The organism is Enterovibrio qingdaonensis, assembly GCF_028683135.1.
GTDB lineage: Bacteria > Pseudomonadota > Gammaproteobacteria > Enterobacterales > Vibrionaceae > Enterovibrio > Enterovibrio qingdaonensis.
Window position 1 is genome coordinate 1 of record NZ_JAJUBB010000012.1, and the last position, 115,343, is coordinate 115,343.

Annotated in this window: 102 protein-coding genes and 2 tRNA genes (1 of these 104 running past the window's edge); 55 read left to right on the top strand and 49 right to left on the bottom strand. The window is 46.7% G+C overall.

Translation table 11 applies throughout. The annotated features are described in order from the left end of the window. Positions 1–35 precede the first annotated feature (35 nt). The 4 genes from dbpA to norR form a co-directional block, all read right to left on the bottom strand. Positions 36–1,421 carry an ATP-dependent RNA helicase DbpA gene (gene dbpA, locus LRP49_RS15895; RefSeq protein ID WP_274143294.1) on the bottom strand — a complete coding sequence of 462 codons (1,386 nt, stop codon included), beginning with the start codon at positions 1,419–1,421 and terminating at the stop codon, positions 36–38. Between the two features lie 207 nt (positions 1,422–1,628). After that, positions 1,629–2,204 carry a UPF0149 family protein gene (locus tag LRP49_RS15900; RefSeq protein ID WP_274143295.1) on the bottom strand — a complete coding sequence of 192 codons (576 nt, stop codon included), beginning with the start codon at positions 2,202–2,204 and terminating at the stop codon, positions 1,629–1,631. Positions 2,205–2,456: 252 nt separating this feature from the next. Next, positions 2,457–4,115 (bottom strand): hydroxylamine reductase, encoded by a 1,659-nt coding sequence (gene hcp, locus LRP49_RS15905; RefSeq protein WP_274143296.1) that lies wholly within the window; start codon positions 4,113–4,115, stop codon positions 2,457–2,459. 194 nt (positions 4,116–4,309) lie between these two features. Then, complete coding sequence (norR, locus tag LRP49_RS15910) at positions 4,310–5,833, bottom strand: nitric oxide reductase transcriptional regulator NorR (RefSeq protein ID WP_274143297.1); 1,524 nt, start codon at positions 5,831–5,833, stop codon at positions 4,310–4,312. Between the two features lie 246 nt (positions 5,834–6,079). Here norR and LRP49_RS15915 point away from each other — a divergent pair. From LRP49_RS15915 to LRP49_RS15925, 3 genes are all read left to right on the top strand, one after another. Further along, positions 6,080–6,167: transfer RNA gene (locus LRP49_RS15915), tRNA-Ser, on the top strand. Between the two features lie 100 nt (positions 6,168–6,267). Continuing rightward, positions 6,268–6,759: a YehS family protein gene (locus LRP49_RS15920; protein WP_274143298.1), complete on the top strand. Its 492-nt coding sequence runs from the start codon at positions 6,268–6,270 to the stop codon at positions 6,757–6,759. A gap of 158 nt (positions 6,760–6,917) precedes the next feature. Continuing rightward, complete coding sequence (locus LRP49_RS15925; RefSeq protein ID WP_274143299.1) at positions 6,918–8,171, top strand: DEAD/DEAH box helicase; 1,254 nt, start codon at positions 6,918–6,920, stop codon at positions 8,169–8,171. A 96-nt stretch (positions 8,172–8,267) separates the two neighbouring features. On the opposite strand, the gene LRP49_RS15930 is transcribed toward LRP49_RS15925, so the two are convergent. Genes LRP49_RS15930 through yhfZ form a run of 5 tightly spaced genes read right to left on the bottom strand, consistent with a single transcriptional unit; the run spans position 8,268 to position 12,118 of the window. Continuing rightward, a complete protein-coding gene (locus tag LRP49_RS15930) occupies positions 8,268–9,569 on the bottom strand; it encodes a YhfT family protein (protein WP_274143300.1) in 1,302 nt (433 codons plus the stop codon). A 7-nt stretch (positions 9,570–9,576) separates the two neighbouring features. Continuing rightward, the gene (locus LRP49_RS15935; RefSeq protein ID WP_274143419.1) at positions 9,577–9,936 is read right to left on the bottom strand and encodes a DUF2620 domain-containing protein; all 360 of its coding nucleotides are present in this window, start codon (positions 9,934–9,936) and stop codon (positions 9,577–9,579) included. 13 nt (positions 9,937–9,949) lie between these two features. Then, the gene (locus LRP49_RS15940) at positions 9,950–10,828 is read right to left on the bottom strand and encodes a phosphotriesterase family protein (RefSeq protein WP_274143301.1); all 879 of its coding nucleotides are present in this window, start codon (positions 10,826–10,828) and stop codon (positions 9,950–9,952) included. 2 nt (positions 10,829–10,830) lie between these two features. Then, positions 10,831–11,193 carry a PRD domain-containing protein gene (locus LRP49_RS15945; RefSeq protein WP_274143302.1) on the bottom strand — a complete coding sequence of 121 codons (363 nt, stop codon included), beginning with the start codon at positions 11,191–11,193 and terminating at the stop codon, positions 10,831–10,833. 28 nt (positions 11,194–11,221) lie between these two features. After that, positions 11,222–12,118, bottom strand: a complete 897-nt coding sequence (yhfZ, locus tag LRP49_RS15950; protein ID WP_274143303.1) for a GntR family transcriptional regulator YhfZ — start codon at positions 12,116–12,118, stop codon at positions 11,222–11,224. Between the two features lie 239 nt (positions 12,119–12,357). On the opposite strand from yhfZ, the gene LRP49_RS15955 reads away from it, so the two are divergent. After that, positions 12,358–12,445, top strand: a tRNA-Ser gene (locus LRP49_RS15955). Positions 12,446–12,545: 100 nt separating this feature from the next. Here LRP49_RS15955 and LRP49_RS15960 read toward each other — a convergent pair. The 4 genes from LRP49_RS15960 to LRP49_RS15975 are packed head-to-tail and all read right to left on the bottom strand — an operon-like array spanning position 12,546 to position 18,127. Further along, complete coding sequence (locus LRP49_RS15960) at positions 12,546–15,242, bottom strand: arsenate reductase (azurin) large subunit (protein ID WP_274143304.1); 2,697 nt, start codon at positions 15,240–15,242, stop codon at positions 12,546–12,548. Between the two features lie 2 nt (positions 15,243–15,244). Continuing rightward, positions 15,245–15,844: an arsenate reductase (azurin) small subunit gene (locus LRP49_RS15965; RefSeq protein WP_274143305.1), complete on the bottom strand. Its 600-nt coding sequence runs from the start codon at positions 15,842–15,844 to the stop codon at positions 15,245–15,247. Beyond that, positions 15,841–17,025: a cytochrome-c peroxidase gene (locus tag LRP49_RS15970; RefSeq protein ID WP_274143306.1), complete on the bottom strand. Its 1,185-nt coding sequence runs from the start codon at positions 17,023–17,025 to the stop codon at positions 15,841–15,843. The genes LRP49_RS15965 and LRP49_RS15970 overlap by 4 nt, the downstream gene beginning before the upstream one ends. Positions 17,026–17,035: 10 nt before the next feature. Further along, the gene (locus LRP49_RS15975; protein ID WP_274143307.1) at positions 17,036–18,127 is read right to left on the bottom strand and encodes a cytochrome-c peroxidase; all 1,092 of its coding nucleotides are present in this window, start codon (positions 18,125–18,127) and stop codon (positions 17,036–17,038) included. 353 nt (positions 18,128–18,480) lie between these two features. On the opposite strand from LRP49_RS15975, the gene LRP49_RS15980 reads away from it, so the two are divergent. The 3 genes from LRP49_RS15980 to LRP49_RS15990 all read left to right on the top strand — a co-directional run bounded on the left by LRP49_RS15980 (position 18,481) and on the right by LRP49_RS15990 (position 24,734). Further along, positions 18,481–20,763 (top strand): HEAT repeat domain-containing protein, encoded by a 2,283-nt coding sequence (locus tag LRP49_RS15980; RefSeq protein WP_274143308.1) that lies wholly within the window; start codon positions 18,481–18,483, stop codon positions 20,761–20,763. Between the two features lie 113 nt (positions 20,764–20,876). Beyond that, on the top strand, positions 20,877–23,375 hold the full coding sequence (locus tag LRP49_RS15985; RefSeq protein WP_274143309.1) for a PAS domain S-box protein: 2,499 nt from the start codon (positions 20,877–20,879) through the stop codon (positions 23,373–23,375). A 24-nt stretch (positions 23,376–23,399) separates the two neighbouring features. Continuing rightward, the gene (locus tag LRP49_RS15990) at positions 23,400–24,734 is read left to right on the top strand and encodes a sigma-54-dependent transcriptional regulator (protein WP_274143310.1); all 1,335 of its coding nucleotides are present in this window, start codon (positions 23,400–23,402) and stop codon (positions 24,732–24,734) included. A 459-nt stretch (positions 24,735–25,193) separates the two neighbouring features. On the opposite strand, the gene LRP49_RS15995 is transcribed toward LRP49_RS15990, so the two are convergent. The 5 genes from LRP49_RS15995 to cls all read right to left on the bottom strand — a co-directional run bounded on the left by LRP49_RS15995 (position 25,194) and on the right by cls (position 29,783). Then, a complete protein-coding gene (locus tag LRP49_RS15995; protein ID WP_274143311.1) occupies positions 25,194–26,114 on the bottom strand; it encodes a manganese-dependent inorganic pyrophosphatase in 921 nt (306 codons plus the stop codon). A gap of 143 nt (positions 26,115–26,257) precedes the next feature. Next, positions 26,258–26,749 (bottom strand): hypothetical protein, encoded by a 492-nt coding sequence (locus LRP49_RS16000; RefSeq protein ID WP_274143312.1) that lies wholly within the window; start codon positions 26,747–26,749, stop codon positions 26,258–26,260. Between the two features lie 201 nt (positions 26,750–26,950). Then, positions 26,951–27,253: a hypothetical protein gene (locus LRP49_RS16005; RefSeq protein ID WP_274143313.1), complete on the bottom strand. Its 303-nt coding sequence runs from the start codon at positions 27,251–27,253 to the stop codon at positions 26,951–26,953. Between the two features lie 279 nt (positions 27,254–27,532). Then, positions 27,533–27,961 (bottom strand): MarR family winged helix-turn-helix transcriptional regulator, encoded by a 429-nt coding sequence (locus tag LRP49_RS16010; protein WP_274143314.1) that lies wholly within the window; start codon positions 27,959–27,961, stop codon positions 27,533–27,535. Positions 27,962–28,322: 361 nt separating this feature from the next. Next, the gene (cls, locus tag LRP49_RS16015; RefSeq protein WP_274143315.1) at positions 28,323–29,783 is read right to left on the bottom strand and encodes a cardiolipin synthase; all 1,461 of its coding nucleotides are present in this window, start codon (positions 29,781–29,783) and stop codon (positions 28,323–28,325) included. A 392-nt stretch (positions 29,784–30,175) separates the two neighbouring features. Here cls and LRP49_RS16020 point away from each other — a divergent pair, with 392 nt between their 5' ends. The 5 genes from LRP49_RS16020 (at position 30,176) to LRP49_RS16040 (ending at position 33,792) form a co-directional block, all read left to right on the top strand. After that, entirely contained in the window at positions 30,176–31,522 is a 1,347-nt protein-coding gene (locus LRP49_RS16020) for a sodium-dependent transporter (RefSeq protein WP_274143316.1), read from the top strand. A 120-nt stretch (positions 31,523–31,642) separates the two neighbouring features. Continuing rightward, a complete protein-coding gene (locus tag LRP49_RS16025) occupies positions 31,643–32,314 on the top strand; it encodes a TIGR01621 family pseudouridine synthase (RefSeq protein ID WP_274143317.1) in 672 nt (223 codons plus the stop codon). A 63-nt stretch (positions 32,315–32,377) separates the two neighbouring features. Next, on the top strand, positions 32,378–32,578 hold the full coding sequence (locus LRP49_RS16030; RefSeq protein ID WP_274143318.1) for a hypothetical protein: 201 nt from the start codon (positions 32,378–32,380) through the stop codon (positions 32,576–32,578). Then, the gene (locus tag LRP49_RS16035) at positions 32,575–33,525 is read left to right on the top strand and encodes a class I SAM-dependent methyltransferase (protein WP_274143319.1); all 951 of its coding nucleotides are present in this window, start codon (positions 32,575–32,577) and stop codon (positions 33,523–33,525) included. The genes LRP49_RS16030 and LRP49_RS16035 overlap by 4 nt, the downstream gene beginning before the upstream one ends. Positions 33,526–33,537: 12 nt before the next feature. Beyond that, positions 33,538–33,792: a hypothetical protein gene (locus LRP49_RS16040; protein WP_274143320.1), complete on the top strand. Its 255-nt coding sequence runs from the start codon at positions 33,538–33,540 to the stop codon at positions 33,790–33,792. A gap of 38 nt (positions 33,793–33,830) precedes the next feature. Here the strand turns inward: LRP49_RS16040 and gspS2 are convergent, their stop codons facing one another. The 11 genes from gspS2 to aroF all read right to left on the bottom strand — a co-directional run bounded on the left by gspS2 (position 33,831) and on the right by aroF (position 43,517). Beyond that, positions 33,831–34,226, bottom strand: coding sequence for a type II secretion system pilot lipoprotein GspS-beta (gene gspS2 / locus LRP49_RS16045; RefSeq protein WP_274143321.1), 396 nt, complete (start codon positions 34,224–34,226; stop codon positions 33,831–33,833). A 30-nt stretch (positions 34,227–34,256) separates the two neighbouring features. Continuing rightward, positions 34,257–34,559 (bottom strand): YciI family protein, encoded by a 303-nt coding sequence (locus tag LRP49_RS16050; protein WP_274143322.1) that lies wholly within the window; start codon positions 34,557–34,559, stop codon positions 34,257–34,259. 86 nt (positions 34,560–34,645) lie between these two features. Beyond that, positions 34,646–35,035: an acyl-CoA thioester hydrolase YciA gene (yciA, locus tag LRP49_RS16055; protein ID WP_274143323.1), complete on the bottom strand. Its 390-nt coding sequence runs from the start codon at positions 35,033–35,035 to the stop codon at positions 34,646–34,648. Between the two features lie 160 nt (positions 35,036–35,195). Beyond that, a complete protein-coding gene (locus tag LRP49_RS16060) occupies positions 35,196–35,735 on the bottom strand; it encodes a septation protein A (protein ID WP_274143324.1) in 540 nt (179 codons plus the stop codon). A gap of 175 nt (positions 35,736–35,910) precedes the next feature. Next, positions 35,911–36,732 (bottom strand): tryptophan synthase subunit alpha, encoded by an 822-nt coding sequence (gene trpA, locus LRP49_RS16065; RefSeq protein ID WP_274143325.1) that lies wholly within the window; start codon positions 36,730–36,732, stop codon positions 35,911–35,913. Next, positions 36,732–37,922: a tryptophan synthase subunit beta gene (trpB, locus tag LRP49_RS16070; RefSeq protein ID WP_274143326.1), complete on the bottom strand. Its 1,191-nt coding sequence runs from the start codon at positions 37,920–37,922 to the stop codon at positions 36,732–36,734. The genes trpA and trpB overlap by 1 nt, the downstream gene beginning before the upstream one ends. Positions 37,923–37,930: 8 nt before the next feature. Beyond that, positions 37,931–39,298 carry a bifunctional indole-3-glycerol-phosphate synthase TrpC/phosphoribosylanthranilate isomerase TrpF gene (gene trpCF / locus LRP49_RS16075; protein ID WP_274143327.1) on the bottom strand — a complete coding sequence of 456 codons (1,368 nt, stop codon included), beginning with the start codon at positions 39,296–39,298 and terminating at the stop codon, positions 37,931–37,933. Then, a complete protein-coding gene (gene trpD / locus LRP49_RS16080; RefSeq protein ID WP_274143328.1) occupies positions 39,298–40,299 on the bottom strand; it encodes an anthranilate phosphoribosyltransferase in 1,002 nt (333 codons plus the stop codon). The genes trpCF and trpD overlap by 1 nt, the downstream gene beginning before the upstream one ends. 28 nt (positions 40,300–40,327) lie before the next feature. Then, positions 40,328–40,927, bottom strand: a complete 600-nt coding sequence (locus tag LRP49_RS16085) for an aminodeoxychorismate/anthranilate synthase component II (protein WP_274143329.1) — start codon at positions 40,925–40,927, stop codon at positions 40,328–40,330. Further along, a complete protein-coding gene (locus LRP49_RS16090) occupies positions 40,924–42,507 on the bottom strand; it encodes an anthranilate synthase component 1 (RefSeq protein WP_274143330.1) in 1,584 nt (527 codons plus the stop codon). Before LRP49_RS16090 ends, LRP49_RS16085 begins: the two co-directional genes overlap by 4 nt. Then, a complete protein-coding gene (gene aroF / locus LRP49_RS16095) occupies positions 42,504–43,517 on the bottom strand; it encodes a 3-deoxy-7-phosphoheptulonate synthase (protein ID WP_274143331.1) in 1,014 nt (337 codons plus the stop codon). Before aroF ends, LRP49_RS16090 begins: the two co-directional genes overlap by 4 nt. A 283-nt stretch (positions 43,518–43,800) precedes the next feature. On the opposite strand from aroF, the gene rnm reads away from it, so the two are divergent. The 3 genes from rnm (at position 43,801) to rluB (ending at position 46,538) form a co-directional block, all read left to right on the top strand. Further along, the gene (rnm, locus tag LRP49_RS16100; RefSeq protein WP_274143332.1) at positions 43,801–44,676 is read left to right on the top strand and encodes an RNase RNM; all 876 of its coding nucleotides are present in this window, start codon (positions 43,801–43,803) and stop codon (positions 44,674–44,676) included. After that, positions 44,673–45,293, top strand: a complete 621-nt coding sequence (locus tag LRP49_RS16105) for an L-threonylcarbamoyladenylate synthase (protein WP_274143333.1) — start codon at positions 44,673–44,675, stop codon at positions 45,291–45,293. The genes rnm and LRP49_RS16105 overlap by 4 nt, the downstream gene beginning before the upstream one ends. Before the next feature lie 228 nt (positions 45,294–45,521). Beyond that, complete coding sequence (gene rluB / locus LRP49_RS16110) at positions 45,522–46,538, top strand: 23S rRNA pseudouridine(2605) synthase RluB (RefSeq protein ID WP_274143334.1); 1,017 nt, start codon at positions 45,522–45,524, stop codon at positions 46,536–46,538. Positions 46,539–46,605: 67 nt separating this feature from the next. On the opposite strand, the gene LRP49_RS16115 is transcribed toward rluB, so the two are convergent. Then, complete coding sequence (locus tag LRP49_RS16115; RefSeq protein ID WP_274143335.1) at positions 46,606–47,346, bottom strand: YciK family oxidoreductase; 741 nt, start codon at positions 47,344–47,346, stop codon at positions 46,606–46,608. Positions 47,347–47,590: 244 nt separating this feature from the next. Here LRP49_RS16115 and sohB point away from each other — a divergent pair, with 244 nt between their 5' ends. Together sohB and LRP49_RS16125 are read left to right on the top strand one after the other, a co-directional pair. Then, complete coding sequence (gene sohB / locus LRP49_RS16120) at positions 47,591–48,649, top strand: protease SohB (protein WP_274143336.1); 1,059 nt, start codon at positions 47,591–47,593, stop codon at positions 48,647–48,649. 8 nt (positions 48,650–48,657) lie between these two features. Beyond that, on the top strand, positions 48,658–49,068 hold the full coding sequence (locus tag LRP49_RS16125; RefSeq protein WP_274143337.1) for a DUF805 domain-containing protein: 411 nt from the start codon (positions 48,658–48,660) through the stop codon (positions 49,066–49,068). 56 nt (positions 49,069–49,124) lie between these two features. Here the strand turns inward: LRP49_RS16125 and LRP49_RS16130 are convergent, their stop codons facing one another. After that, positions 49,125–49,370 (bottom strand): YciN family protein, encoded by a 246-nt coding sequence (locus tag LRP49_RS16130; protein ID WP_274143338.1) that lies wholly within the window; start codon positions 49,368–49,370, stop codon positions 49,125–49,127. 403 nt (positions 49,371–49,773) lie between these two features. Between LRP49_RS16130 and topA the strand changes: the two genes are divergently transcribed. Both topA and LRP49_RS16140 read left to right on the top strand, forming a co-directional pair. Beyond that, a complete protein-coding gene (gene topA, locus LRP49_RS16135) occupies positions 49,774–52,395 on the top strand; it encodes a type I DNA topoisomerase (RefSeq protein WP_274143339.1) in 2,622 nt (873 codons plus the stop codon). Between the two features lie 262 nt (positions 52,396–52,657). After that, the gene (locus tag LRP49_RS16140) at positions 52,658–54,568 is read left to right on the top strand and encodes a methyl-accepting chemotaxis protein (protein WP_274143340.1); all 1,911 of its coding nucleotides are present in this window, start codon (positions 52,658–52,660) and stop codon (positions 54,566–54,568) included. 117 nt (positions 54,569–54,685) lie between these two features. Here the strand turns inward: LRP49_RS16140 and LRP49_RS16145 are convergent, their stop codons facing one another. Next, positions 54,686–57,415, bottom strand: coding sequence for a nitrate reductase (locus LRP49_RS16145; RefSeq protein WP_274143341.1), 2,730 nt, complete (start codon positions 57,413–57,415; stop codon positions 54,686–54,688). Positions 57,416–57,810: 395 nt separating this feature from the next. Here LRP49_RS16145 and cobA point away from each other — a divergent pair, with 395 nt between their 5' ends. The 5 genes from cobA to LRP49_RS16170 all read left to right on the top strand — a co-directional run bounded on the left by cobA (position 57,811) and on the right by LRP49_RS16170 (position 65,000). Then, positions 57,811–58,674 carry a uroporphyrinogen-III C-methyltransferase gene (gene cobA, locus LRP49_RS16150; RefSeq protein WP_274143342.1) on the top strand — a complete coding sequence of 288 codons (864 nt, stop codon included), beginning with the start codon at positions 57,811–57,813 and terminating at the stop codon, positions 58,672–58,674. A gap of 12 nt (positions 58,675–58,686) precedes the next feature. Further along, positions 58,687–61,242, top strand: coding sequence for a nitrite reductase large subunit NirB (nirB, locus tag LRP49_RS16155; protein WP_274143343.1), 2,556 nt, complete (start codon positions 58,687–58,689; stop codon positions 61,240–61,242). A gap of 12 nt (positions 61,243–61,254) precedes the next feature. Beyond that, positions 61,255–61,584 carry a nitrite reductase small subunit NirD gene (gene nirD, locus LRP49_RS16160; protein WP_274143344.1) on the top strand — a complete coding sequence of 110 codons (330 nt, stop codon included), beginning with the start codon at positions 61,255–61,257 and terminating at the stop codon, positions 61,582–61,584. A gap of 95 nt (positions 61,585–61,679) precedes the next feature. Then, positions 61,680–63,155, top strand: a complete 1,476-nt coding sequence (locus LRP49_RS16165; RefSeq protein WP_274143345.1) for a NarK family nitrate/nitrite MFS transporter — start codon at positions 61,680–61,682, stop codon at positions 63,153–63,155. Between the two features lie 3 nt (positions 63,156–63,158). Further along, positions 63,159–65,000, top strand: a complete 1,842-nt coding sequence (locus LRP49_RS16170; protein WP_274143346.1) for a bifunctional protein-serine/threonine kinase/phosphatase — start codon at positions 63,159–63,161, stop codon at positions 64,998–65,000. 17 nt (positions 65,001–65,017) lie between these two features. Here LRP49_RS16170 and LRP49_RS16175 read toward each other — a convergent pair whose 3' ends face one another. Next, positions 65,018–65,644 carry a LysE family translocator gene (locus tag LRP49_RS16175; protein WP_274143347.1) on the bottom strand — a complete coding sequence of 209 codons (627 nt, stop codon included), beginning with the start codon at positions 65,642–65,644 and terminating at the stop codon, positions 65,018–65,020. 160 nt (positions 65,645–65,804) lie between these two features. On the opposite strand from LRP49_RS16175, the gene LRP49_RS16180 reads away from it, so the two are divergent. Then, positions 65,805–66,239 carry a VOC family protein gene (locus LRP49_RS16180; protein WP_274143348.1) on the top strand — a complete coding sequence of 145 codons (435 nt, stop codon included), beginning with the start codon at positions 65,805–65,807 and terminating at the stop codon, positions 66,237–66,239. A 4-nt stretch (positions 66,240–66,243) separates the two neighbouring features. Here the strand turns inward: LRP49_RS16180 and LRP49_RS16185 are convergent, their stop codons facing one another. Next, a complete protein-coding gene (locus LRP49_RS16185) occupies positions 66,244–66,588 on the bottom strand; it encodes a thioredoxin family protein (protein ID WP_274143349.1) in 345 nt (114 codons plus the stop codon). 34 nt (positions 66,589–66,622) lie between these two features. Further along, positions 66,623–66,994: a hypothetical protein gene (locus LRP49_RS16190; RefSeq protein WP_274143350.1), complete on the bottom strand. Its 372-nt coding sequence runs from the start codon at positions 66,992–66,994 to the stop codon at positions 66,623–66,625. Between the two features lie 269 nt (positions 66,995–67,263). On the opposite strand from LRP49_RS16190, the gene LRP49_RS16195 reads away from it, so the two are divergent. The 5 genes from LRP49_RS16195 to LRP49_RS16215 all read left to right on the top strand — a co-directional run bounded on the left by LRP49_RS16195 (position 67,264) and on the right by LRP49_RS16215 (position 78,129). Then, the gene (locus LRP49_RS16195; protein WP_274143351.1) at positions 67,264–67,767 is read left to right on the top strand and encodes a M48 metallopeptidase family protein; all 504 of its coding nucleotides are present in this window, start codon (positions 67,264–67,266) and stop codon (positions 67,765–67,767) included. 203 nt (positions 67,768–67,970) lie between these two features. Then, a complete protein-coding gene (locus LRP49_RS16200; protein WP_274143352.1) occupies positions 67,971–69,338 on the top strand; it encodes an MATE family efflux transporter in 1,368 nt (455 codons plus the stop codon). 655 nt (positions 69,339–69,993) lie between these two features. Beyond that, positions 69,994–71,796 (top strand): calcium-binding protein, encoded by a 1,803-nt coding sequence (locus tag LRP49_RS16205; protein WP_274143353.1) that lies wholly within the window; start codon positions 69,994–69,996, stop codon positions 71,794–71,796. Positions 71,797–72,266: 470 nt separating this feature from the next. Then, on the top strand, positions 72,267–75,038 hold the full coding sequence (locus LRP49_RS16210; RefSeq protein WP_274143354.1) for a DUF4114 domain-containing protein: 2,772 nt from the start codon (positions 72,267–72,269) through the stop codon (positions 75,036–75,038). A 316-nt stretch (positions 75,039–75,354) separates the two neighbouring features. Further along, the gene (locus LRP49_RS16215; RefSeq protein WP_274143355.1) at positions 75,355–78,129 is read left to right on the top strand and encodes a calcium-binding protein; all 2,775 of its coding nucleotides are present in this window, start codon (positions 75,355–75,357) and stop codon (positions 78,127–78,129) included. 55 nt (positions 78,130–78,184) lie between these two features. On the opposite strand, the gene LRP49_RS16220 is transcribed toward LRP49_RS16215, so the two are convergent. Further along, positions 78,185–78,778: a GNAT family N-acetyltransferase gene (locus LRP49_RS16220; protein WP_274143356.1), complete on the bottom strand. Its 594-nt coding sequence runs from the start codon at positions 78,776–78,778 to the stop codon at positions 78,185–78,187. Between the two features lie 165 nt (positions 78,779–78,943). On the opposite strand from LRP49_RS16220, the gene LRP49_RS16225 reads away from it, so the two are divergent. Further along, a complete protein-coding gene (locus LRP49_RS16225) occupies positions 78,944–79,510 on the top strand; it encodes a DNA-3-methyladenine glycosylase I (protein ID WP_274143357.1) in 567 nt (188 codons plus the stop codon). 36 nt (positions 79,511–79,546) lie between these two features. Here LRP49_RS16225 and LRP49_RS16230 read toward each other — a convergent pair whose 3' ends face one another. Both LRP49_RS16230 and LRP49_RS16235 read right to left on the bottom strand, forming a co-directional pair. Then, on the bottom strand, positions 79,547–80,470 hold the full coding sequence (locus tag LRP49_RS16230; RefSeq protein WP_274143358.1) for a DMT family transporter: 924 nt from the start codon (positions 80,468–80,470) through the stop codon (positions 79,547–79,549). Positions 80,471–80,731: 261 nt separating this feature from the next. Continuing rightward, positions 80,732–81,631 (bottom strand): patatin-like phospholipase family protein, encoded by a 900-nt coding sequence (locus LRP49_RS16235; protein WP_274143359.1) that lies wholly within the window; start codon positions 81,629–81,631, stop codon positions 80,732–80,734. 216 nt (positions 81,632–81,847) lie between these two features. On the opposite strand from LRP49_RS16235, the gene LRP49_RS16240 reads away from it, so the two are divergent. After that, a complete protein-coding gene (locus tag LRP49_RS16240) occupies positions 81,848–82,312 on the top strand; it encodes a YbaK/EbsC family protein (protein WP_274143360.1) in 465 nt (154 codons plus the stop codon). A 31-nt stretch (positions 82,313–82,343) separates the two neighbouring features. On the opposite strand, the gene LRP49_RS16245 is transcribed toward LRP49_RS16240, so the two are convergent. The 3 genes from LRP49_RS16245 to LRP49_RS16255 form a co-directional block, all read right to left on the bottom strand. Beyond that, the gene (locus tag LRP49_RS16245) at positions 82,344–82,820 is read right to left on the bottom strand and encodes a DM13 domain-containing protein (RefSeq protein ID WP_274143420.1); all 477 of its coding nucleotides are present in this window, start codon (positions 82,818–82,820) and stop codon (positions 82,344–82,346) included. Between the two features lie 159 nt (positions 82,821–82,979). Further along, a complete protein-coding gene (locus LRP49_RS16250; protein ID WP_274143361.1) occupies positions 82,980–84,020 on the bottom strand; it encodes an NADP-dependent oxidoreductase in 1,041 nt (346 codons plus the stop codon). 113 nt (positions 84,021–84,133) lie between these two features. Beyond that, positions 84,134–84,730: a TetR/AcrR family transcriptional regulator gene (locus tag LRP49_RS16255; RefSeq protein WP_274143362.1), complete on the bottom strand. Its 597-nt coding sequence runs from the start codon at positions 84,728–84,730 to the stop codon at positions 84,134–84,136. A gap of 159 nt (positions 84,731–84,889) precedes the next feature. Here LRP49_RS16255 and LRP49_RS16260 point away from each other — a divergent pair, with 159 nt between their 5' ends. Both LRP49_RS16260 and def read left to right on the top strand, forming a co-directional pair. After that, on the top strand, positions 84,890–85,525 hold the full coding sequence (locus tag LRP49_RS16260; RefSeq protein WP_274143363.1) for a LysE family translocator: 636 nt from the start codon (positions 84,890–84,892) through the stop codon (positions 85,523–85,525). Positions 85,526–85,591: 66 nt separating this feature from the next. Continuing rightward, positions 85,592–86,101, top strand: a complete 510-nt coding sequence (gene def, locus LRP49_RS16265; protein ID WP_274143364.1) for a peptide deformylase — start codon at positions 85,592–85,594, stop codon at positions 86,099–86,101. Between the two features lie 61 nt (positions 86,102–86,162). On the opposite strand, the gene LRP49_RS16270 is transcribed toward def, so the two are convergent. After that, a complete protein-coding gene (locus LRP49_RS16270) occupies positions 86,163–87,251 on the bottom strand; it encodes a choloylglycine hydrolase family protein (protein WP_274143365.1) in 1,089 nt (362 codons plus the stop codon). Between the two features lie 295 nt (positions 87,252–87,546). Between LRP49_RS16270 and LRP49_RS16275 the strand changes: the two genes are divergently transcribed. Next, positions 87,547–88,008: a methyltransferase family protein gene (locus tag LRP49_RS16275; RefSeq protein WP_274143366.1), complete on the top strand. Its 462-nt coding sequence runs from the start codon at positions 87,547–87,549 to the stop codon at positions 88,006–88,008. Positions 88,009–88,098: 90 nt separating this feature from the next. Here LRP49_RS16275 and LRP49_RS16280 read toward each other — a convergent pair whose 3' ends face one another. Beyond that, on the bottom strand, positions 88,099–88,839 hold the full coding sequence (locus tag LRP49_RS16280) for a sporulation protein (protein ID WP_274143367.1): 741 nt from the start codon (positions 88,837–88,839) through the stop codon (positions 88,099–88,101). Positions 88,840–88,948: 109 nt separating this feature from the next. Then, on the bottom strand, positions 88,949–89,728 hold the full coding sequence (miaE, locus tag LRP49_RS16285; RefSeq protein ID WP_274143368.1) for a tRNA isopentenyl-2-thiomethyl-A-37 hydroxylase MiaE: 780 nt from the start codon (positions 89,726–89,728) through the stop codon (positions 88,949–88,951). A 135-nt stretch (positions 89,729–89,863) separates the two neighbouring features. On the opposite strand from miaE, the gene LRP49_RS16290 reads away from it, so the two are divergent. Together LRP49_RS16290 and LRP49_RS16295 are read left to right on the top strand one after the other, a co-directional pair. After that, positions 89,864–90,190, top strand: coding sequence for a hypothetical protein (locus tag LRP49_RS16290; protein ID WP_274143369.1), 327 nt, complete (start codon positions 89,864–89,866; stop codon positions 90,188–90,190). 12 nt (positions 90,191–90,202) lie between these two features. Next, positions 90,203–90,910 carry a helix-turn-helix transcriptional regulator gene (locus tag LRP49_RS16295; RefSeq protein WP_274143370.1) on the top strand — a complete coding sequence of 236 codons (708 nt, stop codon included), beginning with the start codon at positions 90,203–90,205 and terminating at the stop codon, positions 90,908–90,910. Between the two features lie 90 nt (positions 90,911–91,000). On the opposite strand, the gene LRP49_RS16300 is transcribed toward LRP49_RS16295, so the two are convergent. Further along, positions 91,001–92,557 carry a SulP family inorganic anion transporter gene (locus tag LRP49_RS16300; protein ID WP_274143371.1) on the bottom strand — a complete coding sequence of 519 codons (1,557 nt, stop codon included), beginning with the start codon at positions 92,555–92,557 and terminating at the stop codon, positions 91,001–91,003. Between the two features lie 470 nt (positions 92,558–93,027). Further along, the gene (gene rne / locus LRP49_RS16305) at positions 93,028–96,069 is read right to left on the bottom strand and encodes a ribonuclease E (RefSeq protein ID WP_274143421.1); all 3,042 of its coding nucleotides are present in this window, start codon (positions 96,067–96,069) and stop codon (positions 93,028–93,030) included. A gap of 519 nt (positions 96,070–96,588) precedes the next feature. On the opposite strand from rne, the gene rluC reads away from it, so the two are divergent. Next, positions 96,589–97,545, top strand: coding sequence for a 23S rRNA pseudouridine(955/2504/2580) synthase RluC (rluC, locus tag LRP49_RS16310; protein WP_274143372.1), 957 nt, complete (start codon positions 96,589–96,591; stop codon positions 97,543–97,545). Next, a complete protein-coding gene (locus LRP49_RS16315; RefSeq protein ID WP_274143373.1) occupies positions 97,535–98,182 on the top strand; it encodes an HAD family hydrolase in 648 nt (215 codons plus the stop codon). Before rluC ends, LRP49_RS16315 begins: the two co-directional genes overlap by 11 nt. 79 nt (positions 98,183–98,261) lie before the next feature. On the opposite strand, the gene LRP49_RS16320 is transcribed toward LRP49_RS16315, so the two are convergent. Then, the gene (locus LRP49_RS16320; protein ID WP_274143374.1) at positions 98,262–98,846 is read right to left on the bottom strand and encodes a Maf family protein; all 585 of its coding nucleotides are present in this window, start codon (positions 98,844–98,846) and stop codon (positions 98,262–98,264) included. Positions 98,847–99,092: 246 nt separating this feature from the next. Between LRP49_RS16320 and yceD the strand changes: the two genes are divergently transcribed. The 14 genes from yceD (at position 99,093) to ptsG (ending at position 111,686) form a co-directional block, all read left to right on the top strand. Beyond that, a complete protein-coding gene (gene yceD, locus LRP49_RS16325) occupies positions 99,093–99,623 on the top strand; it encodes a 23S rRNA accumulation protein YceD (protein ID WP_274143375.1) in 531 nt (176 codons plus the stop codon). A 5-nt stretch (positions 99,624–99,628) separates the two neighbouring features. Further along, on the top strand, positions 99,629–99,799 hold the full coding sequence (gene rpmF, locus LRP49_RS16330) for a 50S ribosomal protein L32 (protein WP_002541721.1): 171 nt from the start codon (positions 99,629–99,631) through the stop codon (positions 99,797–99,799). A 9-nt stretch (positions 99,800–99,808) separates the two neighbouring features. After that, positions 99,809–100,834: a phosphate acyltransferase PlsX gene (gene plsX, locus LRP49_RS16335; protein WP_274143376.1), complete on the top strand. Its 1,026-nt coding sequence runs from the start codon at positions 99,809–99,811 to the stop codon at positions 100,832–100,834. 5 nt (positions 100,835–100,839) lie between these two features. Then, the gene (locus tag LRP49_RS16340) at positions 100,840–101,805 is read left to right on the top strand and encodes a beta-ketoacyl-ACP synthase III (RefSeq protein WP_274143377.1); all 966 of its coding nucleotides are present in this window, start codon (positions 100,840–100,842) and stop codon (positions 101,803–101,805) included. 99 nt (positions 101,806–101,904) lie between these two features. Next, a complete protein-coding gene (gene fabD, locus LRP49_RS16345) occupies positions 101,905–102,828 on the top strand; it encodes an ACP S-malonyltransferase (RefSeq protein ID WP_274143378.1) in 924 nt (307 codons plus the stop codon). A gap of 56 nt (positions 102,829–102,884) precedes the next feature. Beyond that, positions 102,885–103,619 (top strand): 3-oxoacyl-ACP reductase FabG, encoded by a 735-nt coding sequence (gene fabG / locus LRP49_RS16350; RefSeq protein ID WP_274143379.1) that lies wholly within the window; start codon positions 102,885–102,887, stop codon positions 103,617–103,619. 157 nt (positions 103,620–103,776) lie between these two features. Then, entirely contained in the window at positions 103,777–104,013 is a 237-nt protein-coding gene (gene acpP / locus LRP49_RS16355; protein WP_007467184.1) for an acyl carrier protein, read from the top strand. A 98-nt stretch (positions 104,014–104,111) separates the two neighbouring features. Beyond that, the gene (gene fabF / locus LRP49_RS16360) at positions 104,112–105,350 is read left to right on the top strand and encodes a beta-ketoacyl-ACP synthase II (RefSeq protein WP_274143380.1); all 1,239 of its coding nucleotides are present in this window, start codon (positions 104,112–104,114) and stop codon (positions 105,348–105,350) included. A gap of 118 nt (positions 105,351–105,468) precedes the next feature. Further along, positions 105,469–106,278 (top strand): aminodeoxychorismate lyase, encoded by an 810-nt coding sequence (gene pabC, locus LRP49_RS16365; RefSeq protein ID WP_274143381.1) that lies wholly within the window; start codon positions 105,469–105,471, stop codon positions 106,276–106,278. After that, the gene (mltG, locus tag LRP49_RS16370; protein WP_274143382.1) at positions 106,275–107,288 is read left to right on the top strand and encodes an endolytic transglycosylase MltG; all 1,014 of its coding nucleotides are present in this window, start codon (positions 106,275–106,277) and stop codon (positions 107,286–107,288) included. The genes pabC and mltG overlap by 4 nt, the downstream gene beginning before the upstream one ends. Beyond that, complete coding sequence (tmk, locus tag LRP49_RS16375; RefSeq protein ID WP_274143383.1) at positions 107,285–107,920, top strand: dTMP kinase; 636 nt, start codon at positions 107,285–107,287, stop codon at positions 107,918–107,920. The genes mltG and tmk overlap by 4 nt, the downstream gene beginning before the upstream one ends. Then, complete coding sequence (gene holB / locus LRP49_RS16380; protein WP_274143384.1) at positions 107,910–108,869, top strand: DNA polymerase III subunit delta'; 960 nt, start codon at positions 107,910–107,912, stop codon at positions 108,867–108,869. The genes tmk and holB overlap by 11 nt, the downstream gene beginning before the upstream one ends. Positions 108,870–108,991: 122 nt before the next feature. Then, the gene (locus LRP49_RS16385; RefSeq protein ID WP_274143385.1) at positions 108,992–109,768 is read left to right on the top strand and encodes a TatD family hydrolase; all 777 of its coding nucleotides are present in this window, start codon (positions 108,992–108,994) and stop codon (positions 109,766–109,768) included. A 487-nt stretch (positions 109,769–110,255) separates the two neighbouring features. After that, positions 110,256–111,686, top strand: a complete 1,431-nt coding sequence (ptsG, locus tag LRP49_RS16390; RefSeq protein ID WP_274143386.1) for a PTS glucose transporter subunit IIBC — start codon at positions 110,256–110,258, stop codon at positions 111,684–111,686. 84 nt (positions 111,687–111,770) lie between these two features. On the opposite strand, the gene LRP49_RS16395 is transcribed toward ptsG, so the two are convergent. Together LRP49_RS16395 and LRP49_RS16400 are read right to left on the bottom strand one after the other, a co-directional pair. After that, positions 111,771–112,670 carry a LysO family transporter gene (locus LRP49_RS16395; RefSeq protein ID WP_274143387.1) on the bottom strand — a complete coding sequence of 300 codons (900 nt, stop codon included), beginning with the start codon at positions 112,668–112,670 and terminating at the stop codon, positions 111,771–111,773. A gap of 91 nt (positions 112,671–112,761) precedes the next feature. Beyond that, positions 112,762–113,682, bottom strand: coding sequence for an HDOD domain-containing protein (locus LRP49_RS16400; protein WP_337992954.1), 921 nt, complete (start codon positions 113,680–113,682; stop codon positions 112,762–112,764). A gap of 448 nt (positions 113,683–114,130) precedes the next feature. Here LRP49_RS16400 and LRP49_RS16405 point away from each other — a divergent pair, with 448 nt between their 5' ends. Both LRP49_RS16405 and dsdC read left to right on the top strand, forming a co-directional pair. Next, the gene (locus LRP49_RS16405; protein WP_274143389.1) at positions 114,131–114,715 is read left to right on the top strand and encodes a TfoX/Sxy family DNA transformation protein; all 585 of its coding nucleotides are present in this window, start codon (positions 114,131–114,133) and stop codon (positions 114,713–114,715) included. 149 nt (positions 114,716–114,864) lie between these two features. Further along, on the top strand, positions 114,865–115,343 hold the 5' portion of the coding sequence (gene dsdC, locus LRP49_RS16410) for a DNA-binding transcriptional regulator DsdC (RefSeq protein ID WP_274143390.1). 427 nt of this gene lie beyond the right edge of the window; 479 of the gene's 906 nt are visible here — the first part of the coding sequence; the start codon lies at positions 114,865–114,867; the stop codon falls past the right edge of the window.

The window sequence follows — 115,343 nt, forward strand, 5'->3', positions numbered from 1 at the left end:
GTCATAACGACGGCTTTTTGTTTTCCCCAATATGCTTAGCGCAGTTGCCAAACGCGATGGGTTTTACCTTTGATCTTACCGTTAGATAGCTTCTTCAGTGCTTTTTTCGCAACGCTACGGTTTACTGCAACGTATGAGCGGTAATCGGTCACTTTGATCTTGCCAACGTCTTTACCTTCAATACCGTCTTCGCCTGTCAGCGCACCCAAAATGTCGCCTGGGCGAACTTTGGCTTTTTTACCCGCTTCAATGTGCAGGGTGATCATTGCAGGCTGCGGTGGTGTGTTGTTTAGCACTGACGCATCTGGAAGTGCAGAGCCTTTGACATCGTGCCCAAGGTAATCTTCAAGAAGCGCGACTTTGTATCCATCTTCATGCCCGAAGAAGGTATACGCGGCACCTTTGCTGCCTGCTCGACCTGTACGGCCAATACGGTGAATGTGAACTTCAGTGTCGTAAGCCATGTGGTAGTTGATGACCGCGTCTAACGCGTCAATGTCTAGACCACGAGCTGCAACGTCGGTAGCAACCATCACAGTCACGCTCTTATTCGCAAACTTCAGTAGCATCTGGTCGCGGTCACGTTGCTCAAGGTCGCCGTGCAGTGCAACGACAGAAAAACCGTCATTATCCAGTACCGCGGCGACATCTTTCACATCACGTTTGGTATTACAAAATACAACAGCACTTTCCGGTTGGTGCTTAAGAAGCAACAAGCGAAGTGCATGCATGCGGTCTTTGTTACCGTCACACTCATAGAAGAACTGAGTGATGCTGCTGCTATCGTGGTTTGATTCAACCTTCACCATCTCAGGTTTCACCATGATTTGCTTTGCAATGCTTTGGATCTGAGTTGGATACGTCGCACTGAATAGCAGGGTCTGACGGTTTGCTGGAACTTCTGCAAAAATCGCATCAAGTGCAGGTTGGAAACCCATTTCTAGCATACGGTCTGCTTCATCTAGGACGAGAGTATTCACTTCTTCCAGAGAGAGACGGCCTTTTTCCATGTGGTCAAGAATACGACCAGGCGTTCCTACGATGATGTGCGCACCGTGCTCCAGTGAGCCAATTTGAGGACCTACTGGTACACCACCACAAAGGGTGAGTACTTTGATGTTGTGAATGCCGCGCGCCAGCTTACGAATTTCAATCGCAACTTGATCGGCCAATTCGCGCGTTGGGCAAAGCACCAGAGATTGAACGCGGAAGCGTTTAACGTTTAGGCGGTTAAGCAGGCCCAAACCAAACGCAGCGGTTTTACCTGAACCCGTTTTACCCTGAGCAATCACGTCTTTTCCTTCAAGAATCGAAGGTAAGCTTTGTGCTTGAATCGGTGTCATTTCTGAATAGCCGATATCGTTCAGCGTAGAGATTAGCTCTGGCTTTAACGGAAGGGTAGAAAATGCTTGTTTGGTCACAGTGATAGTCCTGCGCTGCACGTCGTCAGTCGACAACGTTGATGTTAAAGATCGTCATTTTCTGGCTTTTGAATACACAAAGTATGCCAGAGCGTGAAATAGGGGCGGGACTATAGCAGGATTGTATGAAAAGTTCGCGTTTTGATTTGTGGTCTATAGATAAAGATGTTCAGGCAGGAGAATACCTGCCTGAACCGTGCGATGTTATTACTCGGCTTCAACACGCTGAAGCGCGCGCATCGTCAGGCCGCAAAGCATAACAGGCATTGCATTGAAGATTTCTTCAAACTGCGCCAGATCAGCCGCACCTTGTTCTTCCATAGCGGCAAACGCGGCTTCTGGGTCGAACATCAAGCTGATTGAAAGCAGGACACCACCAAGAAGCGCATTGTCTTCTGAGTCTTCAGGCATGATGGTTTCCCAATCGTCACGTGCCAGCGTCCATCCTTGAAGCATGCCTTCACAATATTCACGCGTTGCTTCATTCACTATTTCAACGTCGCTCAATTGACACGCGTCAGGCCACTTCCATTCATTAGAAAGCAGAGCCTCACGTTGGGCATTCCATAGGTTAACGATAATGTTAGCGTAGGCTTCGAGTTGCTCATGTGTTGAAAATGGTGATTCTTCTTCGCCGCCCCACATGAACGCAAGCCATTCGCTTGGGTCGATCAGGTTAGGCGCAGCCGCCATTGCAGTAACAAAGCCTTCCGTTTGCATTGCTGAAAGCAAATGTGGTTCTAATCCGTTTTCGGTAATAAATTGTGATAGCGAGATTGACATGAAAAACTCTCTTTTCCGACTTAGGTTGTCATTCTAACAGCCCGTGGCGTGATGAGAGAATGAAATGTGGGTTCGGCTAACGAAATGGTGACTTGTTACGTCTAGCGGGCTTCGTCGGCGACATAAATTCAAAGCCTATGATCGGCAGACGCTTTTTTAGCGATGGTAGTTTGGCGACAGTAGGTTAGCGATAAAAAAAGAGCCAACGTTGGATGGAGGCTCTTCATATCAATTCAGTCTAGCTGTTGGAAATTATGCGCTGAGCATGGCATTCATGTCTTCTTCAACGGAAGAAATCAGGCGTAGATCGAATTTGTCTTGAATAATACCGATGAGGTTCTCGGTTAAGAATCCTGGTGCGGTTGGCCCAATGTAAATGCCTTTCACTCCCAATGCGAAAAGCGTCAGCAGAATGACTATCGCTTTTTGCTCAAACCATGACAGCACAAGCGTAAGTGGAAGCTCATTGATGCTGCAATCAAATTCCTTGGACAACGCTAATGCTAACTGAATTGCCGAATAGGCATCGTTACATTGACCGATGTCCAGCAGACGCGGAATGCCGTTGATATCGCCAAAGTTGTTCTTGTTAAAACGGTATTTGCCGCATGCGAGCGTCAAAAGCACCGTGTCTTCAGGGGCTGCTGCCGCAAAGTCGGTGTAGTAGTGACGTTCTTTCTTCTCGCCATCACAGCCACCAACCAAAAAGAAGTGTCGAATATTGCCGGCTTTTACTTGTTCTATAACGGCAGGCGCAGCACTCATCAGCGCGTTTCGGCCAAAACCAATAGTGATCATATGTTCGATTTCGTCATGTTTGAAGCCTGGCAAATCCAATGCACACTCGATAACACGAGAGAAATCATCGCCGTCGATATGTTCAACGCCAGGCCATCCCACAATACTGCGTGTGAAAATACGGTCGGCGTAATTTCCTACGTTTGGATTAATCAGGCAGTTTGATGTCATCACAATCGCACCGGGGAAATTGGCAAACTCGGTTTGCTGATCTTGCCACGCGCCACCGTAATTACCGACAAGGTGTGGGTATTTGCTCAACTCTGGGTAGCTGTGGGCTGGCAGCATTTCACCATTGGTATAAACATTGATGCCTTTGCCTTCGGTTTGCTGAAGGATTTTTTCCAAGTCATGAAGGTCGTGACCCGAGACAAGAATACATTTTCCTTTTACAGGTTTTACGTTGACCTGCGTTGGAGTAGGGTGACCGAACGTAAGTGTTTCACCCGCATCCAGCATTTCCATCACTTTGTAATTCATCATACCAATCTGCATTGAGCAGTTTAGCAGTGCATGGAGGTCGTCAGGGTCGGTGCCTAACCATGACATGATGTCGTGATATTCTGCGTAAATTTCATCACAAGTCTGATGCAGAACACGGGCGTGTTCCATATACGCGGCTGCGCCTTTTAACCCGTATAGACAAAGCAGACGCAATCCGATTACATCTTCATTGACGGTGTCTTTGCCGCGGTTGACCGCAACTTGCAGTGCAATATTACGAATTTCTTCAGCATGTTCCGGCAGTTCAAAATACGCCAGAGGGGGAAGGTTGAGGCTTTTGCCTGTTACCGTTGCGGCCGTTACGACCTTATCTTGAAGTCGATTCTTGAATTCTGTCGCTTGTTTAGTGAGTGCAACGATACGCGCTGGGTCGAAATTGACGTTCGTGAGTGTAGCGAAAAAGGCTTTTGGAGCCCAACGGTTGATTTCATCATCAACAATATCGAATTTTTTAGCCTGAGTGGCCCAAAGTGATACGCATTGAAGGGCGTAAACAAGCACATCTTGAAGGTCAGAGATTTCGGCTGTCTTTCCACACATACCTTTAGAAACAGAACAGCCTTTGATAGAAGGTGTTTGAATGGCTTGTTCACATTGAATACAGAACATGTAAGTCTCCTGATGGTTTTTATTTTGCTATCTACAGCAATATCCGAACCTAACAGCAGATAACGTGCCAATAGTTATCTTTTTGATTTATATATTTATATTTACAAAACGAACTTGTTGTGATGTGAATGTGACTACGTATTTTGTGTCATATTCACATCAACTCATAAGAGAAAGCTAGATTGCTCTGGCTGTTAAAAACCGAGCTTTTTACCAAGTCGGTAAAGGTTACCTCGATCTGTTTGTAAGAATTGTGCAGCTTTTGCCCAAACACCCTTGTTTTTACTTAGGGCATGCTCGATTAGATCGCGTTGGTACTCATCAATCAATGTTCTGAGTGATTGGCTTTGTTCTGGGAAATATTTCGATGTGTTTTTTACATCATCCAGTGTTTGTAGCGCATCAAAGTGCGATGTGAGGATTGAGACAGAGCGGGATTGAATGGCTCTTAACGCGGCGCGCGTGAGCGAGTGTTCAAGCTCTCGCACATTTCCCGGCCAAGCCTGACGTTCAAGCAAAGCGAGAGCTTGCGGGTGGATATGGAGGTTCGGCACATTAAATTGATGCCTGACTTTTTCCAATAAATAGCCTGCTAATACAGGAATATCGCCTTCGCGTTGACGAAGAGAAGGTACGCTAATAGGAAATACATTCAGGCGATGATACAAATCCGCCCGAAAGCGATTCTCGGCGACTTCTTGGATTAAATCTCGATTTGTTGCCGCAATAATACGCACGTCGACCACCAGATGCTGGTCGCTACCAACGCGCTGCAGTTCTCCTTGCTGAATTACTCTTAAAAGTTTTGCTTGGACGACTAACGGTAACTCGCCCACTTCGTCGAGAAACAGGGTACCACCATCGGCAAGTTCGAATTTCCCTGCCCGATGGTTGTTCGCACCTGTGAATGCGCCTTTTACATGGCCAAACAGCTCGCTCTCGGCGAGGCCTTCAGGCAAAGCGGCACAATTGACATACACCATCGGTTTATCTGAACGCTGCGATGCGGCATGAAGCTGGTGGGCGACGAGTTCTTTACCTGTCCCGGTTTCTCCTGAGATCAGCACAGCATAATTTGATTCTGCAACAGTATCGATTGTATGCCTCAGGTGATGCATTTGGGGACTTAAGCCTACCATTTCACCGTGTTTTGAACGCGCCTGCTGGATCAGCATCTGATTGACGGAATGCTGCTTTCTGTTTTGGGCTTTTAACGCCGCTACTTGGCTGATGTTCCTCAATGTTGCTGCAGTGAGGGCTGCGTAAGTTTCGAGGGTGATGGAGGAAACACTGTCGAAAACGCCCGCGTTGCGAGAATCCATAGTAATGACACCCACCAGTTTGTCATCGACATGAAGACTACACCCCATGCAATCATGGACATCGATATGTTTGTCATCGCCCAGCAGATAGCCGTCAAATGGGTCGGGGAGAGGGCTGTTAGCATCAAACCTTACAGGCGTTCTTGAATCCACAATCGCTTTTAATCGAGGGTGAACATCTGGGAAAAAACGACGGCCAAGAACAGCCGTAGAAAGGCCGTTTACTGCAACAGGTTTGAGGAAGCCATCTTCATCAAACACAAATATGGCATTGGCATCGCATGGGAAGACATGTTCAATTCCGTCGAGCAGCTGTTGGTATTTTCGTTCATCGGAAAGGTTTGAACTTAAATTGAGCGCGATTTGAAGAAGAATGTGTTCTGATGATTTGTGCATACGTAGAAAGGGCTGATGAAGGAGAGTGCATACTAACAGTGTGTTGTGAAAATTACATCACGCCCTTTGGGTTGACCTGCTTTTGAGTGAGCGTGACCAAGCTTTTTAACCCATGCGGCATCTTGCATATAGGCACTGGCGAACTATTGCGCAAACAGAACATGGATATGTTTAATCACGTTGACCCTAGGCCATTAACTCTCTATAGTAGCGCTCCGTTGAGGCGTTACGCTCAACAAACAATTTGGTGAGTTGTCCGAGTGGCTGAAGGAGCACGCCTGGAAAGTGTGTATACGGCAACGTATCGAGAGTTCGAATCTCTCACTCACCGCCATATTCAGAAACAAAGCCCCGCTCGAGAGAGTGGGGCTTTGTTTTTATGCGTTTATTCCAGCAGTCGCTGGTATTGATGACACTCAACGTTAGGAATTATTTTGACAAACAACGACATTCTTCGCCGTATTCGCTATACCTTCGACTTTAAAGATCCTCAAATGGTAGAGATTTTTGCTGCAGCCGACCATGCTGTGACTCAGGATCAAGTCGTGAACTGGTTACGTAAAGACGACGATGCGGCTTTTGTTAAAGCGACAGATACTGAGCTGGCCATTTTCCTTAACGGCTTAATCAATACTAAGCGTGGCCGACGTGAAGGTGAGCAACCGGTTCCAGAGAAACGTTTGAATAACAACATGATCTTCATGAAGCTGCGTATCGCACTAGATATGAAAGCTGACGATGTGTTGGACGTTCTTGAGCTTGCAAATTTCCGCTTGAGCAAGCATGAACTAAGTGCGTTCTTCCGCAAGCCTGAAAACAAACACTATCGTGATTGTAAAGATCAAATCCTGCGCAATTTCCTTATGGGTGTGCAGCTTCACTTGCGTCCAGAATCTGCGGAAACGGTTGCAGACCTGCAAGACTAAGAACCAGTAAAATGACTGCGTTTTTGAGATAGATATAAGCCTGAGCCGCAATGCTTGGGCTTTTTTATGCCTGTGCGTACTTGCACCATTGCTATCAGAGGTGGCAGAGTTTCGTGCTACACTTCCGCCTTATTTGATTTACGCCTTTGAGCACGTTCATGTCGGTTGAAGCTTCTCTAACATTTTCTTCTTTGGGCCTCGCCCCCAATCTGGTTGACGCCTTGCCGTCACAATGTAAAACACCTACGTCTATTCAGTCTCTAGCAATACCTGCAGTTTCTTCTAAAAAGGATGTATTGGCACTGGCACAAACTGGCAGTGGGAAGACATTCGCATTCGGATTGCCACTGCTTTCCATGTTTGCACAAAGCAATCAGAAAGATAATGCCATCATTTTGGTGCCAACGAGAGAATTGGCCTCTCAGGTGACCGCGGCGTTGTCCGAAATCGCAACCTCGGTGGGTATTGGTACGATTATGCTGTGTGGCGGTGTTGATAAGTCGGCACAAGTTGAGGCGTTATCATCAAATCCTGACATTATCGTCGCGACACCGGGAAGGTTGTTAGACCTAATAAACGAGGGGGCCATTAACCTGACTAAGGTACGTCACCTTGTTTTAGATGAAGCCGATAGACTGCTCGATATGGGGTTCTGGCCGGACATACAAAAAATCATGTTGGCGTTGCCGAGTGAGCGTCAGACCTTGATGTTTTCTGCAACACTCCCTGAAGAGCTAAGCTCTCTGGTTTCAGAAACGCTACGAGAGCCTGTGACAATCAAGGCCAATGTCGTCAATAGCGTGGCAGAGAGCATTGAAGAGCGACTTTACTTGGTAAACAAGGGTAGCAAAGCCAATGTGTTGATTGACCAGATCAATGAACATAAATGGTCACAAGTCTTGGTTTTTATCGGTGCGAGAGATAATGCGGATGCCCTTTGTAAAAAGCTGAACAAGGCAGGCATTACAACCAGTGCATTACACGGTGATAAGTCACAAGCCGAACGTGAGCAAGCACTAGACGCATTCAAAAATAAGCAAACCCAGGTGCTTGTTGCTACGGATTTGCTAGCGCGTGGCATTCATATCGATCACCTGCCTGTGGTCATCAATGTCGAATTACCGTCTAACCCAGCAGTCTATGTGCATCGTGTCGGGCGAACGGCGAGAGCAAATCAGGATGGTTTAGCTATTTCATTGGTGAGTCATGGTGAGAGCGAGTACTTGCAAGCAATTCGTGCGCTGACTAACCGAGCGTTGCCACTGGCTGAGCTTGAGAAATTTCCCGTCACTGATAAGCCTTCATCGGGCGAGAGTAAGCGCGCGCCTCGAGACAAAAAAGCGAATCGTCGCACTGCACAGAAAAAAAGCGTTAAGCAGTTTCAAGGAAAGGGCAAACCAAAGCGCACCTAGCGTGTTTCGATGCCAAAGGAAATTAAATAAACCCAAGTTATCCTTGGGTTTATTTTTGTCTGTTGTGGTATCAGCGAGTTTGGATTTCGACAAGCTTCAGACTGCGAACAGGCCTAATAGAGAGAAAAGATTTAGCGACAAACCCGTCAATATCGTGGCTGCTGCTGGTGCAGCGATTTTTAACACTGGCCGGCCCAACGTTTCATTCAAAAAGTAATACACCGCAAAGAGTGTCAGGCCAGTCGTTGAACCCATTTTCATCACAGCCAATACACCGCCAATCAATAGAGCAAATTCCATCAATACATTCATCGCATCTCGGATATTGTCTGAGGCATTACGCAATGACGGGAACGCTTCCAACATGCGGCTGATTTTCTTTAGTAACCCAACTTCGATAATGATTGTCACCGCGCCAAGTGCTGCTGCAATCGCGAGGTTAGGGGACAAGTAACCGACGACGAAAACGAACGTTAGCCCGACCATGCCGTAGATGCCGGTGGTGAGTGCCGCCATGACAATCAGTGGCGCAAATCCAAGTCCGCGAAATACTTCCGCGACGGCTACCTGTGTAATCGCAGTGTATTGGGCGGTTGCGTCTTCGAGTTTGTAAGCGTCAGCCAAGGAATAGATGGAGACCTCTGACCCCGCTAGATAGCCAGCATTTGTAACAACCGCAATAAGCGCACCTGTGATTGCCAGCAGAGGGAGGTTTGCTTTCAGTTGCTTAAACCGATCATCATAGAGCGGATGAATGCTACTCATGTCAGCAGGTACTATGCCATTTTTTCTATCACGACGATCCTGGCGTATTGCACAGATGATAAGGACCAGTACACCCACGAGCATTTGAATGGCTTCAGGAGGGAGCGACGTAAATTGCACAACAAATAGGCGCGATATTAGGATTGCGGCACCACAAATGGCCCCCGAGTGCCAGCCAAATTGTTTAAACACAGCGAGTAATGGAAACAAAGCGAGAACCGTCATTACAGGCTTGGCCATCTCTGCCATAGGTTCGATCATGTCTACGGGCATTGCAGTGAAAAGGGCATCCATACCAACAAGGGCTGTAACGACAAAAGCTCCCCAGCATCCTCCTGCCAATGCGGCAAGCCACCTGCTACTAATCAACACCCCAAGAACGTCGGTCGGTAAAAACAACAGCCATGGGTTAAGCAATCCGGTAGAGAGTGTAAATGACAACCCAACAGAGACGGTGAACCCAATGGACAGCCCAAATGCAATCGAACCTGCTTCTTTGCGCTGCATATTTCCTTGCGCGACTTGAGGAAGGATGGGTCTCAGTCCGTCATGAAAAATAGACGCACTCATGTTGGCAATGAGTGCCGTCATTGAACATAACGCCGTTACTGTCGCTAATTGCAGTAAATCCATAAAACCTCTACAGTGCGGCGAGTTGTTTGGTGAGCATAGGGATAGCGTGCTCAACGTGCTCTACCGACAGGCCAAATGCCACTTTACCTTCCGCGAGAAAGGTTGTGATTTCGTCTTCTTTGGCTCTTATTGAGGGTTTGGCAATTGTGCAGCTTTGCGAATAACCGATGATGGCAATAGCCATAGAAAGTGCCGCGCCAGCCCCGGTGTTACAGCACCCAATAAAGTAATCCAGCTCACCGGTTTTTACCTTCATCGCCGCGTCCATATCATTCAGAATGTGGCATTCAAATGTGTCTGGTATTGTTGCCTCGATGTGATGTTTGATTTGGTCTCGTTGCAATCCTGCGATACCTATTTTTTTCATCATACTGCCTTGTTTAATTAAATAGGGTGTAAGGGTTGTGTCGCAGCATGGTGTCAATCTGCTGCTGAGAGAAGCCTCTTTCTAAAAGCTTGGGAAGGAATTCGTCGATCAGATATAAGAAGCCTGGACCGCCATTCTTTTTTAAATGTGAGCGGCGGGTAATATCCATGGAAAGCATCACTTGGCTCAAGAGATCTCTGTTCGCCAAGGCTTCAAGCATGTCGATGCGCTTTTCATCCGGGAAATAGCTATTTTTGCCGATGGTATCGAACTGAACGTAACAGCCTTGGTCGATAATCCAAAGCATTTGGTCCAAGTCATTTCTTAAATCACAATGCCCAATGGTGACGCGGGACAGGTCTGCACCGCATTGTTTTAGGTATGCGATTTGTTCCTTACCCATAGTGCTGAAAGATAGGTGAGTTGAAATGGGCGTACCGGTTTCGTATTGCGCCATTGCCGCCGCTTTAAATACTTTCTTTTCTGTGTCGGAAAACACATTCTCGCTACTGCCAATCTCCCCAATTAACGAGGCTTTTATAGCACTACCATCGATGCCGATTTCAATTTCTTTGATCATTTCATCTCGAATGTCTTCCGCACTTTTTTCATACAAATCTGAAGGAAAAAAGCCTTCAATGTAGTACCCCGTAGAAAGCAGGATATTAATCCCTGAATCGCGCATCAAACATTCAATAAAATGAGGATTTCGACCCATATAACGATTGGTAACTTCTACGATATTAAACACGCCGCGAGAAACGAGGTTGTTCATCTCTTCGCAAATCAATGTGTATTGATCGAGTTTGCAATCAATATCGCGCTTTTGCTCTGAGAGATCGATATACAAATGCTCGTGGCAATAGGTGTAACCGTCGTTATAAATGGGCATAGTTACTCCTCAATCACTGCATAGTGCAGCGACAATAAGTTACTGAGCATGAACGTGTTTTCTGACTCGGGAACGGCAATGCCGAGTATCTCCGTGATTTCATTATTAAGGCTTGAGATTGTGCCGTAGAGAGGATCGCTGGTGATGTCGTCAAACAACTCAGGATCCATGCCTTTGTCAATTGGAGAATCGGCTTTGATACGGTCATAGGCACGCGCCAGATGGGTGATTGCCATCTGGAATTGTTCATTGTCTGACGTCAGGCCCAACCGCTTCGAAAGCAACTGACTAACGGTATTGCAGCAAAGAGCAGCTTCCTCACTGATGACCTGAGCTTGGGAGAGTAGATTTAGCCTTTCTTGCATTACGATACTTCCTTGTAATTAGAGTAGGTTAGTAGCTAGGAATGATTGCCCCTTTGATCACAGAGTCTTGATGTTCAAGCAGTGAATGCACGTTTAGAAGCTTTCTCACCAAGCTGCGCATATACGGTGATTCGTTGCTGACGAGGATCACCGCTTCTGATGCTTGTTGGCATTCGGGGATATGAGATAGCGAGATTTCAGTCAAGCCAGCTTCTTCGGTGTTTACGACTTCAGGAAGCCAGACAACCGCGTCGATTTTTCCGGTTTTAAGAAGATTGAGGCTGTCGGTGTAGTTGATTTCAATAATCTCTACATCGTGATCAGGAAAGGCTTTCTCAGTGAGGATTTTCTGGTCAGGAGACGAAGGGTCTACACCCACTTTCTTGATCTTGTTTTCCTCGCCTTTTCGACAAATGAGTTTGTGTTCCATCGAATAGGTTTGTGCGCCTAAATCAAACGCAATTTTGACTCCTGCACCCACTGAGTTTGCAGCCAATTTCGACATAATGGCGACATCATAGGTCCCTTTCTTTAGGCATTCTGAGCGCGCATCTGCACCACGCATGTGTGCAAAATAAAGGGGGAGGTGGCCCATTTGCGCTTTTAGACCGCTCGCGAGACCTTCATAGTGCTTGGTGTAGGGCAGTGGCATGGCGCATACGAGGTGGCTAAAGCCGGCTTTTTTCACCAGAGAGTCGTAATCGAGCATATCAATGAAGGTGCCGTTACGGCCTTGCTTACGCAGCTTGATGGCACCATCTGACTCAAGCGTGGTCAACGCTTTTTGTATAAAGCCGACAGAAACTTCAAATTCCTCGGAGAGTGAGTCGATCGTGCGGAGCCTTTCTTCAACTTCCGTAGTGATTAAATATCTGGCGATGTTAATAATCGCAGACCCTTCTTTGCTGATGTACAGGTTCGACATAGTTACAATCTTCAATATATTGAATCTTTAATTTATAGGTCATTGTACGTTGAGAAAACGAAGATTTCTGCGATATGTGATACTGATCAGTACATTCGTTGTCCTAAGACAGATGAATAGATAACCATTTGATTAAATGGCACTCATTCGGATGTGTGTTTCGTTTCAAACCATTGACGATGCAGGGGTAAGTCTTTATAGTAGCGACCCTGTTGAGGCGATACGTCCAACAACAATTAGGTGAGTTGTCCGAGTGGCTGAAGGAGCACGCCTGGAAAGTGTGTATACGGCAACGTATCGAGAGTTCGAATCTCTCACTCACCGCCACATTCAAAACCCGAGCAGAAATGCTCGGGTTTTCTCGTTTCTGGCATATGGAAAACGCCAAGTGTTACCTTGGCGTTTTTGTTTGCGTGGAAGCGTTAGCTTAAACGATGTTGCGGGGAGCAAAGGAGAATGCTCGGAACTCGCTCTTGTACTTGGTTTCTCCAATTTTTTTGATATTGGCCACGCCCATTTTGTAGTTGTAGTTGCCAGAGATCTGATCCACTACGCGGGGAGCCAGCGCATTTGAAGGTTGCCGCATATCGATCATGTTGGCATACAGGGTACCTTTCTTGATTGCAGGGGTCACAATCGCGATCGCGGTGACGGCTGCTTTATCTAGCTGAATGTGGCCATTCTCCATAAGCTTGCTGAATTGAAAGTCATCACCGTGTACGCCCAGAATCGTGTCTTTAAAGCTAGCAACACGATCTGAGTACATCATGACTTGGTCGCCGGATTCGATACCGCGTGCCTTGGCATCATCGGGATGTATTTCTACCCAGTTTTCCGGCCAGCGCTGCATTACATAAGCGCGACGTTCGACATCATCAAAGCCAGACTGCCAAATCTCATTGATTCGGCCATTGGAGAACCACAACTCATCACCTTGTGGTGTCAGCCATTCGTAAAAATCACTGAACAGACCCCACGGGTGTTTTTGTAAGTTCACTTTGCCGGTCTGACTGTTAAACGCAGTGAGCTGTTTTTTCAGAACGTTCGCGCCTTGTGGCCCATCAGTCAGCCCTTTCTCTGCCAGGGTTTCTGCGGTCATTTCTGTGTCATGCAGGCGCTTAGTTCCGACTAACTGTTTGGTGTCATAGTTGTAGAATACAGGGCCTTGTATGCCATCAGTTCCCATGTCACGGAGTTTTTCGTGGAGGGTTTTGCCTTCACTGTGTGCGGCGACTTTGATCATGTGGAAGTCTTTGCGACTGCCGCGACTAAAGCGTGATGCCTCTTCTGCGACTTCATTGGCGTTGTTCCAATCGAATCCATCATATCCCATGCGCGTTGCTAATTGAGCCACAATCCACCAGTCTGGTTTTGCCTCACCGGGGGCATCTGCAAATCTCTGATACAGGCGTAAACGGCGCTCGCCGTTTGCTCGGATAAAGTCTTCTTCTCCCCATGTCGCGGCGGGGAAAACAATGTCCGCAAATTTTGCCCCGATAGGATCACGTAAATAGATATCCTGATTGATAACGACTGTACCACCGGAGTCGGCTCGCTTTTTCAGCGTTTCGATGATTTCATCTTTATCGTAGGTGTACACTTGATGCGGATTGGCGGTGGTTAACTCCCAGAATTTCTTCTGCAAACCTTGGCTACCGCACATGGCTTGGATCCACGTTGTACCGATAACATGCGCTAAGCGTGTGTGCCCTGAATAGAAATAACGGTCGGTGTCGATAGAGCGACGACGACGTCCCGGCACTTTTTCCGGTGATTTGTTGCGTGGTAATTTTCCGCCTGACTGTCCTCCACGCTGGTGGCCACCAAATCGGCCGACAACGCGTCCTTCTCTGCCGCCTGCACCGATGACAGTGGCTAACGATGAAATGGCATTGGTGTTACCCGTGTTGTTTGACCAATAAAAGCCTTTTTCAATGGCGATAGACGACTTGGGTCTCTCGCCATTCACTGGTTTAGCAAGCATTTCAGCAGCAAGGTAGATTTTATTTACGTCAATGCCTGCTACTTTTGCTGCATACTCCGGGGCATATTCCTTTTGTGCTAGGTTCCATTTTTTATAATCTTCAAATCCATTGGTCTGGAATTTCCCCCAAGTGGTACGCCATTGCCATGGTGTGTTACGTGTTCCTTGGCCAAAGCCAGAGCTTGATTCCCATTTGTTGTTTACCCAGTTTTGGATCCACTCGCTGTCTTCCCATCCATTTTCAAGAATGACGCGAATAATTGCGCCAACCACCAAATTGTCAGAACCTGGGTTTAAGTCGATGTGTAATCCGCCTTGCTTTTTGAGCCACGCAATGCCTGCGGTTTCACGGGGATTCAATGTGATGGTCTTCATGCCTCGCTGAACCGCTGGCATGATAAATTGCGTAAAGATGATGGTTTTGGTTTCGTAAGGATCTGTCCCACACATCATCAATGTGTCTGCCATGCCCCAGTCGTCGTAACTTGGCCCAAAGTTATCAAATCCCGCATCACGAAAGCCGGGTGTAGACGTCACATCCGACGGTGTATCGTGGAAAGTGAAATTTGCTGTATTGATGTGGCGAAGGGCGAATTTTGTGATGGTGTATGTGTTTTCAATATACTGATAAGAAAAGGTTTTTACGCCATACGCATTTGCACCATGGTTATCGATAACATGTCGGCTTACCGCAGCAGCAATATCCAAGGCAAAGTCCCATGGTACGGGCTGCAAGCTACCGCCAATTCGCACTAACGGGTGCGTAAGTCTGTCACGTGTGCCCGTTGATGGGTTGTAGAGCTTTTGGGCTATCAGCCCACCGCGCATGGATGAATCCCCCGTTTTGTTGACCGCCGTGGTGTCTTTGTCTGGCGTGATAACAATGTTGTAGGGCTTACCATTATGCATCACAACATTGTGTTGTGCCGGCGCGACCCAAGCTTGGAGGGGCGCGCTTGGGAAATCGATACCAAATGCATTTTGGTCCGCTTTCATTCCCCCATTGCTTTGCTCTAATGGCCAGCGATACACCTTGTAGCCGCAGGCTACAACACAGTAGTCACATGCGGTGGTCAGTACCTCTGCATTCTTTGGCGGTAGCGGGGCATGATCTTCTGGAATATAGAAATTGGTTGTCATGATTACGCCTCCTGCTGAGATATCAGATTGTCTGTCCGGCCGAAAAGCAGTCCCATGATGCCGACGGCATAAATGTCGTCACCATCCAGTTCAAGTAACACTTGGGGTAAGCTTTCATACGCTTGCCCAGAGACAATGATGCCGTGGCGTCGTAAATCAAAGGTTGATAGGTGAAAAGGGCATTGGCCTAACACGCGATGTTCATCAACCACTTTGTAGTTGCCAGTAAGCGGCCCGCCTTGGTGTGTGCACATGAGCGAGAAGCCAACCACATCCTGCTGAGGACCAAGACCGCCACCCGCGGGTACGCCCATTTTTACCAAGATTGCTTGGCTGTTTCGACCGTCATCGGGGTAGTTGAAATACAAGGGCTCGTTCATTCCAAGTTCGCTTAGTTTCCCCAGCAGTTTCCTTGGGTATCCCACGACACGGGCATTGGTTTCTGTTGCCTGAGAGGTGCCAGGGAATAAGGTGACAGACATCATGCTCACCGATCCTGCCGCTGCGCCGGAATACATCAAAAACTCCCTGCGAGAGACCATGCACTTGCGGTGCTCGGCTGCACTTTCTTTTCTGCGTTGCTTGTCTTTGTTAAAAATCATTTGGTCGCCTCCGCCAGTTCTTCCTCGCTAAATAGAGGTTGGTATTCAGGCAGTGTGGGGTAATCCATGGTGATGCGTTCACCGGAAAACGCCGCTAAAAAAGCCAGTAGGTCCGCTTTCTCGCTATCGGTTAAGCCGAGAGGTTGTATCAGTGTGCTTTTCGTTTGAGGGAAGTCGGTTGTTCTTCCGTCAGCAGTAACACCGCCTCGGTTATAGAATTCGATAACTTCCGCTAGCGTAGGGATTACGCCGTTATGCATAAAGGGTGCGGTGTATTGGGTGTATCTGAGGCTGGGGGTACGAAACTTCCCTTTCATGTCCTTGCGTTTGCCTCGGAAGTACACGCCGGGATCTGCTTTGGTTTCGCGGTACATTTTCTCGTTAGAGCCTTTGGCATAAAGCTCATAACGGAACGTAATTTGTGCAAGCGCATCGTTTTCCCATCTCAGGTTGGTGGGAACACCTACGTTGTAGTATTTTTGGTCCGACGCTAATGCGCTGTTATGGCACGCAATGCAATTGGCTTTACCGTTAAACAAAGCCATTCCGCGCAGTTGTTGGTTGCTCAGTGCCGATTCATCACCGTTCAAGTAGTTATCCAGCGGTGTGTCGCGTTGTACCAGTGTTCGTTCAAAGGCGGCGATAGCTTTCCATGCATTGCTCACCTTGGGATAGTTATCGCCAAAGACTTGGTTGAAGCGTTCAACGTACTCTGGCACGAGAGCCAGTCGCGCTTCCATGATGTCGTCTTCACCATTCCCAGCCACGCCGCCTTTTGCTGCGCTTTTGGCTTGAGACTCCAATGACTTTGATGATCCTGCCCAGAACAGCTTTTGATAGTAGGCTGAATTGATAATGGTTTGGCTGTTGCGCCAGTGAACTGTGCCAGGATATCCCAGCGAAAGATCTGCGGGAAAATCCCAACCGAGCGCTGGGTTATGACAGGCAGAGCAGGGCGTAGATGTGTCACCGCCAAGTCGGCCATCAAAAAATAGCAGCTTTCCTAATTCGACTTTTTCGGGTGTTGTTGGATTATCTGATGGCGTAGGTACCTCTCCCAAAGGAGCGAGTGCAGGGTAGACATGACCACCAGACTCGATGGTGTTAGCGGTAACGCTTACAGCCGCTAAGAGTAACAAGGTGCCTATTACCACAGACATGTGGATTCCACGTGTATTCATCTTGTCCTCCTTAGTTTTTCACGCTGCGCCAATCAGCGATAACGTCGTAGCCGTAATCGTCAGCTTTCCACACATGCGTATCACTGTTTAACGGCTCTCCAGACAGGGATTTCAAAAATGATACCAACTCCGCCTGCTCTTTTTGTGAAAGGTTCAGAGGTTTTAAACGGCTATCTTTATTGCGGTCTTTCCCTCCGCCTTGGTTATAAAAGGCAATCACTTCTTCGAGTGTTGAAAACATTCCGTTGTGCATGTAAGGGGCCGTGTGTGTTAACTCACGCAGTGTGGGCGTCATAAACTTTCCTTTGTCGGAACCATCCGCTTTATGGCTACGAACATGAGCACCAACGTCACGTTTCAAATTCATGTAATTACTCACGCCCATAAACATGTTGAATGCGATAAAGGTTTGATGGCGAGCAGGATCCCTGAAGATATCCAGATTTTCAGGAACACCCGTGTTATATGGCGTTTCATCGGTAAATAAGGGGCCATTGTGGCAAGCCGCGCATCCCGCTTTTCCTGTAAACAGTGCGAAACCTTTCTCGGCTTGGGGAGACAGTGCCTGGTTGTCAAAACTGGAAGGGGTAGATGTCAGTGTTTTTAAATATTCAGGAATCGCTTTTCTCACTGCACCATTGGAGGGTTCTCCATACCCAGCGGCGGTAAACATTTCGACATACACAGGATCCTGTTTCAGGCGTTCCTGCATCAACCTCATGTCCATGTTCATGAGCCAGTCTTCAGTGATGTTTTCTCGCGTTACATCGTTGAGGTTGGTGCCAATTCGTCCGTCATGGAACCAAGCACTTTTATAGGCTGTATTAATCAGCGTTGGGACATTTCTAAATCCTTTGCTTCCTGTATAGGCAGGGCTCAGTGCATCAGAGGTGGAGTAGCCGCTGTCGGGTTGGTGGCACGAGGCGCACGACAGTGCGGTATTGCCTGATAGCCTAGTATCAAAGAATAGGCGCTTTCCTAACTCTGCCTTTGCAGCATCGACTTTCAGTGGCGATAACGGACCGAATGAAGGATCGTCGGTTTGACTCCACACCGAAAAAGACAAGCTCACAGTCGCAGCAAGGATCAAGAATCTTTCCATTTTGTGCTCCTTTGCTTCCAGCTAAGACACAACCAAATTGCGTTATTCCTCAGCAATGTCGTTGATACCTTGTCTCTGCATGTTCTGTTCCATGTTTTCGAATACATTTTTATGTATAAATATCAACGATATAAATCCAGCTTGCCGCGCTGACGTTATTAAACCGTTTAACGTTTCGTTTAATTTAAAGAAGGGTAACTGAACGATTCGTTAAATTTTCGAAGGGTTTCTTTGAATCCATGGTCTCTTGGTTGCTCATATTTATCAGTCAGTTAGGCGTTATTCTTAACAAGGCACGGAACCTGCTAGTCCTGAATCAAACAGCGTTGTAAATAATTCAGGAAGGGCAACCGATGAGAGAAATGTCAGACAAGATTCATGGCAATGCGGGATACGCTTTGACGAAGCGAGCGCGAGATTTACTGATTGATTTGCTGGAGACAGGAGATGATGCCCAACGTTGCTACAGTGCGAAGGCGGTGGCGGATGCCTCAATGTTTGATGCAACCAATGCGCTTAATGAATGTCTCTACCATGATGATCCAGATGTCGTTTCTGACGCAGCAGATGCGCTGGAAGTGCTGAAAGAAGGAGATAGAGACTACTTGATTGATGTGGCAAGACATCATCCCGAAGGAGATTGCCGTCTTGCTGCGTTGAAAGCGTTGTCTCATCAGGTTGCTAGCAAGGATGTAGAGAAATTGTTCGTCGAATTTGCGTATGGAAGGCAAGTGGACGATCAATGGGGCCTGACTAACGGGTGGGATGATTGGTGGGATTTACAACTTTTCGCGGTTAAATGCCTTTCAACCAATGCTCGCTCTGAATACTTTGCGTTGTTTACTTATGTCTTAACCCAAGATCCAGAGCCAGAGTTAGAAGCTGCGTTATACCAAGGTATTTCTGGGCTGAACCCAGACTGGATTGTAGATCAACTGGCTAAAGCGAATCTGTTAACACGCAGGAAACTGCTGAACGCCTTAAAATCGAGTCAATCGTCTATTGGCAACGCATTTTTATTTAAACATCTTAGCCACAAAGATGCCCTTTGCCGGCGGATTGCAGTGAGTGGATTAGCGGAAAAATATGCGACTGAATATACGTGGGATATTGCTGAACGCCTGTCCGATTTGAACCCGTATGTACAGCAAGAAGCCATTGATGCGCTCGAACGCTTTGGCAATCAACGTGCATTGCAAAAAGAGCTGTTACTCGACAAGTTTTTAGATACCTACGGTGAAACGAAAGGACGACTTTTTAAACTGTTGGCACGAGAAGTTCTAACGGAAACAGAAATTGATGATCTTCTTTCTCATATAGACCAAGAAGATGTATTTGCTTGGTTGGCTTGCACCAAATACGTTGATTACTCAAGGTTAACACCGCTCCAAAAAACGCGAGTCGCCGAAAGGTCTTCCCATTTTCTTCAAACAAATGCACTAAAGAGCCACCAACAGATTCAGATGCTTCGTTCCATTCATCCATTACATGCACAAATTGACATCCTGTTTCCGGAGCTTGAGCGGCGCATACTGAGTCAGCATCAAGACAGTGAATTACCCATGTTTTGCTCGTCTGTCCGACAAGCATGTTTTGACCTAATTAGTCATCAGTGTAAGGGCGCGAGCCAACATCTTTTAAAAACGACCTTATTTGGGAAACATGCTTATCCGGATGCTATTGATATCGTGCCTTTAATTGAAGGAAAGGAAGACAGTTCACTGAAGGAGGTACTTGATGGTTATTCGGTGCCTTCACAAGAGGAAATGAGTCGAGCCCCTGTTTCAACCATTGCTGCAATTACCCAAACCAGTATTGCCACCAAATTAACGTCTCCAAAGGACAACGACGACCAAAAATCCAATATCATTGATATGGTCGATGCACTAGACGAGGAATATCAGCAATACGCTAAAGCGGTTAAAGACAATTTCGACAGTGCAGACGCGCTAAATTTTAACCGAAGGAAAGTGGCTCAGCTTCCTGAATTTGATAATAAAATTCTTGCTATACGTGCCCTTGGACAATCACGTCACCCCAATGCCGTAAACTGGTTGATTGACACTTTACAAGACTCGGTGCCAACTGAGCAGCGTGAAATCTTTTGTTCTCTCGCGCAACAACTGCGTCAATGTCAGACGCAATGCTATGTCGGCACAGTATTGGGCATTGCGAAGCAAGTCATTGAGAGAGGTGATTCCCTCACGCAGCAAAGCGTGCTGTCTTATCTTCACCATGTGCCGTTCACATCCGCAATACCATTAGCACTCGATGCGCTCAACAGTGAGCATGAGCATGTTCGTTTAAAAGCCCTCCATGTGTTGGATACCCACATTAGCGAAACCAGCGTTCAGTGGCTTCAAACGATGAATTTTTCGTTAACACAAGCACTCGATGATCCGGCTGCAGGCGTACGAAAACACGCGCTCAAACTTCTTGCTAGTCAACGAAAGCTTGTCGTTCCTATGGACATTTTTGTTCTCACTGCACTGAACGATGAAGAATGTATGGCAACGGCTCTCAAAAGCTTCATGATTCATAAAGACGGTGTCATTGAGTGGATTTCTGCGAACTTTACGACACTGACCCAGCAACAGCAGCCAAACGCAATACAATTACTAGGAGCCTTGCTATAAAAAGGGTTAGCAATTGCGTTGAATAGCAAATAGAAATCAGGGGATATGCTCAGAGAACGAGTGTTTCCCCGCATTAGGGAATTGAACTGAACCGTTGAAAATGGATAGGAGGCATGTTGGGAAAATTGAACCCTTCGCCAACACGACGCGCTCTTCTCACGGAATGGCTACTTTGGGCTCTACCAGCGTATTTTTCGTTGGTTATTTTGGTATCGCTACATTATGTCCTGAGTATGGACAACGACAAACGGCATGTACTGGTTAATGAGCAATCGATAGTCGGCTTGATTGATGAAGTGCTTGGAGAAACCTTAGTCCGTATGTCTGCAGATGCAAAAAACCTTGCCTATGTAACGCGTGAGACACTGGAGACAGGGGATGATCCGTTTGAAACCTTAACCGCTTATTTTCTTCAAGTCAGTAGCAACAATGACAGTTATGATCAAATACGTTTTCTAGACAATAAAGGGTTGGAGAAGCTCAGGGTAAATAACGAAAACAGTACGGTCAGTGTTGTTCCGTCACAACAGTTGCAAAACAAATCCCACCGTTACTATTGGCAACATTCGATAAGGCTCAATGAAGGCAGCGTTTATATCTCTCCTATGGATCTTAATGTCGAGGGGGGAGAAGTCCAATTACCCTTGAACCCCACCATTAGAGTCGGTACTCCGGTATTACTGTCCAATGGTGCCAAAGCAGGTGTAATTTTGCTGAATTATAAAGCTAATCAGCTCATCAACAAGCTACTTACTGTTGCGCCAGAATTCACACACCACCTATACATATACAACCCTCAAGGGATTGCAATTATTCACCCGGGAGATACGAAAGGCAGCCCATTTAATGTCGATGCTAAAGAGGGGATCCCTAAAGATGTATTTCAACGCATGCAGCAAAATCAGGGACAGTATCTGATTGATGGTAATTACTATACCTATTCACGTATTCAGACGCCTATCAATGGTAACTGGACGATTGTTTCCGTTTTCCCCGAGGCGCGATTTAGCCTTTCACGGCAGTATTTCTATCGCGAGTATACGCCGTATTATCTGGCACTCTTCGTTATTGTGACAATGATGACGCTGGTGTTTAGCCGTTACCGTGTTCAAACACGTTGGTTTACTCAGCAACAGTCCTACGAAAAGCAATTTCGTCAAACATTAGAAAACATTCAGTTGGCGGCGGTAACGATCAATGAGCACGGTATCATTACCTTCTGTAACGACTTTTTCCTCGGCATGGTTGGGTATCAGTCCGACGATATTATTGGCAAAAAATGGATTACGACGTTTATACCAAAGGAGCTTCAGCAACAGGCAGAAGAAGCGTTGAAAGACGCACTGAGGTTGCAAACACACCAGCCACACAGTGAAAGCGTTGTACTGAGTAAAGCCGGAGACATTCACCTTGTCTCGTGGACGTCGACGTTCACGGAGTCACACAAAAATGACGTATCTTTGACCTTACTTGGAGAAGATGTGACTGAGCGAAAAATGACGCAGGAGCATCTCCAGCGGCTTAGTCATGCAATTGAAAACAGTCAGAACTCTGTATTGATCACGGACTTAGACAGTCGCATTGTTTACGTGAATCCGATTTTTTGTGAAGTTACAGGCTATGAGCGCAGTGAGGTGTTGGGACGAACACCCGGCTTTTTGCAGTCAGGGGAAACTCATAGAGAGGAATACGAGCAGCTATGGCAGACGCTCGAAGAAGGAAAAGAGTGGCGAGGCGAATTTCATAATAAAAAGAAATCGGGTGAGTTGTTTTGGGAGAGAGCGAGGATCTCCCCCGTAAAGGATGTCGAAGGTCGCTCACTGTATTATGTTGCAGTGAAGCAAGATATCACGGAAGAAAAGCGTTTAGCCGAAGAGGTCGCGAAGCAGACCCAAGAGCGAATAAACCACGAGAAACTGGCGGCTGTTGGAAAAGTCGTCAACATGATTGCGCATGATCTACGTAACCCGCTTAGTTCAATCAAGATGGTGCTTCAGATACAAGCCAGATCTCAGGAAAATGAAATGTTTGATATTTCTCTTGAGCAGGTTCGTTATATGGAGGCGATACTCGAAGACTTGTTAACCTACTCTCGGCCAGATCAGTTCAAACCAGAGTGGATAGACTTAAACAAGCTATTAGAAAGCCTGATTGCTAGCCAAGAAAAGATGTGCCAAAAGGCACAAGTGACCATTCGTTCGGCACTGCAACCAAACCTACCGACGGTATACGCGGACCCAATTAAACTGCGTCAGGCGATGCAAAATCTGCTGGTAAATGCTATTCAGGCAGCGCAAAGCGATACTGAAACTGGCGCATTGGTTTCTATCAGTACCAATGTGATTTTTGCTGAGACATCAACCCAGATTTTGATAGAGATATTTAACAGTGGGCCCGCCATAGACCCTTGTTTGAGTACCAAAGTGTTTGAACCATTTTTTACGACGAAAGCCAAAGGCACTGGGCTAGGGTTAGCTATCGTAAAACGAATAATTGATGCGCATCAGGGAGCGGTGCAACTTGTCCCTACAAGCAAAGGGACGGTGGCAAAAGTCAGTGTGCCAACTATCCCTGATACAATGAAAGAAACAATCAGTGCAGAGCGCACTTAGGCCGATATAAGGATGTACGCCTGAATGAACAAACTACTGATAGTTGATGACGACACCGGTATCCGTCGAACGCTGCAACTGCATTATCTCTCGCAAGACTTTACCGTTGAAACCGCTGACTGTGTCAATGCAGCAGTGGATATCGCACGAGAACTTCAGCCGAATGTGATTGTTTTAGATATTCGTATGGAAGGTAAGTCTGGTATCGAAGGTATCAGTGATTTCAAAGCGGTGTGTCCCGAAGCCCGCATTATTATGATCACTGCGTTTCATGATATGGACAGTACGATTGAAGCTATGCAAAAAGGGGCTGATGAATACATTCACAAGCCCATTGACATAGATGAGCTCGACAAAGCAGTGCAAGCTGCATTGGACTATCATGCGTCGAACCTTCAAGAAGCACTGACTATTCCTGACACGTTTGGTCACTCCATGGTGGGCTCTTCACACGCCATGAAAGAGATATTTAAAACGATTGGTCGGGTTGCTGCCACCAATGCTTCCATTGTTATTACGGGGGAGTCTGGCACAGGGAAAGAAATGGTAGCACGTGCAATTCACAATGCGGGAAGTGAAAAAAGTGCGCCGTTCGTTGCGATCAATTGTGCAGCGCTGGTGGAAAATCTTCTTGAATCGGAGATGTTTGGCCATAAGAAAGGTGCGTTTACAGGTGCCATTTCCGATCAGGCCGGGAAGTTTGAATTGGCTAACAACGGCACATTATTTCTGGATGAAGTTGGTGAACTGTCGCCTCAAATTCAGGCCAAGTTACTGCGTGTTTTACAAGAGAAAGTATTTACACCCTTAGGCGGGAATACACCGAGAACCACGTCGGCCAGAATTATTTCAGCAACCAACATCGACTTTGAAGAAGCCATTGCGACTAAACAGTTTCGAGAAGACCTTTATTATCGCCTTCAAGTGGTAAAAATTCATATCCCACCTCTGCGCGAGCGGCCTGAAGACTTAGAAGCCCTCATTCCAGCTTTGTTGGCGCGAGCGAACAAAGAGTTAGGGACCAAAGTTAACAAAGTGGCACTAGATGCCATGGACGTACTCTGTCAGTACGCTTGGCCAGGAAATGTTCGGGAGTTGGAAAATACGTTGACCAAAGCCGTTGCATTGTGTCCGGGCGATATATTAACCATTGAATTGTTTAGTGAACTCAATGTGGCTGACAGTCATGGAATGGAGCATAACAAGGATGAAGGTTCGCTCAGTTTAGAAGAGCTTGAATATCATCACGTCTTGCGAGTGCTTGAATCGGTGGATTGGCACAAAGGGAAGGCATGTGAAATACTGAAAATCAGTCGGCCTAGGTTGCAAAGAATACTGGGTAAAAACGACGATCTTTGACATCCTGTAATCAGCGATGAATGCTAATTCAAAACCCGAGCAGACATGTTCGGGTTTGATCGTTTCTGACTGGCAGAAAACAAAAACCGAGCCTCGGGCTCGGTTTTATCAAGAGATTACGTTTACTGTGAATTACAGAACGCCACCCCAATACATAGCGTTAAAAATAGTAAATGCGATAGTTGCGCTTACCATTACGAAAAGAGGGGTATATTTAGACAGTTTAGCGGCGATCAACGTTGACACAGTTCGTTCCTCTTGATGAAAATTCGAACGAATTATGCACAGTTATGTGACGTACATCAATATGAAACACGGTTCAAAAGCACAATTAATCGAACAATGTACATAACCTATTGTCCGTACGAGATATTGTGAAAGCGGCTTTTAATTTTCACCAGAAATGAAAAAGGGCGGTAAGAATACCGCCCTTTCAACTTAGTCACTCATTGCGAGCGATTAAGCAAATGCGTCTTGCAGAGGTGGAACAACTTGCTTCTTACGGCTCAGAACACCGTCTAGCCATACACGGCCGTTTTCAGTGTCTTTACCGTATGCGCGTTCAACAACTGCAACGTCATCAGAGATAACCAGCAGCTCAGAGCCTTCTTTCATGATGTCAGTCAGCAGCAGCATAACGGTGTGACGTTCGCCTTCTGCTTTCAGAACTGCGATGTCTGCTTCTAGCTCAGCTTTGATTTCGTCAAATACTGCCAGATCAACAACTTCCAGCTGACCGATACCTACCAGGTTACCGTTCATGTTGAAGTCTTTGTAGTCACGCATTACTAGATCACGGATCGGCGTACCAGCGACGGCAGATTTCACGTTGAACATTTCCATGCCCAGTGCTTCGAAATCTTCAACACCAGCAATCTTGGCCAGATCTTCTACACAACGGATGTCCGCAGTCGTGCAGGTTGGAGATTTGAAGATAACGGTATCGCTAAGGATCGCACACAACATAATGCCAGCGATCTCTTTTGGAATTTCAACATTGTAGAAGTCGTACATCATTTTAATAACGGTGTTTGAACAACCTACAGGGCGGATCCAGCACTCTAGCGGTGTTGACGTTGTTAGATCACCCAATTTGTGGTGATCAACAATACCTACGATAGTCGCTTCAGCGATATCGTCAGGTGCTTGTGTCAGTTCCGAGTGGTCAACGATGTAAACTTCTTCGCCTGCGTAGCTGAGCTTAAGCTCTGGCGCTTCGAAACCAAAACGACCCAAGATGAATGCAGTCTCAGGAGATACATCGCCAAGGCGAGTTGCAACAGCTGGCTCACCGATTTGGTTTTTTAGGTACGCAAGTGCAATTGCACCGCAGATTGAATCAGAATCTGGGATCTTATGTCCCACAACATACATTGGCATAGTTGGCTCTCGTCATGCTCATAGTTGAATTTTGGCGCATTTTACCAGAGTGACCCTAAATGTACATTCGTCGTTTAGTCTAAGTTAGTAACAAAGGCACAACATGCGAATGGTGTCGGTTTTGTAACATTGTTTAATGAAAATCAGAGCGGTAGAGACACGCCAACACTCAATTGAGGAGAAAGTCCGCTTGGTAGAAATGTGTCTTGGTGTCGAAAATAACCGACCTCTAGTCCATATCTGACTTGAATTGGACTGTTATAGTCGAATACCAGTGCGGCTGCGATGCTGGGACCGTAGGCAGTTAATTCTTTTGAGTCACGACCAAAGTAATCTCGGCTACCTTTGTACTTTGCGAGTCCCGCTTCCAATTGTACCGAATAGGTTTCATGGGTAGGTTGTTGATATTGAACGCCTACTCTGTAGTGTTTCACCGCTTCTCGGTCTGAGAACCAATGTGATTCGGTAATGCCGAAGCTTCCATATATGGCCTCATAGCCGAGTACATCGGTTTGCCCAAGCTGAACCCCGACGCCCCAAAGTGAACCCATTTTCAAGTCAGGCGAAAAATGAACGTTTGCGATGGCATTGGAAGAACAGAAAAGGAGCGTAGATAAGCAAATGATTTTCTTCATAAGAGGTCTCTTAAAGTAATGAAGAGCATCCTTGCTATCGTTTAGAACACCGTCCTTAAGTGACTTATCAATGCTAGGTATTTTGAAGCACGAACTAAAATTAACACTGGTTATATCCGTGATAAGTTCTGCTGATTAGACGTTAAAAAGACAAAAAAAAGCACTGCGGGCGCAGTGCCTAGAGAGATTATTGGATCTCTACTATAAGTCGCGCATGAGTATTTCCAATTCTTCTGACGCCTCTTCAATGAGGTTTTCTAATTCCCTAGCATCGTCATTTGCCAGTGGAAGTTGCCAGTGAATGGGTTTGCCATTAGACGTATGTTTTCCGACCAACTTCGTCACTCTGCCGCTGCGCTCGAAACGTAAGTGTTCGAACTCCGCTGCGTGACATTGGTGTTTCTCCACGATCTCAACTTCAATCAAACCAGTAGGGATGACTTGAACATGAGCATGGAGTTGTTTCGTATCTTTCAATAGGTAGTTTCTATGTCTTGCCTGCATGATATATCCCCTGGAGCATCACCCGTAATCGCTTTTAAAGTGTAGACAACTGGTTGTACTTGAGGAGGGGAAAAGGTAGGCAAAAAGTGCAGATCACGACCAAGAGTTTGAAGTAAAAACGAAACTTTTTTCTCGTATTTAATACGGTATTTTAGGCTGATAAAGGGGGGGTGAATTGCGACTTGGCGACGACAAGATATAGAAATCAACGTATTAAGTTTTTGCGGGGAGAGGGAGATTAAAAGTAAAAACCCGGCGATACCGGGCTTTCCTTAGGCATTAAATTGCATGTGCAACTTTGGACAACGTAGAACGAAGTGAAACGGCTTCTTCTTCAGAGAGAAGTGCGTGAATCATTTCGAAATTGCGTTGGTCTGCTTTCCCAAGAAGATCAGCCATGGCTTGACCTTTTTCCGTCAGCGTCAAAATTTTAGAACGGCGATCGTTAATGTCGTCACGGCGGTCAATATAACCTTCCATCACTAGACTTTGAACGATACGGCTCACTTTTGACTTTTCGCTGCCCAAATATGGCAATCCCATCAAATCGCCTTGGCGAAATTCAACGGATTTGGCAATCGCTGAAATAGTGATGGTTTGCTCAGGGCCTAAAGTTACTCCTTGCTCGAACAGCCAGTCATGATAGCGCTTTGCCGATTTTAGCGTAATTAGACGACATAGTGAGCTCAGTTCCGATTGAATATCCACGCTTATCTCTATTGCATTTTTATAGGTTTAGTGGCGCGGATATTACCTCTTAGTATCGAGAAAAGTCTAATAGCTCAGACACGCTCTAATTAAACGCCAATTCTGGCACATTAACTCAGTTAACTGCCTGTTATATAAGGATAAACTTCACTCATGGTAAATAACTGGTTTCAAAAGTGAGACAAAGTGTAAATGGAGAGGATAAATAACCAGTAATTCCAGTGTGTTAATTAATCCGTTGTAAACCTTGGTAGGTGTAATTGTGTACATTAATAATTGTAAGAAAATGTAATTAACGATTACTTTTTAAATTTCATAAAGAAAAACACCAAAAATTATATTTTTGGTGTTTTGGAAATGATTACAGCAATGGACTAAACATGTAAAAAAATTGCTCAATAGGACGGTTGAGAACCGAGCGTTTCTGCCATGTTTCAATGCTAAGCGGCGAGGCGTTGCGAATGTATTCCTGCTGGAGAGCCGTTAAATCTGCACAGAAATCCGGATCATCAATACACAGGGTTAATTCAAAGTTTAACCATAGACTGCGCATGTCGAGATTGACCGTTCCTATCAAACAGAAGTTTTCATCGACCATAACGGATTTCGTATGAAGTAGGCCGCCGTTGAATCGATAAATGTTAATCCCAGCTCTGAGCAAATCATTGAAAAATGAGCGGCTCGCCCATTCAACCATCACACTGTCGTTCTTGGCGGGAATAATGAGGTTGACCGTTACACCGCGTTGGGCGGTTGTTTGTAATGCTGCTAAGAGACTCTCACTGGGTATGAGGTAAGGAGTTGTAATCGTTAGGCTCTTTTTCGCTTGATGTATCGCTAACATTAGAACTTGCTGAATAATCCCATCGGGCATACCGGGTCCTGATGGAGCCACTTGCACTGAATGGTTTGCATGCTCATGTTGTTCGATCAGCGGGCAGGTAGGCAGGTCAGGTAAGTAACGTAACCCTGTTTCCACTTCCCAGTCCCACGCAAAAATGCTGTTAAGGACGGGAACGGATGGACCATCGACTTTCACCATAATGTCGACCCATTGTCCGACCCCTGCATCTTGCTTAAAGAATCGAGGGTCGACCATGTTCATTGAGCCTGTATACCCAATCTCATTGTCAATGATGACAATCTTTCTGTGTTGTCTGATGTCCAGGCGACGTAAGAACATACGTGCAGGGCTCACCGCCAAAGCTTCAATCAGTTCCACACCGGCGTGTCGCATCTCTTCAGGCCAATGGGTGCGAAAGAACGCTTTGCTGCCCGCTGAGTCGAGGAGAATGCGGACCGTTACGCCGCGTCTTGCTGCATCGCACACGGATTTAGCGACATCATCAGCGTGTCCACCAGCGTGCCAAATGTAGAAGACCATGTTGACTGAATGTTGGGCGTCTTGAACGTCTTTTGCAATATTACGAAGGATGTCTGCCGTTTCACAATACAGCGAGAGTTGATTGCCTGCCAACGCAGGTATGCCTGCGCGTCGCAAACACAAATCATGAACAGGCCGCGCGAGGAAACTCTGGTGTTGAGGTCGATGCACTTCACAATCACTGAGTGTTTCTAACCATTGTCCATAAGGCGAAAACATTGCCTTTGCGCGTTCGGCACGTTTTCTTCCCAAGTTCAGCTCACCGACAAGTAAATAGAGTATAACGCCGACAATTGGGATGATGTAGATGATCATCAACCACGCAATGGAAACCCCTAAGGCCCTGCGTTTTAACACAACGCGAATGGTGACACCGGCTATTAACAGCCAATAAAAGAAGACACTTGCCCAAACAATAAACTGATAAATCTTTTCCATATCAATCAACTTAGCCTTTTTCGTCACCCAATATAGAGCGATGGGGCTGACTATGCACAGACTTTAGTGTCTCTAATTCGCAATCGATAGTCATTAACGGCTAATTATTCGCCAAGGTGAGCGAAATGTTAAAAATATTTTGTCACTAGGTGTTTAGAAAGTAATCGGAAATGAAGTGGAATTGGATAAATATACCACTTGATCGAAAAATATAGCGCGATCGCTTCAAATTTTATTCCAAAGCTGGTTTACTTGCCATGCCTGTTGCAAAAGCGGGTCAGATGTCTCCTGTAAATATAAGTTTACAACCAAGCTGGAGATGCCAAGGAAAGGCAAAAAGATGCTGAATATCAGTATCTAAACAATTTCATTGATTGTAGTAGAGAGTAGTTATGGCAAGCAGCAATAGAGCCCAGTTTTCCTCCAGATTAGGATTCATTCTTGCCGCGGCAGGTTCTGCCGTTGGTCTTGGTAATATTTGGGGTTTCCCAACACAAGCAGCCAGTAATGGCGGTGCGGTTTTCCTGATCACATATTTGGTCATGGTATTTGTCATGGCCTACCCATTGCTGGTGGCTGAATTGACCATTGGTCGTTACGGCGCGTCGAACCCTATTCGTTCCCTTATTTCCGTCGCACCTAAACAAAAAGCCTTGGGCAGTGCCGTTGGTATTGCAGGACTGCTAGGTGCCAGTGGTATTTTGAGTTTCTACGCGATAGTGGCGGGCTGGTTCTTTGGCTTCCTTATCGGTCCTGTGCTGAGTGCTATCGGCATGGAGAGTGCGGCAGCGTGGCTTGAAGGTTTTAGTATTGAACGCAACTTGATTTTGATGGGTGTGTTCATGCTGCTTACTATTCTTGTCGTGAAGAATGGTGTTGCAGATGGTATTGAAAAATGGTCGAGCCGTTTGATGCCAGTACTGTTTGTACTGTTTATTGTGATGGTTGTTTATACGCTTACCCAGCCTGGTGCAATTGACGGTTTGAAAATGTACTTGGTTCCAGATACGTCGCATTTCTCTCCAGACTTAATGGTCAGTGCGATGGGGCAGGCGTTCTTCTCGCTGTCGATAGGTGTTTGTACAATGATGGTGTATGGCTCTTACTTGAGTAAAGAAGCCAACTTGCCAAAGACTGCAGCTCAGGTAGCTATGGTGGACACGGGTGTAGCATTTGTAGCGGGTTTGCTCATTCTACCTGCGATGTTCGTTGCGCAAAAAAATGGTGTGCAAATTTACAATGAAGCAGGCGCGTTGCTTGATGGCGATACCCTCGTTTTCAATGTGCTTCCAGCCATGTTCGACACCATGGGATTTGCAGGCATTATCGTGAGTGTGGCTTTCTTTGCACTGATGGTGATCGCGGCATTAACGTCTTCAATCTCAATGCTAGAAGTACCGGTATCGTGTGCGTGTGAAGAGCTGAACAAAGAGCGTAAGTCAGTGGTGTGGTGGATTGGCGGTGCGATCTCTATCTTCTCTGCCATTATCATCTTTAACTTCAACACCATGTTTGGCTTAGTGATCACCGTGACCACCGAATACATGCAACCTATTCTTGGTCTCATCATGGCACTGATTGCTGGCTGGATTTGGAATCGTAACCAAGTTCTTGAAGAGCTCAGCCATGCTCAACCAGAGTTCGCACAAAGTACCTTCTGGAAAGTTTGGCCTGCATACGTTCGTATCGTATGCCCAATCTTGATGGCGATGGTGTTTTTGTGGCCGCTATTTAAGTAGTTTTTTGTACGAATCCCCGCCCATGCGGGGATTCTTGTTCAATCTGATGACCTCTTTGCTTTATCTAAATTCCCTCTCCGATTACACTCACCGCAGACGTAATAAATAACAGGTTTAACCATGTTCACTCTGGTTTATCAGAATGACGATTTCTTGGTGATCAACAAACACCCTGGAGTCAGTGTCCATAAAGACGACAATGAACAAGCGTTGTTGACGGAGGTCGCGAAAGTCACCGGTGATAAGCAACTCTTTCTGATCCATCGTTTGGATAAAATGACGTCTGGATTGCTTTTACTTGGCCGGCACCAGCAAGCAGCATCATCACTTTCAAGTTTGTTTGCAAATAGAACGGTTCAGAAGTTCTATCTTGCTCTGTCAGCGAAGAAACCGAGTAAAAAGCAAGGTACCATTTCTGGCGATATGGCAAAAAGTCGTCGCGCCATGTGGAAGTTGCTTTCGAGTAAAACCAACCCTGCAACGACACAATTTTTCTCCACGTCGGGTGGGGAAGGCAAGCGATTGTTCCTTTGTAAGCCATACACAGGGAAAACCCACCAAATTCGTGTGGCTCTCAAGAGTGTGGGCTCGGCAATTTTAGGTGACGACATATATGGTGGAGAGGCGTCAGATCGAGGTTATCTGCACGCATATTCTCTGTCGTTTACACATAACGGCGAAAACTATCAATTTGTTGAGCCTCCCGCGCTTGGTGACATGTGGCCAGATTTACCAAGTGATTGGCAAATGCCTTGGCTTTTGAATTGGCCCAAACTTCCGCATCAAAAATAAAAAGGATTTTCCTGAATTGTCAGGATTGCTACCAAGGATGGCTTGTAATTATTGGAGACAAGCATGCAGCCTAATCGCAAAAAGACGCGCAGCACGAATTCTCATAAGTTTTGGGGGCTTGCGAGCCTGAGACGCCAGCGTAAGCGTAAAGTCGCGCGCAGTCAGCATCGTCGAGGTGAGGAGTTCTACAACCTACAACTTAGCAGTGTGCCACTTGTACTTACTGAAGCACCTATCACTTCACCAGAGGATAACAAAGAATGATGTCACCGAGTTCGCTACCTCGCTTTTTTGACGTAATCACTGAGCGTCTCCTTGAGTGTGGCGATGAAGTACGCCGTGTATTCCATGGCCGAGGGCGTTGTTACGAAGGGTTGGAGCAAATTACCGCAGATTGGCTAGGTCAAGGCGTATTACAGATTGCGATATTTAAAGAAGCAGAACCTGAATTCTACGAAGCGTTAAATACTCAAGTGCTGGCCTTTTCCCAATCGGATGTCTGGAAACGTATTGGTGGTAAAACTATCTCTGTACAACACCGTGATCGTGAAGGCGCGATGACTGAAACGCTAGTGGGCGATATGCCAGTGCAAATCAATGTGGTAGAGAACTCGCTCACTTACAAACTGGATTTAGGCAAACGCCAGAACAACGGCTTATTTCTGGATATGCGATTGGGACGCCAGTGGGTAAAAGATCATGCTGAAGGTAAACGCGTGCTAAATCTTTTTGCCTATACCTGTGGTTTCTCCGTGGCGGCTATTGAAGGTGGTGCGGAAAAAGTAGTGAATTTGGATATGGCGAAGTCATCCCTATCCCGAGGTCGCGAGAATCATCAGTTAAACCAGCATGATTTAAGCAAGGTGAGCTTCCTTGGCCATGAACTCTTCAAGTCATGGGGCAAAGTGAAAAAGTCGGGTCCTTACGATTTGGTGATTATCGACCCGCCTTCCTTCCAAAAGGGCAGTTTTGCGCTGACGAAGGATTACGCCAAAATATTGCGCCGACTACCTGAATTGGTTGTAGAGGGTGGAGAGGTGCTGGCGTGTGTGAATTCACCCGATGTGTTGCCGAGTTTTCTGACAGATCAAATGGCAGAGTTAGCACCGGCATTCGTGTTTGAATCGCGTTTGGAAAATCCGCCAGAGTTTGAAGATATTGACACCGACAGCGCGTTAAAGGTGCTTCACTTTACCCATAAGGTGCAGTGAACGGGAAAAATTGTGGATGCATTCCAACGGATAGATGAGCTGAAGTCAGGTCACCACGACGTCATATATAAGGGCGAACGTTGGGGACTTACGGTAAAACGATACAGCAATGGGCATGCAGTCAAAGTCTATGCTGAAGCACTCTCAGGTGGCGATTTTGTGAGTGGGAATCTTTATCTTGTCGACGACATTTGGGCATTGAAACCCTGTGAAATGCCGAGAGAAAAGGTGATGTCGTTCATCTTGGGGTTTGAATGCGTTAAATAGAAAAAGCCCGCTAAGCGAATTAGCGGGCTTTTTAATGTTTAGCTACTGCAATCTTCTTTTGTTATTACACGCTCTAAGACGGGACGGCCACGGGCATCCCTCACAAGAAGCTTGTAGGAAACGCCTTTATCCATGAGAGAAGAGATCTCATTTTCTTTGCAGTACCGTTTTTCCAAGCCATCAGCCAGGACGGTAGGAGCGACATCACCGCTACCTGAATACAAGAGAGTTAGCTCGATTTCAGCACTGTTAGCTTTAGCTCTAACCAAGTTGTAACCGTTCATATTCACCGGCACTAGCTTACCCAACATATCTGCGCGTTGAGCTGCAAATGTTTCTGCTATTTCAAGATCTGATGTGCTGGAACAAGCTGACAAACCTAAAACCAGTGCACCAACCAGTACGGATTTTGCGGTGATTAACCAATCTCGCATTACGGGATCCTTGCTTTGTAAATCTGCGTGTTATGCAGGAAGAACTTTCTTAAATGGCTTAACAATAACGTCCTTGTAGACGCCTGCATCAATATAAGGATCGGCGTCCGCCCAGCTTTTCGCTTCTTCAAGGCTGTTAAACTGAGCAATGACGGTCGAGCCAGTAAAGCCTGCTTCGCCTGGGTCTTCACTGTCTACGGCAGGGTTTGGGCCTGCTACTAACAGTCGTCCTTCTGATTCGAGGACTCGTAATCTTGCTAAGTGTTGTTCACGCACTTGCATACGAAGCGGTAAACTGTTTTCTACGTCTTGTGAAAAAATGACGTACCACATTTTTCATTCTCTCCATGTAAGCCAGCACTTTGCTTTGAGCCTAGTGTACGCAAGGATACAGTAAAGTGCTGTCAGAAATGTCTGATTTATGACTTGTTTATCGCTCGTGGGCGGCCTTCACTGTCGATTGCGACATAATGAAACGTGGCATTACACACTTTATAGCGCTCTTTAATGCCGTCATCGTTAATTGGTTTCACCCACACTTCCAATTCCATGCTCATCGACGTACGGCCAATTTTGACGCATTCCCCATATACACAAACCACATCGCCGATATTCACAGGCTTCTTGAATTCAATACTTGAAACAGAAATGGTGACAATCTTTCCACCTGAAATTTCTTTTGCGAGGATGCCGCCGGCAAGGTCAAGCTGAGACATAATCCAGCCGCCGAAGATTTGCATATTTGGGTTACAGTCGCTTGGCATGGCCAGCGTTCGGGATAGAAGTTGCCCTTTTGGTGTGTCACACATTGCTATAACACTCCGCCCAAAATCACTGCTACTACGTTGGAAAGCATAAATAATCCGCCCTCAGAGGCGTTGCTTGATCCTGACATGATACTACTTCCTGGGAATCAAATATCCAAAAGGGCGCAGGATAGTCATTATCCTGCGCGATGAAGGGGGTGTTTTACTCTGAATCAGTTTCTTTCGGCATGTGTTTGTAGATGTACACACCAGTGGCAAGGGTGTATGCCAGCGTCAGTGCCATCAGTCCAAAGACTTTAAAATTAACCCATACGTCCAGAGGGAGTTCATAGGCGACATAGATATTAAGGACGGCGAGTACGGAGAAGAATACGACCCACGCGTTATTGATGTTTTTCCAAACGGCATCAGGCAGATTAATTTCTTTTGCCAACATCCCTTTAATGAGAGGTTTTCCAATTAGTTGCGAAACAATCAGACCACCGGCAAACAGCGCATATACGATGGTGACTTTCCACTTGATGAAGTTGTCATCTTGGAAAAACAGCGTCATACCACCGAACACAGCGACAAGCACTGCAGTGATAATTTGCATTTTTTCCACTTTTCTATAAAGCACCCACGTCACTGCAACTTGTATGATGGTGGCGACGATCAGTGCACCTGTTGCGGTGTAGATGTCGTACATCTTGTAAAGCGCAAAGAAAATAATCAGTGGAATAAAATCGAGAAGTTGTTTCATTCAGATACTTATCCTTGTTCACTCCAAACTGTTTTGGCGGAGCGTTATAAAATCTAACGTTTGAGTTTACCGAAAACTCGAGGCAGATAAAACGTGAACGAAGAAGAGAACTGTTTCGAGATGAAAAAAAGGCCAACAAGACGTTGGCCTTTGGGCATTTTGCGTCAGGTTGTCGCTATTTTGCGGTTGCTGCTTTCATGGTAGAAACGAACGTTCCCAACTCTTTTAGCATATTGGCTTCATCGTCAACGTTGCGCTCGATGATTTTCACGACGGCGGAACCGGAAATAGCACCCGCAGCACCAGAAGAAATAGCTTCTTTCACTTGCGCAGGCTCAGAGATACCAAAACCTAGCAGAGGACGTGGCGCGTTGTAAGCGGCCAATTGATCCAGTAAGTGGTGAATAGGCTTACCCGCTTTGGTTTCTGCGCCCGTTACACCCGCGCGCGACAGCAGGTAGGTGTAGCCGCCACCGAGTTCTGAAATCGTTTTTAACGTTTCATCGTTGGCGTTGGGTGGTGCGATGAAAATCGCGTGCACGCCATGTTTGGTTGCTGCTGCGCGAAACTCGGCCGATTCGCCTGCAGGAACATCTGCGATCAGTACGGAGTCCACACCGGATTCTGCACATTTTGCGTAGAAATTGTCGATGCCATTGGCAAAGACAAGGTTGGCGTACATTAACAGCCCCATAGGGATTTCCGGGTGTTTTTCACGGACTTGACGCAGAATGTCAAAACAATTGTCAGGTGTGGTACCCGAATCCAATGCGCGTATTGCCGCGCCTTGAATGGTAGGGCCATCTGCCAACGGGTCAGAAAAAGGAATACCTAGCTCCAGTGCATCTGCACCGTTTGCCACCAAGGTTTCGATGATCTTTAGTGATTGAGCAGGATTTGGATCGCCAATGGTGACAAAAGGAACGAAAGCACCTTCACTTTTGGCATCGAGTTTTTCAAACATCGCTTCATAGCGGTGAGACAAGGTCGCAGCCATTACATCACTCCTTTTTCTTTCAAAATGTCGTGCACGGTGAAGATGTCCTTGTCTCCACGACCTGACAAGTTAACAACCAGCAGCTGTTCTTTTTCTGGATTTTCTTTTGCCATTTTCAAGGCATATGCCAGCGCATGTGCAGATTCCAGGGCAGGGATAATGCCTTCGTGGCGCGCGAGTTCTTGGAAGGCATCCAGTGCTTCATCGTCAGTAATCGCAACGTATTCCGCGCGGCCAATTGCGTTAAGGTGTGCATGTTGTGGACCAACGGATGGGAAGTCGAGGCCTGCTGAAACAGAATATGACTCTTCAACCTGCCCATTCGGGTCTTGCATCAATGGAGATTTCATCCCAAAGAAGATACCCAACTTGCCATGTTTAAGCGGCGCGCCATGTTGGTCAGTGTCCAAGCCTAGGCCTGCAGGCTCTACACCAATCAATCCAACATCAGACTCTTCAATAAAATCAGCAAACATACCAATTGCATTCGAACCACCACCGACACAGGCAATCACGCTGTCAGGCAGTCGGCCTTCGCGTTCCAAAATCTGTTGCTTGGTTTCTTCACCAATCATTTTTTGGAATTCACGCACGATAGTTGGGAAAGGGTGCGGACCTGCAGCAGTACCGAGAAGGTAGTGCGCCTCTTCATAGCTACCAGACCAGTCGCGCAGTGCTTCGTTACAGGCATCTTTCAATGTTGAAGAGCCTGAATGCACAGGAATCACTTCTGCACCCATCAATTTCATGCGGAACACATTTGGACTTTGACGCTCTACGTCTTTTGCGCCCATGTATACGCGACATTTTAGATCTAGCAACGCACACGCCAAGGCTGTTGCCACGCCGTGCTGACCAGCACCGGTTTCAGCGATAATTTCTTTTTTGCCCATGCGTTTTGCCAGTAGAGCTTGCCCCAACACCTGATTGGTTTTGTGTGCGCCACCGTGCAAGAGGTCTTCACGCTTGAGGTAAAGTTTGGTTTTTGTGCCTTTGGTCAGGTTGCGGCACAGCGTCAGCGCGGTTGGGCGTCCTGCGTATTCCTGAAGCAAGTTGATAAACTCTTTCTGGAATTCAGGGTCGCTTTGCGCATCAATAAACGCTTGTTCTAACTGATCCAACGCTGGGACCAGAATTTGTGGCACGTATTGGCCACCGAACTCGCCAAAATAGGCATTCAACTTAGTCATAACAGTCCTTAGTAATCTCTCAGCGCCGAAAACGCAGCGTCCAGTTTTTCTCTGTCTTTGAGCCCCGGCATGTCTTCGACACCCGAGTTAAAATCTAATCCGATACAGCCCAGTTCTGCCGCTTGTTTCGCATTTTGGCTGTTTAGCCCGCCGGCGATCATGATGGTGTCTTTACGATCGTCTGGGATCAGTGACCAATCGAAAGATTCCCCGGTTCCGCCGCTTTGGTCGCCTACTCGGCTGTCCAGCAGGTTGCGGTCAACATTATCAAGCAAGGTAGGTACGTCGACGCTTACGCCGTGTGCTTTCCAGATCTGGGTTTCCGCTGGCAGTTTTCCGCGAAGACTGTCCACGTAGTCTGCCGTTTCGTTACCGTGCAGTTGAACGGCATATAAGCCCAATTCGTTGGCTGTGTTTGCAACGAGTTCAAGTTCATGGTTTTGGAAAACACCGACGTATTTTAATGGTGCGCCTTGCATGACTTCCTTCGCGGCTTCGATATCTACGAAACGCGGCGACTTTTCGACGAAAATCAGGCCGCCGTAATTTGCGTAGGCGTCGTATGCGGCTTTCGCATCTTGTGCGCGTGTCAGTCCACATACCTTGTTGTCGCCATACAGCACGCGGCGCACGGCTTGCTCCACATCAGTCTCTGCCATTAATGAGCTACCAATGAGGAAGCCATTTGCGTAAGGCGCGAGCTCTCTCACTTGGTGATGGGTATAAATGCCTGACTCTGAGATGACAATGCGATCTTCTGGCAATTGAGGTGCCAATTCTTTCGTGCGATTTAAGTCGATGCTGAGGTCGCGAAGATTGCGGTTATTGATACCGACAACTTTCGCATCCAATGCGATTGCTCGTGCCAACTCTTCTTCGTTGCTCACTTCTGTCAGCACACCTAAATTCAATGAATGTGCGACATCAGCCAAGTCACGGTACTCGTCATCATTCAACACAGAAAGCATCAGCAATATGGCATCGGCTTGATGGAATCGCGCTAAATAAACTTGATAGGTGTCGACCATGAAGTCTTTGCAAAGCACAGGGCATGGCACTTGGCCACGCACGATGGGCAGAAAATCAAAGTTGCCTTGGAAGTATTTTTCGTCAGTCAGTACCGAAATGGCAGCAGCATATTTGCCGTATACACCTGCGATGTAGTTCAGGTCGAAATCATCGCGAATGAGTCCTTTTGACGGTGACGCTTTCTTACATTCCAAAATGAACTTTGCTGGCTTGCTCGACAATGCTTGATAGAAGCTACGATCGCTTGGCACGACGTCATTGATAAAGCTTTCAAGGGGCTGCGCTTCTTTTCGCGCTGCCACCCACACTTTTTTATCCGCAACAATTTTTGCGAGTACCGTTTCCATTAGTTACTCCGTGATGCTAGCTGCTGAACCAATTCGAATGGTTTACCACTCTGCATAACGCTCAGTGCTTTCTGCGTATTAGCTTTAAGATCTTCCTGTCCAAATAGGCGAAGCAGCAGGGCGACATTGACCGCCACGGCAGCTTGCTGGGCGTCTGTCCCTTTGCCTTGCAGGATTTGGGTGATGATGGCTTTATTCTCCTCTGGCTCACCACCTTTAATGGCGTCCAGTGGGTATGTTTCTACGCCAAAATCGGCAGGTGTTAGCGTGTATTCGTGAATTTGACCATCTTTGATTTCTGCAACCGTGGTTTCGCCGTGAATAGCTACCTCGTCAAGGCCGCTGCCGTGGACGACTGCCGCACGCTTCATACCAAGATTCAACATGGTTTCTGCAATCGGGCGAACAAGTGATTGGTCATAGACGCCCATCAATTCTAAACTCGGTTTTGCAGGGTTAATCAAAGGACCAAGCAAGTTGAAAATAGTGCGTGTTTTCATGGTTTGGCGAACTGGCATCGCGTGGCGTACGCCACTGTGATATTGCGGCGCGAACAAGAAACAGACGCCTAAATCATCCAATGCGCCGCGAGCGGTTTCTGGGCTCATTGCCAAATCAATACCAAAGGCCGCGAGGAGATCGGATGAACCCGATTTACTCGATACACCACGGTTGCCGTGTTTCGCGACTTTCACGCCACATGCGGCGGCAACAAATGCCGCCGTTGTTGAAATGTTGATGGTGTTTGCCCCGTCACCACCTGTGCCAACGATGTCAGCAAAATCATACTCGGGTGATGGGAACGGGTTTGCGTTTTCGGTCAGTGCAGATGCTGCACCCGCAATTTCTTCTGGCGATTCGCCTTTAATTTTCAATGCGGTCAGTGCTGATGCCAGCAGGATAGGATCCAGCTCGCCTTTAATAATAGTGTCAAACAGCTGTTGGCTTTCGTCCTGAGTCAGAGTCGTCTGGTCGTAAAGTTTGTTGATGATTGCTTCCATAAAATCTCTCCTAATTCCCTAATGTCCGTCAGCGTGTTTGCGTGGCCCAACTGATTGTGTGTGTAAGAAGGTCTGCGCCTTTCGTTGTTAGTATTGATTCGGGATGAAATTGAAAACCGACGACACGATCGGCATCGTTCACCACTGCCATGACAAGTCCGTCAACATCAGCAATCACATCCAGTGATGCTGGCACTTTGGTTGCAACCAAAGAGTGGTAACGGGCGATTGTCAGTGGGCTTTCGATGTTGCCAAAAACAGGGTGCTGGTTATGTGTCATCAGTGACGCTTTACCGTGCACGATTTCACCGGCTCCAGATACTTCACCGCCGTAGGCTTCAGTGATGGCCTGTTGACCAAGGCAGATACCAATCATTGGTACCTTACCTTTCAGCATGTTGATCAATGCAGGCATGCAGCCAGCTTCAGACGGCGCACCCGGACCGGGTGACAATACGACAACCGGATTTTCCAACTCCTCTACTGCATTGGCTATTTGCTCTGCAGACAGGCTATTGCGATAAATTTTGACGGGATAACCGAGTGAGCGAAACTGATCCACCAAGTTGTACGTGAAGGAGTCAAAGTTATCGACGAGCACAATATGTGCATTCATTGCGTTGCTCATGCTTGTGCCTCCGTGTGTGCCGCCTTGATGGCTGTGATAACGGCTTGTGCTTTGCCACGTGTTTCATCGGCTTCTGCTTGTGGGATGGAATCAAATACCACGCCGGCACCAGCTTGCACTTGTGCGACGCCATCTTCAACATACGCAGAGCGGATTACGATACAGGTATCCATATCTCCATGGCCGGTCAGGTAACCCACGGCACCGCCATAGCTGCCGCGACGACTTTGTTCGAATTGGCGGATAAGCTGCATCGCGCGAATTTTCGGTGCACCTGTGAGTGTGCCCATGTTCATACACGCTTGATACGCATGGAGCGCATCCAAATCACCGCGAAGCTGACCGACAACACGAGACACGAGGTGCATCACGTGGCTGTAGCGGTCCACTTGAAGCAAGTCGGCAACGTAGCGTGTGCCCGGTTCACTGATTCGTGCGACGTCGTTACGTGCCAAATCAACCAGCATCATGTGCTCGGCTTTTTCTTTAGTGTCGTTGCGAAGCTCTAGCTCGATGCGGCCGTCCAAATCCAAGTTGATTGAACCGTTAACATTCTTGCCGCGAGGACGTGTACCAGCTATCGGGTAAATTTCGACTTGGTTGGTGTCTTTGCCATATTTCAATGCACTTTCCGGTGACGCGCCAAACAAAGTGAAATCCGTGTCCTGCATGTAGAACATGTAAGGGCTTGGGTTGCCTTGCTTGAGCTTGAGATACGCATTGAGTGGTGATGGACAAGGCAAGGTGAATTTGCGGCTTGGGACAACCTGAAACACATCACCTTTAACTACATACTCTTTGAGTTCATCAACGGCAGCGCAAAAATCCTCATCGCTGACTGAAACATGCATATCGCAGCTTGCCAGTTTTTCTGCAATTGGCATTTGCGTAGGGTGAATACAGCTTTCTTTAATGGCTTGCAGACGACGGCTCAGGTCGAAATACGTTTCAGTGGTGTCTGTTCCGCCAAACTGCGTACCTTGCAGCTTCGCTTTGCGACGCTGGTGGTCGATGATAAGCAGCGTTTCCGCGACGTAGAACAGATAATCAGGGCAACGGTTACCTTGTTCAACGTCGGGGAGTGGTTCGAATTGCGCGACCAGATCGTAGGCGAACAGACCGCCGATCAGCAGTGCTTCGTTTGGTAAGCCTTCTAATTTGAAAGCTTGCTGTATAAGGCGAAGCGCGTCGAAAGGTGAAGGCTGACGTAAACGTGCATCTTCATCTAACGTTCGATTTTCTTGTGCAAAGTGCAGTGACAGTAGCTTGTCTTCACGTTTTTGCTCGACAGTTAAGTCTTGCGCTTTTATTGCTGCTTCGACAGCATCAAGGACATTCGCACCGTTTTTTGTTTTTGCTTCAAGCTCAACAGTTCTGCCACGGCAGACAATGCGCACAGCAGCATCGATCAGCATGAGGCTTTTTAGATCTTGCTTTGAATCAATCTCAGCAGACTCGAGCAATAGGCTATGAGGACGGTCTTTACAGACTGCCGCATACAGTTCAGTGGGTGCCGCGACGTAGGGCACATCCAAGCTCAATACGTCGAGTTCGCCTTGTTTTAAAGCGTGGTTTTTCACAGCGTTCTCCCTGCTGCTTCTACAAATGGTTTTAATTCCTGCATCAATTGCGCGAACATCGTGCCTGTCAGTGCTTGATGACCATCTGACAGTGCTTCCGCTGGGTTGAGGTGGCTTTCAACGATAATGCCATCTGCGCCGACAGCTGCTGCGGCGCGAGATAGCGGGATAACCAGCTCTCGAACTCCCGTACCGTGGCTTGGGTCAACGACCACGGGCAAGTGGCTACGTTGCTTGATATATGCGACGGCATTGAGGTCGAGTGTATTGCGGGTAGCGGTTTCGTAAGTACGAATGCCACGTTCACACAAAATGATGTTCGGGTTACCAGCATCATAGATATATTCTGCTGCTAGCAACAATTCCTCGATAGTGGCGGAAAGTCCGCGTTTTAACAAGACCGGTTTACCTGTTTCACCTACGGCTTTTAACAATCCATAGTTTTGCATATTACGTGCGCCAATCTGTAAGCAATCAATGTATTCACACAGTGAATCCACTTGGCTCACTTCCATCACTTCGGAGACGGTAGGCATGCCTGTCGCGTCGCTCGCTTTTTTTAATAGTTTCAAGCCTTCAACACCCATGCCTTGGAAGTCATAAGGACTTGTGCGGGGCTTGTATGCACCACCGCGAAGGGCTACGGCACCGTGGCCTTTAACAACATCAGCGACTGACATTAGCTGTTCTTCGGATTCAACAGAACACGGGCCAGCGATGACCGCAAATTTGTCACCACCCACAGCAATATTACCAATGCGAACAACGCTGTCATGTGCCTGAACATCTCGCGACACCATTTTGTACTTAGTTAGGATGGGTTTTACTTCTTCAACAATGGGATCGCTGTCTAAATGCAGTTTCTGCAAAATACGTTCGTCGCCTAATGCACCCAGTACAATACGCTCGACGCCCGGCATGAAGAGTGGCTTTAACCCCGATTGCTCGATTTTTGTGAGGATGGCTTTTGCTTGAACTTCAGTCGCTTCTCGTTTTAATACAATAATCATTGTCAAAATCCTTCTTACATTCCGCCGAGTTGCTCTTTTTCATCGACCTGGCGTTCAAAATTTAGGTACAAAAAAACCCGCACTATGCGGGCTTGGTGACGTCTATATTTCGCTATAACTCATCACACCGCCCGCTATTGGGAGTGCCACCACCATGCAATCAGTGCTGTTTGTTGAGTGAGTTTATGCTGTACCATGAAGACGCAATCCATTTGTGTTCGTAATCATGTACTAGTTAACTAGTGTGTGAGGGTAAAGTCAAGCAACAAATTGAAGAAAATAAATGCTATTTGATTTACATAGCCACACAACGGCGTCAGACGGGCGATTTAGCCCTGAAGATCTGGTAAAACGTGCTGCAGAATTTCGCGTTGATGTTCTTGCGATCACTGACCATGACTCAGTTGCAGGGCTCGACGCGGCAAAATTGGCAGTTTCAGAAAACAAGCTTCCATTGCACATCATTAATGGCATTGAGATATCAACAGTTTGGGAAAACAAAGATATTCATATTGTTGGGTTGAATATTGATCCTAACAATGACGCTTTGACCACACTCATTCAGGCACAAGCCGAGCGCAGAGATGTGCGTGCAGGTATGATCGCTGAGCGACTCGACAAGAGCCGCATGCCCGGGGCGTTAGAAGGGGCCAAAGCACTTGCTGGTGATGCGCCAATTACGCGAGCACACTTTGCTCGCTGGATGGTAGAGCAGGGGCATGTGAAAACCATGCAGGCCGTGTTTAAAAAGTATCTGACACGCGGTAATCCGGGATACGTGCCTCCGAACTGGTGCACCATTAAGGAAGCGGTCGATACAATTCACAAAGCGGGCGGACAAGCCGTGCTTGCCCATCCAGGGCGGTATAAACTAACAGCCAAGTGGCTGAAAAGATTACTACAAACTTTTGTAGACGCAGGTGGTGATGGTATGGAGGTTGCTCAACCACAGCAATCACCGAATGAACGTCGGTTACTCGGCGACTATGCGATTCAATTTGGACTCGCGGGTTCACAAGGATCAGATTTCCATTATCCGTCTCCCTGGCTGGAACTGGGGCGTAATTTATACTTGCCTAAAGGCTGTTCGGAAATCTGGGAACATTGGTCAATTCCTGAACTCGACCGCGAAGCCAACCCTCATGAGGAGGAAGTGTGAGCCAATTTTTTTATGTACATCCAGAAAATCCACAAGCGCGACTGATTAATCAAGCTGTCGCTATTATTCGAAACGGTGGTGTGATCGTATATCCCACTGACTCTGGTTATGCGCTAGGTTGTCAGCTAGAAAATAAACAAGCATTAGAGCGAATTTGCCGAATTCGCCGTTTGGATGATAAACACAACTTTACGCTGCTATGCCGTGACTTGTCTGAATTGTCGCTCTATGCGCGTGTTGATAACACGGCTTATCGCTTGATTCGAAACAATACGCCGGGACCTTACACCTTCATCCTGAGGGGAACGAAAGAAGTGCCACGTCGCTTACTGAATCCTAAGCGCAAAACCATTGGGATTCGTGTACCTGACAACAAGATCGCTTTAGATTTGCTGGAAGCGATGGGCGAACCAATGATGTCGACGTCATTAATTCTACCGGGTAACGACTATACCGAATCTGATCCAGAAGCGATTCGCGACCAATTGGAACACGCTGTGGATTGTATTCTTAACGGCGGGTATCTCGGTGAGCAGCCTACAACAGTGATTGATATGAGCGACGATGAGCCTGTTATTCTCCGTCGTGGTACAGGCGATCCTGCGCCGTTTGAATAAGCTTGTTGTTAAAGCTGGAATTACACGTTGCGTTTCGTGCAGTGCTGTACGCAAACATGCAAAGTTTAATTTCCATTTCTGTTGTATGTCGGTAAAACGAAAACGTTTGGTGTACGGCCTTGCACACTGGCATAATATGCCGTTGCCTCAGATTCAATAAAGTTTCCGAATCTAGAGCTTTTTTTTCCGACATCGACGCCTGTGAAGGCGACAGTAAGGTATCAGTAAATGAGCGAAAAATTACAGAAGGTACTAGCACGTGCTGGTCTAGGTTCTCGTCGTGAAATCGAGAGCATGATTCAAGCTGGTCGAGTTAGCATCAACGGTGCTGTAGCAAAGTTGGGTGATCGTCTAGAAGACCTTACCGCTCACGTACGTGTTGATGGTCATAGCGTGCAGATCGCCGCTTCTTCTGAGCAAGTATGTCGTGTGTTGGCGTACAACAAACCAGAAGGTGAACTGTGTACGCGTAGCGACCCAGAAGGTCGTCGTACCGTCTTTGATCGCCTACCTCGTCTAAATGGCGCACGTTGGGTTGCTGTAGGCCGTCTGGATGCGAATACTTCAGGTATGTTGCTATTCACTACTGATGGTGAGTTAGCAAACCGTCTGATGCACCCAAGCCGCCAAGTACAACGTGAATACATGGTTCGCGTATTTGGTGAAGTAAACGAACAAATGGTTAAGAACCTGGTTCGTGGTGTTCAACTGGAAGACGGTGAAGCGCGCTTTGAAGACGTGTTATACGCCGGTGGTGAAGGTTCAAACCATACTTTCTACGTTGTTATCACCGAAGGTCGTAACCGTGAAGTCCGCCGTTTGTGGGAAACACAAGGCGTAACCGTAAGCCGACTGAAGCGTGTCCGTTACGGTGATATTTACCTGAACAAAGAACTGCCTCGTGGCGGTTGGATGGAATTGGGGCTGGAAGAGGTGAACTACCTGCGTGAAATGGTAGACCTTCGAGCTGAGAAAGAAACCTTCTTGGAAACCGAAACCAAGAAGCGTAAATCTCGTAACCAGAAAATTCGCCGCGCTGTTCGTCGTCATGAAGAGCGTGTTGAATCAGGTGAAACGCGTAAACCTCGTAGCACTCGTCGTAGTGGTCAGCCAGGTAAGCCTGCTCAAGGTAAACCTGCACAAGGTAAACGTGTTGGCGGTGGTCGTCCTGGTAAGCCTGCGGGCAAATCTTCAGGCCAATCGTCTTCTCGCCAGAAGCAAACGAATAACCGCAAACCGCGCTAATACGTTTGTTACACTACAAAAAAGCCAGCAGAAATGCTGGCTTTTGTCGTTTCAGTGGAACAGAAAATCACTTAGGTTGTGCGTCAATGCACTGACCGTTAACGTCTTTGCCTTCCGGTGCCATGAGGTAAAGATACAATGGCATAATATCTAGTGGCGTTTTAAGGTTGTTGGCATCTTCAGCCGGGAAAGCGGATGCACGCATTTTAGTGCGAGTACCACCAGGATTGATGGCGTTAACTTTCACTGTTGTATTGCTTAGTTCATCCGCTAACACTTGCATCATGCCTTCTGTCGCGAATTTAGATATGGCATACGTACCCCAGAACGCGCGACCGGAATGACCAACGGTCGAGGATGTGAAAACAATACGCCCATCTTCTGATTTTTGAATCAACGCCATGATAGCTTGCGTCATTAAGAAGGTCGCTTTGACATTGACTTGCATGACTTCGTCGTAGGCTTTTTCTTCAATCTGATCAAAGGGGCTGAGTACACCCAGTAAGCCTGCGTTGTGCAATACACCATCAAGTCGACCGAATTGTTGCTCAATCGTATCCGCCATATCAATATAATGCTGACGCGTTGCCCCTAACATATCCAGAGGGATAATGGCAGGTTGTGGGCCCCCTGCGGCTTCAATCTCATCGTAAACGCCTTCCAGTTTCTTCACTGTACGGCCGAGCAATATAACGGTTGCGCCGTGTTGAGCGTAACTGAGCGCGGCCTGACGACCAATTCCATCTCCAGCACCGGTCACCAAAATGACTTTACCTGCCAGTGCGTTGGCTGCTATTTGATACTCCACGTTACAATATTCCTTTTATCATCGACATTGCTGTCTGTTCATCTCAACAGTCATCATTGTAAGATGCTCTTAATGGCTGAAACAACCAGTCAATGCGAAATTAGCGGGCTGAGCAGGCTATTCAATTCCTTTGAAAACTGCATATTGGCATTGTTTGGGTATAGAATAGGTCACACGGCTAAAAGTAAGTGCCTCAGCCTTTTGAAGGTCGCTTGGATATAAAAGAAAAAACGAGGAACAGAGTTTGGAATTTTTGCTGGATTACGGGCTATTTCTTGCCAAAGTGTTGACGTTTGCCGTTGCAGTTATTGCGGTATTAATTATTGCGAAAAGTGCAGGTGGTAAACAGGGACAAAAGGGTGATCTGGAAATCACTAACTTGACTGAAAATCATAAAGATCTCGTGCATTCAATGGAATCGCATCTTTATGACGAAGCAGCTTTAAAAGCGCGAGACAAAGCGGAAAAGAAAGCGGAAAAAGCCAAGGCAAAAGAAGCAAAAGCCGAGGCAAAGAAAATGACGGATACAGCCTCTTTGGAGTCGAGCCGAAAACCGCATGTGTTTGTGTTGGACTTTAAGGGCAGCATTGATGCGCGTGAAGTCACAGCCCTACGTGAAGAAGTTACCGCGGTTCTATCGGTTGCCAAAGAGGGCGATGAAGTATTAGTGCGTTTGGAAAGCGGTGGCGGTATGGTACATGCGTATGGCCTTGCGTCTTCCCAGCTCGATCGCATTAAACAAGCAGGTATTCCGCTGACCGTTTCTGTCGACAAAGTGGCGGCTAGCGGCGGCTATATGATGGCGTGCGTTGCCGATAAAATTATCGCTGCACCCTTTGCTGTGGTTGGCTCAATCGGCGTCATTGCCCAACTGCCAAACTTCAACAAACTGTTGAAAAAACATGATATTGAGTTTGAGCAACTTACCGCAGGTGAGTTCAAACGTACACTGACTATGTTTGGTGAGAATACCGACAAAGCGCGTGAAAAATTCATGACTGAGTTGGAAGAAACTCACACTTTGTTTAAAGACTTCATTGCTGACCATCGCCCATCTCTGGAGTTGGAGAAAGTCGCGACAGGTGAGCATTGGTTTGGGAATCAAGCTCTGCCGTTGGGCCTGATAGATAGCATTGGCACCAGTGACGATTACTTGGTGTCTGTGGTGAAAGAAAAAGATGTTCTGAGCGTGAAATACGTTCAGCGTAAAAAGCTGGCAGAAAAATTGGCTGGAGCTTCGGCAGATGCGTTAGATCGCGTTCTGCTTAAGTGGATCAGCCGTGGCCAGCGACCAATAGTTTAGGAGTGTAGATGAATCAACTGAAAATGCTGTTTTCCCTTCGTGGACGCATACGTAGGCGAGATTGGTGGCTGTATCAAATACCGTTGCTGATCCTGTGTATCCCTGCGGCCTATGAGCTGATTAATGGCGTGTCTTACGGCATCATCAGCCCGATCGGTCAATACGCAGCGTTTTTTGGGTCGTTAGCTCTCAGTATTAAGAGAATTCAAGACAGAGACTTGAGTTTGTACTGGGCACTAATTCTTGTCGTTCCAATTATTGGAATGATATTTTCGCTCGTCGAACTTGGCCTGAAAGATGGTACGCCAGGACCAAATCGTTATGGTCCAGATCCGAAAGGACGTGGTGGAAAAGACCAAGATGGCAACGGTTCTTCACAAATCAAAAAAGAAAAAGATACCGCGGTATTTGAAGGGTAATTTGCTGAGTGAATAAATGCCACCGAATTGCGGTGGCATTTTTTGTAAGGCATCGATCACTTAATTGTGTATTGCTTTGAAAGCTGATGAGCCAGATACTTAAACATGTTGAATACTAACGTTGTTTTTGGAGTCGGTAGTCCGTTTTCGTCCAAGAAGTACTCACCTTTAAATACCATTACGCCAGCCTTTTCTTCCACTGATTCCGCGTGCATACCTTCTAGGTACTCATCGTGATCTCGGATCATTTGATTGGCGATATTCAGCAGCTCTTCGGCGCTGATCGGGGCTTTCTGTGACATAAATATCTCGAATGCTTAGGTACGAAAAGCGGCAGTATAACGCCTTTGAAAGAAAATGGGCACGTGACATGTAAATTGTTGAATTCGTCACCTTTGGTGAGGCTTAGTGTGAGCCAAGCCAGAAAATTTTGAAGACGAATGGCATATTGCTGTTGGTCAATGGTAATGATTAGCGCGCTTGCAAAAGTGAGACTACGCTAAGCCTCCGGAAGGTCAAGAATACTGTTTACAGATTTTTTACAACTGGAGAAGCAGCAATCAATCAGGGGAAATAATAAAGAAACTGGTTGATATTCCGATCGAGTCGCTCAATATTAAAAAAAGCGTCAGTAGCGTGCCTTAAAGTTTTGCATGCGATTTGAACTACTAAATGAATTTTTAACGCGAGGGCGTATTGGTCACTATGGGTAAATCTCTCGTTATCGTGGAGTCCCCGGCAAAGGCAAAAACGATTAATAAGTATCTGGGCAAAGACTTCATCGTTAAATCGAGTGTAGGTCATGTTCGAGATCTGCCTACCGGCGCCGCACAAGGCGGCAAGAAAGCAACGCCTATCTCAACCAAAGGGTTGAGCACGGAAGACAAAGAACGCATTAAAAAAGACAAAGAGAAAAATGCGTTGATCAACAAAATGGGCGTTGATCCTTATCGCGACTGGAAAGCGAACTATCAAATTCTACCAGGCAAAGAGAAAGTTGTTGCCGAACTACAAGCGTTAGCTGAAAAGGCGGATTACGTTTATCTCGCAACGGATTTGGACCGCGAAGGGGAAGCCATTGCTTGGCACCTGCGGGAAATTATCGGTGGCGACGAAAGCCGTTTCAAACGCGTTGTGTTCAACGAAATTACCAAAAACGCAATCCAACAGGCGTTCCAATCTCCTGGCGAACTGAATATGGATGGCGTAAACGCGCAGCAAGCGCGTCGATTCCTTGACCGTGTTGTTGGCTTCATGGTTTCGCCGCTACTTTGGAAAAAAGTTGCACGTGGTTTGTCTGCAGGTCGTGTTCAGTCAGTAGCGGTAAAACTGCTGGTAGAACGTGAGCACGAGATCAAAGCGTTTATCCCGCAAGAATATTGGGATATTCACTCAGACACTACGACAGCGAGCCAAAACGTGTTGCGTTTGGTGGTTGCTCAGCAAAATCGTGAGGCGTTCAAACCGCTGAACGAAGCGCAAGCAATGGCCGCGACAGATGCGCTGAAAAAGGCGACTTACAAAGTCACTGACCGCGAAGACCGTCCGACGACGAGTAAGCCATCTGCACCTTACATTACGTCAACGTTGCAACAAGCAGCGAGCACCCGTATGGGCTTTGGCGTGAAGAAGACCATGATGCTGGCGCAACGTCTGTACGAAGCAGGTTACATTACCTATATGCGTACCGACTCAACTAACTTGAGCAAAGAAGCCGTTGAATCAGCACGCGCATTTATTGGCGGCGAATACGGTGAAAACTACTTGCCAGGTGCGCCAATCGTTTACGGCTCGAAAGGCAATGCTCAAGAGGCGCACGAAGCAATTCGTCCTTCTAGCATCGATGTGAAAGCTGACGATCTGCAAGGTATGGATCCTGATGCACACCGCCTTTACGATCTCATTTGGCGTCAATTTGTGTCTTGCCAGATGGTGCCAGCGAAATACGACTCAAGCACCATCACTGTGCAAGCCGGTGAGTTCACGCTGAAAGCGAAAGGACGTACGTTACGTTTTGACGGTTGGACTCGCGTACAGCGTCCAATGGGTAAAAACGAAGACACAACGCTTCCACACGTTGATGTGGGCGAGATTCTGTCTCTAGACAAGGTTGACCCTAAGCAACACTTCACGAAGCCGCCAGCGCGCTTTACAGAAGCTGCTTTGGTTAAAGAACTTGAGAAGCGCGGCATTGGCCGACCATCAACTTACGCTGCAATCATTTCGACGATTCAAGATCGTGGTTATGTGCGTGTTGAGCAGCGTCGCTTCTATGCGGAAAAAATGGGTGAGATTGTTTCTGATCGCCTCGATGACAGCTTCGCAGATTTGATGGACTACGATTTTACAGCGCGCATGGAAGGTCAGCTTGACCAAATCGCCATGGGCAATGAAGATTGGAAAAAAGTCCTGAACAACTTCTTCAAAGCATTTACCGACGATTTAGGTAAAGCAGAGCTTGAGGAAGGTGAAGGCGGTATGAAGCCTAACAGCATCGTACTGACGGATATTGACTGTCCTACGTGTGGACGCAAGATGGGTATCCGTACCGCTTCGACAGGCGTATTCCTGGGTTGTTCTGGTTATGCGTTGCCACCAAAGGAACGCTGTAAAACCACGATCAACCTGATGGACGAAGAAGGCATTGTTAACGTTTTGGAAGAAGACGTTGAAACTGCCGCGCTGCGTGCGAAAAAGCGTTGTCCGAAGTGTGAAACGGCAATGGACGCATACTTGATCGACCAATCTCGTAAGCTGCATGTTTGTGGTAACAACCCAAGCTGTGACGGTTACTTGGTTGAGAAGGGCGAGTACAAGCTGAAAGGCTACGAAGGTCCGGTTGTCGAGTGCGACAAGTGTGGTTCTGATATGGTCCTTAAAAATGGCCGTTTCGGTAAATACATGGACTGTACTAGTGAGACATGTAAGAACACACGTAAGATCCTGAAAAACGGCGAAGTTGCGCCACCAAAAGAAGACCCAGTGCATTTCCCAGAGTTGCCTTGTGAAAACTCAGATGCGTACTTTGTGCTTCGTGACGGTGCCTCCGGTCTGTTTTTGGCGGCGAGTAACTTCCCTAAATCACGCGAAACCCGCGCGCCTTTAGTGGAAGAGCTTGCACGTTTCAAAGATCGTTTGCATGACAAGTTTAAATATCTTGCAGATGCACCTTCTGAAGACCCTGATGGTCGTAAGGCAGTGGTTCGCTTTAGCCGTAAGAGCAAAGAAAACTACGTGCGTACAGAAGAAGATGGCAAACCATCTGGTTGGACGGGTTTGTACATTGACGGTAAGTGGGAAATTACCGATAAGCGCAAGAAAAAGTAATTGCACGCGATGAAGATTGAAAAGGCAGCTGAAGAGCTGCCTTTTTTTGTTTATGTATACAAAAATGTAATTAATAAGGTAATTGATATCAGATATTTGCGACCTGCACGATATTTACTTGGGTTGCAACCCTTGTGTTGCCTAATTTTTAATCTTGCAACGAGGGTTCAAATGTCATTACTAAAATTGTGGATTCTCTATAAAAATTAGCTCTTTGTCTTTATATAGTGCCTTTTTAGGTAGCTGTTATATGGAGAGAGTCATGCTATCTCGATTTAAAATTGGCACTCGCATTGTGTTGAGTATATGTACCTTGTTAGTCATTCTAACGGGGGCGGTGTTAGCTGTTGTCTTAACTGAGTTTTCGCAGCTAATAAAAGAGGGAGAGCGTCGCGAGCTAGAAAAGCTGTATTCAGCCGCTATTTCGGAAATTGGGTCGTCTGCCCATTTGGCTGTTGCATTATCGACCGTAGTGGCAAATATGCCTGATGCACAACAGGCGTTTGCAGACGGCGACCGTGACAAACTCAATCAAATAAGCCAGCACGTATTCTTACCGTTAAAACAATCCTTTTCTGTTGAACAATTCCAGTTTCATACGCCACCGGCGACCTCATTTTTGCGTGTTCATCAGCCAACGAAATTCGGTGACGATTTGTCTGGTTTTCGTGAAACGGTTGTTCAGACAAATCGTAATAAAGAGAGCGTTCAAGGCTTAGAAAATGGGGTTGCAGGTCTTGGTATCCGAGGCGTTTCTCCCGTTTTCTATCAAAATGACCATATTGGTTCGATTGAGTTTGGGATGTCATTCGGTCAACCGTTCTTTGAACGATTCCAAGAAAGGCATAACGCGGCAATTGCGTTAATCCTGCCAGACGCCGGCGGTTTCAAGTCTTTTGGAGGTACGTTTCACACGCCCAAGCTAAGCGAGACCGCTTTGCTTTCGAGTATAATGGCGGGTGAAGAGTTTGAAGCTGTCGTTGATCTTGAAAGCATTCCCCATGCGTTGTACATGAAGTCTGTAGAAGATTTCTCAGGTAAACGTTTAGGTGTCTTAGCGATTGCTATGGACAGAACGCATTCCGAGGCTAGCTTGAATGAGATTTCACTTGAACTGACAATGCTAGCGATAATTGGGCTGATTATCGGAATCGTTGTGGCGTTCGTTATTGCACATGGTATCACGAAGCCCATCGTGTCAACGACACGCGCCATGCAGGATATTGCTCAGGGTGAAGGGGATTTAACACAGCGCATCGAGGTGAACAGTCACGATGAAATCGGTGAGCTGTCCACTGCCTTTAATCAGTTTGCTCAAAAGATTCATGGGACTATGCAGCAAGTCCTTGATGCAACTAACACCTTAGCAACGTCCGCAGAAGAAATGTCGAGTATCACAAATGCGAGTCGATCAAGTGCCGCACAACAGCAAGGTGAGACTGAGCAAGTGGCAACTGCGATGAATGAAATGACAGCCACGGTACAAGAGGTTGCTCAACATGCCACGCTAGCCGCAGATGCCGCAGAGCGGGCGAATCAATCTACAGATGCGGGTAGCACCGTGGTCGAACGCGTTATTTCAATGATCGATAACTTGGAAAGTGAAATTCGCGAAACATCAGCCACGATAAATCATCTTGAGCGCGACAGCCAAACAATCGGTTCAGTGCTTGAGGTGATTCGGAATATTGCAGACCAAACTAACCTTTTGGCGTTAAATGCCGCAATTGAAGCGGCGCGAGCGGGAGAGCAAGGTAGAGGATTTGCCGTAGTTGCTGATGAGGTCCGTACGCTTGCGAGTCGCACTCAATCTTCTACTACTGAGATTCAGGGTATCATTGAGGACCTTCAGCAGCAGGCAAAAGCGGCTGTTGAAGTGATGGGCAGAAGTCAAACCACCACAGATGGTTGCGTCGTTGAGGTGAGAAGTGCAGGTGATGCGCTGAATGAAATTCGCAGCGCGGTCTCAGCAATTACAGATATGAATATACAGATAGCAAGTGCTGCAAATGAGCAGTATTCCGTGTCTCAAGAAATTAACCGAAACGTCAACAACATTAACGATGTGGTAGCGCAAGGGACGGAAAGTGCGGCTCAGATTGCTTATGCAGGTGACGAGTTGGCGCAACTTTCAAGCCGACTCCTCAAACTCGTGGGCCAATTTAAGCTTTAACCCTCGTTGGAAATTAGCACTTAGCGTATCGACCATCTTAGAACTAAGGGTGGAAGGTTACGCACATCAAAGCGCCCAATGAAGGCCATTGGGCGTTTTCACCTTATCGTAATACCGCTACCTGCTGGCACAATCAATTTTCAAAGAGGTGTCGTTAAGCAGTTGGTTCACGCAACGCCCCACTTCGGAGATACAGTTTCCGCATCCTTTCCCCGCTTGTGTCATCTCGCAGATCTTTTCTACCGAACATGCACCCTTTTCAAAGAAAGCGGTCTCGATATCTGCCTGTTTCACTTGCTTACAGGTACAAATCGTGGGGGATGGTGCTTTCAGCGTTCCATTGAGAAATGCATGGACATCGGGAAGTGCAAAGTCTGAAGACAGTAATACCGACACATCCGTTTCTATATGCTCGGCTTGTGTGTCGCTAATTACATAGGCCATATTGCTTGACTCAGAGAGCGTGATAACGCCAAGTATGCTGTGCGATTTGCAAGAAACGATCGACGTTCGCTTTTTTTCATGAAGCAGTCTGTTAAATCTCTCATAGACATCCTCCCTCTTCTCCGCAAACTCAAGCCGATAGAGATAGCCACCATCCACTTTTCGTTTCGTCCAGTACTGAGGCTCAATGTCATTGATAAAATCCGAACGTAGTGCGGACGTTAAAGCGACATCCAAGGTTGCTTGGATTGCAAGGGACTTCACTTCTATCGGGGTTGCTTTAAATTCAGGCTGTCCAGAGTAAGGGTCTGTGTTAGCCGGAATGAGCGCATCAACGAGGCCGCCTGATCCGTTTGTTCGGTTCCAGTGGATGGGGGCGAAACATTGGCCGACAGCACTTTTACTGGTCACGTTGACTCTGAAAATCTGAGATGCACATTCACTGAATACTTTTACAAGCTGTTTATCCTTGATACCGCGATCGGACGCATCAAAAGGGTGCATGTCCAGCATGGGTTCAGGATCGTGCAGATTTAGCGCAGCGGAGAGTCCGGTGCGTGTCATTGTGTGCCATTGGTCTCTGATTCGCCCAGTATTCAGCATCAATCCGTACCGTTCAGAGACGGTTGAAGCCGTTGGTTGTAAATCGACAGCGACAAAGCGTGCTTTCCGGTTTGGCGTTGAAAATTGGCCATCCTCGTACAATCTTTCAGCGTCCTTTTCTCGAGACACTGGCCATTGTGTTGGCATTAAGTCGTTATAGGCCTGTGCGGACATTCCAGCAAAACCGCTCAAATTTAACTGCCTGCGTGTGTGTTCCTCGGTATTGGCCAGTTCTGTTTGCTTGGCGTACTCAATAAAAATGTCATGCTCTGTTTGGTAATTAAACGCGCTGTAAAAGCCCATGCGTTTCGCGACTTCGCTGATGATCCACCAATCTGGTTTGGCTTGGCCGGGGGAAGGCATGATTCGTCGTTGACGTGAAATCCGTCGTTCTGAGTTGGTAACTGTTCCGGATTTTTCGCTCCATCCTTGGGCGGGCAAAAGGACGTTCGCATGCTTTGTGGTATCCGTTTCGGCAATGCAATCTGAAACCACAACCATTGGACAATTGGCAAGGATAAGATTAATGCGTTCACTCTCTGGCAAGCTAACGGCGGGGTTGGTTGCCATGATCCAGACAGCTTTAATCTGACCTGACTCTATCGCGTCAAACATATCGATGGCTTTTAATCCCGGTTGTTGTGCCAATGTAGGGCTGTCCCAAAACGTTTGAATAAGGGATGCGTGCTCGGCGTTACCAAACTCCATGTGCGCTGCAAGCGTGTTTGCCAGCCCGCCGACTTCGCGACCGCCCATGGCATTTGGTTGTCCGGTGACTGAAAATGGCGTGCTTCCTGCCTTTCCAATTCGCCCTGTTGCTAGGTGGCAGTTGAGAATGCTGTTTACTTTATCTGACCCGCTCGTCGACTGGTTCACGCCTTGAGAGAAAACGGTGACGGTCCTTGGCGTTATCCGAAACCAATCATAGAAGGTTTCAATGTCTGAGGTTTTTAAGCCAGTGGCCAAAGCCACTGCAGTGATAGTCGAAAAACGCTTGGCTTGTTGAAGAGCTTCATCAAAACCCTCTGTTTGCAGGTCAATATAGTCTCGGTTTACTTGATTTAGTTTTGAAAGGTAAGCCAGCAAACCATTAAACAGGGCAATGTCACTGCCGGGAAACAGAGGAAGGTGGAGGTCCGCAATGTCACAGGAGTTTGTCTCTCTTGGGTCGATGACCACAACCTTCGTGCCTCGTTTCTCCTTTACTGTCTTAAGACGTTGATACAGTACTGGGTGGCACCAAGCGAGATTTGAGCCTGTGAGAACCACCAAATCGGCCAATTCCAAATCTTCATAGTTACCGGGAACACAATCTTCACCAAACGCACGTTTGTGCCCTACAACCGTTGATGCCATGCACAGTCGAGAGTTGGTGTCGATGTTGGCACTGCCGATGAATCCTTTCATCAATTTGTTGGCAACGTAATAGTCTTCAGTTAGCAACTGGCCTGACACATAAAAGGCAACTGAGTCGGGTCCATGTTGTTCAATGATGTCGTTGAACGATGTTGCTACGTGCGTCAAAGCCTGATCCCAGGAAACAGCGTCGCCATTGATTGACGGCTCAAGAAGTCTTCCGTTTGTTGTGACGGTGTCACCTAGGGCAAGTCCTTTTGAGCACAGTCGTCCAAAGTTTGCAGGGTGCGCTTCATCACCGCGCACCTCTAGCTTTCCTTGGGGAGTCATTCTTGCTTCAACACCGCAACCGACACCGCAATATGCGCAGGTGGTTTTTTTCCATGTTGATGTGTTGTTTTGACTCAGTGTGGTTTCTAATTCTGATTTCTTTTGACTCTGCACGTTTGCACCAAATATTTAGCTGAACAGTTCTAACAACATCTTCTGCAACTACTAAGCCAACTTGAAAGATGCGAACAAATATATGGATGCAATTCCCTGTTTATTGAAAAGTTAATAATAAAGTTTGAGAAAAGTTTGAATTCAGAATGGTGCAAATGCATGTTCTTGCACCTTGTGATGAATTTAAATGGTGCGACTTCTGTTTTTTATTGCACTCTATTTGTGCGGAGTGAAGACATGACGCTATTCGTGCAATTGATTAAAAAATTAAAGGAGAAGTCGTTTATTTATACTTAAAACAGCCATTTAATTTTTTTCTTTAGAATTAATTCTGATGTGGCATCCAATTTGCTGATACCTCTTCATCAATTGTTTCGTGAAATTTGGTGGCATGGATGTCCAAGAGGTTTTTAGAAGAGTGCGTGAGCGACGCGCAACCGTCGATATCTCAATGGCGCACGTCAACACGGCGGGCGAGAGGCGGGAGACCAAAAGGACGTGTTGTTTTGGTCGGTGCTGGTCCCGGTGATCCTGAACTGCTGACCATGAAAGCCTATCGATGCATACAAAGTGCTGATGTGGTGGTTTACGACCGTTTAGTTAGCAGTGAAATTGTTGACTTGATTCCAAGCGGCAAAGCTCTGATTTATGTGGGCAAAGCTAAAGGTTTGCACAGTGTCCCGCAAGACAAGATTAACGACATACTCGTGGCTGAAGCGAGCGCAGGTCGCACGGTTTGTCGATTAAAAGGTGGCGATTCTTTCATATTTGGCCGCGGCGGCGAGGAAATGAAAGTGCTGCGAGACGCTGGTGTCAATGTAGAGGTTATTCCGGGCATTACCGCCGCATCTGGCTGCACGAGCTACGCGGGTATTCCTCTGACACATCGTGGTTTGTCACAAGGCTGCACCTTGGTCACTGCGCATGCCGAAAAAGATCTGTCTTCAAACTGGTCAGCCCTTGCTTCTTTGAATCACACCCTCGTTTTCTACATGGGGCTTTCCAAGCTCCAGTTCATCACAGAGAAGCTTATGGCTGAGGGAATGTCTCCTTCAATGCCCATCGCTGTGATCGAAAAAGGCTGCTCGGTCAACCAACGCGTTTTTGTTTCAACCCTGTCTGACGTGTTGACTGCTATTCAAGGAAAGAATCTCGTATCTCCCTCGCTCATTGTTGTGGGCGAGGTGGTTTCGTTGTCTTCAGAACTCAGTTGGTTCGTGACTCAAACTCAAGAAGAAATCGAACAACTGTCGGCATAGGAAGGAATATAAATGGAAAAGTTGCGTATTGTTGTTGTCGGGAATGGCATGGTCGGACACAGGTTTATTGATGAGCTCTGTGACAGAAACACAAACGGTGACTTTGAAATCACCACGTTTTCGGAAGAACCAAGACTTGCTTATGACCGTGTCCAGTTAAGCAGCTTCCTTGCTGGGAATGCAGCAGAAGATTTGATGCTGACGAGCGAAGAAGCCTATGACGAAAAAGGCGTTCACTATTTTCTTAACGAGAAAGTGGTGGCGATTCAACGTGAGAGCAAGTGTGTCGTGACGGACAAAGGTCGTGAAGTTTTTTACGACAAATTGGTGCTGGCAACAGGGTCTTATCCGTTTGTTCCTCCGATTAAAGGAAATGACCAATCGCATTGTCATGTTTACCGCACCATTGAGGATCTAGAAGCGATTCAAGCCTCGGGCGAAACCAGCCAAGTGGGAGTGGTGATTGGCGGTGGCTTACTTGGGCTAGAAGCTGCAAATGCGTTGAAACAGATGGGGGTTGAAACGCATGTGGTCGAGTTTGCGCCGCGTTTAATGGCCGTTCAGTTGGATGAAGGTGGCGGTGAGCTGCTGAAGGAAAAAATTGTAGCCCTTGGCGTGAAGGTCCACACCGAGAAAGCGACGACTGAAATTTTGAGCGGTGATGAATGCCGCTACAAACTGACTTTTGCTGATGGCTCCGCTTTAGAAACCGATCTCGTGGTGTTTTCGGCGGGTATTCGCCCTCAAGATAGCCTTGCGAAAGCGCACGAACTTGAGACAGGTGAACGCGGCGGTATCGTGATTAACGATACCTGCCAAACCAGCGACGCAGATATCTATGCTGTCGGTGAGTGCGCACTTTGGGAAGGACGCATTTTTGGTTTGGTTGCACCTGGCTATCAAATGGCAAAAGTGGCTGTGGCACACATTTGCGATGAAGACGCCGCATTTAAAGGTGCTGACATGAGCACCAAGCTCAAGCTGCTGGGTGTTGATGTGGCAAGTATCGGTGATGCACAAGGCAGCACGCCTGGTGCGCAGTTCTACACCTTTTCCGACGGCATTGAGCAGGTATACAAACGGATCATCGTGTCGGAAGACGGTAAAAAGCTTCTGGGTGCTGTGTTGGTTGGTGACACAGAGAGCTATCCGAACCTTCTGCAAACCATGCTAAATGATTTGCCGTTACCTGAATTTCCTTCTGTGCTTCTGCTTTCTGATGGGGCAACAGAAGCCGATTCCGGGGCGGCAGGTTTGGCGAATCTGCCAGATACCGCGCAGGTGTGTTCGTGTTACGACGTGACGAAAGGCGACATTAAAGAAGCCGTCGCGTCAGGCTGCACCAACATGGCGGATCTGAAAGCGTGTACGAAAGCCTCAACAGGGTGTGGAGGGTGCTCTGCGCTGGCGAAACAAGTGATGGATACTGAGCTCGCTGCATTAGGGCATGAGGTTAACAACGATATCTGTGAACACTTTCACTTCACCCGCCAAGAGCTGGTGGACATTGTTCGCATCACTAAAGCAAAGACGTTTGATGAATTGCTAGACAGTCATGGAGACGGTTTGGGCTGTGATATCTGTAAGCCTGCCATCGGTTCTATTCTTGCGTCTTTCTGGAACGATTACGTGCTGAAAGAAGAGCATATAGGCTTGCAAGACACCAATGATATATACCTTGGGAATATGCAAAAAGACGGGACGTATTCAGTGGTTCCACGTGTTGCAGGTGGTGAAATTACACCGGATAAACTTATAGTTCTTGGGCAGGTAGCAAAGCAGTACAACCTCTACACCAAAATCACTGGCGGACAACGTATCGATTTGTTCGGCGCGCAATTACACGAACTCCCTGAAATCTGGCGTATTCTCGTCGATGCTGGCTTTGAAACGGGCCATGCTTACGGAAAATCAGTACGAACAGTTAAATCCTGCGTGGGTTCTACCTGGTGTCGCTATGGTGTCGATGACAGCGTAGGTTTCGCCATTGATGTAGAGAATCGCTACAAAGGCCTTCGCTCACCTCACAAACTCAAATTTGCGGTTTCGGGTTGTACGCGCGAATGTGCCGAGGCTCAATCAAAAGATATTGGCATTATTGCCACCGAAAACGGCTGGAACCTTTATGTGTGCGGCAACGGCGGAATGCGTCCTCGTCATGCAGACCTTTTTGCGTCGGACTTAGACAGGGAAACCCTGATCAAATATATCGACCGTATTCTGATGTTCTATATCCGCACCGCAGACAGACTGCAACGAACGTCCGTTTGGCTAGAGAACTTGGAAGGCGGATTGGATTACCTGAAACAAGTCGTGATTGAAGACAAGCTCAGTATTGGTGAAGAGTTAGAAAAAGAAATGGCAGCGAGCCTTGGGCAATACCAATGCGAATGGAAGACAACCATTGATTCGCCCGAGAAGCTTAAACGTTTCCGCCATTACATTAACAGCGAATTGGCTGATGAAAGCCTCAAATATCAAACTGTGCGTGGTCAGCGTATTCCGGCGGTTATTGATGTAGCAGATGTCACCTCAGAGCGTATTGATGTCGTCACGGTTGAAGGTTAGGAGGTAAGCACAATGATGCAGTGGAAAACGATTTGCAGGCAGGAAGAATTGATAAAGAACACAGGTGTTTGTGCACGACTAGGGGAAAGCCAAGTCGCGATATTTCTCTGTGGAAGAACGGATAATTTATATGCCATTGATAATTATGATCCTGTAGGAAAAGCCAATGTGCTTTCTCGAGGCATTATCGGCTCAATTGGCGATAAAAGAGTGATTGCATCGCCTTTGTACAAACAGCATTTTTGTCTAGATAGCGGCCAGTGCATTGAAGACGAGGCCGTTTCAATTCCAACGTATCCAATCAGGCGTGAAAACGGAGAAATACAAATCGGTCTGAAATAAAACGTTTAAAACACGCACTGAAAAAATTAAAAGTTATTTTGCTGTGAATTTTTAATTCACGGTACAGGATTTTATTACTTGATGAGGAAGTCGAAATGTCAGGAAGCGAAAAGTTTAAAATCTTTTCTTTTCAGGGAAAGATGAAAATACTCCACCTAAGTTGGTTTGCGTTTTTTATTACGTTTGTCGTGTGGTTTAACTTTGCCCCTCTCTTACAATCCGTAAAGGAATCCCTTGGGTTAACAACAGCAGAAATTAAAACCTTGTTGATACTCAATGTTGCCTTCACCATTCCTGCCCGTGTTTTAGTAGGCATGCTGACGGACAAGTATGGTCCACGTTTGGTCTACTCATTGCTGCTTGCTGTCTGTTCCATTCCCTGTTTTGTTTTTGCCCTCTCAGACAACTTTGTACAGGCAGCTATCGCGAGATTTGCACTGGGTCTAATTGGAGCAGGCTTCGTTATTGGGATCCGTTTGGTGTCTGAATGGTTCCCGCATAACGAGCTTGGCACGGCGGAAGGTATCTATGGTGGCTGGGGTAACTTTGGCTCTGCGGCCGCTGCCTTTACGTTGCCAACCGTTGCCGTGATTTTTGGTGGTGAAAATGGTTGGCGTTATGCAATGGCGATTACAGGCTTTATGAGCTTGTTCTTCTCGGTCGTGTTTTACCGCAATGTTACCGATACCCCTAAAGGCGCGACGTACTATAAACCGAAAAAAGCGGGAGCAATGGAAGTGACGTCAAAAGGCGACTTCTACTTGCTGCTGGTTATGAAAGTGCCAATGTATGCCGCACTTGCTTTGCTTGCGTGGAAACTCTCACCAACAGGTATTGGTATGTTCACTGACAGTACGGTGACCATTATCTATTTGTTGTTGGCTGCTATTTACTTGTTCGATGCCTCACAGGTATGGAAGGTGAACAAGCATGTGTTTGAAAAGCCAGTGCCCGAATTGCATCAGTACAAGTTCAAACAAGTAGCGGTATTGAATGTCCTGTATTTTGCGACCTTTGGCTCCGAACTGGCGGTGGTTTCCATGCTGCCATTGTTCTTTGCTGAAACCTTTGAGTTAACACCGGTTATTGCGGGTATGGTGGCGTCGGCGTACGCCTTCATGAATCTGATGTCTCGCCCTGGTGGTGGTTGGTTATCAGACAAGTTCGGACGCAAACCCACGCTGCTGATTTTAACCGCGGGTCTTGCAGTGGGTTATTTTGTTATGGGGTTGGTAGACAGCGCATGGCCAGTTTGGCTGGCTGTTATAGCGGCGATGGGATGTTCGTTCTTTGTGCAATCGGGCGAAGGTGCGGTGTTTGCAGCAGTGCCGTTGATTAAGCGCAGAATGACAGGGCAAATCGCGGGTATGACGGGGGCCTATGGTAACGTGGGAGCGGTGACATATTTAACGATTCTGTCACTGGTGGAGTACAGCACCTTCTTTTATATCATTGCAGGTACAGCGGTTATTGGCTTTATCACACTACTCTTTATGGAAGAACCATCTGGTCAAATCGCAGAAGTGAATGATGATGGCAGCATTACCATGATTGATGTGGCGAAAGCATAACGGATGAAGCCAGAAAATCTCTCTACATCGGCGTTGAGTGCAACGCCGAACACATCCACTGGGGAGCAATACCATGTTGCTTCCCAGCTTGTCGTTCATGCTGGCGGGTATTCCATTGCGGGTATGAAGTCACCCAATCAAGATGCCTTTGCTGTCTGTATTCCGAAGAAAACGCATGTGCTCAAACACAAGGGCGTCGTTGCTGCTATTGCAGATGGTGTGAGCTCCAGCAATGTCAGTCAGAAAGCCAGCGAAATGAGCGTAACGGAGTTTATCAACGACTACCTAGATACACCGGCGACGTGGAAGACACGAGATGCGGCGGGAAAGGTACTGCGCTCGCTTAATCAATGGCTTTATCATCACGGGCAGCATGCAGGCAGTGCGTCGAATGCGATGGTCGCTGCCTTCGGCGCAGTTGTGATTAAGTCCAATACTGCGCACCTTTTTCATGCAGGTGATTGTCGGGTCTACCTTTTCCGGCAGCATGTTCTAAAACAAATTACAGAAGATCATCGTCGTTATACCCACAAGGAAACACATTACCTTACGCGTGCATTAGGAATCGACAGCCATCTGAACGTGGATTATCAATCTGTTGGCATCGAAGCAGGTGACTGGCTGTTGATGACAACCGATGGCATTCATGATGCCTTGTCGTTAGAGGCGCTAACGTCGCTTCTTAATGAAGCAATAGCCCAAACCAAAGCCAAGCCCGCGAAGCACCAAGGCGAAGCCAAGGCCGATCTCGAGGCGATATCACGCGCCTTAACGGATGCCGCCCTTGACGCAGGCAGTGATGACAACATCACTTGTCTTTTGATGTCCATTGACAATGTTCCGCCCCCGACACTGGATGAAGCATTGCACGATATCGACGGGCGAAGGATCCCCTCGGTATTGAAAGAAGGTCAGCAGATTGATCACTACCGCATTGCCAGAGTGATACACAGTGGCAGTCGCAGTCATATTTACCTAGCGAGAAGCGAGTTAGACGGTAAGCAGTATGTACTTAAAATGCCATCACAGAACTTTGCCGATGATCCGGTTTATCTCTCTGGCTTTGTACAAGAAGGGTGGATAGGTGAGCAGATAAAACAACGCGGGGTGATGAAAATACATCCTAGATCGCGTCACTCACCATTTCTCTACCACGTTTGTGACTATGTCGATGGGGTAACGCTCAGGCAGTGGATGTTAGATAATCCAAGACCCACACTGACCGAAGTTCGGACGCTGGCAAAAGGCACAATTCGCGCGATGCGCGTGCTCCAACGCATGTCTGTTGTACACCGCGATATCAAACCTGACAACCTGATGGTGGACAAGGATCTGAATGTTACGCTCATCGACTATGGCACGGCGCAGGCAGGAGGCATGGGAGAATTAGCAGGTCAACGTGAAGAATCTTATGTGGTTGGCGACCTAAACTATGCGGCACCTGAGTATTTGAAAGGGAATGCAGCAAACACCGAATCTGATGTATTTTCGCTTGGTGTCTCAATTTATGAGGTGCTAACAGGGCACTTACCTTGCAAGGAGGTCAATGCGTCGAATCCCAATGCTTCCGCGCGAGGGGATTATGTTCCCGCGACCGTTTACCGACCTGATATCCCAGATTGGTTTGATGTTGCTTTGAAAAAGGCCTGTCATCCCATCCCTTCTGCGCGCTATAAAGTGCTGTCTGAATTCGAGCAAGATTTAAAGAAACCGCCAGTGGGCTTCAAAACGCACCAGCAAAGCCTTCCACTTATCGAGAAGGACCCACTGACGTTTTGGAAAGGACTCAGTGCACTTTTGTTTGTGTTGGTACTGGTGCTTGCGGGGTTATTGGTGTCTCGCTAGCGTCGACGAGCGTCCTGTTAACGTTGTGCTGTAAGGGCAAGTGCGAGTCCTGCACCTAAAAATGTTGTTCCGAATGTTCTCGGTAACCATCGAGATGCAATTACGGTTTTTGAACGAGTAATCAGTTTCACTCCCCAATATCCATAGGCACTTAGGCAAGTAATAGAGCAGGTAATAAATGTCATCACCAAGAGAGAAAATTGGGGCAAGAGTGGTTGGTCAATCGTCAAAAACTGAGGGAAAAGGGCAGTGGTAAACACAATCGCTTTCGGATTGGTTAACGCAACCAGTATACCTTGCAGGTAAAAATGACGGCGTTTACTGGCCTTGCGTGTGTCGACATCATCAAGGGATATTTCCATCCCATTGCGCCAGATCTTAATGCCAAGGTACATCAGGTATAACGCCCCCAAGGTTTTTATCACCATGAAAGCAGTCGCTGAGCTCAGCACCAGTGCACTCAAGCCCAATACAGAGAAACTCGACATAATAAAAAGCCCAGTGACATTCCCGGCGATGGTGAACATTGAGTGCTTCCATCCGGCGCGCAGTGAGTGTGTCATCACTAGCAAAATGGCGGGGCCCGGCGAAGCAGCCGCAAGAAAAGCGATGGTTAAAAATGCAAGCCAAGTTTCAATGCTCATCAGGACTTCCCATAATATAAATGCCCGAGAATTTAACCTAACGTGAAAGCAATGATGGAACAATGGTTTGTCGGGATGTTTATCGAATTTAGGGCAACGAGCGTTCAGTTCGTTTCTAAAATGACACTAAAAGGATTGAATTAACGAGAAGGAATAATTTATGGCACTGACCCCATTTCATGTTGCAATCCCTGTCCGTCACCTTGAAGAATCGCGCCGTTTCTATACCGATGTACTTAATTGCAAAGAGGGGAGAAGCAGCAATGAATGGGTCGACTTTGACTTGTATGGTCATCAGCTCGTCATTCATTACGATCCGAATATCGGTGAAACCAATACACTTAATCTTCACCACAATGCTGTCGATACCAAAGCCGTACCTGTGCCGCACATTGGTGTTGTGTTAGAAATGGAAGATTGGCAGTTACTCGCAAACAGGTTGAAGGACAAAGGTATTAAGTTTGTCATTGAGCCTTACGTTCGATTCGCGGGCGAGCCTGGGGAACAGGCAACCCTGTTTTTTCTCGACCCCACAGGCAATGCCCTCGAATTTAAATCTTTCAAGGACATTGAAGGGCAATTGTTTGCGAAATAGTGCTTCAGCGTAAATTCATGTGAGAGAGAAGTTCAGCGACTTCTGTTGTATGAATAGGGCGGACGACACGGTCGACCTCTAAGCCATCACGAAGCAAAATGAGTGTCGGCCAAAGTTTAACTTTGAATGCACGCCCAAGTGGCTTGCCCTTTCCATCAAACACTTTAACGTGTGGGAGCGAATACGTTGATAAGGCTTCCTCTACCGCAGGCTGCGCGGCTTGGCAATGCCCGCACCAAGGAGCACCAAATTCAACGACCGCAAAGCCTTTAAGATCACTGACTTCTTCAAACGAAGGTGCATCTTCATCGTATTCGGGGTTGAATCCTTGCTTTGTCGCACGTGTCAAAGTAGCACCTCCGTGTGGGTACGAATACAGAGAGTTACGTCCAGCGTTTTATGGCGTCAGCCGTATCACTGGGGTTTGTATTAAAACAAATCGTAGCTTGCGGTGCGGCTTTGTGCACTGCATTGACAAGTTTTTCGAATACCAGAAAGTGGTCATCATCTCGTCTCACGCCAGCGCCAATCAGCACACAATCATAGGGTTGACCCACTAACGCTGAGGTCGCGGCATCGTAGGCTGTTTCTCCATCTCGAATATAATGCAGATCGACGGAGTAGCCCAAATCTAACAGTCTGTCTCGGTCACCTTCTAACGCTGCACGAAGCTTTTCTGCTGTCATGCCGGGCCACTTGTCATAATTCACTACGTCGGGGTGCCAGCCAAATAAGGCCACCTTTATTGTGCTCATGTTGTTCTCCCTTTTTAACTGTTTGGCCTAAGCAATCAGAAGCGGATAGCGTTAAATTGCTTAGATATTATTATTTTAGCAATGCCTTTAATAACTATGTGTCTGATGTTTAAGCCAATACAGGACAAAGTGAGCGTGACTTTGTCGCGGTTGAAGCGTGGCAAGTCGCTATGAATAAAGCGATGAGATCGGCTGATCTGTCATGGAGAGTGACGAATGCAAGGGGATACTGATAGCATACTCGCTTCGTTATATATTGAAGAAATCCGATGCACCCTTCACTTCGCTATCTTGGTGGCTATCCAGAGCACTTACTAGAGCAGGTAAACCGCCTTGTTGAAACGGGTAAGCTTGGGGAATGGCTGAAAAAGCGATATCCAACCAACCACAACATTACCTCTGAAAAGGCCCTTTACGATTATGTCATGGGGTTTAAAAACCAGTACCTTAAAAAATCATCACCGATTAGCAAGGTCGCTTACGACGGGAAAATTCATGTCGTAAACAATGCGCTAGGTTTGCATAGCTTCGTATCTCGTGTTCACGGAGGGAAGCTCAAAGCGAAAAATGAAATTCGTATCGCTTCAATGTTTAAAGAAGCCCCAGAACCTTTCTTACGCATGCTGGTGGTTCACGAATTGGCACACCTAAAAGAAAAAGATCACAACAAAGCGTTTTATCAGCTTTGCTGTCATATGGAACCGGATTACCACCAATTGGAATTTGATACACGGCTGTATCTAATTCACCTTGAAACATCAAAATGCGCATAAGCGTCTATTTATTGAGCACCCGAGTGGGTGCTTTTTTGTGCATGTCGCTATAAACCTTCAATTTATAGAACATTTCTCTGAATGAGACGTTTGTCGAATGGAATTCACATAAATTACATGTGATTACACTTGGTATTCGTTACCTGTTTTCCTTATTGTAAACAAATTACTTTATTAAGTGAGAGTCATTACAAGGAGGCTAAATGGCAGAAAGTACCTATTCTTATTTCCTCCGGCGAGTGTTTGTTCTCGGCTTGCCGCTTGTTCTTCAAAGCCTATTATTCAGTAGCGCGGGGTTCTTGGATAACCTCATGGTTAGCCAGCTAGGGACGCAAGAAGTGGCAGCGTCGAGCATCGGAGCACGCGTTTTTTGGTTTGTCGGGATCTTTATTTGGGGCATGGGCACGGGCATGGGTGTGCTGCTCGCACAGTACTGGGGAGCGAAAGACGAACAGGGTTATCGCCGTAACTTTGCACTTGGAGCCTCAATTTCTACGTTCGCTTCAACGCTTGTTTTCCTTTGTGTGTGGCTTTTCCCCTCTGTTATCCCAGCCATGTTCAACACAGAAGGCAGAACCGCGGAATTAGCGACCAATTATCTGCAAATTGTAAGCATCGCGATGCTGTTTGCAGGCCCAGCCATCTCAATGGATGCAGCTCTGCGCGCGATAGGCAAAACCAAGGTGACGCTTTACATGTCTATCGCCGAGATAGGAACCAATGTCGCGTTGAGCTTCATCCTTATCTTTGGCTATTTCGGCGCGCCAGCACTAGGTTTAACCGGGGCGGCATATGGTACCGTCGCTGCACGTATGCTTCGCGTCGTTATATCGCTGCTGGTTATTCAACTGTCTAACCCAGTGTTAATTCTCAGGGCTCGGGACTTTTCGTTCAGACGCAGCACGCTTGCTAAGTATTTCAATATTACGGCTCCAATTATTGCAGGAAGCTTAATTTGGAGCGGCGGAATTTTTACGTATCAGCTCATCATGGGGCGAATGGGCGAAACAGAATTGGCGACGATGGCAATCATCTCAGCCCTTGAAGCAATGTCGCTTTGTGTGGCGTCTGGCTTATCTGGTGCCACATCTATTGTGGTGGGCAATGCCCTTGGTGCCAACAAACTGACTATCAGTGAAAAGTATGCACGATACGCATTAAGAACCGCGTTGATGGTAGGTATTGGCTGTGCGGGTGTGATACTGGCATTGCAGACGACAATCCTGTCGATCTATAGCGAGGTGAGCATTGAAGTCTTAGAGTTGGCTGCGTTGTGCTTCCCCGTATTGGCGATTAGTACCATCACCAGAAACATCAATATTACGCTCATCGTTGGTGTTTTGAGGGCGGGTGGTGACGCGAAGTTCTGCATGAATATGGATATTGTCTGCCAGTGGGTCTGGGCGGTGCCAATGACGGCACTGGCTGCAATGTATTTCGGCCTTCCTCTTCCACTGGTCTTCTTGATGATGGTGTCTGAAGAAATCGTCAAACTGGTTCCAACCATCAAGCGCGTTTTTGGGAATAAATGGGTGAACAATTTAACGGTTGATAAGCCCGCAAATGCATAGTTAACCGTAGGTGATTAATGTCTAAAAAAGTGTGAGCTAATATACTCACACTTTTTTATTAATTCATGTTTTCAGACAGACTTTCATTAGTGATACATATTCTCAATATTTTATTTAATTTACATATACGGTTAAATTTGTGATTAGTGTTTTTCAATAATGGCAAAAGTTTTGGTCCTATTCTGGCAATGGTATTCATAGTAAATCCATCAATGGTTTGATAGGAATTACTTCTTCAGTATGACTTTCGGCTTAACCTGTTGTTTGAGGTTTGCTTTACACCCTGTCTCGATTTAAAACACCTGCACTCACTCTTGATTTTCACCATGTGAAAAGAAAGCACAATGCATTTTTCCGATGGGTTTTCGGGTGTTGCGTACGATAAGTGGTTGCCGTGTCGCTTCGTTCATGTGGGAGGGATGAGAATCAACGCGAGTATTCGAGGAGATGGCTTTGGTTGTTTCATTCGTTTTCTGATATTGCGTTTATGTTGACTTCAACGCTAATACGCATATTGCTTTAGTCAGCAAATAATCGAGCTAGCTAATTTAATAAATTAGAAAGTGAAAATAGAAAACAAAGCCTCAAACAACATGAAAAACTCAAGGTGCCATGTGTGACTCTTGGGTAATAAAAACTTAGAAGGCCTTAAGTTATGATTAAGTTGTTGAACACACTTGCATGGATAGTTGCATTATCCATCGCGCTATTTATTAGCAATTTCGCAATGGCAGAAGAAGATACCAAACCCAAAGGATGTATTGTTAGTTTAGAAACGGGAGCTGAATATTGTTTACCAGTCGGACAACGTTCTGGATACTCACTACCTAGTTGGATTCGATCTCATGAAGTGCGTGTTCAAGCTGAGCAAGGTGCGGCGGTCATGCTGTCGGATTGGGACAACCTTTCTTACAACCGTTTGGCGGTTTTCTCGGGAACGACGACCAACAGTGAACTGACCAACGTTAAAGCATACAACGGCCAATATTTAGATTTCTCTGCTCCTCGTTCTATGCGTGTGGTCGCAAGCAATGACATTCTGGGTTGTATTGTCAGCTTGCAGACAGGCGACAAATATTGTTTGCCTGTGGGTAAGCGCTCGGGCTATTCGTTGCCAAGTTGGATCAAATCTCACGAAGTTTATGTACAGGCCTCTGAAGGTGCAGCAGTGATGCTGTCTGACTGGGATAACTTGTCTTACAATCGCCTCGCGGTATTCTCTGGTACGACTGAAAACCGCAAGATGACGGACGTAAAAGCGTATAACGGCCAGTATTTAGATTTCTCTGCGCCTCGTTCAATGCGTGTGGTTGCCGATAGTAAACCACTGGGTTGTATTGTCAGCTTGGAAACTGGCGCGAGATATTGTCTGCCGGTGGGTCAGCGTTCTAGCTACTCACTGCCAAGCTGGATTCGTGCTCACGAAGTGTATGTCGAGCCGTCTGAAGGCACTGCTGTGATGTTGTCAGATTGGGATAACCTGTCTTACAACCGTTTAGCGGTATTCAATTGTGTCACGCCGAACAAACAGCTTGAAAATGTGCGAGCGTATAACGGTCGTAACCTAGATTTCTCTTCGCCACGTTCAATGCGCGTAGTGAAAGGAATCTCTGTTGGTGACCAAGTTATCAAGGGTACTGCGGGTGATGATGTACTCCATGGCTGCTCAGGCAATGACGTCATCACTGGCTTCAATGGCAATGACGTAATTTATGGCGGTGGTGGTAATGACACCATTAATGGCAGCAACGGCGATGATGAGTTGCATGGCGGTTCTGGCGACGACAAGTTGTTTGGTGCGGGCGGTAACGATTCACTGTATGGCGATGAAGGTAACGACATCCTGCAAGCAGGCTATGAAGACGATATTGTGATGGATGGTGGTAAAGGACTGGATATCTACATTGGTAGTGAAGGCAATGACACCATGTATTTCGATCAAGAAGATTTCTCTGATGAGTCATTCTTGACGGCGAAAGGCAATATTTACACGGGTGACCGTGGCTTCGACAAAGTCGTTGCTTCTGGCGACGCCAATATCGACTTTTCTGGCAAGTCTTACTTTGCGAGTGGCGTTGTACCGGGTGCGAAGCCTATGTCGCAAATCGAAGCGGTTGTAGCCGGTGATGGTGACCAAGTGGTTACGGTGAACGCCAATGCGATTTATGCGCAGTCTGATAATTTCCAAACTACCACGAACGTTGATCCAGGCGATTGGGATGGATTTGTCGCGCACCTAGGTGAAGGCTCTGATACGTTGAACGTTGATGCGGGCATCTGGAGCTATGATGCAAACGCATCCGCCTCAGTGGCTATTTCAACGGCAATGATTCACTTTATGGGGTTGAGCTTTGATCAGGTTACAGAACTTCGAGCCTACGTATTCACCTACGCAGATAAGAAGATCACCGTTTGGACGGACGCTGAGACTATTCAAGTGAACGGTAATAACCTGTAAATAGACAAGAACACCTAATAAGAAATTGTAACCTTGATTCAGCCTCCATACTTGGGGGCTGTTCTTTTCTGTGTTAGTGCTGGTTCGAAGATTGGCGAGCGAACAAATCGCGAATAGTCAGTGAGTGTTGCAACGGAAACGTAATTGATAAGGTTTTTGTCGGTGTCCTGCTATTTACGTTCCTGTCTCACCAGTTTCATTCTTTCTTCATGCTTAAACTAGTCCCCCTTTCATTTTAAACAAAGGCGAAATTAGTTCTCTTACCTGATTTTAAAATGAACCTGTCACCCAGCGGTTGAGTACCCGTGTCTTATCTATAAAACTCATGTCACACCAAACGCCAGACAAGTGTCAAGCATCTCATTTATAAGCATTCAATTGTGTAAGGCGTGTGCAGTTTGAGAATCCGACAGCGTTTCCCAAATCTGGTGTTGTTATAAGAATTAACCCTATGGATGAGGATTTTTGGTATGGCGGTTATTAACGGAAGTGGCTCTGTAGACTTTTTGTACGGTGCAGACGGCGAAAGTGAAAACTTACTGATGAATGGCGACTTTGACGCTTGGGGCGACGACGCCTCTGATAAGTGGGGCCTATTTCATGATCATCAAGTCGCTGGCTGGTACACACCTGGAAGCATGAAGATTGAATTGCAGCAGGGAGACTTCGGAGGCACACCAACTAACTCGTCATCCAATACAGTGCTTGAACTGGATTCAACGGGAAACACTTGGGTTCAACAAGATGTTGATGTCGCGAACTTAACAGATGCAGGGGATGCTTCGCTCACACTTTCTTTTGATTATGCTAACCGATATAAAGGTGACAACCACGCGACCAGCCAATTTGTCGTGAAGGTAATGGATAATCAAGGAAAGGTGCTTTACTCCAAGTATTTTGATAATACCCAGTCAAACGAAAGCTATCACAATTTTGAGGTTGACTTCACCGTCCCTGAAGGCACTACGGGTGTGACGCTTCGCTTCGAAGGTAAAGGCGCATCAGATAGCTACGGCGCGTTGATCGATAACGTGTCCTTGACTAACTCTACGTCGGGCAGTTTAGACGACACGATTAACGGTTTTGAAGGCAATGATTACATAGACGGTGGTCAGGGTAATGATACGTTGTTTGGTGGTGAAGGGAACGACACTATTAAAGGCGGAGAGGGCGATGACACTATCTATGGAAACAAAGGATTCGGTGCTGGAGAGCGTGAGCTTATGGTCAATGGCGGCTTTGAAAGCAGCTATGGAGATGACACCAGCAATCAGTGGGGATTGTTCCATGACCATCAGGTAACAGGATGGTATACGCCAGGTACCAATTTAATCGAGTTGCAGCAAGGCACGTTTGGTGGAACGCCGCAAAACTCAGTTGGCAATACTGTTCTAGAACTTGATAGCCACAGAAACACCTGGGTACAGCAAGACGTAGATGTGTCGGGTCTGGCGTCTGATGGTGATGTGATTCTGGATCTCTCTTTTGATTATGCGAACCGTTATCGAGGCACTGACACGGCGACCAGCCAATTTGAAGTGAAAGTGTTCGACCAAAATGGGAAAGTGATCTATTCCAAGTATTTTGACAATACGCAAGCGAATGACCACTACGAGTCATTTACAACAGAAGTGGTTTTACCTCAAGGCGTTGATTATCTGACTGTCCGCTTTGAAGCGGAAGGTCGTTCTGACAGCTACGGTGCCTTGATAGACAATGTGTCGCTAAAGCAAAAAGTGAATGTGGAAGATGATAACGACACTATCTATGGTGGTGCGGGCAATGACACTATTTATGGTGAGCACGGCGATGACACCATTTATGGCGGTGACGGTGATGACACCATTTATGGTGGCGTTGAAGCGAGTAAATCATTTGAATTGAACCACGAAAATGGCGCAACGGTTTACACGTTGCAAGGTGAAGACACAGTCACGATTTCTGTCAGCGACTTCACTCATAGCGCTGCTTACAACAATAGCATCGGTTATTACGTGGTAGACGAAAACGGCAATATTGTTCGTGCAGCAGTCATTGCAGACAACGTTAAATCTATTTCTGACCTGAGCGTAGATATCGATGTTTCTGGTGGCGTGTCGTTTGGAATGTTCTTGATCCCAGACGGAGACCGCAAAGGCTTTGATGTCGGCTCTGTAAATCTCAATCTGTCCGGCACTGCTTCAACCATTAGCCAAGGTTCCTCAAGCTCTGTGGTGTATGTGTCTAATGCTGCGGAAAACGGCGATGGCAAGGATCACGAAAAAGTAGATGGGGATACCTCCAAGTGGGAAGACCTTTGGAATCTGGGTGACAACGATTTTAACGACACCACGTTTACTATCACGGTTGAGCAACAAAAACTGTATTCCGACAATGACACGATTGATGGTGGAAACGGAAATGACTTCATCCACTCAGGAGATGGTCAAGATGTCGTTCATGGTGGTGAAGGTAACGACCATATTAATGGTGGTAAAGGTGATGACGTTTTATACGGCGATGCCGGTAATGACGTAATCAATGGTGGTGAAGGTAGCGATACACTTTATGGTGGCGACGGCGATGATACGCTGATTGGTGCTGGTGGTGATGATGCACTTTATGGTGGTGCGGGTAACGACATACTGAAAGCCGGGTATGATGACGACTATGTGATGGATGGTGGGACTGGTGTTGATATCTACATCGGCAGCGAAGGCAATGACACCATGTATTTTGACAACGAAGATTTCTCCAATGCGGGCCTGTTGAACTCTCGTGGCAACATTTATGTTGGTGATCGTGGTTTCGACAAACTAATTGCCAACGGTGATGCAAATATCGACTTTACGGGCCACTCTCATCATGCCGCAGGCGTGGTGGTGAACAGTAAAGCAATTGCGCAGGTTGAAGCCGTGATTGGCGACAGCGGTGATCAAGATATAACCATCAATGCCTATGCAATTCAGGCGCAATCTGATCAGTTCCAGATGACCACTAACGTAGACCCAGGTGATTGGGATGCATTTGTCGCTTACCTGGGTGAAGGCGATGACTCTTTTAACCTGATTGGCAAGTCGTGGAGCTACAATGCAGATGCCGAACCACAGGAAGAGTTGTCTGCAGAGATGATTGCTTTTATGGGATTAACTGATGCGCAGGTAAATGAGTTGGATGCTTACGTATTTGAAAACGCATCGGGCTCCATCACCATTTGGACGGATGCCGACCATATTACCTATGATGGAAACGATATTTTCTAATTAGTTTTACGCTCTGAACCGAAAGCCCGGCATTTTGTCGGGCTTTTTCGTCGTATACCTAAAAGGTATTTCATCAAATGCTAATAAAGAATGACGTACGGATTAATCTTATTGGCTTAGTTTAGTCTGAACATGTGTCTTCTTCGTTGTACCAGCCTGTCTAGTAGTTAACGATTTGCTAATGTGCGCAGACCCCTATGGGATGAAATGGGGTAAGGCTTAACGCTCTCGCCAATAAGGGAGGAAGCTTTACTACGTACCATTTCTCTCAGCTTAAGGGAGCGCGTTGTACATAACAAACAACGAGGACAATGGTATGGCTATAATTAATGGTACTGGGAGTGTCGATACACTCTATGGTGATATTGAAGAGAGCAATAATCTTCTAATCAATGGCGATTTCGAAGCATGGGGAGACAATAGTTCAAACAAATGGGGGCTATTTGCCGATCATCAAGTAGCAGGATGGTATACGCCAGGCAGTAATTACATAGAGCTTCAACAGGGAAGCTTTGGCGGCACACCCGCAAACCCAACCTCAAACACCGTTCTTGAACTGGATTCACACCGAAACACGTGGGTGCAGCAAGACGTCGATGTCACCTCTCTTACTGAATCAGATGATGCAACTCTTAACCTCTCATTTGATTATGCCAATCGATATAAAGGCTCCGATCAGTCGACAAGCCAGTTTGAAGTAAAAGTGCTAGATAATGAAGGCAATGTTCTTTACAGCAAATACTTCGACAACACCCAATCCAATGATAGTTACGTGAACTTTGATATTGACATTGTTGTACCCGAAGGGACAACGGGCATCTCTTTGCGTTTTGAGGCCAAAGGTACGTCCGATAGCTATGGTGCATTGATTGACAATGTGTCCTTAACGTCTGCTTCTGTGGGAGATGTTGACGACACCATTAACGGTTTTGAAAGTGATGACTTCATTGATGGCCTGACTGGTAACGACACCTTATATGGCGGAAATGGCAACGATGAAGTCCACGGAAGTGAAGGCGATGATGTTATTTATGGTAACGATGGTGTCTGGGGAAATGGTGGTCGCGAACTGCTAATCAACAGCGATTTTGAGGACTACGGTAATAACACGACGAACCATTGGAGCCTGTTGCATGATCATCAAGTCACGGGTTGGTATACACCGGGAACAAACAAAATTGAGCTGCAACAAGGGACATTTGGTGGAACACCCACCAATGATGTTACGAATACGGTGCTGGAATTAGACAGCCATACAAATACATGGGTCCAGCAAGACGTAGACATCACAGGCTTGGCACAGAATGACGATCTGGTTTTAACACTGTCTTTTGATCACGCAAACCGTTATCGAGGATCGGATACTGCCACCAGCCAGTTCGAAGTAAAAGTGTTTGATCAGCAAGGTAACGTGATTTATTCAAAGTTCTTTGATAATACACAAGCCAATGATCACTATGTGTCTTTCAGTTCGGATGTAGTTGTACCGCAGGGCAGCGATTTCATTACCTTACGTTTCGAAGGGGAAGGTAAAGCGGACTCGTACGGTGCGCTGATCGACAACGTCTCACTACAGCAGAAAGCAAACTGTGAAGGGGATGACGACATGCTATACGGTGGTACCGGTAACGATACCATCTATGGTGAGCATGGTGATGATTATATAGAAGGCAACGAAGGCAACGATACCATTTATGGTGGTGTTGAATTGGTGGAGTCGTTGGCATTACGACATGAAGATGATGCCACCATTTATCAGCTTGAAGGCGATGGAAAAGTCACCATTGAACTGAGTGAATTCACCCATAGTGCAGCGTATAACAACAGTATCGGTTACTACGTCACAGACGAAAATGGCAATATTGTTCGTGCAGTTGTTATTGCTGACAACGTCAAGAACGTCACTGATCTTTCAATGGAACTCGACATTTCTGGGGGGTCATCGTTTGGCTTGTTTCTCATCCCTGATGGTGACCGGAAAGGATTCGATGTAGGCGATGTGACGATTGATCTTTCAGGTTCCTCATCGACGGTTTCTCAAGGTTCCGCTAACTCCGTTGTTCACGTCGCCAATGAAGCAGAAAACGGCGATGGTCACGACCATGAAACCGTCATCGGAGATCGTTCAAGTTGGGAAGACCTTTGGCAACTTGGTGACAATGACTTCAATGATACGGCGTTCAATGTCATCGTCGTGCAGGAAAAAAACTATACCGACAACGACACCATCAACGGTGGGACGGGTGAAGATTGGATCCATGGTGGTGACGGTCAGGACATCATCCACGGCAACGAGGATGACGATACGATTCTCGGGGGTGTTGGTGATGACATTCTTTACGGTGATGAAGGTAACGACGTGCTCAACGGCAATGCGGGTGATGACATTCTCTATGGCGGTGATGGCGACGATATCCTTTATGGTGCCAGTGGGAATGATTCACTCTATGGGGGGGCCGGCAATGATTTCCTTCAGGCAGGTTTTGAAGACGACATCATTATGGATGGGGGCACGGGTGTAGATATTTATGTGGGCAGTGAAGGTAATGACATCATGTATTTCGATGAAGAGGATTTCTCGGATACAGCGATTCTTACGTCACGCAATAACATGTATGTTGGTGACCGTGGCTTCGATAAGTTGATTGTTGAGGGCGACGAAAACATTGATTTTTCAGGGTCAACACGTTTACCACCGGAAGATCTGACGATTAGCAAGGCGATTGCACAGGTAGAAGCAGTGATTGCGAATGAAGGTAATCAAACGGTGACGATAAACGCCCATGCGATAGTCGAACAGTCAGACGGTTTCCAAACAACAACAAACGTTGATCCGGGAGACTGGAATGGTTTTGTTGCGTATTTAGGAGCGGGTGACGATACGTTCAATCTTGAGGCGGTTAACTGGACATACAATGCGACATCCACCCCGACAGCAGAACTCAGTGCAGACATGATTGCCTTTATGGGCCTCAGTGGTGCGCAAGTGGGTGAGCTACAAGCATATGTGTTCGACCACGACGTCTTCGATTCCATTACCATTTGGACCGATGCAGAGAACGTCCAAATGGATGGCTCTGATCTCTTTTAGGTCAAACAAAACCCGCAGAGATGCGGGTTTTTCAGCATGAACAATAACAACTGAGTTAAAAGCGTTTATTGGCTGAATACTGTTCTTTTGTTATTCCATAAAGTAGACGGTCATCCTTACCACGGGCTGTGTTGAAGTAATCGTGCTGGCAACCTTCTTTGACTAGCCCGGCCTTTTCCATTGTTTTGTAAGAACCAACGTTTGAACGGTAGCAATCCGCCGTCACCTTGTGCGCGCCAAGTTCTTCAAATGCCAATGCTAGAAGGAATTCGCAACCACGGCTTGCTAAACCTCTGCCCCAAGCGTGCTCGGCGAACTGAAAGCCGACTTCATAATTGCCGGTCAAAAACATGACTGAAGGCAGGCCGCACATGCCCATATATTTGCCATCGTTATCGCGAATGATCACCGTGATAGTTTCTGGCCACTCGTTGTTTGCGATGGCGACTTTGGTGCCTTCAATGATAGGCCCGAAATAACCGCGATACATGTCTTCTGGCGCAGGCGCAAAAAATAGGTACTCGGTTACGTTAGGGTTTTGCAACATTTCGATGATGTCATCGAGATCGCCATCTGAAATCAATGCGATGGTGTAGCCGTCTTTCAGCGAAACAGCATGACCTTGTTTAAACGTGTCGAAGGTAGGCATGGAAGGTATTCTTCATTGTTTATTTGTCGACAAGATATAGTGGAATCTTCGCTAAACAAAGGAATCTTTTGCGATCTCACATTTGAAATAGTATGGCTTTGCCAAATGCCATTAACATGTATATATATACAGTAATGAGTTTCTGGTTTAAGAAGAGGAGTCAACATGGAACGCTGCAAGTGGGCGAACGTCAGTGAGTTAGACCAACAATACCATGATGAAGAATGGGGCGTGCCCGTTCATGATGATCAGCAGTTGTTTGAAATGCTCATTCTTGAAGGCGCACAGGCAGGGTTGAGTTGGACCACTATTTTGAAAAAGCGCGAAGGCTACCGAGAGGCGTTCGAGCATTTTGATATTGAAACCGTGGCGGCCTATGGGGAAGATAAAATCGCTGAACTTCTCGAAAACCCAGCGATTGTGAGAAATAAGCTAAAGGTAAATGGCACGGTCACGAATGCGAAGCTGGTCATTGAGCTACAAAAAGAACATGGCAGTTTCGACAAGTACATTTGGCAGTTTGTGGGTGGTAAACCCATTGTCAATCACTGGGAAACCATGGCGGATATTCCTACTTCAACGCCAGAATCAGACGCGATGAGCAAAGCACTGAAAAAACTCGGCTTCAAATTTGTTGGAACAACCATTTGTTATGCGTACATGCAAGCGACAGGCATGGTGAACGATCATCTCAAGACCTGTTTCCGCTATGGTGTGGATGTGGGGCAATGAGAGAGAAAGAAGAAGCGGGGATAACCCGCTTTTTCATCAACGTCGTTTTTCAGACTTTCGGTTGATTTTCACAACCGCATACACAACCAATGCCATTCCAAGGGCATGCCAAAGCGTAAATGCTTCATCTAACAGCGTAATCGCGAACACTGCGGTTACCACTGGGCCAATATTGCTCGTGAGGCTAAGCGTCGAAGCCGTCAATCGTGCCATGGATGCAGCCACGAAATACGAGGGCAGAACCGTGCAGAAGATGCCCAGACCTATACCTAAAGTAATGAGCTCTAGTGACATGGCGGAAAACTGCGCGCCTTGCCATTGGTGCTGCATCATAATCACCATAGCAGCACTGCCCATACCAACACTGGTAAAAAGCTGGGCACCAATCTTCCCGATGACTTTTTTGCTCAACACTAGGTAAATCGCAAAGACAAGTGCCGACGCGACTGCGAGAGCACTGCCTAACCAGACTTGAGAGCCAAACGACTGGAAGTCGTGCATCACGATCATTGTTACGCCGACATATCCCAGAAATATTGAGCTAAAGGTGCCTTTCTTTGGCGTTTCTTTCAGAAAGATCCAAGAAATAATCACCACAAACGACGGGAACAAAAAGATCAGTAATCGTTCAAGTTGTGCAGAAATGTATTCCAGCGCCACGATATCCAGTAGTGAGGCAAAGTAATACCCAAGTATCCCAACAGCCGCAGCTTGCAGACCAAACTGCTTCACTTTGCTTCTTTCTCCGGGATCTCGGCATAGCCAGAGTAATATCGCCAGATAAACAGGAAGTGAGGATACAGCACGTAAGCTCATGATTGACGTTGCATCGCCGCCAAGCGCATACGCCAATTTGATAAGTACGGGTTTCATGGAAAATAGGGCGGTGCCAATCAGCGCATAGATAATGCCTTGGCGATATTGAGAGGTTGGATGATCAGTGACGGCGGCGTCGTTCATAACTCACTTCCTTGATGTTTTGGCTCAATGCTTTTTGTGTTGAGCTGGGTGAAAACAAGGCTGTGAGTGAAACGACATCCGGCTGTTCTACTCACAGCCGGATACAGATATCTCTACCGACTGAGGGGCATAAGGAGCAGTAGCCATAGTGGTAGAGATGTGAATTTCATAACTAACTCTTTGTGTTGATGAATTTTTAAACTAATGGATCGAGTTTCGTGATGCAACCACTTATTTACAAATAATCAATAAATTAAAAATCTACGCGTTAGCCACTTTTTGCTGTTCGGCCGCTTGAAACTCAATAACTTGCGCTTTTAAGGTATCTCTAAATTGGCTAAAGAGATGTGAGCGGCCAGCCTCAACCCCCATTTTGTAGCCTTCATCTAGTTTGGCTTTTTTCATCGTAAAACGGCCAATGCCAAACTGTTCAGGAGGCGCAATAACATTAATGGTGCAGTCGGCTGGTGGATTTTTAATGAAGTCCAAAGAGCGGTTGTATCTGTCAGCGCGTTCACGCATTGCTTCAGCCACGGTAGGGTGTTTTTTCAATAAGTGATCCATGAGTCCAGGTAGCTTCATCTGCGACATTTCATAACTTTCAGGGTGTGAGAGAATAACGGTGATGTCTCTGGCCCAACGACGATATGCTTCAATGACTGGGATAGAATCTGCAACACCGCCATCGGTGTAGCAACCGCCCGAAAAACATGGAGTAGGACGATAGGCAATGGGCAATGCGGCCGTTGCTTCGATAACGTGGGGCAGGTTGTTCTTATTTACCCAATAGTAATCAGCATTGCCTGAGTCGACATTGGTCACCGCAGCTAAAAGTGGGATAGAGCGAAACATAGCGTCGGTATCAAGCGGGTAACGGCGTAGTGACTCATTGAATAACCATTGAACATCGATAAGGTTACCACCACGAACAAAGCGAGAAGGGTTAAAGAAATCAGAGTGAGTCGCCAGTTCGGTGATAACGTGATAGCTTCGCTTAGGCTGACCCGCTAAGTAACCCAATAAGTTTGATGCGCCAGCTGAGACGCCTACCGCGAAATCAAACGGCTTGTAATCTACCTCTAAAAAGGCATCAAGTACGCCACTGGCAAAAATGCCTCTCATTGCGCCGCCTTCTACCACCAATGCTCGTTTACCCGCCATGCACACTATCTCTACCTTATCTGAATTTGAGGTAAGGATACGAATCACGAGGTGGGAAGAGAAATTGCTAGTGTCTATCTTATCAATAGCTTTTTCTTATTAAATGGTCAGAACTAGAGCGATTAACGTGTGGGATTTATAACCGTTTCATCGTAAGGTGAATGTTTATCTGAAAAAATGCTCGAACGTTTTAAATGACAGAAACAGAGGATAGTTATGTCACTGGAAGCTGTAACGGATTACTTCTCGTCGCTAGGCATGGAAAATCGCATATTGGTGATGGATAAATCAACCGCAACGGTTGATGAGGCGGCCAAAGTGCACAAGGTTGACCCTGACCAAATCGCCAAAACACTTTCTTTTAAAGTTGATGAAACGCCGATCCTGATCGTGGTGTCGGGAGCGTCCAAGATAGACAACAAGAAGTATAAACAGCACTTTCAGAAGAAAGCGAAAATGCTGTCGCCTGATGAAGTGCTTGATGTGACGGGTCACGCAGTGGGCGGTGTTTGCCCGTTTGGTCTGCCGAATCCTGTGGAAGTGTTTTTAGATATTTCTCTGAAAAAACACGATGAAGTCATCCCAGCTGCGGGGGGGCAGAATTCAGCGATAAGACTGACCTTGCCTGAGCTAGAAATACATTCTCAGGCGATGGCGTGGGTCGATGTGTGTAAAGAGTAGTGGTTAGCACATTAAGATACGGCATTGATAACTACTGATATCGTGCCGCAGTAATAAACTCCCCAAAAGACTCACACCAAACAATAACCGTATTGTATTGAGAAGGGTCGATACCTGCAGGAACGCTTACCAAAAAATTATCAAAGGTTTTCACGTCGCCTACCTGTTGCATTTGAGGCTTAATACGCTCGAAATCGTTTTCAGTTTCCACGAACTCGGGAGACAGATAGAGCTTGTAATCGGGCCCTGGAGCCAGTTCACCCATCAATGAGATTGTCTTTGGTCCGATGGAAACTGTCCCTTCGCCCCAGTGAAAAGTATCGCTGTCTTTCAGATCTTTGCGGAACTCACCAGTATAGATTGCATTACTCGCTGTGGATTCGATAACCTCGGCGGGTGGCCCTTCTGGTGCAATCAAAATGGGAAGGGCGTATATACCTGCCGCAAAACCAATGATCAGTGCGAATCCGTGAGTAAAAATTGAAATTATCAACTGACGAGGGGTCATTGAGGTCGTTGGGGTCATGAAGTTAAGTCCTTTTTAGCTTCAATACTCGTAGTAATAACTATAAACCTATCACTCCTATGCGTCGTTCAAGATACAAAAAAGCCCGTTTTAGTTCGTAAAAACGGGCTTTTGGTCAACAATCTCAAAAGTTAGAGCGGATTAGGCACTGATAGGTTTAGCCACTTTAACGACCAACTTACCGAAGTTTTTGCCTTCAAGCAGGCCAATAAATGCTTCAGGAGCACTAGCCAGTCCATCGACGATTTGCTCTTTGTATTGAATTTTTCCTTCCGTTAACCATGCAGACATGTCTTGTGCAAACTCGTCATAGCGATGTGCATAGTCATCAAAAATGATGAAGCCTTGCATCTTAATACGCTTGATAAGCAAGGTCGCCATCAGCAAGGACATGCGGTCTGGACCTGCTGGCAGCTCAGTCGCATTGTATTGAGAAATCAAACCACAGACAGGCACACGTGCACCTGTATTAAGGTTCGGCATAACAGCATCGAAGACTTTACCGCCCACGTTCTCGTAGTATACGTCGATGCCTTTGTCACAAGCAGCGGTTAACTGTTCTGCAAAGTCATCGGCTTTATGGTCAATGCAGATGTCAAAGCCCAGTGTTTCAACGGCATAGCGGCACTTTTCTTCGCCGCCAGCAATACCAACGACTTTGCAGCCTTTTAGTTTGGCGATTTGGCCAACGGTTGCTCCCACAGGGCCAGTTGCGGCTGCCACAACCACGGTGTCACCTTCTTTTGGTTGACCGATGTCTAGTAAACCCATGTAAGCGGTAAAACCAGGCATCCCCATAATGCCGAGAGCGAAGGATGGGTGAGTTGGGTTTTTACCCAGCTTCAACAGGCCTTCACCGTTTGAAACCGCGTATGACTGCCAGCCCGTGTATGCGAGAACCCATTCGCCTTTTTCGAAATCTGGGTGGGCTGAGTCTTCCACTTGGCAAACCGTGCCACCGACCATTACATCATTGACTTCAACAGGATCAGCGTAAGATTTTGCATCGCTCATACGGCCACGCATGTATGGATCCAAAGAGAGATAAATGGTTTTCAGCAGCACTTCACCATCATTTAGCGTGGGCACTGATTGAGACTCCAAACGGAAGTTATCGGTAACCGGTGCACCAACTGGGCGAGAAGCCAACACAATACGTTTGTTTTCAATAACAGCTGACATAATGAGTTTCCTTTTGGTTTATGTCTCAACTAGACCAGTCGTCTAGTGATTGGGTAAAAAAATCCGCCAATGAAATATGGCGGTTTTTGTCGGTATCGTCGTACCGACATTGATTAAAAGGGATGCTGACCTTTGAGCAATCTCTCGGTTGTTTCCAATGCTTGATTCATAGGTTCAGTGCTCTGGTTGAGCTTGCTCATCAAGCTTGCCCCAATCCACATGTGGTAGAGCTGATTGGCGGTGGAGTTGGCGTCTGAGACCTGAATCGAACCGTCTCGGATACCTTGTTTTACGCAATCTTCCAGCATTGCAATTACGTTGCTGGCACCGTTTAGCAGAGATTGCCTCATTGTTTCAGACAAATCAGAGACTTCAGCACTGAGTTTCACTACCAAGCAACGCTGGCTGCCACAAAGACCATCGTTGATTTCTATCCATTTGCGCCAATACGTCATGAGCTTGTCGAAGCCAGACAAAGAAGGATCGCTGAATAAGCCGTCGAGTCGCGCGGCATAATGGGAGAAATAGTCTTCGATCAGTGCTTCTCCAAACTGCTCTTTGGATTTGAAGTAGTGATAAAAGGAGCCTTTGGGGACACCGGCGTGACTAAGCAGTTGCGAAAGGCCAACGTTAGAGAAGCCTTTTTCAACGATCAATTGGTAACCGACGTCCAGAATGTGCTGGCGTGTGGAGTGAGTTTCAGTGTTCATGCGGACACCATAAATGAAATTAGACCAGTCGTCTAGTGGTTTGCTAAAAGAACCGCGGATTGGTTTGTAGCAGTTGAATCGAAAGGGAGAGCAGGATTGGTTATACTCCTGTACCAAGCAATTTCTTAGTGATGTCGATGTGTTTAAAGGAGTAGGCAATTGTTTGGTATCGAAAACCTATGGCTGTTTGTTTTATCAGGAATATTGCTCAACTTGGTTCCGGGCCCAGATTCGCTCTTGATTGCGGGGCGTGCTGCTACTCAAGGGTTTAAAGCAGGCTCTGCTGCTGCGCTGGGCATTGGCTCTGGAACGCTTATTCATATTACTGCTGCAGCATTGGGGTTTTCTGCCGTGCTGGCAACGTCAGCGACAGCATTTACCGTTGTTAAAATCATCGGTGGTTTGTATTTGATGTATATGGCCTTTAGCATGATTTGCGCTAGCCAGAGCCCGGACACGTCTGACCGTAAACCTGTTAAACAGGTACCTCTGAGAAAAATCTATTATCAGGGGCTTATCACCAACGTATTCAATCCTAAAATTGCGGTTTTCTTCCTCGCGTTTGTTCCTCAATTCATTTCTCCCGAAAGCGATAATAAGGCACTTGCCTTCTTTGTCCTCGGATTGGTTTTCAATTTTAACGGCATGATTTGGTGCCATATTATTGCTTGGGCTTCGTCTTCAATCAGTAAGAAGGTAGTACTAAGCAAGCGATTTAAAATGTGGCTTTCGAGAGCGACGGCAGGGTTGTTTGGTGCCTTTGGCGTCCGTTTGCTGGTGTCGACACAAAGTTAGTGACCCTACTTTGACGAGCTTGGGTATATAATGGCCAAAATTTCCGATTGAAAGTATGAAGTAACCATGGCTGTTTTAGATATTCTTACCGCGTCAAACCCAAAACTTAAGCGTAATGCTGAAAAAGTTACGGACTTTGATGCCGTTCAACCTCTTATCGATGATCTTCTTGAGACCTTGTATACGACGAGCAATGGCGTAGGTCTTGCTGCTATGCAGGTTGGCCGCTTAGAAGCTGTGGTTGTTATTGATATCTCAGAAGAGCGTGACCAACCGCTTGTGTTGGTTAACCCTGTTGTTGAGCAGGGGCAAGAAAAAGTAATGGGACAGGAAGGCTGCTTGTCGGTGCCTGATTACTATGCTGATGTGGAACGTTTTTCTTCGGTTGTGATTTCAGCGCAAGACCGCAACGGAAATCCTATCACCATTGAGAGTGATGACTTTCTGGCGATTGTTATGCAGCACGAAATCGATCACCTGAATGGCACCTTGTTTATCGACCACCTGTCATCACTAAAGCGTCAAATGGCGATGAAAAAGGTGAAGAAGTACGAAAAAGAATTTGCTGCTCAATAAGAGTGCTTATCAAACAGTCAAAAAAGGCCGCTAAGCGGCCTTTTTTATTTGTGCATGAATGTTAGATGTTCACTTCTTTAACAGAGAAACTGCCGTTATCCAGTGGGCGAGTTAACTCTTCTTTGTTGTTGAAGTTAATCTTGTTCAAGTCCACTTTCTTGATTTGACTGTCGTTCATCGTTTTGTAGTAGAACACCCCGTTGGCTTGGTCAATCACCGAGGTCCATTGTGTTGCGCTTGGTAGATCAGGCATATGCTCACGGTACTGCTCGCTAAACTCGGTACCAATCGGAATATCGAAGTTATTCATGATATGAAACGCTTGAGACACCGCTTCTTGTGAGGTTTTAGATTCTGGAGCCGTATTTACAAAAAAGGCCGCGCGCACGAATCTAGAAGGCGGGGTAATGTCACCCGGCAAGCCAAGGAAACCTGACCCGATACCAAACGACTTGGCTTCAACGCCACCAAACTTTTGTGGGGTGCTCGAACCTGGATGCAAGTTGATGTAATTATTCAAGTTGGTTACTTGCCAAGGGAAGGTTGGCGAATTCGTTAGCACACCCACTTCATTGTCGTAAATGTGTACCTTCCCGTTATCCATGATTTCGATAACGATGTTGTTGCCCGCTTTATCTGTTACACGCCAGTGACCAGTTGGTGACGGTTGCCCCTTAGCGTCGATATAGACAGGCACGATATCGATAGACGTCATCGCCGTTTTCACTTCATCAACGGTTTTGAATTGGGATAGCATCCAACGCACAAAATCCATGTCTGTGATGCTGTTAGCGCGGTCTTTGGGGTTATACGCTTTGAGTGAACCGTAGCCTTTGAAATAGAAAAGACCGGCTGTTAACCCTTCTTCATTAACGCCTTCGCCGATGAAGGTATCGACACTGACTGAAATTCCGACAAACCCGTATTTACTTTTCCATGTCAGCCCTTTCTGCTGATCAGGCATGGTGGATGTAAAGGTATGATCACGAGGAGAAACAACCAACTTGCTATTAAGGTCATTTTCTCCCCACTCAATGGTGCGCGCGTGTACATGCTGGTCAGAAACTGTAGAAAGAGAAATACCGGTACAAGCAGAAGCGGGCGTCATGACATTGGCTGCGAGTAGCAGGGCGAGTAGCGTCTTTTTCATCTTATTATGTCCATTAAAGAGCAAGGCATTGCTGATAATTTTACGCGCTTTGTGGCGACAAACAATGGAGGTAAACATAGTTTGTAGGCTGTTGTTCTTTCATCGATATGGTCAATCACCACCGTGATAACTCGCATCACCTTTTAGATCAATCTCTCGATTATTGAGCCCTTTGCCAAAGTACGGTTGTGTTGCTGTGTATATTGCTTGTCTAATCCATCATGGTTTAGCAATGCGTCAGATTTTTTACTCGACGCGATGACAAAGAAAATTCGAGTGACAAAAAGGAGAAAAAATGAAGTTTCTTGAGTTGAAAATTCCGCCCGTGGCATTGGTTTTCCTATTTATTGCGTTGATGTGGTGGCTGTCAGCAAATACTGGAAATTTGGGGATAGAGAATGCAACCAGATTGGCAGCACTTTCAATTCTGACACTCATGTCTGTGGCGATATGCTTAGCAGGTGTGTTGGCTTTTAAAGCTCAGAAAACAACGGTGAATCCTATCAAACCGGAAACGAGTTCGAGTTTAGTACAAAGTGGGATTTATCGCTTTACTCGCAACCCTATGTATTTGGGAATGGCTCTGTTTCTCATGGGCTGCGGTGTTTACTTTGACAATGCTTACGCCATTGCTTGTGTGTTGTTATTTGTTCTGTATATGACGAAGTTCCAAATTCAACCTGAAGAGTCTGCGTTAACAAAAATATTTGGTCAGGCATTTGTTGACTACATGCGTACGACGCGACGTTGGATTTGATGTTCTCGGTATCATTTCCTTTAGCGTTAGAGACAAAAAAGCCTGCTGTCGCAGGCTATTAAAGTGTTTTGTTTAACTAAGCACTAAGCACTAAGCACTAAGCACGGCACGAAGGGCTTGTTGAACCTCGCCGTCAGAAGCATCGCGTGAGACAGTGAATGAGCGATACATGTCGCCTCGACCAAATGAACGATCGATTTCTGCAAGACAATGAATCACGCCACCATCAAGAATGAATGAGAGTTCAATCTCTTTGCGGTTAAACATGGCACTGTTTCTAAATTCAAGTTCTTGATAGCAGCCAGAACGCGACATAAAACCATTACCTCGAAGTTGGCCTTTTTCGACATCGGCTTTCACCATGGTGAAACCCTCGCGCTCAATGGTATTAATGATGCGCTGAATGACGGGTAAAGGTCGAATTTCGATGTAGTCACGGTCTTTCGGGTCTAATGCAAAATCAATGTCGAGTGACGTTTCTAGCCATACGTGGCTTTGATTTAGTTTGGCATTGATGGCCGTGATAGGCGTTTCGTCGTGCAGTTTCAATTCAAACGGCACTTCTTGTGATTCGCCAGCTTGAATGACCAAAGGATCATTGGCTTGAATGCTTCCCAGCACAAAAGGCTGATAGCTGACACCAGAGTCAGATTCTACTTTCATTTCGGTACAAAGTTTTAGCGTAATGGCATCAACTTGCTGCTCCACATCACCACCCTTGATGTGAACCGTGCCCTTTAACGTTTCCCCTTGATAGAGAGACTCGTTGGCGACAATGGTATCTACGGTCGTTGCACCAATTCCGAGTGACGCTTTCAACTTTTTGAACATGTTGATTGTTCCTTGTTAAATCCACAAAACCTGTTTACACAAACTCTTTGCAAGGTGCAAGACACAGGGTTAAGAAAACCGAGGTGGATTTACCTCAGTGTTAAACCTGCTAAGCAGCGAACGAAGGAATACCGCTGTGGAAACGGAACATGTCGTCAGGCGATTGGATAAGCTCGGCTTCTTTTTGGCCAATGACTTTAACGCGCTCGCTGATGTCACTGCCCGCAATCGCTTCGGCGAGTTTCAAGTAATCTTGATAGTGCCTTGCTTCAGAGCGAAGCAGAGAAATATAGAATTTGCATAACTCTTCATCTAAATAAGGGGCGATTTTCGCGAAACGTTCGCATGAGCGAGCTTCGATGTATGCACCGATGATCAGCTTGTCAATGAGCGTAGCGGGTTCGTGAGTGCGTGCAATGGACATCAAACCACGCGCATAGCGTCCCGCATGAAGCGGAGAGTAGGGCATGTTTCTCGCGTCCATGATTTCGATAACCTGCTCAAAATGATGGAACTCTTCCTTAATCAGTCGAACCATTTTGTCGATCAAGTCCTGACTATGCGCAAACCCTTCTTTCGGTTTTAACTCGGCACTTAAACCATTTTTCTTCGCATGGAAAATACCTTCACGAGCACCGCGGTAAACGAAATCCTCGTATGGCTTCGCCCACTCAAGCAAAACGTTGCTGCTGGTGGCATCAATGGCGTATTTACGAATCAGCCAGAGTGCGGTTTGGCTGGCTTTCAGCTCACAATTAGCATGATCGCGCAGGAGAATGGTTTCATTTTCTGGTTTGATGGCTTCATCGATCCACGCTTGGGGCGTTTCGCAATGCAAAAATCCACGGACAGGTTGAAGTAAATTTTCTAGTTCTTGGCTTAACGACATTGATAGTTCTGATTATTTAGCGTGTTGAGGATTGCAATTATAACGTGGCACGTAACCAGGATAAACACTCCTGACAGGTTCTGTCAGTAGGTGTCAGTAACCTTCTCTCAACCCCACACGAAAGGAGAGAACATCATGGAAAACATCGTTGAAACCGTAAGATTTAAACTCAAAGAAGATGCCAATGAGGCGCAATTTTTGGCTGATTCAGAAGCAACGGTATCTTTTGTTACGCAAAGTGCAGGCTTTCTTTATCGTTCGCTAAGCGTTGATGAAAGTTCGCAAACGTGGACGGATATTACCTATTGGGATTCGATGGAAAATGCGAAAGCAGCTTATGATGATTTTATGAATCATGAATCTGCGAGGAACATGATCTCACATATAGAGGAAGAATCAGTTGTGATGTCCCATGAAACGCTCAAAATGAATGTTATGAGTGATTGCGCACAATCCGCTTAACGGGAAAGCATAATGAGTAAATCGGAGCGTTTGTTTGAGTTATTGACGTTGTTGCGCAGCAAGCGTTACGCCGTGACGGCTAAAAACTTAGCTGAAGAACTTAGTGTTAGCGAGCGCACGATTTACCGAGATATCCAGTCCCTGCAAATGTCAGGAGTTCCGATCGAGGGAGAAGCAGGGATTGGGTACTTGCTTGGAAAAGGGTCTCATTTACCGCCTCTGATGTTCACGGAAGAAGAAATGCTTGCGCTGGAGTTGGGGATGCAAATGGTAAGAGGCTGGGCTGACCGATGCCTATCTGCAGCTTCAGAATCTGCGTCACGAAAATTACATTCCGTGCTGCCGGATCATTTAAAAGCGCAGTTGGAAAGCTTCCCCTTGGCAGTACCGCCATTTTACGTTGAAAGTGATACAGCCACTTGCAGCGAGCTTTTGCGTCTTGCGACCGCGTCAAAACAAAAGCTTTGTATTGATTATAAAACGGGTGAGGGCGTCTGTTCATCTCGAACGATTCAGCCATTGGGGCAGGTGTATTGGGGCAAGGTTTGGACGCTGGTGGCGTGGTGTGAATTGCGAAACGATTACCGCAGTTTTCGTGTCGATCGCATTGAGCGTGTGATTGCGTTAGAGGCGTCTTTTGAGCTGCTGGAAAACAAAAACTTTCAACATTATCTGTCACTGACCTGCGAAGATGAGCCAGAAGCCAATGCGAACGGGTAGTTGCCCTGCGGGACGACGCCGATTACCTTGGTACTGCTTAATGCATAAAAAAGCGAGCCGTAAGCTCGCTTTTTCGTTCAGCAAAAAATATTAGCCTAGAATATCAGCTGCCACTTTATAGCTTGGGTCTTCAATGTGATTGATTTCAACCAAGCTACCTGCCTTTTTCAGCAGTGCTAAACAATCTTGAGACAAATGGCGAAGATGCAGAGTTTTACCTGCTTTGGAGTAACGATCTGCCAGTGTCTCAATGGCTTCGATAGCCGAGTGGTCTGTGACTCGAGACTTCCCAAAATCAACGATAACATCTTGAGGGTCATTCGGTGCGTCAAACAGTTCTAAGAAGTTAGCCACAGAACCAAAGAACAGTGGGCCATTAACTTCGTACACTTTAGAGCCTTGCTCGTTAATGTGGCTCGCAGCATAGATGTGTTTTGCATGTTCCCATGCAAACATCAGCGCAGACACGATAACACCGACAATAACGGCAATCGCCAAGTCGGTCATGACAGTGACGACGGTAACCAATACGATGACAAAGAAGTCACGTTTTGGCACTCGACGGGCCAGTTTAAACGTTGCCCATTCGAACGTACCGATGACCACCATGAACATTACACCAACCAGTGCTGCCAGCGGGATCATCTCAATCAGTGATGAGGTGAATAGAATGAAGCATAGAAGCGCAATTGCCGCGACAATACCGGACAAACGGCCACGACCGCCAGAGTTTACGTTAATCATAGATTGGCCGATCATGGCACAGCCACCCATTGCACCAAACACTGAACACGTTACGTTAGCGACACCTTGTCCGACACACTCTCGGTTACCACGACCACGCGTGCCAGTCATCTCATCAACAACCGTCAGTGTTAGTAGTGATTCAATCAAACCAACAGCGGCCAAAATCATCGAGTAAGGCAGAATGATGTATAGCGTTTCTAGATTGAGTGGTACAGAAGGCACAGAGAAGGTTGGCAGTGTACCTGCAAGGGTAGCGTTTTCGTTACCGCTCATTGAACGGAGAAAATCGACAACGTTGCGCGTGTCTAAATCCAAAAGCACGACAGCGGCAGTAACACCCACGATTGCAACCAAAGAGGAAGGTACAGCGGTAGTCAGTTTAGGTAAGAAGTGGATGATGGCCATGGTAATTGCCACTAAACCCAGCATCAGATACATCTGCTCACCTTGCAGCCAAACCAGTTCGCCGAGATCGTTTGGTACTTTGAACTGTCCCAATTGAGCAAGGAAAATGACGATCGCAAGGCCGTTAACAAAGCCAATCATTACAGGGTGGGGCACCATGCGAATAAATTTACCGAGCTTAAATACGCCCGCCAGAATTTGGATCAGGCCAGCAAGCATTACCGCGGCAAATAGGTATTGGATACCATGCTCAGCAACAAGACTCACCATGACAACTGCCATTGCACCGGTGGCACCTGAAATCATGCCTGGACGACCGCCTAAAATGGACGTTAGCAGCCCCATAATGAATGCAGCATAAAGGCCAACCATAGGGTCGACACCTGCAACGAAAGCGAAAGCAACAGCCTCTGGCACGAGTGCCAGCGCAACTGTTAGTCCCGACAATACGTCGTTTTTCACAGAGTGTTGTGGAAACTTGGGAAATTCAAACATCGTATTGGGTTACTTCTCAATTAGTAAGTTATTTGACTATTCAACATACCCAAGCTTTCTAATGTCTACCGGTATTAGGTGGCTTGGGTATATTACCAACATGCTTCAGCATCTAATCAAACTCGCGCCTTTCACTACGTACAGTATTGCGGGTTTTACTGGTAGCCCACCATTTTTTGTACACAACTTGAGTCTTTAGCGAAAACGTTGGGGCAAACTTTGTTTAGATGTTTAATCACTTTGGCATAAAGCCTGCGGATACTACCTAAAAGTGTGATTTTGTTCAATGTTAGTGATGGTTTTGTGAACGATTCTGATGTTATTTTCAATAAGTTACAAAGAAAACTTGTTATACGTCTAAAGATTGGTGTGGATGGTAACGACGAAAAACTCGCACCTTCACGGTATTTTGACGCAAAAAAAAGAGCCACGTCATGCGTGGCTCTTCCATCTCATCGTCTAATTATCAATTAAGAATAATTAGGCTTTGTTGCTGGTGCTGCAGCACGGTTTGTCGCCGTGTCGCTACCAGCTTGTTTAGTTTGTTCACGCTCATCGCGGAAAGCAGCAATGGTGACTTCAATCGCCGCAGCATTGCTTTCTGGAGCTGGTGCTTTTGCCATTGGAGCTGTTGCGCGACCGCCACGAATAATCGGTGTTTTCACAGATTTAACTGGTTCAACAGCTGCGATTTCGCTGGTGTCGATGGCTTCTTTCACGTCAGATTTCTCTTCCGCTACAGGTTCCGATGTATCAGTATTCACGGTAGAAACAGCTTCTACGGTTTCTTCAACAACGACAGTCTCTTCAACCGAAGTCGCGTTAACCGCAACTGGCAGCTCTTCACTCAGTGCATCAGCACCTTCTGATTTCGCTTTCTCTTCCAGTACCGTTGGCGCAGGACGGCGTACAATGACTTTGCCCATCGCCATTTCAGGGAATGCAACACCACCATGCTTCGGTGCATTTACCGTTACTACAGGTGCTTCTTCAACAACTGGAGCTTCTACAGCAACGTCTGCAACAACAGGTGCTTTAGCAGCAGCCTTAGAAGGCCACACTTTACCCATTGCCATTTCTGGTGATGCTACGCCTGATTTCAGAACAACCTTAGCGCGCTTCTCAACCACAGAAACTGCCGTTTCCATCATGTCGAGTTGGTCAAGAGCGTGTTCAGTTGATACTGACTCATTCTCTTCGCGATTACTGCGACGACGACGCTGGCCACTTGCACGAAGATGACGTGGTGAACGACGGTTACGACGCTTCTCATCACGCTGTTCGCCTTCAAACGCTGGTTTATCAGACGTATCAACGTGTGACGATTCAGCTTTTGCTTCAGAAGCCATTGCTTTACCCATTTCTTGCAGTGGGCTCGCTGCTACAGCAATCTCTTGCTCTTGTGCAGCATCAGCAACACGCACTTTCTTGCTTAGCTTGCGACGTTGACGGCGTTGTTTGACCTTCTCTGTCTTTTCCGCTTTTTCTTGCTTCGCAACTGCAACTGGTGCTTCTTCTTTTACAGGCTTCGCAGTTTTCGCTTGTTGGCGTTGGTCTGCTTTTTCAGCCTGTGGCTTGCGGTTTTGTTTCTTCGCTGCTGTCTTTTCCTGACGCTCTTCGTTGCGGTCAGTTGGCTCTACGCGCTCTTTACGACGTTGTTTCTTCTCGCCACGTTCCGCATTCTTACCGTTGCTGTTTTCATCACGCTGGTTATTGCGCGTGCCACGGCGGGTACGGTCTTGTGAACGCTTGTGGTCGCGACGGTTGCGAGATTCGCGCTTCGGTGCTTCTGGTTGTTGTTCTTCTTCTGAGCTTGTGAACAAGCCCGAGATGAACGACACCAAACGAGAGAACAAACCAGGCTTCGCTTCAGCAGCAGGTGCTGCTTTTGGTGCTGCAACTGGTGCTGGAGATGAAGGTGCTGCGAAACCCTGCAGTGCAGGTTCTTCACGCTTCTTCACCACACGTTCTGCTGGAGCGTCTTCTTTCTCGGCTTCGCGCATTGCATCCAGTTGTTCTGGCAGGCGATAAGACAGCGTTGTGTTCTCTTCACCACCACGGATACGAACCACTTCAAAGTGTGGCGTTTCCATGTTTGCGTTAGGTACGATGATAACGCGTACGTTGTGGTACTTCTCAACGTGCTGCACTGAACGACGTTTTTCGTTCAATAGGTACGACGCAACTGGAACTGGAACAATTGCCATGACCTGTGCGGTGTTCTCTTTCAGTGCTTCTTCTTCGATTAGACGAAGGATAGACAGTGATAGAGACTCGTTGTCACGGATTACACCTGTACCCGTACAACGCGGACAGATGTGATGGCTAGCTTCAGCCAAAGAAGGACTTAGACGCTGACGCGACATTTCCAGTAAGCCAAAGCGAGAGATACGACCGATTTGTACGCGAGCACGATCCATACGGACAGCTTCACGCAGACGGTTCTCTACTTCGCGTTGGTGACGGACTGGTGTCATATCGATGAAGTCGATAACAACCAGGCCACCCAAGTCACGCAGGCGCAATTGACGTGCGATTTCATCTGCGGCTTCCAAGTTAGTTTGGAGCGCAGTTTCTTCGATGTCAGAGCCTTTAGTCGCACGTGCGGAGTTGATGTCGATAGACGTCAGTGCTTCTGTTGGGTCGATAACAATCGAACCACCAGACGGCAGGCGAACTTCGCGTTGGAATGCAGATTCAATCTGGCTTTCGATTTGGTAGTGGCTGAAAAGTGGAACTTCGCCTTCATAGCGCTTCACGCGATTCAGGAAGTCAGGACGGGTCGCCTGAATACGTTCACGAGCCTGATTGAATACTTTCTCGCTGTCGATCAGTACTTCGCCAATATCACGACGCAAGTAATCACGGAATGCACGAGCGATAACATCACTTTCTTGGTAAATCAGGAAAGGTGCATCTTTAGATTCAGCAGCACCTTGAATACGTTCCCAGTTGTTTAGGAGGTAGTTCAAGTCCCACTCAAGTTCTTCCGCAGATTTGCCAACACCAGCAGTACGTACGATCAGACCCATGCCTTGAGGCAGTTTCAGACCAGACATAGCTTCTTTTAGTTGGCTGCGCTCTTCACCTTCGATACGGCGAGAAATACCGCCAGCACGAGGGTTATTTGGCATAAGCACCAAGTAACTACCAGCCAAAGAAATGAATGTAGTTAGGGCTGCACCCTTGTTACCACGTTCTTCTTTATCAACCTGAACAATAACTTCCTGACCTTCTTTCAACACCTCTTTGATGTTTGGACGGCCTTGGTAGCTGTAATTGTCAGGAAAGTATTCGCGGGCAATTTCTTTAAGAGGAAGGAAGCCGTGGCGCTCTGAGCCATAGTCTACGAAAGCAGCTTCAAGACTTGGTTCGATGCGGGTAATACGACCTTTATAGATGTTTGCTTTTTTCGATTCATGGCCTGGGCTTTCGATATCTAGATCGTACAAGCGCTGACCGTCAACCAATGCGACGCGCAACTCTTCTTTTTGAGTTGCGTTAATCAACATTCTTTTCATATCAAATTGTTCTCGATTATTTGTTGTTATTAGTTGTCGGTTACGAGAGAAAGAACGCAATGCTGCCAGGTCCCAAGTCTGACATTAATGCAGCCTCACGGCTGGGGAATCAGGGACGCTCTAGGGCACTACTTATCGACCCACTGAAACGGAAATCATAAAAATTACTCCGGTTTATACAGTCGGTGTTTCGCCACAAACGGCGACAGTCTCTTTGACACTGGTTATTTATCCCGTCGTGCCAACAAACTAACGGGTGCTTTATTCCTCATGTCTTACGCCGAGTGCTGCATGATTAAGACAACGTGAACTCTCTCGAATCAAATACTACTAGAAATAGTGCCGTGAACGTCAGTCGTCTTGGATAAAGCGGTAAAGATTTACTCTATATGTCGGCTTTTTAGCCGTAGTGCGTAAAAAAGGTGCAAACTTTTCTACGTTACGGCGCAACTATAGCAGGGACACTTTTTTGCAGCAAACTACTTTGATGCAATGTAGAATCTACGTCCTATGAATACAGAAAAAACCCAAGTGCAATTCATCGACATTTCGGATGACATTGCTGGCCAGCGGATCGATAACTTTCTCCGAAATAGGCTTAAAAACGTCCCTAAAAGTATGATTTATCGCGTTCTTCGTAAAGGAGAGGTGCGAGTTAATAAAAAACGCATAAAACCTGAATATAAGTTGCAACCGGGTGATGTGATTCGCGTTCCGCCTATCAAGATCCCAGAAACGACGCAGGCTGAGGCACCAAACACCAAGTTGAGCCGTGTTGCAGAGCTAGAAAAATGTGTGATTTATGAAGATGATCACATGCTGGTTCTTAATAAACCGTCTGGAACAGCCGTACACGGTGGTAGCGGGCTGCATTTTGGCGCGATTGAGGCAATGCGTGCGCTTCGTCCAGATGCGCGTTTTTTGGAACTTGTCCACCGTATCGACCGCGACACGTCAGGTATTTTGCTGATTGCGAAAAAGCGTTCGGCACTTCGTCACCTTCAGGCACAGTTCCGAGAGAAAACGGTGCAGAAGTATTACTTCGCTTTGGTGATGGGGAACTGGAAGCCTTCTATGAAGAAGGTGACTGCGCCGTTATTGAAAAATGAAGTCAACAGCATCGTGCGTGTAAACCCAAACGGCAAACCGTCTGAAACTCGCTTTAAGATCATGGAGCAGTTCCAGCAGGCGACCTTGGTTCAAGCCAGCCCAATTACGGGCCGCACACACCAGATTCGTGTGCATGCACAATACGTTGGTCACCCACTGGCGTGGGATGACCGTTATGGTGACCCACGTTTTGATGCGTATACCAAAAAATTCGGCTTGAACCGTTTGTTCCTGCATGCTGCAAACATAAAGTTCACGCACCCATCTACCGAAGAATTGATGGATATCTCCGCGCCGATGGAGAACAAACTAGAAAGAGCTCTCGAAGGATTGAGGAAAGCACCACGTGTTAACTAAGTACAAGCTGGTGATATTTGATTGGGATGGCACGGTAATGGATTCTGTGGGTCGCATCGTATCGAGCTTGGACGCAGCTGCCCGTTTAACGGGCGGTTTGCCAATTCTGTCGGCTGATGAACTCAAACAGATGATTGGGTTGAGTCTGGATAAGGGATATGAGTTTCTTTACCCCGAGGCGATGCTAGATAAGAGAGATGCGTGGAAAGCGCACTATGCGCAGCAGTTTCGCGTCGATAACCAGACACCTACTGCGCTTTATCCTGGTGTTCGCGAGACGTTAGTTCGCCTTAAAGACGATGATTTTCTATTAGCTGTCGCAACGGGGAAATCGCGAGTGGGCCTAGATCGCGCGATGAGCGAAACGAATATAGAGGATTTTTTCGTCGAAACGCGAACTGCCGATCAAACAGCGTCTAAACCGGATCCTCTGATGATCCACTCTTTGTTAGAGGCTCTTGATATCCGTCCGGAAGAAGCGGTGATGGTGGGGGATACCTCGCACGATATGATGCTTGCTAAAAATGCAGGTATAGATGCCATTGCAATAACATGGGGAGTACACGATGCCGATACGCTCCAAGCTTTTACGCCAGTTGCAGTTGTATCTGACATTGAGTCCCTTCTGTCTATATAGAAGAGCGTCGCGTATAGATAGAGAGAAAAGAAAAGCGCGTAGAGATACGCGCTTTTTTATTGCGTAGAGCTCGGTGTCACTACAGCACCGATACACCTTCTTCTTTAAGCATTTCACAAAGCCTAATTAATGGTAAGCCAACCAAGGTGTTAGGGTCGCGACCTTCGAGTTTTTTAAACAGTGCAATACCTAAGCTTTCACATTTAAAACTGCCAGCACAATCGAGAGGCAGCTCTCGTTCAACGTAAGATTGTATTTCGCTATCACTGAGATCGCGAAAATGCACATGGAAAGGTTCCAGATCGGTTTGCGAGTGTCCAGTTGCGCTATTTAAAAGCGTTAGGCCCGTATAGAAGGTGACGTGCTTCCCCGAAGCTGCTTTTAGCTGTGAAACTGCATTTTCAGTTGTGTGAGGCTTGCCGAGGATCTTTCCATCGATCACACATACCTGATCAGATCCGATGATAAGAGCGTCTGGAAAAGACGCAGCGCAGGCTTTTGCCTTTTCGATGGATAATCTTTGTACAAGATCTTCGGGTGATTCTCCGACGATCGCACTTTCGTCGATGTCAGGAGAACAGGTTTCGAAGGGTAAATTTAGTTTTTGTAGCAGAGATTGGCGATATTTAGAGCCGGATGCGAGCACGACTGTGTGAATATTCATCTAACGATGCACCTTTATCGGATTATTCGTATACGACAGTCAGTGTAATGTTTTACACTTGCGGAGGCGAGTGGGCATCCGGCTTGCTTGAGCATTTAGTGCCCATTCTATTTTCAATTGAGCTAAGTACCTGTTGTACAGAAACTAACCTTTTCGGCTTTTTGGGTTGTTTTTAACCACCTAGATAGAAGTAAAGGTATAAATTTCTTTGACTCAGGCTACTTTGGAGGCTAGAATTCGCGCCCTATGCAAAAGGTAAAGCTACCGCTAACGGTTGACCCGTTTAAATGCGCGCAAAAGCGACTGGACTACGATGGTATCTTCGCAGTAAAGCAGCTGGAGCGACTTACGGAATCAACTGAAGGTGTGATCAGTGACTGTGAAGTTAAGCTTTCATTTGACATTGACGCTCAAGGACTGAAGATTGTACGCGGTAACGCCAAGGTCGACGTCCAATTAGAGTGTCAGCGTTGTTGGGAAATTTTTCCGCACCACTGTGAAATCGAATTTATTTACAGCCCGGTTTTCAATGAAGATCAGGTTGGCAATTTACCGGATGCTTATGAGCCGGCATTAGTCGACGAAAATGGTGAGATTAACCTGCTTCACCTCATCGAAGATGAGTTGATTGTGGCTTTGCCACAGGTTGCCATGCACGAAGAAGAAGACTGTAAGGTTGATTCTGATGGTATGGTATTCGGGGAAATCCCGCTTGCTGATGAGCGTCCGAATCCATTTGCCGTTTTGAAAAATTTAAAGCAAAGTAACGAGGAGTAGGGTCAATGGCCGTACAACAGAACCGTAAAACCCGTTCTAAGCGTGGTATGCGTCGTTCACACGATGCACTGGGCACTTCAGCTCTGTCTGTAGATGCAACTTCTGGTGAAACCCACCTGCGTCACAATGTGACTGCTGACGGTTTCTACCGTGGCCGCAAGGTAATCAACAAGTAAGGTTGAGCCTTGACAGGTCTAACCATTGCACTTGATGCGATGGGCGGGGACTTCGGTCCCCAAGTAACAGTGCCTGCCTCCGTGCAGGCATTGTTGCATTTCCCCTCGCTAAAAGTGGTACTCGTCGGTGATCAATCCGAGATCACTCGCCAGCTCGTATCTCTGGGTCAGAATAATTCTTCCCGCATAACTGTCATGCATGCGGAATCTTCTATCGCCAATAACACACGTCCATCTCAGGCTCTTCGTGCTAGTAAAGGCACATCCATGCGTATTGCATTGGAACTCGTTGCCGACGGAAAAGCGGATGCTTGTGTCAGTGCCGGAAATACCGGTGCACTCATGGCGTTATCTCGTTCACTGTTAAAACTTTTGCCTGGAATTGATCGGCCTGCACTTGTGTCTGAGCTACCTACGGTTGGCGAACATAAGAGTTGGTTGCTTGATTTGGGAGCAAATGTGTCTGTTGACGCTGATACTTTGTTCCAGTTTGCAGTGATGGGAGCGGTGCTTGCAGAAGAGCAACTGGGGCGCAAGCCTTCTGTTGGTCTTTTGAACATTGGTGAGGAAGAGATTAAAGGAAACGATCTCGTCAAACGCTGCGCAGAAATGTTGAAACAGTGTTCAGCGGTCAATTACATCGGCTATGTAGAAGGCGATCAGCTTTACACAGGAAAAGCTGACGTAATTGTCTGCGACGGATTCGTCGGAAATGTAAGTTTAAAAACCAGCGAGGGCGTAGCGAGGCTGTTTTTAGACAGTCTAAAAATTCACGTTCTTGCCAACCCCCTAAAGAAAATAGTCGCTAAATGGTTATTCGGTAGCCTATTTGAGCATCTAAATAACCTGAACCCCGACCAGTACAATGGCGCAAGTCTGTTAGGATTGCGCGGCATTGTAGTAAAAAGCCACGGACGTGCTGATATCTCCGCTTTCCAACATGCTATCGGGGAAGCGATTCACGAAGTCGAACGGCAACTACCTAAAAAGATATGTGACCGTTTGGAAGCCGTATTACTCGAGAGGCAATATTAGTCTTCATGTTCAGTAAGATTCTTGGTACAGGCAGCTTTTTGCCTGCGCAAATCCGCTCAAATGCGGATCTCGAAAAAATGGTAGATACCAGTGATGAGTGGATCACTGCTCGTACTGGTATTAAAGAACGCCGAATCGCTGCTGAAAATGAATCAGTGGCGACGATGGGCTATCACGCTGCGTTAAATGCAATTGACGCGGCAGGCATTGATAAACAAGACATCGACTTGATTATTGTCGCTACCACGAGTGGTGAAAGTGCATTCCCAGCGGCAGCGTGTGACGTACAGAAGATGCTGGAAATCAGTGGATGTCCTGCATTTGATATCGCAGCTGCGTGTTCTGGTTTCGTTTATGCGTTGAGCGTTGCTGACCAATACGTTAAGTCTGGTATGGCGCGTAATGCGTTGGTCATTGGTGCAGATCGTCTATCACACACGTGTGATCCAGAAGATCGTGGAACCATCATCCTGTTTGGTGATGGTGCGGGTGCTGTTGTGCTCGGCGCGAGTGAAGAACAAGGCATTATTTCTACACATCTGCGTGCAGACGGTAAGTTTGGCGATCTGTTGAACCTTAAATACCCATCTCGTGGTAAAGCGCGTAGCCAAGTTGAAGAAGATGCTTGGTTAGAGATGGCGGGTAACGATGTCTTTAAAGTTGCGGTAACGCAACTGGCAAACATTGTGACTGAGACGCTCGATGCTAATGGTATGGATAAGTCAGAAATTGACTGGTTGGTACCTCATCAGGCGAACTTCCGCATTATTAAAGCGACAGCGAAGAAGCTAGCAATGTCGATGGACCAGGTTGTTATCACGCTGGACCGTCATGGCAATACCTCTGCGGCATCTGTACCGACCGCGCTTGATGAAGCCGTTCGTGACGGTCGTATTCAGCGTGGGCAGACCATTTTGCTTGAAGCATTTGGTGGTGGATTCGCGTGGGGTTCTGCGCTTATTAAATATTAAGATGATGCGCTTAACGTCTGACTTGAAATAAGTCATTGTCGGTTAAGCGCGTTGTCACACCGGATACAGAACAGTTTCGATTTTTGAAAGGATTAAACTATGTCTAACTTTGCTGTGGTATTTCCTGGCCAAGGTTCACAGACCGTTGGCATGCTGGCTGAATTGGCTGAGCAATTTGCAGTGGTAAAAGAGACGTTTGCAGAAGCGTCTGATGTATTGGGTTACGACCTGTGGGCGTTGGTTCAGAACGGTCCAGACACAGACCTGAATCAAACACATCGCACTCAGCCTGCATTGTTGACATCTTCTGTTGCAATCTGGCGTGTATGGCAACAAGAGGGCGGTGCAATGCCTTCTGTTATGGCTGGTCACAGCTTGGGTGAATATTCAGCACTGGTGTGTGCCGGTGTTATTGATTTTAAAGAAGCCGTTAAGCTGGTTGAGCTGCGTGGCCAACTGATGCAAGAAGCCGTACCTGCTGGCGTAGGTGCGATGTCTGCAATTATCGGTTTGGATAACGATGCAATCGCGAAAGCGTGTGAAGACGCGGCGCAAGGCCAAGTGGTTTCGCCTGTAAACTTCAACTCTCCGGGTCAAGTAGTTATTGCTGGCAACAAAGAAGCGGTTGAACGTGCAAACGTCCTGTGTAAAGAGGCCGGTGCCAAGCGTGCGCTGCCGTTGCCAGTATCAGTACCTTCTCACTGTGCATTGATGAAGCCTGCTGCCGAGAAATTGGCTATCGCTCTGAATGACATGGAGTTTTCAACGCCATCAATCCCTGTTATTAACAACGCAGACGTTGTTGCAGCGACTGATCCGGCAGAAATTAAAGATGCACTTGTTCGTCAACTTTATGGCCCAGTTCGTTGGACTGAAGGCTGTGAAAAAATGGCAAACGAAGGTGTCGAGCTGTTGCTAGAAATGGGTCCGGGTAAAGTATTGACCGGCCTGGCAAAACGTATTGATAAACGTTTGAGCGCAGCAGCAGTAAACGATCCAGCTTCGTTGGAAGCAGCTAAGTAAATTCTGGGATATGCGGTCGTTACGCTAGCGGCCGCCTAATTAAGGAACGAAAACTCATGAACCTGAACGGTAAAATTGCTCTTGTTACGGGTGCGAGCCGCGGTATTGGTCGCGCGATTGCAGAAATTCTCGTAGAGCGCGGTGCTACTGTCGTTGGTACTGCTACTTCTGAGAGCGGTGCCGCAGCAATCAGTGATTATCTGGGCGAAAATGGCAAAGGTTACGCACTGAATGTCACGTCTGCTGAATCTATCGAAACCGTGTTGAAAGCGGTAAAAGAAGAATTTGGCGACATTGATATTTTGGTTAACAATGCGGGTATTACTCGAGATAACCTACTGATGCGTATGAAAGATGAAGAGTGGATGGATATCATGGATACCAATCTGACTTCTATCTTCCGTATGTCGAAAGCTGTACTTCGCGCAATGATGAAAAAGCGTAATGGTCGCATCATCAACGTAGGTTCAGTAGTTGGTACTATGGGTAATGCAGGTCAAGCTAACTACTCTGCTGCAAAAGCTGGAGTTGTGGGCTTCACCAAATCTATGGCACGTGAGGTTGCATCTCGTGGCATTACCGTAAATACTGTTGCCCCAGGTTTCATTGAAACTGACATGACTAAAGCGCTGAATGATGATCAGCGCGCGGCGACATTAGCTCAGGTACCTGCTGGACGTTTGGGTGCTCCGCGTGAAATTGCAGCAACAGTGGCTTTCTTAGCTTCTGACGATGCGGCATATATTACAGGTGAGACACTGCACGTTAACGGCGGCATGTACATGATTTAAACAATCAAGTTGCAACTCAAAATGACACAGGTCAAAATCCGGCGGTTTATCGAGCAAATCGTGGTTTGACCAGCATTATGGGTGTTGCAACTTCCTCGTTATTGAATAAACTACTGCACATATCGCATCTGCGAATCTTGTAAGGAATAGTATTAATATGAGCAACATCGAAGAACGCGTAAAAAAAATCATCGTTGAGCAACTGGGCGTAGACGAAGCTGAAGTTAAAAACGAAGCATCTTTCGTTGACGATCTGGGTGCAGACTCACTGGACACTGTAGAGCTTGTTATGGCTCTGGAAGAAGAATTCGATACTGAGATTCCAGACGAAGAAGCAGAGAAGATTACTACTGTTCAAGCTGCTATCGACTACGTTGTTGGCGCGTCTGAGTAATCAGAAAAAGATCCTCCCAGGCGGTCACCTTGACCGCCTGAGTTTTTTCTAATACCCCGTAATTTCGTAATATCACCTTTTCTCCGGAGAATATCATCGTGTCTAAGCGTCGTGTTGTTGTCACTGGCATGGGGATGTTATCGCCTGTAGGTAACACCGTTGAATCATCATGGAAAGCGTTGCTGGCTGGCCAAAGTGGCATCCAGACTATCAGCCATTTCGATACTGAAGGTTTCGCAACCAAGTTCGCTGGCCTAGTGAATGATTTCAATTGTGAAGATTACATCTCTAAGAAAGATGCTAAAAAAATGGATATCTTTATCCAGTATGGCATCGCAGCAAGTGTGCAAGCACTTGAAGATTCAGGTCTGGAGATCACTGAAGAAAATGCAGACCGCATTGGTGTAGCCATCGGTTCTGGTATTGGTGGACTTGGCCTAATTGAAGCTAACCACCGTGCGTTTGTCGAAAAAGGCCCACGCAAAATTAGCCCATTTTTTGTACCGTCGACCATTGTTAACATGATCGCCGGTCACGTTTCTATCAACTATGGTCTTCGTGGTCCAAACATTGCGATTTCGACCGCATGTACCACGGGCCTGCACAACATTGGCCATGCTGCACGTATGATTGCATACGGTGATGCAGATGCAATGGTTGCAGGTGGTGCAGAAAAAGCATCGACCGAATTGGGTATTGGCGGTTTCGCAGCAGCGAAAGCACTGTCTACCCGTAATGATGACCCTCAAGCAGCATCGCGTCCTTGGGACAAAGACCGTGACGGTTTTGTACTGGGTGACGGTGCGGGCATCATGATTCTGGAAGAGTACGAGCACGCAAAAGCACGCGGCGCGAAAATCTACTGTGAGCTGGTTGGCTTCGGTATGAGCGGTGACGCATACCACATGACTTCGCCTAGTGCAGACGGTTCAGGTGGCGCGCTAGCAATGAAAGCGGCAATGCGTGATGCAGGCATCGGCGGTGAAGAAATTGGGTACGTGAATGCACATGGTACCTCTACACCTGCTGGTGACGTTGCTGAAACCAAAGGTGTACGTCTTGCTCTGGGTGCAGCAGCAGATAACACCATGGTTTCTTCTACCAAATCAATGACTGGCCACTTGCTGGGTGCAGCAGGCTCTGTGGAAGCGATCATTACTGCCATGTCTCTGGTAGACCAAGCGGTTCCACCGACCATCAACTTGGATAACGTTGATGAAGGCTGTGATTTGGATTATGTACCTCACGAAGCTCGCCAAGTGAAAATGGAATACGCACTGTGTAACTCATTTGGTTTTGGTGGTACAAACGGTTCACTGATCTTTAAGAAAATCTAAGTTCATTTCCTAGCACAGCTTTTTGGCTGGCGAGGTTTATGGCTAACTTGGTTTTTTGATATATTAAGACGGCTCGGTATAACAATACCGAGCCGTTTTTTTTATCAGGGAAGAATGCATGATTCTGTTGAATGGCTTGCCAAACACACACATTGATATTGCAGACAGAGCACTGCAATACGGTGATGGTTGTTACACAACCATGTTAGTGCGAGGTGGTAAGGTGCACGCTCAGTCACTACATATGGCTCGTCTAATGTCTAATACTCAAGCGTTGGGTATCAAGGTGTCAAACTGGCCGGAAGTCGAATCTTGGGTTGAGCAGGTCGCACAGAGCACGGAATTAGACGAGAACGCTGTCGTCAAAGTCTTGGTGTCTCGAGGTGTTGGAGGGCGAGGCTATAGTCCATCAGGATGCACATCACCCAATATTATCGTTTCTTCTCACATCTATCCGACGTTTTACACTTCTTGGAAAGAGAAGGGTATCAAGACCGTTATATTGGGTTCTCAGCTGGGGCTGTCACCGCTTGCAGGCATTAAACATTTAAACCGTCTTGAACAGGTGTTGATCAAGCAAGAGGTCGATGACAGAGGTGCTGATGATGGGCTTGTGTGTGATTTGAACGGAAACCTGATTGAAACGTCAGCATCGAATATTTTTTGGCGAAAAGATCGAACCTTGTACACACCAGACCTTACGCTTTCTGGCGTAGAAGGTACAATGCGACGTCAGATTGTCGAGACCGCGCCGGATTGTGGCTATCAGGTTTTGATAGTGTCAGCAAAACCTGATGTGCTTTGGGATGCTGACGAAGTATTTATAACAAACGCAGTGATGGGCATTGTGCCAATTCGCTGTATAGAAAGAACAAACTACAGCAATTTTGATGCTTGTAGAGTACTTACTTTGAGGTTGAATGCGTGATTAAAAAACTTGCGCTGTTTATTTTGTTGTTAGCGCTAGCCGCAGCAGGAGGCGCTTACTGGGCCTACGGTCAAATCGAAGGCTATGTTGCGGGTCCCATCAATTCTGAAAGCGACACGCTGATTGTTGTTCCCGAAGGGGCAAATTACCATTCTTTCACGCGTAAGCTCGTTGCTGATAACGTCATTAATGCGTCTCCATGGACGCGTTGGGCTGCGAAGACGCACCCAGAAATGACTCAGCTAAAAGCGGGCACCTATTTGGTTGAGCCTGGCACGTCACTCTCTGACCTGTTTGCTTTGGTGAGAACAGGTAAGGAACACCAGTTCTCCATTACATTTGTGGAAGGCAGCACATTCAAGCAATGGCGAGAAGAGTTGGCCGCCAGTGATTACCTAGAGCATGATTCTAGCGGGTTATCAGAGAAACAAATTGCTGAAAAACTTGGGTTGAACGGCGATAAGATCGAAGGACTATTACTTCCTGAGACGTATCACTATGTCGCGGGTGAAAGTGACCTATCTGTCCTTAAACGCGCGAATACACAGTTGGAGCGAGCACTTAAAACGGCTTGGGGAAGTCGAGAAGAAGGGCTGCCGATTAAGTCTGAATACGAGCTGCTGACGCTCGCTTCAATTATTGAGAAGGAAACGGCCGTAGACGCTGAGAGAGAGAAAGTAGCCTCTGTCTTTGTAAACCGTCTCAACAAGCGTATGCGCCTTCAAACGGACCCGACTGTAATCTACGGCATGGGCGACAAATACGATGGAAATATTCGTAAGAAAGATTTGCGCACGCCGACGCCTTACAACACGTACGTGATTTCTGGTTTGCCACCAACGCCGATTGCGATGCCGGGCAAAGCGTCCATTTTGGCTGCAGCGAATCCTGCTGACACACCATATTTCTATTTTGTGGCAGATGGCCTCGGTGGCCATAAATTCTCTAAAACGCTGACGGAACATAACCGTGCAGTAAGACAGTATCTCAAAACATTAAGAAGCCAATGAATAACGGAAAATTTATCGTCGTAGAAGGGTTGGAAGGCGCAGGTAAAACCACCGCCATCCAAAATGTCATTCAAACCCTTAAAGCACACGGGATTTCAAATGTTGAGACAACCCGTGAGCCAGGTGGTACACCATTAGCGGAACAAATGCGCGCCTTAGTCAAAGAAGGGCACCCAGATGAGCCGCTTACAGATATGGCGGAACTGTTACTGCTTTATGCTGCGCGTATTCAGTTGGTTGATAATGTCATTAAACCGGCATTGTCACGCGGCGCATTTGTTGTCGGTGATCGCCACGACATGTCGTCACAAGCCTACCAAGGCGGTGGACGTGGATTTGATAAAGCATTGATGGCCAATCTACGTGACACGGTCTTGGGTGATTTCCGTCCAGACTTCACTTTGTATATGGATTTAGACCCTGCGATAGGGCTTTCTCGCGCAAAAGCGCGTGGAGAGTTGGATCGTATTGAAAAAATGCAGTTGGATTTCTTCCACCGTACACGTGAACGCTACCTAGAGTTAGCGAATGCAGATAAGAGTATCGTTATCATTGATGCATCTCAGACAATTGAGCAAGTGTCTGCGGATATCAAAGCAGCTTTGGAGAAATGGCTAAATCATGCTGGCTAAGGTTTATCCATGGCACAATGAAATTTGGCATAACTGGCAGCAATTGCTTGGTCAGGAGAGGCTTCATCATGCCGTTCTATTGAGTGCGCCGAAAGGAAGCGGAAAGCTTGAGCTTTCCGCTCTGCTGGCAAAAACCATACTTTGTAAAAACGGAACGACAGAGCCTTGTGGTACATGCCACAGTTGCCAATTGTTTGATGCGGACACACACCCAGATTTCCATTGGTTAAGACCTGAAGCGGAAGGCAAACAACTCGGTGTTGATGTTATCCGAGCGGGGAACAAGTATGCGTGGGAGACCTCCCAGCTTGGTGGTCAGCGCGTTATTCTGGTTCAAAATGCAGACCGAATGGGAGAGGCTGCAGCGAATGCACTTTTGAAAACGCTGGAAGAGCCGCCTGCTAATTGTCACTTCATCTTGTTAACAGAGTCTATGGACAGCATGCTACCAACGGTAGTTAGCCGCTGTAATAAGTGGAAGCCCAAGATGCCTGATGAGTTGGTAGCGAAGCGTTGGGTGGAGTCTGAATTGTTCGAATCCGTGCCTCTGCAGGTGATAAGAATCAATCGAGGGGCACCGCTTGCCGCCAAAGCGTTTATAGACAAAGGAAGTGCGAGCAAGCATGAAGCATTGCTCTCGGCTTTTACTAAGTACCTTACCGACAAACAAGGCATCTTCAATGTGACTGAGAGCATTGTGAAGTCAGATCGTGAGGGTCTGCAATGGCTAAGCTTTTTGTTGCTTGATGTATTGAAGATACAACAAGGAACCCATGAGGCACTTGTGCATTGTGACAGTGAAAAAACGCTTGTTTCACTGGCTGAGAAATTGCCGCAAGGTAAAGTGCTCCAGCAATTGATGGCGTTAAACAAGCTTAAAGCGGAGTTGACGAAGCACACAGGGCTGAATGGTGAATTGCTCATCAGCCGTTGGCTTAGCGACTTCTGATAGAGAGGCTCCGAGTCGGGGCCGCTCTTTTGCTAACATCTCTTTTTGACTCCCCTGCAAATTCTTTCTATTTCATTATATAATCCGCACCTTTCAAATAAGACCCAATCGGAGAAAGTGACGTGCTAGTAGACTCGCATTGCCACCTTGATAAACTCAACTACGACGATCTGCACACCGATGTTGCAGCTGTTGTCGATAATGCTAAGCAACGTGGCGTGGATTATCTGCTGTCAGTCGGCGTAACGCTGAAAAGCTTTCCTAAGATGATGGATATGATCCGTCCTTTCGATAATGTTTTCGCATCTTGTGGCGTACACCCGCTTGATATTGAAGAAGGGTTTGATTACGACACATTAAAAGAACTTGCTTCTGATGAGCGCGTTGTTGCCATCGGTGAAACAGGCCTTGATTACCACTATCAGCCGGAGTTAGCCGAGAAACAAAAAGATGCTTTCCGTCAGCATGTACGCTTGGCAGTAGAGCTTAACAAGCCGTTGATCATTCATACGAGAATGGCGCGCGAAGATACCCTGCAAATCTTGCGTGAAGAGAATGCGCAGAAAGTAGGGGGTGTTCTTCACTGCTTTACTGAAAGCTATGAAATGGCGGAAGCCGCTATTGAATTGGGCTTTTACATTTCGATTTCCGGTATTGTAACGTTCAACAAAGCCTCTGAGCTGAAAGACGTGGTTCGCCGCCTCCCTCTGGAGCGTTTGTTGGTGGAAACCGATTCACCGTATCTGGCTCCCGTGCCGTTTCGTGGTAAAGAGAACCAACCCGCTTATGTACGCGAAGTTGCTGACTATGTGGGATTGCTGAAAGGTGTTTCTGGTGATGAGGTGGCGAAAGTTACTACAGAGAACTTCTTCAATCTGTTTTCATCGGCGAAGAAATAACAAGAAACCGGGCTGCATAGCCCGGTTTTTTTACCTTCCACGTCATCCTTTCCCCCATTGCTTACAACCTGAATCTTCGTAACACAAAAAAGTCTGATACGTCCTGTTCTGTTACAAAGCAAAAACCAGCTGCCTAATAGTTTGATCTTCATCAAATTATTACGTAACCCACACGATGCAATAGCACTTATTTCGTTACATAAAAAAACAAAGGTGGCGCACATGTTGTCGCTTGTTGGAAAAACAAAAATTCTTCCGCCTCCTAATAATATTGCTTATAAAACAAAATCTTACGTAGTATCAAAAGTGCTATTAAGCACCTTTGCTATGTGATCTATATTTAGTTTCTGAACACTTAACACGTGTTACGTAGAGTCTCTGAAATCGCAGCCCTATATTACTCAGCGAATCACATTGTTTCTGGGTTGGCGAGAGCTCGTAATACCACTGAGTTCAAGCTCAACTCATCATTTTCAGGAGCAAATTTATGTTTAAGAACCTGTTTGCCAATGCGCAAAAAGTCGGTAAGGCGCTGATGCTGCCTGTATCGGTTTTGCCAGTAGCGGGTATCCTTCTTGGGGTAGGTGCTGCAAATTTTAGCTGGATGCCAGATGTTGTTTCTCACTTGATGGAACAAGCGGGCGGCTCTGTATTCGGTCAAATGCCATTGCTGTTTGCAATCGGTGTTGCACTTGGCTTTACGAACAATGACGGCGTTGCGGCACTTTCTGCAACCGTTGGTTACGGTATCATGGTCGCGACGCTGAAAGTCATGGCGGACGTGCACGGTGTTGCGGGTATCGACACGGGCGTACTGGGCGGTATCTTAGTCGGTGCGGTAGCAGGTTGGGCATTTAATCGCTTCTTCCGTATTCAGCTACCAGACTACCTAGGCTTCTTTGCTGGTAAGCGTTTTGTACCAATCATGACGGGTTTCTGTGCAATTGCGCTTGGTTTGGTTCTGTCTCTGATTTGGCCACCAATCGGTGCTGCAATCGCGACGTTCTCTGATTGGGCTGCTAACCAAAACCCTGTTGCTGCATTTGGTATCTACGGCGTTATTGAGCGTGCACTTATCCCATTCGGCCTGCACCACATCTGGAACGTACCATTCTTCTACGAAGCAGGTTCTTGTGTAAACAAAGCGGGTGAAGCAGCTAACGGCATCATGACGTGCTTCCTGACTGCAGACGATGCGTCTCGTGCAGCAGGTAATGGCTTCGGTCAGCTTGCAGGTGGTTACCTATTCAAGATGTTCGGTCTGCCAGCAGCAGCGTTCGCAATCTGGCACTCAGCGAAGCCTGAGAACCGCGCGAAAGTTGCAGGTATCATGATTTCAGCAGCACTGACTTCATTCCTGACAGGTATCACTGAACCAATCGAATTCGCATTCCTGTTCGTTGCTCCAGTGCTGTACGCAATCCACGCAGTGTTGGCAGGTCTGGCTTACGTTATCACTAACTCTTTGGGTATCGTTCACGGCCACACCTTCTCTAACGGTTTCATCGACTTCATTGTTCAGTCGCCAAACGCGCAAAACATGGGTCTGCTGGTTGTCATGGGTCTTATCTACGCGGCGATTTACTACGTAGTATTCCGCGTGGTTATCAAAGTGATGGATCTGAAAACGCCAGGTCGTGAAGACGATGAGCAAGAGGCAGTAGCAACTGGCGAAGCGTCTGACATGGCTAAAGATTTGGTAATGGCTTTCGGCGGCAAAGAAAACATCACGAATCTGGATGCTTGTATCACTCGTCTGCGCGTTGCGGTAGCAAGCGTTGATAAAGTAGACCAAGACAAACTGAAACAGCTAGGCGCAGCAGGTGTTGTTGTAGCGGGTGGCGGTGTTCAGGCTATCTTTGGTACTAAATCTGACAACCTTAAGTCAGATATGGATGAGTGGATCCGCAATAATTAATATCAACGAATAATCCCCCTATACGTTGAATCAAAAAGGAGAGCCTAAGCTCTCCTTTTCTTATTCGTACTTATACGATGTCGGTTACAAAGCAACGAAGAACAGCATCAGTATGGGTACCAGCAGACTTAGAATAAATCCGCTCACGATAGCGATTGGGACACAGCGAATACCGCCAGCAGTTTGAATAATCGGCAAAGTAAAGTCCATCGACGTCGCGCCACCATAACCAATCGCGGTTAAAGGATAGCGCCCAATGAGCAAAGGGATAAGCATGATAGCGACAAGCTCTCTTGCGAGTTCCAGCAAGAAAGACGCTCCTCCGTACACGGGACCTAATGCATCCCCCATCAAAATACCAGCCAGGGAATACCAACCGAAGCCAGATGCCATTGCTAAGCCGTAGTTGTATGGCAGATCCAGCATCCACGCAGCAATAAGCCCACCCATCCATGACGTCAGTATGATGGTCACGGCGATACTCAATCCTTTTTTATTCAACACGATTTGCTTTAGCGTCATACCGCTATTTCGTAGCTGGATACCGATAAGGAGCAATAGAACGAGTAAGATGCCCTCACTGGCAGGGTCAACCCAATCGAGAGATATGGGTAATACGAGTCCTGCTATCAAGCCACCAATCACAACGAAGACCAACTTCAATGATTCTTTTGCCATGGCAGAAAGTGGGATGTCTCTTTTGTGTTGCTCTGTCTTGGTTTTCATTACCAAATCAAGAATTGGCAGGGCCAGCAAGTTCATAGAACCGATACAAAGGAAGAAGGTGATGGCAAAAAGGAGGATTTGGTTCAAGTTGCTGGATAAATCGTCAAGCCCAGCGAGGCTTAATCCCATCAACCCAAGAATCACAAACACTAAGTGAGACGTAGAGCGATTGATTTTGTCGAGAAGTGCGGGGTTTTTTATTGGGACTAAGTAGCCGACAACCAAGGGGATAAAAATATATAACATGCCGGGTAGCATTGGCGTTGAACCTTATGGATAAAAAAATAAAATCGCGATGAGAGTATCAATCGCGATTCAATTTGGTCAATCAATGTTCGACAATTTCGCTTTAAAATCCGCAGTTATTTATGATGTCGTTAAGTTGATGACGGAAGTCCGACTCATTGAGGTTCGAGAGCTCATAAAGGGCTTCAGCTCCTGCCAGTGTGATTTCGACTTCATGTTCATCAATTTCTTCGTCGTTGGCTCTAAACATCAGCAGATGGTTAGCCATGCGAGCGATATCGAGATAAGTCACTTCTTCTTCAGAGCTTCGGACCCGTTTGTTGATGCTCACTTCTTCAAAATCTTCATCAAAGCCCCAACTTTCAAGAATAAAACGACTGGTTTCTTTGCTGAGGCTGAAAAATACGTGGCTGGCAATATCAAAGTCCAAGTAGTTCCCTTCGTTGGTGTATTGCTGATAAGCCTTAACGGCACTGTAAATGCCAATATCGGCTAATAGCCCAATGAGCAGTGCTTTTTCTACTTCTAGCCAATGATGCGATTCATCATATGACCTAACTTTCTGGCAAAGCAGTGCCATTGTTGACGCAAACTCGCGAGAGGAAATAGCACTCTTCTTCAAAATGGCATTACAGTCCACATCAAACGACGATTCGTTTTTGAGCATTTGGATAGCGTGAGCGGTAGAGATGCCGAGAACACGCTTAATGCCCAATCGAGAGACGGCCATATTGATATCTAGACATTTTCTATTTGTACGAGGGCTAAATACTGCAGAGTTTGCGGAGCGAATAACCGCAGCCGTTAGTGTTGCATCATCAAGCAACACGCCCGATACATCACGAATAGTCGTGTGAGGGTCATTGCAAACTCGCTGAAGTTTAACGACCACGTCCGGGATCGGAGGAAGAGCAAGCGTACCTTTTTTTACGGCGCGATAAATCCGTTCAAAAAAATCTGTTTCAATGGCTTTAAGGTACTTATTACGGTCAGGAGAGACCCAAAATAGCGAGAGGTGATCCATCATGAAAGGCCTGATATTAGTCTCGTTGAATAGTAAAGCCCTATGGCATTTAAAGAAATACATTTCCCCTTAATTTTGAACGAGAGACGCCAATTTTTATCAATGTGTCTAAATAACTTGTCACGCGATATTTCTGATACACCTATTAATAAACAAAACGCAAGTTTCACAGCAAATTGGCACGATTTTTTGAAGGAAATTAACGTTTGATGAGACAAATTAGTGCAAAAAAACGAAGGTGTTGCGAGTCCTAAGCGACATTTAACATGAGTGAAACATTAAAATTACACTAGTTTACCGTGACGCGTGTGGCGTTTTTGGTACGCCGTTCCGGCTTCGGTGATCTAGTGCATGGTTTTCTGTGCCCTAATACGTCATCATTATTTCGCGTTGAGAATTTAGAAGTTTTTGCCGAGGAATTGGCTTTTTGGGGAGAAAGGAGGCACCTGTGTTGGAAGTTAAAAGCGGCTTTGTCGATTACTTGTCTCAGTTTGGAGAGACAGAGAAGCGTTCAATGTTCGGTGGTACGGGCTTCTTTGTAAGCGGTGCTATGTTTGCACTGGTCAAAGAAGATCGAATTTACCTACGTGGCGGCGCTCAGCTCACAGATAAGTTAATTGAAAAAGAATGCAAAAAATTTGTACACGTTAAGAAAAGCTCTACTGCGATAGTTAACTACTACGACATTACCGAGTTGTATGATGGGGAGGATAACTGCCTAGATGCGATGGTAAAAAAGTCCGTAGAGAACTCTGTAGCAGAGAAAGAGTATCGCGACTCCAAGCTTAATAAGCGTCTACGTGATCTACCAAATCTTCGCTTAACCATTGAACGTATGCTTAAAAAAGCGGGTGTTGAAGATGTTGATACCTTCTTCTCCATGAGCCCTGAAGAGCTTTTCCGAAAAGTTCAGGAAGCACATGGATACGACGTGGACATCAAACTGCTTTGGATGTTCGCGGGTGCTCAAACGGGCATTCACTGGACACTGCTTAGCGAAGAAACGAAACAACAACTACTGCGCGCTATCTAAAAGAAACTTCATAAAATCGAAAGAGTCGCTATTGCGGCTCTTTTTCTTTTTGTGCAGAGTTAAAGGCTGCACTGCATGAAGTTGTTTGGGTATAAACGCAGTGCCTTTAGCATTGCCGCTTCCACTTTAAATCTACGTTGGCTTTCACCATGAAATTACCGCAATTGTCATCTTCTCTGTTAGCAGGGCTTCACTGCTTTTCCATTGTTGCTGAAACAATGAGTTTTACGAGAGCAGCGGAAGAGTTGCACCTCACACAAAGTGCGGTTAGTCATCGTATTAAGAAGCTAGAGCAAAGACTAAACATGTCATTGTTTGTGAGAAGGCCGAGGAACTTGACACTGACGAGTGAGGGAGAGCAACTCAAGCAGGTGGTTTCGGAGCAGTTTTCGAGTCTGAGTCTTAAATTATTGCAGCTCAACAACCATAAACCGTTCGGTGATCTCGTTATTTCTGCGCCACCTACTTATGCCCAACGTTGGTTGTTGCCAAGACTTCACGTGTTTGCAAAAGCCTATCCTGATGTCACTTTACATCTAAGAACCCGAAATGACTTGGTCGACTTTAAGGCAGAGGCTTTTGATTGTGCGATTTACTTTGGACACGGTAATTACAGTGGCTTAACCAG

Excerpts from the sequence above, each read along its gene's own strand:
- LRP49_RS16175 (WP_274143347.1), bottom strand. The coding sequence starts at position 65,644 with ATGAGCATTGAAACTTGGCTTGCATTTTTAACCATCGCTTTTCTTGCG.
- tmk (WP_274143383.1), top strand. The coding sequence starts at position 107,285 with ATGAATAACGGAAAATTTATCGTCGTAGAAGGGTTGGAAGGCGCAGGT.
- topA (WP_274143339.1), top strand. The coding sequence starts at position 49,774 with ATGGGTAAATCTCTCGTTATCGTGGAGTCCCCGGCAAAGGCAAAAACG.
- rpmF (WP_002541721.1), top strand. The coding sequence starts at position 99,629 with ATGGCCGTACAACAGAACCGTAAAACCCGTTCTAAGCGTGGTATGCGT.
- LRP49_RS16020 (WP_274143316.1), top strand. The coding sequence starts at position 30,176 with ATGGCAAGCAGCAATAGAGCCCAGTTTTCCTCCAGATTAGGATTCATT.
- LRP49_RS16255 (WP_274143362.1), bottom strand. The coding sequence starts at position 84,730 with ATGAACACTGAAACTCACTCCACACGCCAGCACATTCTGGACGTCGGT.
- rne (WP_274143421.1), bottom strand. The coding sequence starts at position 96,069 with ATGTTGATTAACGCAACTCAAAAAGAAGAGTTGCGCGTCGCATTGGTT.
- LRP49_RS16060 (WP_274143324.1), bottom strand. The coding sequence starts at position 35,735 with ATGAAACAACTTCTCGATTTTATTCCACTGATTATTTTCTTTGCGCTT.
- LRP49_RS16050 (WP_274143322.1), bottom strand. The coding sequence starts at position 34,559 with ATGTGGTACGTCATTTTTTCACAAGACGTAGAAAACAGTTTACCGCTT.
- LRP49_RS16215 (WP_274143355.1), top strand. The coding sequence starts at position 75,355 with ATGGCTATAATTAATGGTACTGGGAGTGTCGATACACTCTATGGTGAT.
- LRP49_RS16125 (WP_274143337.1), top strand. The coding sequence starts at position 48,658 with ATGAATCAACTGAAAATGCTGTTTTCCCTTCGTGGACGCATACGTAGG.
- LRP49_RS16290 (WP_274143369.1), top strand. The coding sequence starts at position 89,864 with ATGGAAAACATCGTTGAAACCGTAAGATTTAAACTCAAAGAAGATGCC.
- rluC (WP_274143372.1), top strand. The coding sequence starts at position 96,589 with ATGAATACAGAAAAAACCCAAGTGCAATTCATCGACATTTCGGATGAC.
- fabD (WP_274143378.1), top strand. The coding sequence starts at position 101,905 with ATGTCTAACTTTGCTGTGGTATTTCCTGGCCAAGGTTCACAGACCGTT.
- LRP49_RS16025 (WP_274143317.1), top strand. The coding sequence starts at position 31,643 with ATGTTCACTCTGGTTTATCAGAATGACGATTTCTTGGTGATCAACAAA.
- LRP49_RS16085 (WP_274143329.1), bottom strand. The coding sequence starts at position 40,927 with ATGAGCAACGCAATGAATGCACATATTGTGCTCGTCGATAACTTTGAC.
- LRP49_RS15965 (WP_274143305.1), bottom strand. The coding sequence starts at position 15,844 with ATGATTTTTAACAAAGACAAGCAACGCAGAAAAGAAAGTGCAGCCGAG.
- LRP49_RS15900 (WP_274143295.1), bottom strand. The coding sequence starts at position 2,204 with ATGTCAATCTCGCTATCACAATTTATTACCGAAAACGGATTAGAACCA.
- LRP49_RS16165 (WP_274143345.1), top strand. The coding sequence starts at position 61,680 with ATGTCAGGAAGCGAAAAGTTTAAAATCTTTTCTTTTCAGGGAAAGATG.
- LRP49_RS15945 (WP_274143302.1), bottom strand. The coding sequence starts at position 11,193 with ATGCAAGAAAGGCTAAATCTACTCTCCCAAGCTCAGGTCATCAGTGAG.
- ptsG (WP_274143386.1), top strand. The coding sequence starts at position 110,256 with ATGTTTAAGAACCTGTTTGCCAATGCGCAAAAAGTCGGTAAGGCGCTG.
- LRP49_RS16245 (WP_274143420.1), bottom strand. The coding sequence starts at position 82,820 with ATGACCCCTCGTCAGTTGATAATTTCAATTTTTACTCACGGATTCGCA.
- rnm (WP_274143332.1), top strand. The coding sequence starts at position 43,801 with ATGCTATTTGATTTACATAGCCACACAACGGCGTCAGACGGGCGATTT.
- LRP49_RS15980 (WP_274143308.1), top strand. The coding sequence starts at position 18,481 with ATGAGAGAAATGTCAGACAAGATTCATGGCAATGCGGGATACGCTTTG.
- LRP49_RS16275 (WP_274143366.1), top strand. The coding sequence starts at position 87,547 with ATGAAGTTTCTTGAGTTGAAAATTCCGCCCGTGGCATTGGTTTTCCTA.
- LRP49_RS15925 (WP_274143299.1), top strand. The coding sequence starts at position 6,918 with ATGTCGGTTGAAGCTTCTCTAACATTTTCTTCTTTGGGCCTCGCCCCC.
- LRP49_RS16005 (WP_274143313.1), bottom strand. The coding sequence starts at position 27,253 with ATGCAGGCAAGACATAGAAACTACCTATTGAAAGATACGAAACAACTC.
- LRP49_RS16295 (WP_274143370.1), top strand. The coding sequence starts at position 90,203 with ATGAGTAAATCGGAGCGTTTGTTTGAGTTATTGACGTTGTTGCGCAGC.
- LRP49_RS15970 (WP_274143306.1), bottom strand. The coding sequence starts at position 17,025 with ATGAATACACGTGGAATCCACATGTCTGTGGTAATAGGCACCTTGTTA.
- cobA (WP_274143342.1), top strand. The coding sequence starts at position 57,811 with ATGTCCAAGAGGTTTTTAGAAGAGTGCGTGAGCGACGCGCAACCGTCG.
- LRP49_RS16000 (WP_274143312.1), bottom strand. The coding sequence starts at position 26,749 with ATGAAGAAAATCATTTGCTTATCTACGCTCCTTTTCTGTTCTTCCAAT.
- pabC (WP_274143381.1), top strand. The coding sequence starts at position 105,469 with ATGATTCTGTTGAATGGCTTGCCAAACACACACATTGATATTGCAGAC.
- LRP49_RS16280 (WP_274143367.1), bottom strand. The coding sequence starts at position 88,839 with ATGTTCAAAAAGTTGAAAGCGTCACTCGGAATTGGTGCAACGACCGTA.
- acpP (WP_007467184.1), top strand. The coding sequence starts at position 103,777 with ATGAGCAACATCGAAGAACGCGTAAAAAAAATCATCGTTGAGCAACTG.
- LRP49_RS15960 (WP_274143304.1), bottom strand. The coding sequence starts at position 15,242 with ATGACAACCAATTTCTATATTCCAGAAGATCATGCCCCGCTACCGCCA.
- trpA (WP_274143325.1), bottom strand. The coding sequence starts at position 36,732 with ATGGCTGCGACCTTGTCTCACCGCTATGAAGCGATGTTTGAAAAACTC.
- LRP49_RS16230 (WP_274143358.1), bottom strand. The coding sequence starts at position 80,470 with ATGAACGACGCCGCCGTCACTGATCATCCAACCTCTCAATATCGCCAA.
- LRP49_RS15995 (WP_274143311.1), bottom strand. The coding sequence starts at position 26,114 with ATGCCAATGTATGTTGTGGGACATAAGATCCCAGATTCTGATTCAATC.
- aroF (WP_274143331.1), bottom strand. The coding sequence starts at position 43,517 with ATGATTATTGTATTAAAACGAGAAGCGACTGAAGTTCAAGCAAAAGCC.
- LRP49_RS16210 (WP_274143354.1), top strand. The coding sequence starts at position 72,267 with ATGGCGGTTATTAACGGAAGTGGCTCTGTAGACTTTTTGTACGGTGCA.
- LRP49_RS16395 (WP_274143387.1), bottom strand. The coding sequence starts at position 112,670 with ATGCTACCCGGCATGTTATATATTTTTATCCCCTTGGTTGTCGGCTAC.
- LRP49_RS16300 (WP_274143371.1), bottom strand. The coding sequence starts at position 92,557 with ATGTTTGAATTTCCCAAGTTTCCACAACACTCTGTGAAAAACGACGTA.
- LRP49_RS15985 (WP_274143309.1), top strand. The coding sequence starts at position 20,877 with ATGTTGGGAAAATTGAACCCTTCGCCAACACGACGCGCTCTTCTCACG.
- LRP49_RS16130 (WP_274143338.1), bottom strand. The coding sequence starts at position 49,370 with ATGTCACAGAAAGCCCCGATCAGCGCCGAAGAGCTGCTGAATATCGCC.
- LRP49_RS16200 (WP_274143352.1), top strand. The coding sequence starts at position 67,971 with ATGGCAGAAAGTACCTATTCTTATTTCCTCCGGCGAGTGTTTGTTCTC.
- yciA (WP_274143323.1), bottom strand. The coding sequence starts at position 35,035 with ATGTGTGACACACCAAAAGGGCAACTTCTATCCCGAACGCTGGCCATG.
- miaE (WP_274143368.1), bottom strand. The coding sequence starts at position 89,728 with ATGTCGTTAAGCCAAGAACTAGAAAATTTACTTCAACCTGTCCGTGGA.
- trpD (WP_274143328.1), bottom strand. The coding sequence starts at position 40,299 with ATGGAAGCAATCATCAACAAACTTTACGACCAGACGACTCTGACTCAG.
- LRP49_RS16030 (WP_274143318.1), top strand. The coding sequence starts at position 32,378 with ATGCAGCCTAATCGCAAAAAGACGCGCAGCACGAATTCTCATAAGTTT.
- LRP49_RS16195 (WP_274143351.1), top strand. The coding sequence starts at position 67,264 with ATGCACCCTTCACTTCGCTATCTTGGTGGCTATCCAGAGCACTTACTA.
- fabG (WP_274143379.1), top strand. The coding sequence starts at position 102,885 with ATGAACCTGAACGGTAAAATTGCTCTTGTTACGGGTGCGAGCCGCGGT.
- nirB (WP_274143343.1), top strand. The coding sequence starts at position 58,687 with ATGGAAAAGTTGCGTATTGTTGTTGTCGGGAATGGCATGGTCGGACAC.
- rluB (WP_274143334.1), top strand. The coding sequence starts at position 45,522 with ATGAGCGAAAAATTACAGAAGGTACTAGCACGTGCTGGTCTAGGTTCT.
- gspS2 (WP_274143321.1), bottom strand. The coding sequence starts at position 34,226 with ATGCGAGATTGGTTAATCACCGCAAAATCCGTACTGGTTGGTGCACTG.
- nirD (WP_274143344.1), top strand. The coding sequence starts at position 61,255 with ATGATGCAGTGGAAAACGATTTGCAGGCAGGAAGAATTGATAAAGAAC.
- LRP49_RS16140 (WP_274143340.1), top strand. The coding sequence starts at position 52,658 with ATGCTATCTCGATTTAAAATTGGCACTCGCATTGTGTTGAGTATATGT.
- norR (WP_274143297.1), bottom strand. The coding sequence starts at position 5,833 with ATGCACAAATCATCAGAACACATTCTTCTTCAAATCGCGCTCAATTTA.
- LRP49_RS16400 (WP_337992954.1), bottom strand. The coding sequence starts at position 113,682 with ATGGATCACCTCTCGCTATTTTGGGTCTCTCCTGACCGTAATAAGTAC.
- LRP49_RS15935 (WP_274143419.1), bottom strand. The coding sequence starts at position 9,936 with ATGAAAAAAATAGGTATCGCAGGATTGCAACGAGACCAAATCAAACAT.
- trpB (WP_274143326.1), bottom strand. The coding sequence starts at position 37,922 with ATGACTAAGTTGAATGCCTATTTTGGCGAGTTCGGTGGCCAATACGTG.
- LRP49_RS16205 (WP_274143353.1), top strand. The coding sequence starts at position 69,994 with ATGATTAAGTTGTTGAACACACTTGCATGGATAGTTGCATTATCCATC.
- LRP49_RS16225 (WP_274143357.1), top strand. The coding sequence starts at position 78,944 with ATGGAACGCTGCAAGTGGGCGAACGTCAGTGAGTTAGACCAACAATAC.
- LRP49_RS16340 (WP_274143377.1), top strand. The coding sequence starts at position 100,840 with ATGTTCAGTAAGATTCTTGGTACAGGCAGCTTTTTGCCTGCGCAAATC.
- def (WP_274143364.1), top strand. The coding sequence starts at position 85,592 with ATGGCTGTTTTAGATATTCTTACCGCGTCAAACCCAAAACTTAAGCGT.
- LRP49_RS15930 (WP_274143300.1), bottom strand. The coding sequence starts at position 9,569 with ATGGATTTACTGCAATTAGCGACAGTAACGGCGTTATGTTCAATGACG.
- hcp (WP_274143296.1), bottom strand. The coding sequence starts at position 4,115 with ATGTTCTGTATTCAATGTGAACAAGCCATTCAAACACCTTCTATCAAA.
- LRP49_RS16270 (WP_274143365.1), bottom strand. The coding sequence starts at position 87,251 with ATGAAAAAGACGCTACTCGCCCTGCTACTCGCAGCCAATGTCATGACG.
- LRP49_RS15975 (WP_274143307.1), bottom strand. The coding sequence starts at position 18,127 with ATGGAAAGATTCTTGATCCTTGCTGCGACTGTGAGCTTGTCTTTTTCG.
- LRP49_RS16235 (WP_274143359.1), bottom strand. The coding sequence starts at position 81,631 with ATGGCGGGTAAACGAGCATTGGTGGTAGAAGGCGGCGCAATGAGAGGC.
- holB (WP_274143384.1), top strand. The coding sequence starts at position 107,910 with ATGCTGGCTAAGGTTTATCCATGGCACAATGAAATTTGGCATAACTGG.
- trpCF (WP_274143327.1), bottom strand. The coding sequence starts at position 39,298 with ATGGAAACGGTACTCGCAAAAATTGTTGCGGATAAAAAAGTGTGGGTG.
- yhfZ (WP_274143303.1), bottom strand. The coding sequence starts at position 12,118 with ATGTCGAACCTGTACATCAGCAAAGAAGGGTCTGCGATTATTAACATC.
- LRP49_RS15940 (WP_274143301.1), bottom strand. The coding sequence starts at position 10,828 with ATGCCCATTTATAACGACGGTTACACCTATTGCCACGAGCATTTGTAT.
- LRP49_RS16240 (WP_274143360.1), top strand. The coding sequence starts at position 81,848 with ATGTCACTGGAAGCTGTAACGGATTACTTCTCGTCGCTAGGCATGGAA.
- LRP49_RS16220 (WP_274143356.1), bottom strand. The coding sequence starts at position 78,778 with ATGCCTACCTTCGACACGTTTAAACAAGGTCATGCTGTTTCGCTGAAA.
- LRP49_RS15990 (WP_274143310.1), top strand. The coding sequence starts at position 23,400 with ATGAACAAACTACTGATAGTTGATGACGACACCGGTATCCGTCGAACG.
- LRP49_RS16180 (WP_274143348.1), top strand. The coding sequence starts at position 65,805 with ATGGCACTGACCCCATTTCATGTTGCAATCCCTGTCCGTCACCTTGAA.
- LRP49_RS16170 (WP_274143346.1), top strand. The coding sequence starts at position 63,159 with ATGAAGCCAGAAAATCTCTCTACATCGGCGTTGAGTGCAACGCCGAAC.
- LRP49_RS16190 (WP_274143350.1), bottom strand. The coding sequence starts at position 66,994 with ATGAGCACAATAAAGGTGGCCTTATTTGGCTGGCACCCCGACGTAGTG.
- cls (WP_274143315.1), bottom strand. The coding sequence starts at position 29,783 with ATGGAAAAGATTTATCAGTTTATTGTTTGGGCAAGTGTCTTCTTTTAT.
- yceD (WP_274143375.1), top strand. The coding sequence starts at position 99,093 with ATGCAAAAGGTAAAGCTACCGCTAACGGTTGACCCGTTTAAATGCGCG.
- LRP49_RS16250 (WP_274143361.1), bottom strand. The coding sequence starts at position 84,020 with ATGTCAGCTGTTATTGAAAACAAACGTATTGTGTTGGCTTCTCGCCCA.
- LRP49_RS16035 (WP_274143319.1), top strand. The coding sequence starts at position 32,575 with ATGATGTCACCGAGTTCGCTACCTCGCTTTTTTGACGTAATCACTGAG.
- LRP49_RS16320 (WP_274143374.1), bottom strand. The coding sequence starts at position 98,846 with ATGAATATTCACACAGTCGTGCTCGCATCCGGCTCTAAATATCGCCAA.